Source organism: Microlunatus sp. GCM10028923 (assembly GCF_042666975.1).
Lineage (GTDB): Bacteria > Actinomycetota > Actinomycetes > Propionibacteriales > Propionibacteriaceae > Microlunatus.
Genome location: NZ_JBHTFF010000019.1, coordinates 1 through 85,165, shown reverse-complemented (window position 1 = coordinate 85,165; position 85,165 = coordinate 1). Strand labels below are relative to the sequence as shown.

86 protein-coding genes are annotated in these 85,165 nt (G+C 69.5%); 47 read left to right on the top strand and 39 right to left on the bottom strand.

Going from position 1 to position 85,165, the window contains the following annotated elements; genetic code table 11:
• The first annotated feature begins 622 nt into the window (after window positions 1–622).
• The gene (locus ACFQU4_RS33275; protein WP_377500528.1) at window positions 623–1,018 is read left to right on the top strand and encodes an MmcQ/YjbR family DNA-binding protein; all 396 of its coding nucleotides are present in this window, start codon (window positions 623–625) and stop codon (window positions 1,016–1,018) included.
• 577 nt (window positions 1,019–1,595) lie between these two features.
• Here the strand turns inward: ACFQU4_RS33275 and ACFQU4_RS33270 are convergent.
• A complete protein-coding gene (locus ACFQU4_RS33270; protein WP_377500666.1) occupies window positions 1,596–2,435 on the bottom strand; it encodes an alpha/beta hydrolase fold domain-containing protein in 840 nt (279 codons plus the stop codon).
• A 152-nt stretch (window positions 2,436–2,587) separates the two neighbouring features.
• Between ACFQU4_RS33270 and ACFQU4_RS33265 the strand changes: the two genes are divergently transcribed.
• Together ACFQU4_RS33265 and ACFQU4_RS33260 are read left to right on the top strand one after the other, a co-directional pair.
• Window positions 2,588–2,998, top strand: coding sequence for an SRPBCC family protein (locus ACFQU4_RS33265; RefSeq protein WP_377500525.1), 411 nt, complete (start codon window positions 2,588–2,590; stop codon window positions 2,996–2,998).
• Between the two features lie 81 nt (window positions 2,999–3,079).
• A complete protein-coding gene (locus ACFQU4_RS33260) occupies window positions 3,080–3,709 on the top strand; it encodes a dihydrofolate reductase family protein (RefSeq protein WP_377500523.1) in 630 nt (209 codons plus the stop codon).
• Between the two features lie 159 nt (window positions 3,710–3,868).
• Here ACFQU4_RS33260 and ACFQU4_RS33255 read toward each other — a convergent pair whose 3' ends face one another.
• The 3 genes from ACFQU4_RS33255 to ACFQU4_RS33245 all read right to left on the bottom strand — a co-directional run bounded on the left by ACFQU4_RS33255 (window position 3,869) and on the right by ACFQU4_RS33245 (window position 5,509).
• The gene (locus ACFQU4_RS33255; RefSeq protein WP_377500521.1) at window positions 3,869–4,726 is read right to left on the bottom strand and encodes an aminoglycoside phosphotransferase family protein; all 858 of its coding nucleotides are present in this window, start codon (window positions 4,724–4,726) and stop codon (window positions 3,869–3,871) included.
• Window positions 4,727–4,836: 110 nt separating this feature from the next.
• A complete protein-coding gene (locus tag ACFQU4_RS33250) occupies window positions 4,837–5,064 on the bottom strand; it encodes a helix-turn-helix domain-containing protein (RefSeq protein ID WP_377500519.1) in 228 nt (75 codons plus the stop codon).
• Window positions 5,054–5,509 carry a GbsR/MarR family transcriptional regulator gene (locus tag ACFQU4_RS33245; RefSeq protein WP_377500517.1) on the bottom strand — a complete coding sequence of 152 codons (456 nt, stop codon included), beginning with the start codon at window positions 5,507–5,509 and terminating at the stop codon, window positions 5,054–5,056. The genes ACFQU4_RS33250 and ACFQU4_RS33245 overlap by 11 nt, the downstream gene beginning before the upstream one ends.
• Window positions 5,510–5,630: 121 nt before the next feature.
• On the opposite strand from ACFQU4_RS33245, the gene ACFQU4_RS33240 reads away from it, so the two are divergent.
• Window positions 5,631–7,277 (top strand): CocE/NonD family hydrolase, encoded by a 1,647-nt coding sequence (locus tag ACFQU4_RS33240; RefSeq protein ID WP_377500515.1) that lies wholly within the window; start codon window positions 5,631–5,633, stop codon window positions 7,275–7,277.
• A 30-nt stretch (window positions 7,278–7,307) separates the two neighbouring features.
• Window positions 7,308–8,528 (top strand): cytochrome P450, encoded by a 1,221-nt coding sequence (locus ACFQU4_RS33235; RefSeq protein WP_377500513.1) that lies wholly within the window; start codon window positions 7,308–7,310, stop codon window positions 8,526–8,528.
• An 85-nt stretch (window positions 8,529–8,613) separates the two neighbouring features.
• Here ACFQU4_RS33235 and ACFQU4_RS33230 read toward each other — a convergent pair whose 3' ends face one another.
• Together ACFQU4_RS33230 and ACFQU4_RS33225 are read right to left on the bottom strand one after the other, a co-directional pair.
• Window positions 8,614–10,596, bottom strand: coding sequence for an amino acid transporter (locus ACFQU4_RS33230; protein ID WP_377500511.1), 1,983 nt, complete (start codon window positions 10,594–10,596; stop codon window positions 8,614–8,616).
• A gap of 22 nt (window positions 10,597–10,618) precedes the next feature.
• Window positions 10,619–11,293, bottom strand: a complete 675-nt coding sequence (locus tag ACFQU4_RS33225; protein ID WP_377500509.1) for a TetR/AcrR family transcriptional regulator C-terminal domain-containing protein — start codon at window positions 11,291–11,293, stop codon at window positions 10,619–10,621.
• An 86-nt stretch (window positions 11,294–11,379) separates the two neighbouring features.
• On the opposite strand from ACFQU4_RS33225, the gene ACFQU4_RS33220 reads away from it, so the two are divergent.
• A complete protein-coding gene (locus ACFQU4_RS33220) occupies window positions 11,380–11,916 on the top strand; it encodes a hypothetical protein (protein ID WP_377500507.1) in 537 nt (178 codons plus the stop codon).
• On the opposite strand, the gene ACFQU4_RS33215 is transcribed toward ACFQU4_RS33220, so the two are convergent.
• The gene (locus tag ACFQU4_RS33215; protein ID WP_377500505.1) at window positions 11,869–13,080 is read right to left on the bottom strand and encodes an MFS transporter; all 1,212 of its coding nucleotides are present in this window, start codon (window positions 13,078–13,080) and stop codon (window positions 11,869–11,871) included. The two genes, ACFQU4_RS33220 and ACFQU4_RS33215, sit on opposite strands and share 48 nt — an antisense overlap.
• A gap of 229 nt (window positions 13,081–13,309) precedes the next feature.
• Between ACFQU4_RS33215 and ACFQU4_RS33210 the strand changes: the two genes are divergently transcribed.
• The 4 genes from ACFQU4_RS33210 (at window position 13,310) to ACFQU4_RS33195 (ending at window position 15,649) form a co-directional block, all read left to right on the top strand.
• Window positions 13,310–13,531 (top strand): DUF2188 domain-containing protein, encoded by a 222-nt coding sequence (locus ACFQU4_RS33210; protein ID WP_377500664.1) that lies wholly within the window; start codon window positions 13,310–13,312, stop codon window positions 13,529–13,531.
• 11 nt (window positions 13,532–13,542) lie between these two features.
• Window positions 13,543–14,538 carry an ATP-dependent DNA ligase gene (locus tag ACFQU4_RS33205; RefSeq protein WP_377500503.1) on the top strand — a complete coding sequence of 332 codons (996 nt, stop codon included), beginning with the start codon at window positions 13,543–13,545 and terminating at the stop codon, window positions 14,536–14,538.
• A gap of 3 nt (window positions 14,539–14,541) precedes the next feature.
• Window positions 14,542–15,294: a hypothetical protein gene (locus tag ACFQU4_RS33200; RefSeq protein ID WP_377500501.1), complete on the top strand. Its 753-nt coding sequence runs from the start codon at window positions 14,542–14,544 to the stop codon at window positions 15,292–15,294.
• Between the two features lie 127 nt (window positions 15,295–15,421).
• Complete coding sequence (locus ACFQU4_RS33195; RefSeq protein WP_377500499.1) at window positions 15,422–15,649, top strand: hypothetical protein; 228 nt, start codon at window positions 15,422–15,424, stop codon at window positions 15,647–15,649.
• Between the two features lie 140 nt (window positions 15,650–15,789).
• Here ACFQU4_RS33195 and ACFQU4_RS33190 read toward each other — a convergent pair whose 3' ends face one another.
• The gene (locus ACFQU4_RS33190) at window positions 15,790–17,220 is read right to left on the bottom strand and encodes a serine hydrolase domain-containing protein (RefSeq protein WP_377500662.1); all 1,431 of its coding nucleotides are present in this window, start codon (window positions 17,218–17,220) and stop codon (window positions 15,790–15,792) included.
• 79 nt (window positions 17,221–17,299) lie between these two features.
• Here ACFQU4_RS33190 and ACFQU4_RS33185 point away from each other — a divergent pair, with 79 nt between their 5' ends.
• Window positions 17,300–18,253 carry a phosphotransferase gene (locus ACFQU4_RS33185; protein ID WP_377500497.1) on the top strand — a complete coding sequence of 318 codons (954 nt, stop codon included), beginning with the start codon at window positions 17,300–17,302 and terminating at the stop codon, window positions 18,251–18,253.
• On the opposite strand, the gene ACFQU4_RS33180 is transcribed toward ACFQU4_RS33185, so the two are convergent.
• Complete coding sequence (locus ACFQU4_RS33180) at window positions 18,250–18,486, bottom strand: hypothetical protein (protein ID WP_377500495.1); 237 nt, start codon at window positions 18,484–18,486, stop codon at window positions 18,250–18,252. The genes ACFQU4_RS33185 and ACFQU4_RS33180 overlap by 4 nt on opposite strands.
• Window positions 18,487–18,537: 51 nt before the next feature.
• Here ACFQU4_RS33180 and ACFQU4_RS33175 point away from each other — a divergent pair, with 51 nt between their 5' ends.
• Complete coding sequence (locus ACFQU4_RS33175) at window positions 18,538–19,473, top strand: phosphotransferase family protein (RefSeq protein ID WP_377500493.1); 936 nt, start codon at window positions 18,538–18,540, stop codon at window positions 19,471–19,473.
• Between the two features lie 44 nt (window positions 19,474–19,517).
• Entirely contained in the window at window positions 19,518–20,063 is a 546-nt protein-coding gene (locus ACFQU4_RS33170; RefSeq protein ID WP_377500491.1) for a hypothetical protein, read from the top strand.
• Between the two features lie 136 nt (window positions 20,064–20,199).
• On the opposite strand, the gene ACFQU4_RS33165 is transcribed toward ACFQU4_RS33170, so the two are convergent.
• Together ACFQU4_RS33165 and ACFQU4_RS33160 are read right to left on the bottom strand one after the other, a co-directional pair.
• Entirely contained in the window at window positions 20,200–20,637 is a 438-nt protein-coding gene (locus ACFQU4_RS33165) for a hypothetical protein (RefSeq protein ID WP_377500489.1), read from the bottom strand.
• A gap of 31 nt (window positions 20,638–20,668) precedes the next feature.
• Window positions 20,669–21,052, bottom strand: coding sequence for a PRC-barrel domain containing protein (locus ACFQU4_RS33160; protein ID WP_377500487.1), 384 nt, complete (start codon window positions 21,050–21,052; stop codon window positions 20,669–20,671).
• Window positions 21,053–21,242: 190 nt separating this feature from the next.
• Here ACFQU4_RS33160 and ACFQU4_RS33155 point away from each other — a divergent pair, with 190 nt between their 5' ends.
• The 3 genes from ACFQU4_RS33155 (at window position 21,243) to ACFQU4_RS33145 (ending at window position 23,748) form a co-directional block, all read left to right on the top strand.
• Window positions 21,243–22,382 (top strand): Vms1/Ankzf1 family peptidyl-tRNA hydrolase, encoded by a 1,140-nt coding sequence (locus ACFQU4_RS33155; RefSeq protein WP_377500485.1) that lies wholly within the window; start codon window positions 21,243–21,245, stop codon window positions 22,380–22,382.
• 129 nt (window positions 22,383–22,511) lie between these two features.
• Window positions 22,512–22,952, top strand: a complete 441-nt coding sequence (locus ACFQU4_RS33150; protein WP_377500483.1) for a hypothetical protein — start codon at window positions 22,512–22,514, stop codon at window positions 22,950–22,952.
• A gap of 157 nt (window positions 22,953–23,109) precedes the next feature.
• On the top strand, window positions 23,110–23,748 hold the full coding sequence (locus ACFQU4_RS33145; RefSeq protein ID WP_377500481.1) for a DUF305 domain-containing protein: 639 nt from the start codon (window positions 23,110–23,112) through the stop codon (window positions 23,746–23,748).
• 54 nt (window positions 23,749–23,802) lie between these two features.
• Here ACFQU4_RS33145 and ACFQU4_RS33140 read toward each other — a convergent pair whose 3' ends face one another.
• The 4 genes from ACFQU4_RS33140 to ACFQU4_RS33125 form a co-directional block, all read right to left on the bottom strand.
• Window positions 23,803–24,225, bottom strand: a complete 423-nt coding sequence (locus ACFQU4_RS33140) for a VOC family protein (RefSeq protein ID WP_377500479.1) — start codon at window positions 24,223–24,225, stop codon at window positions 23,803–23,805.
• 61 nt (window positions 24,226–24,286) lie between these two features.
• Window positions 24,287–25,078 (bottom strand): AAC(3) family N-acetyltransferase, encoded by a 792-nt coding sequence (locus ACFQU4_RS33135; RefSeq protein ID WP_377500477.1) that lies wholly within the window; start codon window positions 25,076–25,078, stop codon window positions 24,287–24,289.
• Between the two features lie 58 nt (window positions 25,079–25,136).
• Window positions 25,137–26,093, bottom strand: coding sequence for a TIGR03557 family F420-dependent LLM class oxidoreductase (locus tag ACFQU4_RS33130; RefSeq protein WP_377500475.1), 957 nt, complete (start codon window positions 26,091–26,093; stop codon window positions 25,137–25,139).
• A 68-nt stretch (window positions 26,094–26,161) separates the two neighbouring features.
• On the bottom strand, window positions 26,162–27,145 hold the full coding sequence (locus ACFQU4_RS33125) for a CorA family divalent cation transporter (protein WP_377500473.1): 984 nt from the start codon (window positions 27,143–27,145) through the stop codon (window positions 26,162–26,164).
• Between the two features lie 113 nt (window positions 27,146–27,258).
• On the opposite strand from ACFQU4_RS33125, the gene ACFQU4_RS33120 reads away from it, so the two are divergent.
• From ACFQU4_RS33120 to ACFQU4_RS33105, 4 genes are all read left to right on the top strand, one after another.
• Entirely contained in the window at window positions 27,259–27,498 is a 240-nt protein-coding gene (locus ACFQU4_RS33120; RefSeq protein WP_377500471.1) for a hypothetical protein, read from the top strand.
• A 63-nt stretch (window positions 27,499–27,561) separates the two neighbouring features.
• Window positions 27,562–28,113, top strand: a complete 552-nt coding sequence (locus tag ACFQU4_RS33115; protein WP_377500469.1) for a hemerythrin domain-containing protein — start codon at window positions 27,562–27,564, stop codon at window positions 28,111–28,113.
• Between the two features lie 10 nt (window positions 28,114–28,123).
• Window positions 28,124–28,948: an endonuclease/exonuclease/phosphatase family protein gene (locus ACFQU4_RS33110; protein WP_377500467.1), complete on the top strand. Its 825-nt coding sequence runs from the start codon at window positions 28,124–28,126 to the stop codon at window positions 28,946–28,948.
• 74 nt (window positions 28,949–29,022) lie between these two features.
• On the top strand, window positions 29,023–29,223 hold the full coding sequence (locus ACFQU4_RS33105) for a CsbD family protein (RefSeq protein ID WP_377500465.1): 201 nt from the start codon (window positions 29,023–29,025) through the stop codon (window positions 29,221–29,223).
• Window positions 29,224–29,322: 99 nt separating this feature from the next.
• Here ACFQU4_RS33105 and ACFQU4_RS33100 read toward each other — a convergent pair whose 3' ends face one another.
• On the bottom strand, window positions 29,323–29,718 hold the full coding sequence (locus tag ACFQU4_RS33100) for a DUF6766 family protein (protein ID WP_377500463.1): 396 nt from the start codon (window positions 29,716–29,718) through the stop codon (window positions 29,323–29,325).
• Between the two features lie 343 nt (window positions 29,719–30,061).
• Window positions 30,062–30,313: a Prokaryotic metallothionein gene (locus tag ACFQU4_RS33095; protein ID WP_377500462.1), complete on the bottom strand. Its 252-nt coding sequence runs from the start codon at window positions 30,311–30,313 to the stop codon at window positions 30,062–30,064.
• A gap of 131 nt (window positions 30,314–30,444) precedes the next feature.
• Here ACFQU4_RS33095 and ACFQU4_RS33090 point away from each other — a divergent pair, with 131 nt between their 5' ends.
• Entirely contained in the window at window positions 30,445–31,620 is a 1,176-nt protein-coding gene (locus ACFQU4_RS33090; RefSeq protein ID WP_377500460.1) for a zinc-dependent alcohol dehydrogenase, read from the top strand.
• Between the two features lie 185 nt (window positions 31,621–31,805).
• A complete protein-coding gene (locus tag ACFQU4_RS33085) occupies window positions 31,806–32,252 on the top strand; it encodes a DinB family protein (RefSeq protein ID WP_377500458.1) in 447 nt (148 codons plus the stop codon).
• A 34-nt stretch (window positions 32,253–32,286) separates the two neighbouring features.
• On the opposite strand, the gene ACFQU4_RS33080 is transcribed toward ACFQU4_RS33085, so the two are convergent.
• Both ACFQU4_RS33080 and ACFQU4_RS33075 read right to left on the bottom strand, forming a co-directional pair.
• Window positions 32,287–32,937, bottom strand: coding sequence for a GAF and ANTAR domain-containing protein (locus ACFQU4_RS33080; protein ID WP_377500456.1), 651 nt, complete (start codon window positions 32,935–32,937; stop codon window positions 32,287–32,289).
• A gap of 188 nt (window positions 32,938–33,125) precedes the next feature.
• Complete coding sequence (locus ACFQU4_RS33075; RefSeq protein WP_377500454.1) at window positions 33,126–33,566, bottom strand: CBS domain-containing protein; 441 nt, start codon at window positions 33,564–33,566, stop codon at window positions 33,126–33,128.
• A gap of 132 nt (window positions 33,567–33,698) precedes the next feature.
• Between ACFQU4_RS33075 and ACFQU4_RS33070 the strand changes: the two genes are divergently transcribed.
• Window positions 33,699–34,268, top strand: a complete 570-nt coding sequence (locus tag ACFQU4_RS33070) for a type 1 glutamine amidotransferase domain-containing protein (protein ID WP_377500452.1) — start codon at window positions 33,699–33,701, stop codon at window positions 34,266–34,268.
• Window positions 34,269–34,283: 15 nt separating this feature from the next.
• Here the strand turns inward: ACFQU4_RS33070 and ACFQU4_RS33065 are convergent, their stop codons facing one another.
• A complete protein-coding gene (locus ACFQU4_RS33065; RefSeq protein WP_377500450.1) occupies window positions 34,284–34,466 on the bottom strand; it encodes a hypothetical protein in 183 nt (60 codons plus the stop codon).
• A 130-nt stretch (window positions 34,467–34,596) separates the two neighbouring features.
• Between ACFQU4_RS33065 and ACFQU4_RS33060 the strand changes: the two genes are divergently transcribed.
• Window positions 34,597–37,596 carry a DUF222 domain-containing protein gene (locus ACFQU4_RS33060; protein WP_377500448.1) on the top strand — a complete coding sequence of 1,000 codons (3,000 nt, stop codon included), beginning with the start codon at window positions 34,597–34,599 and terminating at the stop codon, window positions 37,594–37,596.
• Between the two features lie 821 nt (window positions 37,597–38,417).
• On the opposite strand, the gene ACFQU4_RS33055 is transcribed toward ACFQU4_RS33060, so the two are convergent.
• On the bottom strand, window positions 38,418–39,686 hold the full coding sequence (locus tag ACFQU4_RS33055) for an MFS transporter (RefSeq protein WP_377500446.1): 1,269 nt from the start codon (window positions 39,684–39,686) through the stop codon (window positions 38,418–38,420).
• Between the two features lie 369 nt (window positions 39,687–40,055).
• On the opposite strand from ACFQU4_RS33055, the gene ACFQU4_RS33050 reads away from it, so the two are divergent.
• The 3 genes from ACFQU4_RS33050 to ACFQU4_RS33040 are packed head-to-tail and all read left to right on the top strand — an operon-like array spanning window position 40,056 to window position 43,222.
• Complete coding sequence (locus ACFQU4_RS33050) at window positions 40,056–41,408, top strand: ABC transporter substrate-binding protein (RefSeq protein ID WP_377500444.1); 1,353 nt, start codon at window positions 40,056–40,058, stop codon at window positions 41,406–41,408.
• A 42-nt stretch (window positions 41,409–41,450) separates the two neighbouring features.
• Window positions 41,451–42,371, top strand: coding sequence for a carbohydrate ABC transporter permease (locus tag ACFQU4_RS33045; RefSeq protein WP_377500442.1), 921 nt, complete (start codon window positions 41,451–41,453; stop codon window positions 42,369–42,371).
• The gene (locus ACFQU4_RS33040; RefSeq protein ID WP_377500440.1) at window positions 42,368–43,222 is read left to right on the top strand and encodes a carbohydrate ABC transporter permease; all 855 of its coding nucleotides are present in this window, start codon (window positions 42,368–42,370) and stop codon (window positions 43,220–43,222) included. Before ACFQU4_RS33045 ends, ACFQU4_RS33040 begins: the two co-directional genes overlap by 4 nt.
• Before the next feature lie 28 nt (window positions 43,223–43,250).
• Here ACFQU4_RS33040 and ACFQU4_RS33035 read toward each other — a convergent pair whose 3' ends face one another.
• From ACFQU4_RS33035 to ACFQU4_RS33015, 5 genes are all read right to left on the bottom strand, one after another.
• Entirely contained in the window at window positions 43,251–45,998 is a 2,748-nt protein-coding gene (locus tag ACFQU4_RS33035) for an alpha-mannosidase (RefSeq protein WP_377500438.1), read from the bottom strand.
• A 165-nt stretch (window positions 45,999–46,163) separates the two neighbouring features.
• On the bottom strand, window positions 46,164–47,222 hold the full coding sequence (locus ACFQU4_RS33030; protein ID WP_377500436.1) for a LacI family DNA-binding transcriptional regulator: 1,059 nt from the start codon (window positions 47,220–47,222) through the stop codon (window positions 46,164–46,166).
• A 122-nt stretch (window positions 47,223–47,344) separates the two neighbouring features.
• Complete coding sequence (locus ACFQU4_RS33025; RefSeq protein WP_377500434.1) at window positions 47,345–49,096, bottom strand: thiamine pyrophosphate-requiring protein; 1,752 nt, start codon at window positions 49,094–49,096, stop codon at window positions 47,345–47,347.
• 2 nt (window positions 49,097–49,098) lie between these two features.
• Window positions 49,099–49,962 carry an SDR family oxidoreductase gene (locus ACFQU4_RS33020; RefSeq protein ID WP_377500432.1) on the bottom strand — a complete coding sequence of 288 codons (864 nt, stop codon included), beginning with the start codon at window positions 49,960–49,962 and terminating at the stop codon, window positions 49,099–49,101.
• Window positions 49,963–50,090: 128 nt separating this feature from the next.
• On the bottom strand, window positions 50,091–50,714 hold the full coding sequence (locus ACFQU4_RS33015) for a TetR/AcrR family transcriptional regulator (protein ID WP_377500430.1): 624 nt from the start codon (window positions 50,712–50,714) through the stop codon (window positions 50,091–50,093).
• 92 nt (window positions 50,715–50,806) lie between these two features.
• Here ACFQU4_RS33015 and ACFQU4_RS33010 point away from each other — a divergent pair, with 92 nt between their 5' ends.
• Complete coding sequence (locus tag ACFQU4_RS33010; protein ID WP_377500428.1) at window positions 50,807–53,086, top strand: MMPL family transporter; 2,280 nt, start codon at window positions 50,807–50,809, stop codon at window positions 53,084–53,086.
• Here the strand turns inward: ACFQU4_RS33010 and ACFQU4_RS33005 are convergent.
• Both ACFQU4_RS33005 and ACFQU4_RS33000 read right to left on the bottom strand, forming a co-directional pair.
• Window positions 53,079–53,828: a helix-turn-helix domain-containing protein gene (locus ACFQU4_RS33005; protein WP_377500426.1), complete on the bottom strand. Its 750-nt coding sequence runs from the start codon at window positions 53,826–53,828 to the stop codon at window positions 53,079–53,081. The two genes, ACFQU4_RS33010 and ACFQU4_RS33005, sit on opposite strands and share 8 nt — an antisense overlap.
• 48 nt (window positions 53,829–53,876) lie before the next feature.
• Window positions 53,877–54,386, bottom strand: coding sequence for an ArsR/SmtB family transcription factor (locus tag ACFQU4_RS33000; protein ID WP_377500424.1), 510 nt, complete (start codon window positions 54,384–54,386; stop codon window positions 53,877–53,879).
• Window positions 54,387–54,444: 58 nt separating this feature from the next.
• On the opposite strand from ACFQU4_RS33000, the gene ACFQU4_RS32995 reads away from it, so the two are divergent.
• On the top strand, window positions 54,445–55,752 hold the full coding sequence (locus ACFQU4_RS32995; RefSeq protein WP_377500422.1) for an MFS transporter: 1,308 nt from the start codon (window positions 54,445–54,447) through the stop codon (window positions 55,750–55,752).
• Between the two features lie 50 nt (window positions 55,753–55,802).
• Here the strand turns inward: ACFQU4_RS32995 and ACFQU4_RS32990 are convergent, their stop codons facing one another.
• Window positions 55,803–56,963, bottom strand: coding sequence for an MFS transporter (locus ACFQU4_RS32990; protein ID WP_377500419.1), 1,161 nt, complete (start codon window positions 56,961–56,963; stop codon window positions 55,803–55,805).
• 111 nt (window positions 56,964–57,074) lie between these two features.
• On the opposite strand from ACFQU4_RS32990, the gene ACFQU4_RS32985 reads away from it, so the two are divergent.
• Window positions 57,075–57,527 (top strand): winged helix-turn-helix transcriptional regulator, encoded by a 453-nt coding sequence (locus ACFQU4_RS32985; RefSeq protein ID WP_377500416.1) that lies wholly within the window; start codon window positions 57,075–57,077, stop codon window positions 57,525–57,527.
• A 64-nt stretch (window positions 57,528–57,591) separates the two neighbouring features.
• On the opposite strand, the gene ACFQU4_RS32980 is transcribed toward ACFQU4_RS32985, so the two are convergent.
• The 5 genes from ACFQU4_RS32980 to ACFQU4_RS32960 form a co-directional block, all read right to left on the bottom strand.
• On the bottom strand, window positions 57,592–57,975 hold the full coding sequence (locus tag ACFQU4_RS32980) for a TIGR03618 family F420-dependent PPOX class oxidoreductase (RefSeq protein ID WP_377500414.1): 384 nt from the start codon (window positions 57,973–57,975) through the stop codon (window positions 57,592–57,594).
• Window positions 57,976–57,986: 11 nt separating this feature from the next.
• Window positions 57,987–58,907, bottom strand: coding sequence for an NAD-dependent epimerase/dehydratase family protein (locus ACFQU4_RS32975; RefSeq protein WP_377500412.1), 921 nt, complete (start codon window positions 58,905–58,907; stop codon window positions 57,987–57,989).
• Between the two features lie 21 nt (window positions 58,908–58,928).
• Window positions 58,929–60,233, bottom strand: a complete 1,305-nt coding sequence (locus ACFQU4_RS32970; protein WP_377500410.1) for an FAD-binding oxidoreductase — start codon at window positions 60,231–60,233, stop codon at window positions 58,929–58,931.
• A gap of 191 nt (window positions 60,234–60,424) precedes the next feature.
• Window positions 60,425–61,294: a helix-turn-helix domain-containing protein gene (locus ACFQU4_RS32965; RefSeq protein ID WP_377500408.1), complete on the bottom strand. Its 870-nt coding sequence runs from the start codon at window positions 61,292–61,294 to the stop codon at window positions 60,425–60,427.
• Between the two features lie 42 nt (window positions 61,295–61,336).
• Window positions 61,337–62,044 carry a CPBP family intramembrane glutamic endopeptidase gene (locus ACFQU4_RS32960; RefSeq protein ID WP_377500406.1) on the bottom strand — a complete coding sequence of 236 codons (708 nt, stop codon included), beginning with the start codon at window positions 62,042–62,044 and terminating at the stop codon, window positions 61,337–61,339.
• Window positions 62,045–62,189: 145 nt separating this feature from the next.
• On the opposite strand from ACFQU4_RS32960, the gene ACFQU4_RS32955 reads away from it, so the two are divergent.
• From ACFQU4_RS32955 to ACFQU4_RS32905, 11 genes are all read left to right on the top strand, one after another.
• On the top strand, window positions 62,190–62,945 hold the full coding sequence (locus ACFQU4_RS32955; protein ID WP_377500404.1) for a MerR family transcriptional regulator: 756 nt from the start codon (window positions 62,190–62,192) through the stop codon (window positions 62,943–62,945).
• Between the two features lie 34 nt (window positions 62,946–62,979).
• A complete protein-coding gene (locus ACFQU4_RS32950; RefSeq protein ID WP_377500402.1) occupies window positions 62,980–63,321 on the top strand; it encodes a hypothetical protein in 342 nt (113 codons plus the stop codon).
• A 7-nt stretch (window positions 63,322–63,328) separates the two neighbouring features.
• A complete protein-coding gene (locus ACFQU4_RS32945; RefSeq protein ID WP_377500400.1) occupies window positions 63,329–63,769 on the top strand; it encodes a MerR family transcriptional regulator in 441 nt (146 codons plus the stop codon).
• Between the two features lie 9 nt (window positions 63,770–63,778).
• Window positions 63,779–64,117 (top strand): YnfA family protein, encoded by a 339-nt coding sequence (locus tag ACFQU4_RS32940; protein WP_377500398.1) that lies wholly within the window; start codon window positions 63,779–63,781, stop codon window positions 64,115–64,117.
• Window positions 64,118–64,283: 166 nt separating this feature from the next.
• Window positions 64,284–65,309, top strand: a complete 1,026-nt coding sequence (locus tag ACFQU4_RS32935) for a LacI family DNA-binding transcriptional regulator (protein ID WP_377500396.1) — start codon at window positions 64,284–64,286, stop codon at window positions 65,307–65,309.
• A 98-nt stretch (window positions 65,310–65,407) separates the two neighbouring features.
• Window positions 65,408–66,349, top strand: a complete 942-nt coding sequence (locus ACFQU4_RS32930; RefSeq protein ID WP_377500394.1) for a carbohydrate ABC transporter permease — start codon at window positions 65,408–65,410, stop codon at window positions 66,347–66,349.
• Window positions 66,346–67,272: a carbohydrate ABC transporter permease gene (locus ACFQU4_RS32925; protein ID WP_377500392.1), complete on the top strand. Its 927-nt coding sequence runs from the start codon at window positions 66,346–66,348 to the stop codon at window positions 67,270–67,272. The genes ACFQU4_RS32930 and ACFQU4_RS32925 overlap by 4 nt, the downstream gene beginning before the upstream one ends.
• Window positions 67,269–67,913: a hypothetical protein gene (locus ACFQU4_RS32920; RefSeq protein WP_377500390.1), complete on the top strand. Its 645-nt coding sequence runs from the start codon at window positions 67,269–67,271 to the stop codon at window positions 67,911–67,913. Before ACFQU4_RS32925 ends, ACFQU4_RS32920 begins: the two co-directional genes overlap by 4 nt.
• A complete protein-coding gene (locus ACFQU4_RS32915) occupies window positions 67,910–69,262 on the top strand; it encodes an ABC transporter substrate-binding protein (protein WP_377500388.1) in 1,353 nt (450 codons plus the stop codon). The genes ACFQU4_RS32920 and ACFQU4_RS32915 overlap by 4 nt, the downstream gene beginning before the upstream one ends.
• Window positions 69,259–70,617, top strand: a complete 1,359-nt coding sequence (locus ACFQU4_RS32910; protein WP_377500386.1) for a sulfatase-like hydrolase/transferase — start codon at window positions 69,259–69,261, stop codon at window positions 70,615–70,617. Before ACFQU4_RS32915 ends, ACFQU4_RS32910 begins: the two co-directional genes overlap by 4 nt.
• Window positions 70,618–70,629: 12 nt before the next feature.
• Window positions 70,630–72,102, top strand: coding sequence for a sulfatase (locus tag ACFQU4_RS32905; RefSeq protein WP_377500383.1), 1,473 nt, complete (start codon window positions 70,630–70,632; stop codon window positions 72,100–72,102).
• 6 nt (window positions 72,103–72,108) lie between these two features.
• On the opposite strand, the gene ACFQU4_RS32900 is transcribed toward ACFQU4_RS32905, so the two are convergent.
• Genes ACFQU4_RS32900 through ACFQU4_RS32885 form a run of 4 tightly spaced genes read right to left on the bottom strand, consistent with a single transcriptional unit; the run spans window position 72,109 to window position 76,680 of the window.
• Window positions 72,109–72,609, bottom strand: a complete 501-nt coding sequence (locus tag ACFQU4_RS32900) for a DUF1772 domain-containing protein (RefSeq protein WP_377500381.1) — start codon at window positions 72,607–72,609, stop codon at window positions 72,109–72,111.
• Between the two features lie 60 nt (window positions 72,610–72,669).
• The gene (locus ACFQU4_RS32895) at window positions 72,670–73,848 is read right to left on the bottom strand and encodes a hypothetical protein (RefSeq protein WP_377500378.1); all 1,179 of its coding nucleotides are present in this window, start codon (window positions 73,846–73,848) and stop codon (window positions 72,670–72,672) included.
• Window positions 73,849–73,891: 43 nt separating this feature from the next.
• Window positions 73,892–75,376 (bottom strand): sulfatase-like hydrolase/transferase, encoded by a 1,485-nt coding sequence (locus ACFQU4_RS32890; protein ID WP_377500375.1) that lies wholly within the window; start codon window positions 75,374–75,376, stop codon window positions 73,892–73,894.
• Window positions 75,373–76,680, bottom strand: a complete 1,308-nt coding sequence (locus ACFQU4_RS32885; RefSeq protein WP_377500373.1) for an ROK family protein — start codon at window positions 76,678–76,680, stop codon at window positions 75,373–75,375. The genes ACFQU4_RS32890 and ACFQU4_RS32885 overlap by 4 nt, the downstream gene beginning before the upstream one ends.
• A gap of 143 nt (window positions 76,681–76,823) precedes the next feature.
• On the opposite strand from ACFQU4_RS32885, the gene ACFQU4_RS32880 reads away from it, so the two are divergent.
• Genes ACFQU4_RS32880 through ACFQU4_RS32860 form a run of 5 tightly spaced genes read left to right on the top strand, consistent with a single transcriptional unit; the run spans window position 76,824 to window position 83,330 of the window.
• Window positions 76,824–78,314: an ABC transporter substrate-binding protein gene (locus ACFQU4_RS32880; protein ID WP_377500371.1), complete on the top strand. Its 1,491-nt coding sequence runs from the start codon at window positions 76,824–76,826 to the stop codon at window positions 78,312–78,314.
• On the top strand, window positions 78,311–79,291 hold the full coding sequence (locus ACFQU4_RS32875; protein ID WP_377500369.1) for a carbohydrate ABC transporter permease: 981 nt from the start codon (window positions 78,311–78,313) through the stop codon (window positions 79,289–79,291). Before ACFQU4_RS32880 ends, ACFQU4_RS32875 begins: the two co-directional genes overlap by 4 nt.
• Window positions 79,288–80,151 (top strand): carbohydrate ABC transporter permease, encoded by an 864-nt coding sequence (locus ACFQU4_RS32870; RefSeq protein WP_377500367.1) that lies wholly within the window; start codon window positions 79,288–79,290, stop codon window positions 80,149–80,151. Before ACFQU4_RS32875 ends, ACFQU4_RS32870 begins: the two co-directional genes overlap by 4 nt.
• Before the next feature lie 31 nt (window positions 80,152–80,182).
• Window positions 80,183–81,826, top strand: coding sequence for an alpha-L-arabinofuranosidase C-terminal domain-containing protein (locus ACFQU4_RS32865; RefSeq protein ID WP_377500365.1), 1,644 nt, complete (start codon window positions 80,183–80,185; stop codon window positions 81,824–81,826).
• Window positions 81,827–81,854: 28 nt separating this feature from the next.
• Window positions 81,855–83,330: a sulfatase-like hydrolase/transferase gene (locus tag ACFQU4_RS32860; protein WP_377500363.1), complete on the top strand. Its 1,476-nt coding sequence runs from the start codon at window positions 81,855–81,857 to the stop codon at window positions 83,328–83,330.
• On the opposite strand, the gene ACFQU4_RS32855 is transcribed toward ACFQU4_RS32860, so the two are convergent.
• The gene (locus ACFQU4_RS32855) at window positions 83,331–83,981 is read right to left on the bottom strand and encodes a TetR/AcrR family transcriptional regulator (protein WP_377500361.1); all 651 of its coding nucleotides are present in this window, start codon (window positions 83,979–83,981) and stop codon (window positions 83,331–83,333) included. It abuts the gene before it with no gap.
• A gap of 82 nt (window positions 83,982–84,063) precedes the next feature.
• Here ACFQU4_RS32855 and ACFQU4_RS32850 point away from each other — a divergent pair, with 82 nt between their 5' ends.
• On the top strand, window positions 84,064–84,978 hold the full coding sequence (locus ACFQU4_RS32850) for a TIGR03560 family F420-dependent LLM class oxidoreductase (protein WP_377500359.1): 915 nt from the start codon (window positions 84,064–84,066) through the stop codon (window positions 84,976–84,978).
• Window positions 84,979–85,165: the final 187 nt, after the last annotated feature.

Genomic DNA, 85,165 nt, shown 5'->3' with positions numbered 1-85,165 from the left:
GTTAGCAGCTATTGCTGTTGTGGCTCGTGATCCCACAGGGATCGAAGGGACGGCCGAACAGGCCGGCGTCCGACTGCTCGAACATTGCCGCGAGCTGAGTTTCGATGGTCATTGATCTTCACCCCCTCGTTGTTTATGTGGTAGCAGAAGCTGGCACGGGTGTCTGCGGAGTGCGGGTTAAAGATTGATGGTTCTTAATGTTCGGCCTCGACAACGATGTGGAGAGTCCGGTAGGGGAACCGACCTACATGTCCGCAGTTCCGCAGTTAGCAGCTATTGCTGTTGTGGCTCGTGATCCCACAGGGATCGAAGGGACGGCCGAACAGGCCGGCGTCCGACTGCTCGAACATTGCCGCGAGCTGAGTTTCGATGGTCATTGATCTTCACCCCCTCTCCTGCCTTTGTAAGTTGGTTACAGAACCTAACACGGGTTTCTGTGGTGGGCGGGCAGTTCACCAGAAGTTTTTCTAGACATTCGGCCTTGAAAACGGGGGGATCGTCAGGTACGGGAGCCGTGTGTATCTGACGTGGTCGGCAGTAGTACTGCGAAGCCTGGTGGGATCGTGACTCGTCCCAGTGAGCTGCGGCGATGGAGCCCAGGATTCGTTCGATGGTGTGGGTCATGACCGAAGCGGTGTGGGATCGAGTGCGTACCTTCGCCCTCGGCCTGCCACAAGCGATCGAGGACTTCCCGTGGGAAACGCCGGTGATCAAGATCGATCATCCGCCCGGTCAGTTGATCGGTGGCGGGCTCGTCTTCGGGCCTATGTTCCTCTGGCTCGGCAAACCGGACGCGTCCTTGCCAGCAGTCTCGGTGAAACTGCGAGCCTCCTACGAGGAGGCAGTGAGCGTTGCGGACGCCACCCCCATGACCTACAGCGGCCTCGGCCAGTGGGGCTGGCTGACCGTGCCGCTCGACCGAGGTGTCGACCTCCGCCTGCTCTGCGACTGGGTCGAAGAGAGCTACCGCATCGTCGCGCCGAAGAAGCTCATTGCCGAACTCGACGAGTCTGGCTGACCCTGGGCCGACGGCGACGGCGCGGGCTCGCGAACGCCTTCCGAAACGACGGCTTCTCATCAACCGTTCGACCTGGGCGTTGACGCGGCTCGTACCAGGTCCGTGTGTAAGCCGGCCGCTGAATGACCGAACGTGAGGTACCTCGAGTTCGCCGACCTGGCTGCGCATCTCTGCCGACGGGTTCTTGGAACGCAACCGACCGAACGCGGCCGACCCCGCTGACTGCGCCTTGACTCTCGGGCGACCCGAGGCATGAGGGTTGATCTGTGATCAAGGACGACCTGTCTGTGCAGCTAGAACAGTGCAGCTGAGCAAGGCACCAGCGGTGGGCGGCATGAGAACGATCCGCGGTCTCCTGAGACGGCTGCACGTGATCATCACTCGGCCCACGAACCGCCCGCCCGTTCGCAGCAGACTCGACCGACAGCCCGATCTACCGTTGCCCGCGATGCCACCGAACAAGCCATCCTGACCCATACGCGGCGTGCGACAACGGCCGCTTCTGCACAGGCCCAACACTCGCACCCATCCCAACGCAGCGAATCGATAGAGGGTCGGCGCTTTCGGTCTGTTGCGTTCAAAGGACACGTAGGAAGAATTGCGCGGCGAGGTCGGCGAATTCGAGGTACCTCACGTTGGGCCAGGTGGAGTCAGGTTTCGGGTTCCAGTTGTGGTAGCCGTCGATGGTGATGAACTCGACCGGCACGTCGACGGCTTTGAGGGCATCGCGTAGTCGGGTTGCTTGTTCGTACGGGACGGTCTCGTCGAGGGTTCCGTGAGCGATCAGGAATGGTGGTGCGTCGTGCCGGACGTAGGTCAGCGGGCTGGCTTGCCGCATGGCGGTTTCTTGTTCGGTGACGGTTCCGCCGAACAGTTGGGTGACCCGACTGGGGCGGTCATGGATCATCTCGCCCCCGGGTGCGAGAAAGTCGCTTGGCGCGCTGGCCATCGCGACAGCGGCGACTCTGCTGGACACCTCGCCGTTGCCGCCATCGCCTTCAAGCTCTGGATGATCACTGGTGAGCCCGGCGAGGGCAGCGAGATGACCGCCGGCGGAGTGTCCCCAGATGCCAATCCGATCTGGATCCAGCCCGAAGTCGGGGGCATGGGCACGTAGCCATCGGATCGCGGCCTTGACGTCGTGAATCTGCGCCGGAAACACTGCGTCACCGCTGAGTCGGTAGTCGACCGCTGCGGTGGCGATTCCTTGTGCTGCAAGGTGGGCACACCAGTAGCTGAGTCCTTCGATTCGGCTACCGCCGGACCAGCCGCCCCCGTGGAGCCAGATCGTCGCCGGTCCGGTTGCCGATGCGGGCAGCAGAAGGTCCAGCAGCAAAGGAGTTCCGCCTGCCTCGCCGTAGACGATGCCGGGAACAAACCTCAACTGTTGAGAGTGGTTGGTCGTTGGTTCGAACATGATCACCAGTCAACCGAGAGCGGTGCCCGATCACCTAAGAGCGGTGGAGAGGGATTGACCAAACCGTTACAGGCCCGCCGGCACCCGGTCAGCCGCGGGTCGAGTCCGATTTCTGGAAGATGCGCAGCTGAACTGTCCCTAGCATCGTGAGTGTGACCGACCAGCAACCGATGCGCAGCCGACACCTCAGTCAAGTCATTCGCCGTCCTCCGGCCACGGTGTACGCGTTCGCGGCCGAACCTGCCAACCTGACACTGTGGGCAGCCGGCCTCGTCCAGGCCGAGGTCCGACGCGACGGCGCCGACCTCCTCGCAGACACTCCCGGCGGCCAGATCAGGATCCGCTTCGCAGCACCCAACGAGTTGGGCGTCCTCGACCACGACGTCACCACGCCGGACGGTGTGCAAACGTTCAATCCCTTCCGGGTGCTGCCTCACCCAGAAGGCAGCGAGGTGCTGTTCGCTCTTCGCCAACTGGCGCTGTCCGACACCGAGTTCGATCGCGACGCCGGAATGGTGCAATCCGACCTTGACCGGCTGCGTGATCTGCTCGAGGGGGCATGACGAAACAATCACTGGACGGCCGTGTGCCCAGGGGCCGGGGCGGACCGATGAGTTCCGGCCCTGTGCCGGGTCTATCCCCGCATGACCAAGATCATCGCCCAAGCATCCGTCTCACTCGATGGGTTCATCGCCGGCCCCGACAACTCAGGTTTCGACCGTCTCTTCGCCTGGTGCACCGCCGGCGACGTCGAGACCGCGTCGGAACAGCCGGACCGGCTCACCTACCGGACCTCCGCAGCGACAGCCGCCTATCTGCAGGACCTGGTCGATCGGACCGGAGCCTTCGTGGTCGGACGCCGCCAGTTCGATGACACCAACGGCTGGGGCGGCTCCCATCCGGCCGGGAAGCTGCCCGTCATCGTCGTCACCCATGCGCCGCCGGAGGGCTGGGTCAATACGGACACCCCGTTCACCTTCGTCACCGACGGCATCGAGTCCGCCATCCGGCAGGCCGCCGAGGCCGCCGGCGGCAAGGATGTCGGAATCGGGCCCGGCAGCATCGTCGGCCAGGCGCTCGACCTCGGTCTGGTCGACGAACTCCGACTTGATCTTGTGCCGTACGTTCTCGGCGGCGGCACCCCCATGCTCGGTGCCGTCGAGACCGCACCGATCGACTTCGGCGACCCGGAGATCATCCCCGGCACCCGGGTGACCCACCTGATCTACCGACGCTCGGTTCCCGCCGAGTCGGATACCGCGGCCACTGTCTGACGGCCGGCGGACCTTCCCACCGTTGGCGCAGGTGATCACCCGTCCCGCGCCAACGGTGGATGAGCAAGTCCTCCGATGCCGAGCCCGACCGGGCGCCGCTTACAGAGCCATGATCATCCATCGCCAGGCCCTGTCGTCACCGCATGCGAGACCCTCGACCTACACCGAGTGATCAGAGTCGAGCTGGTTCAGGGCCTGAAGTGCGGACTGCATCATCTCCTGCGCCTTCGCGTCGCCGTACACCTTGGCAGCGAAGGCGAGGTACTTGATGTTGATCCAGACGGTCGCAAGGAGATAGCTGCTGGCCCAGTCTCGATCCAGGTCGAGGCGTTGGCCAGTGAGGCGATGCCAGGTGTCGATGTAGGTCTTGTACCCGCTGCTGTCAGGTCCGCCGAGGTTGGCGATGTCGAGGGCGGGAGTGCCTACGAGGGCGCCGCCCCAGTCGATGAGGTGGCCGATGCGACAGTCGTCATCGAGAACGTTGTTTCGATGAACGTCACCGTGCAGCAGGGTCCGCGGCAGTCGGTCGAGAGGATCCGTGATGCGGCGATCTTGTTGCAGCGCTGCGACCTGCGGGATGAGGTCGTTCGGTACCGGACGATCGAGTTTGGCCAGGCGTTCCATCGAAACGTCGCACTTGGACCGCCACCAGGCTGCATCGACCACGGGGATCGACTCGGGTGGGGGTTCGGTGAGGTAGTGGCGGTGAACCCGGGCGAGCGTCTCGATCACATTCGGAGGAAGGCTGGTTTCGTCCGTGGCCGGGGCAGCCTCGTAGAAGGCAGACATCAGATACGGCCCCGAGTCGTCCTTCCCGACCTCGACGATCTCCGGTACGGCATCGGCATCCGCGGCCTTCGCCGCAGCCTGCATCGCATCGATCTCGAGTTGCGACGTGTGCTTCAGCAGGACCGTTCGCTCGACGCGGCGGCCGGATTGGTTGATGGCCACTCGAAGGCGGAACTTGGCCGCGTCGCTGAAGCCGCCGGCCAGGGGATCGCGGGAGATGATCTCCATCCCTGGGTCCGCACCAGTTGACTCCATTGCCATGATCATCGACTTTAGTCGGGCGGTCGGCTGGGTGATCCGCGGGAGGGCCTGGTCTCAGGGGCAGAGTCTCGGCAGGACTAGTCAAGATCGTGCTGGCCGAAGCTGAGCAGGTCGCTGGGCTGACATTCGAGCACCGCGTAGATCGCTGCCAGGGTGGAGAAACGGACCGCCTTGGCTTGACCGTTCTGAGGATGGACAGGATCACCAGGGGGCAGGCCCACCCGGTCAGCGAGTCCGACGAATCTGAGCCGGCGCAGATACATTGCAGAGAAGGGATCCTCGGCCATGGCGAAATCAGTGATCATCGGAGGGGTTGCTGCGCCAGCGGTCGACCAGGCCGGGTATTTCGGTGAAGAGGTAGTCGTAGAAGCCGCGCATGTACTCGAGTCGCTGCCGGGCCGGACTGTCGGGCTTGATCGTTTTCAGGCCGAGCTCGGCGGCCTCCCGCATGCCGCGTACCGCCTCGTTCTGGGTCGTGAAGAGGGTCTCCCAGGCGCGTTCGCGCATCCGGAAGTGGTCGCGGCGACTGCCGGGGGCCGGGGTCTGCTCCAGCAGGCCGACGTTGCGGAGGCTGCGGATCGCCGTCGACGCCGAGCCGGCACTGATCCCGAGCAACTCGACGACATCGCCCAGGGTCAGCGAGGGCTCGTCGGTGAAGAGGAACGCCGCGAGCACGCGTGCGGTCGAGCGTTGCATGCCGTTGGTGGACAGGACCAGGGCCAGCTGCTCGGCGGGTTCGATCGTGCTCACAAGACACCATTCTAATGTGTTCAGAAATATTTGAACGTACGATACAGTGATCCACGGTGTGCCGGGAAGCCTGGTCGGCGAACGAGTTCGACGTCCCCGACCCAGCAAAGGACCGCACACCATGAGCATGCTCGGCAGGATCGGCGGTCGGCTGCTCGGCCTCCCGCCCGTACGGTCACCCAAGATCATGGTCGAACGCGGCCTCGAGATCCCCGCCGGCGACGGCGTCACCCTGCTCGCCGACCGGTACTACCCGGTCGCCGACCCCCGTGCCCCGCTGTTGCTGTTCCGGACGCCGTACGGGCGGGGGTCTGCGAACGTCTTGATCTCGCGTCTGTACGCCGAGCGCGGCTACCAGGTCCTCATCCAGTCGCTCCGCGGCACCGACGGCTCCGGTGGCACGTTCGACGGGTTCGCCATGAACCGGGCGGACGGGCCGGCCACGATCGCCTGGTTGCGGGAGCAGCCGTGGTTTCCCGGCGTCTTCGGGAGCTTTGGCGCCAGCTACCTCGGCTACGCCCAGTGGGATCTCGCCTCGACGCCGATCCCGGAGTGGCGGGTCGCGATCATGGACGTGGCGCCGAGCGATTTCTACCACTCCTTCATGTACGTCGGCGGCGCGTTCGCCCTGGGCAACGCGCTCGCCTGGACGCAGCTCGTGCACAGCCTGATGCGTGACGGTACGTCGACCAATCCGTCGACGATGTCGGCCCTCACCGCGGGCCGGACGCTCGCCCGCGCCTGCGCGGAGTTGCCCATCGCGCGGGCCGACGAGGCCGCCACCGGGTCGACGGTGCCGTACTTCCAGGACTGGATCGCCCACGAGCACTACGACGAGTTCTGGGCCCGGATGGACTACCGGGACAACGTCGACAACCTGCCGCCGGTCGTGCACCTCGGCGGCGGCTGGCCCGACTTCTTCCTCCGCAACACGCTTGATGATCATGCCCGGATCCTGGCCAGTGGCCGCACGGTCCGGCTGTTCGTCAGCGCGGCCCAACACGGCCGGAACATGACCGGCCGGCAGTACCTCCGCGACGTGTTCACCGTGCTCGACCACGCCTTCGGATCACGGTCGCTCGACTCGGTCCCGGCCGTCAGACTCCAGGTCGCCGGACGCAAGCACTGGCGCAGTGCCGAGCAATGGCCGGTGCCGCACCAACCGGTCACCTGGTATCTGCAGGGCAACGGCGGGCTCGCGCCGGAAGGAGCCGGGGCATCGCCGGCCTCGTTGCTGCGGTACGACCCGGAGGATCCCACGCCGACCGTCGGCGGCACGATGGTCGGGCTCGGCGCGGGCGCGCGGGACAACCGCAAGATCGAAGCCCGGCCGGACGTGCTCACCTTCACCAGCACCGAACTCGCCGATGATCACACCATGATCGGCCCGGTCGCGGCGACGATCCACGTACGGTCCAGCCTGGTCGACACCGACGTCTTCGTACGGATCTGCGACGTCCATCCGGGTGGGCGATCGCTGAACGTCTCCGACGGAATCCTTCGCCTGACCGACCAGAACGCGCCGGCGGACGACGACGGCATCCGGGTCGCGCAGGTTGAGCTGTGGCCGGTCGGCCACGTCTTCCGCCGCGGCCATCGGATCCGGGTCCAGGTTTCGGGCGGCGCGCATCCGCGCTTCGTCCGCAACCTCGGCACCGCTGAGCCGCTCGCGACCGCGACCACGTTGCGGGCCGCGCGCCAAGAGATCTTCCACGATTCAGTCCACCCGTCCGCAGTCGTGCTGCCGCTGGCCGCACGGGATGCCTGACGGGCCAGAGAAAAAGGAGTTTGTCCACCGATGAATGACAATGCCACTGACCTGGTCGGCCTGTTCACGGCCCCGGACCGGAAGGCGTTCTACGCAGACCTGGCAGCAGCCGGCCCGGTCAGCCCGGGGCGCTATTTCAACGGCAGCCCGGTCTGGCTGGTCACCGGGTACGACGAGAGTCTTGCGGTGCTCAAAGATCATCAGCGATTCAGCAACGACATCATCGGGCGCCGCTCGACGGTCGATGTGGCGGCGGTCGGCGGACTTCCGGAGGACGTGCAGCCGTACCTGCTGCACACGCTCGGTGCCTATGACCCGCCCGAGCATGCCCGGCTCCGCAAGCTCGTCTCGCGCGGCTTCACGATGAGCCGGGTCGAAGCGATGCGGCCTCGGATCCAGGAGATCGTCGACGACCTGCTCGACGGCTGGACCGACGAGCCGGTCGTCGACGCGGTGCAGCGGCTGGCCTATCCGCTGCCGATCCGGGTGATCTGCGAGCTGCTCGGGGTGCCCGAAGCTGATCTTGATCGCTGGCGTACCTGGGCCGTCGACATCGTCGCTCCGGATCTGGAGCGGATCGCGGTCGCCACCCGCGGGCTCGTCGGCTACATGCGAGAGCTGATCGCCGCCAAGCGATCCGAGCCCGGCACGGATGTCCTGTCCGCCTTGATCATCGCGCAGGAGGAGGACGGCGATCGGCTCAGCGAGGAGGAGTTGATCTCCCTCGCGATCACCATCCTGCTCGCCGGCCACGAGACCACCGTCAGCTTGATCGGCAACGGTTTGTTGATCTTGCTCGAGAACCCGGAGCAGCGGCACGGGATCCAGGCCGACCCCGATCTGATCCCGGCGGCGGTGGAGGAGATGCTCCGGATGGCCGGACCGGCGGAGATCGCCCCGATGCGCTTCGCCCGTACGACCACCGAGCTCGGCGGTGTGACCATCCTCGAGGATGACGCCGTACAGATCGTCTACGCCGCCGCCAACCGGGACCCGCGGCGATTCGATCAGCCGGACCTGGTCCAACTCGACCGCGCGGACAATCCGCATCTGGGGTTCGGGCAGGGCATCCACTACTGCCTGGGCGCCGCGCTGGCCCGGGTGGAGGCCGACCTCGCGTTCCGCAGCGTGCTGTCGCGATTCCCCGACCTCGACCTCGCCGTCCCGGCCGCCGAACTGACCCGGACGCCGGGCCTGCAGGCGGTCCTCACGGCGCTCCCGGTGCGCCCGGGCGGTACGTCGAACCGGTGATCATCCCGGAGCCTCCGCGACAACGGTCCACCGCCGTCGCGGAGGTTTCGGCACGCCTCCCCGGTCACGCAGGGGGAGGCGTTGATCAGCCGACGTGGACGTGGGGTCGCCGGCTGCGGTCGGGCTCGGCGCGGCGGATGATCTCGCGGGTGACCGGGGCCGTCTCCCCGACGCCGAGGAAGAGGAAGCGGAGGAAGTGGGAGATCGGGTTGCCCTCGGTCCACTCGAGGTAGATGTGGGGCCGGTAGCCGGTCTGGTCCCGAAGGTGCAGCAGCAGCGCGGCCAGGGCGTTGGGCACGGTGGGGCTCTCGAGGCGCAGCACCCGGTACTGGCCGTGGGTGACGACGCCCTGCACCCTCAGCTCGCGGGAGAACTCGGACGGGTCGGTCACCGTGACCTCGACGAACACGATGGCCTGGTCGTCGGTGAGGTCGTTGTCGGCCAGGATCTGGCGGCGTTTCTCGCTGTACTCGGCCTGGTCGAGGATGTCGGGCTCGTTCGCGACCAGCCGCAGGGTCCGGCGGGTGCAGTCCCGGATGAACAGCTGGGCCTTCTCGTCCAGCTCGATCCGGTCGACCCGCAGTTCCAGGGACCGGGTGAGCCGTGAGATGAGGGAGACGGTGATGACGGCGGCGATGAAGAGCGCGGAGATGATGATGCCGTCGGGGTGGGCGATGATGTTGGCGACGATCGCGTACAGCAGGATCGCGGTGAGTACGGCGAACCCGATGGCGGCCCGCCGTTGCCGTCGACGGACGGCGCTGATGGTCACCGCGACCGCGCCGGAGACCATCATGGCCAGCACGCCGGTGGCGTAGGCGCCGGCTTGTTCATCGACGTCGGCGTTGAACACGAGGGTGACGATGATGCAGACCGCGGTGTAAACGATCACCACCGGCCGGACCGCGCGGCCCCATTCGGGTGCCATGCCGTACGCGGGCAGGTAGCGGGGCACGATGTTGATCAAGCCGGCCATGGCCGACGCGCCGGCGAACCACAAGATCGTGATGCTGGACAGGTCGTACACGGTGCCGAACACCTCGCCGAGGCCTTCGTGGGCGAGATAGGCCATGGCGCGACCGTTCGCGGCGCCGCCGGGGGCGAACTCCTCGGCCGGGATCAGCACGGTGGTGATGAAGCTCGTACCGATCAGGAAGACCGACATGATCAACGCGGCCGCGGTCAGGAGTCGGCGGGTGTTCTTGATCCGGTTCGCCAGCCGTTCCTCGGGTGTCGACCCGGTCGACCTGACCAACGGCATCATCGACACGCCGGTCTCGAAGCCGGACAGTCCGAGCACCAGCAGCGGGAAGGCCAGGATGGCCGGGCCGGCGATGTCGCCGAACCCCACCCCGTTGACGGTGAGTGCCTCGACCCACCGGCCCAGCAGTTCGGGCGCGGCGGCGATCCGGGCCAGCCCGACGCCGATCACGGTCAGGTTCACCGCCAGGAATACGGCGACGAGGGGGATCGCGACCGCGACGGCTTCGTTGAAGCCGAGCAGGAAGACACCGCCCAGGATGAGCAGCAACACGATGGTCACCGGTACGGCCTGGCCGTGCAGGAAGTCCGGGGCCAGCGGGTTCTCCAACAGGTGTACGGTCGCGTCGGCCGAGGACAGGGTGATGGTGACGATCCAGGAGGTCGCCACGAACCCGAGCAGGACCAGGACGAACACCTTGCCCCGCCAGAACGGCAGCAGCTTCTCCAGCATCGCGACCGAGCCCTGGCCGTGCGGGCTCTCCCTGGCCACCCGCCAGTACATCGGCAGCATCCCCAGCAGGGTGAGCGCGACGATCAGCAGCGTGGCCAGCGGCGACAGCGCCCCGGCGGCCAGCGCGGCGATCCCGGGGAGATAGGACAGCGTGGAGAAGTAGTCCACCCCGGTCAGGCACATCACCTTCCACCACGGCTGCGGTGGCGCATGCCCTTCCTGGGTTTCCGGCCCGGCCGGATGGACCCGGTTCGCCATCAGCCAACGACCCAACCCGCTGCCGCGGCCGGAGTCGCCCGGCCCGGTCGGGGACGAGTCAGGCTGGCCGGTCGCCGCAGGACTGAGCTTGGTCACGAACCCCCACCTTAGGTCCCGATCACGGTCTGGGCCCCGAAGCGCGGCTCTCGGCCTCGATGCCGTCCAGGATTCTGGCCAGCCCGGCCGTCAGCCGGTCGTCGTGGTGGGCGGCCGCCTCGGGCGCGGCGCGGCTCCGCAGGCGGGGAAACTGCCTGGCGATCTCGCTGACCTGGGCCATGGCCTCGGCCAGTCGCTGGTCGCCGTCGTCCGCCCGGCGAAGTCGTGCCCGCCAAGCCGTCTCCGCCGTCGCACCGACGGCAAGGCCGAGCACGAAGGCGAACACGGTGGTGGAGGCCTCGTCGGCTCCGTCCGAGGTGAGGCCGGCCGCCTCGTAGACGGCGAGAAGATGATCATCATGGCGGGCCTTGCCGGGGCCGTAGAGCAGGTGGTTGCTCATCGCGGGCACGAGCCAGGGGTGGCGGGTGATCATCGAGTACAGATCGGTCGCCATCGTCGTCGCGGCCGGCCGCCAGCCGTGCTCCGCCGGTCCGGGCAGGCCGACTTCGGCCCACACCTCGTCGGCCGCGAGTGCGATCAGCTCATCCCGGCCGCCGACGTGCCAGTAGACCGCCGTGGGGACGGCGCCGAGCTTGCCGCCGAGCCGCCGCATGGTCAGGCCGGTCAACCCCTCGACGTCGAGGAGTTCGATGGCGGCGCCGACGATCAGCGGTCGGGTCAGGGTGTCGCGAGGCACTCCGAGAGCCTAGCCAATCGAATTGTACTTAGTTCAAGTGGGCCACTAGGCTCCCTCTTGCACTTAGTTCAAGTAGGAGGAATCTGATGAGTCCTGAGTTGATCGCCGCGGCGGTGCAGCTGGCCACGGCGGCGACCTTCGTGATCATCGCCGCGGTCGCCTTCCGGACCGGGACCGCGGCCCAACGGGCCGCCGAGGCGGAGGTGGAGCGGCAGGGACTCCCGGCCGGTGTGCTGGCCGCCAACAAGGTCCGCTTCGACGAGAGTGCCGCAGAGGCCCTCGTCCCGTTGGCGATCGCCGCCGTCCTGGTCGTCCTGGCAGTGCTCAACCTGACCGGCACGCCGGCCGGGCGGATCGGGTCCTGGATCTTCCAGCCGATCCTGCTCGTCGTCGGTGGGTACGTCACCGTCAGCCAGCTCCGCACCACCCGCATGCTGCAGGCTGCCTTCGCCAAGTCCGACGACGAACGGCTGCACACGCTGAACGTTGCTTCGTTCGTCGACGCGGCGACGGGCGCCTATCCGAACTGGCTACGGCCGCTCCAGGTCGCCCGCCTCGTCCTGGTCACCGCCGGATCACTGTTGATCATCATCCTGTTGGTGATCGCCGCCCGGAACAGCTGAAGCGCGGGCGGCCGGCCGGGGAGGCCGAGCTCCGTACGGATGAACGAGGAGCAGCAGCGCCGCCGCGAGGCAGACGCCGAACATGACGGCTGGGTAGGCCGCGGGAGCGTTGCCGGAGAGGGCGCCGCCCAGCCACGGGCCGAGGAAGAAGCCGAGGTAGCGGAGTTCGCCGAGTCCGAAGGCGAGCCCCTTCGACGTGCCGGTGAGTTGGTGGAGCATGATCTCCTGCCCAGGCAGCAGTGCCGACTGTCCGGCTGACCAGAACAGGATGCCGAGATAGAGCAGCGGTACGGTCTCCAGGCCGAGCTGGAACAGGGCCAGCGCGACGACGAAGGCGAACGTACCGATGATCATGGAGGCCCGTACGGTCAGCCGGAGCCGGGGCAGGACGAACTGCCAGGCCAGATTGAGTACGGCGTTGATGATCAGCAGTACTGCGAGGTGGGTGACGCCGGTCGTGCCCAGGCGTTCGTTCAGGAGGAGTGGGAACACCGTGCTCAGCTGGGAGAACACGGTGAAGATCAAGATGCCGATCATGATGATGCGGGTCAGCTGGCCGCGGCCCTCCCGCGGTCGATCGGGAACCGCGGCGGGCGGTGCGACGAAATCCCGTACGGCAGCAGGATCTTGCGAACGGGTGATCAAGATCAGCATGACGGCGTAGCCGGCGTAGAGCAGGGCAGGTACGGCGAAGTAGACCTGTTCGGAGAGCCCGAAGGTGACAGCGCCGGCGGCCGGGCCGGCGATGGCGCCGAGGCTGAGCATCGCGTGGCGCCACCGAAATCCGGATCCGGTGCGGAAGTCGATGGTGGAGAGAAGGTGCTTGCTCGCCGGTTCCATGAGAGTCCGGCCGACGCCGAGCGTGATGATCATGGCGATGGAGAGCACCAGGTCCGTGACGGCGGCGAGGACCAGGTAGGCGAGAGCCGTGAGCACGAGACCGGTGATCAGGAACGGGCGGGCCGAGGTCCGATCGATCACCGCGCCGACAGGTCCGCCGCCGAGCGCAGCGATCAGCGCGATGGCGCCGATGGCGAGCCCGACCGTCGCCGGGTCGGTAGCACCTCGAGCGGTGAGGACCAGCGGCAGGAACGGTAGGGCGGCGAAGTAGGCGACCGAGCTGAGCAACGTGCCGAAGATCAGGACGCGCCTGAGCGAGGGCATGCCTCGGCCGGGTAGGGAGGATTGCATGGGTGGGTTCCTTCTCGGAAAGGGAGGAGATGGTGCTGACGGTGACAGCACGCTGATCCCGGGAGGTGAAGGTCCACACTCGACCGGTGTTGCTCTCAAGGTAGCAGGCGGCGAACAGCCTTCACCGACGAGCGGGCCGGATTTTCATGGCCGACCAGGTTGGGTACATCACCGGGTGAGCAATCGAGGAGAGTGATCGGTGATGGATCGGAATGTGGTGCATGTGGTGCCGCGCAGTGGGCACTGGCAGGTGGAGCAGGGCGAGACCGGGATCGCGACCAGTGACACCAAGGAGAAGGCGATCCAGTTGGCCCGGGAGGCCGCCGGGCGGACGAAGCCGTCCCAGGTCGTCGTGCACGGCGAGGATGGCCGGGTCCAGGACGAGTTCACGTACGAGGACGATCCGTTCCCGCCTCGCGGCTAGACAATGGAACGATGGAGCTACGGCCGATGCTGGCGACGCTGACCGATCGGCTGCCGGCCGGGCCGGGCTGGTTGTTCGAGCCCAAGTGGGACGGCTTCCGTACGATCGCGAGGGTCGACGAGCCCGGTTCGGCGTCCCTCTTCTCCCGTCGCGGCACCAACCTCAATGACGCGTTCCCTGATGTCGCGGCCGCGGCCGCCAGGGCGTTGCCGGCGGGTACGGTGATCGACGGGGAGATCGTGCGCTGGGCCGTGGACGGCCGGCTCGACTTCGAGGCGCTGCAGCGACGCAACCGCTCGGCCGGCCGCGGAGCCCGCGAACTCGCGAGGACCGAACCCTGTCACCTGATCGCGTTCGACCTGCTGCGCACCCCGGACGGCGACGTGACCGGTCGGCCGCTGGCGGAGCGGCGCGCGCTGCTGGAATCGATGCTGCTCGCCGAACCGGACCCGTCCGACCAGGTCGTCCTCGGGATGCAGACCGACGAGCTCGACACGGCCGAGGTGTGGCTGGAAGCGCTGGCCAAGGTCGGGGTGGAGGGGATCGTCGCCAAGCGCGCCGCGGGAACCTACCGTCCGGGCGCGCGGGGCTGGTCGAAGATCAAACGCTACGCGACGACCGAGGTGATCATCGGCGGCGTGACCGGTCCGCTCGACCGGCCCGAGTCACTGGTGGTCGGCCGGTTGCACACCTCGGACGGGCAGTTGCACCTGGCCGGCCGCACGACCGACCTGTCCTCGTCGGCGGCCGAGCAGGTCGCGGCCGTGATCACGCCGGCCGATGATCATCCGTGGCCCGACGTGTTGCCGCCGTCGTGGCATGATCGCGAGCCGCGCCCGTACCACCGGGTGCAGCCGGACCTGGTGGCCGAGATCCGCGTCGACGTCGCCACCAGCAACGGTGCCGCGGGCGAGACCGGCCACTGGCGCCACCGGCTCCGCCATCTCCGGCTCCGGCCGGATCTGACCGTCGACGACGTACCGCGGGATCTGGACCTGGAGGCCTGAACCATGATCAGCCGTGCTGCCCCGGCCGCTGGTGACTACGACCCGAAAGCGGGCTATGCCCGGATCGGCGTGATCTTGAACGACGACCCGATCGAAGAGGCCGCCGAGGCGATGCCGCCACGGTTGCACGGGCCTGGCGCCGTCGTCTTCGGAACCGTGCTCGTCGTCGACGTACGGGACTCCAGCGGGCTGGCCCGGCGCTACCCGGCGGAGCGGCTGGCGCGGCTGTACCGGGCGTTGGTCTCGGAGCTGACCGCGATCCTGACCTGCCCGCAGGTACGGCACCTCTCCTTCATCGGAGACCGGATGTGGGCGATCTACGACACTCCGACCGGCGCCGATGCCTCGGCGGTCCTCGATCTCGCCGCCCGGGCCAACACGCTGCGGTGGATGATCAACCGGCAGCTGCAGCAGGACAACGAGACGCTGATGATCGGTTACGGCGTCGGCATCGAGTACGGCCGGCTGGTCATGATCAACACCGATCTCGATGCGGCTGCCGGCGGCGGCAATGTCGCCTACGCCGGTCCGGCCGTGCACCGCGCCGCCCAGCTGGCGCACCGGGCCGACCGTTCCGACCGGCTCCCCGTCGACCTCGGCGCTCGGTTCGCGGACCGGCTCGACGACCGCGGCCGCCGCGTGCTTGCCGACGTGTTCCACCGCGACCCCGATGATCAAGGTTTCAACGGCAACCTGATCGACCGGGACCTCTACGAGGCCGGCACACCGGGCGAACCCGCCAGCGGCCCGGCCTGAGGGTTCAGCCGAGGGGCGCCGTTGATCTTGTTTCGGCAGCTATCAGCGTCGAACGCTCTGCTGGTGGGTAGCGGGGCCCGGCGCTGGGTAAACCTCGAGAACAACCTCTGCATGGAAGGGAAGTCTCATGAGTGACACCGAGACCGGTTCCGTGACCGGGACCAAGGACAAGACCTACAACATCATCTGGTTCGTCGAAGCCTGCTTGAGCAACGCGCTGAAGCTCGAAGGCTATATCCAGGACTCCGAGCGGGACGGTGACGCGGAACTTGCAGAGTTCTTCCGCCGGGCCCAGTCCGAGAGCCGAAAGGGTGCCGAGCAAGGCAAGAAGCTGCTCGCGGCCAGGCTCGGCTGACCGTGTGGGGCCGAGGGCCGGATCGCATCCGGAGAGAAGCCGGTCTGCCCGATATCCGATGGCCGATCGGCCTGGCGCATGGAGCTGGCCCGGCTCAGCCTGAATCTCCCGGTCTAGCGACGACCGGCGCCCTTGCCGTCTCAGGAGGGCGAACGGAGTTCGTCGAAGTCGAATCCGCCCGGCGGAGCCGTGTGCCATGCGGCTCGGAAGGTACGTGTCGGTAGGTCGCAGGTGACGGCGAGCCGGTGCGGGGTCTCCAGGAAGACGATGGCGAAGGTCAGGGTGGAGTCGCTGGTCCAGCCGCCGCTGATCACGGTCGGGACGCCGGCGACCGTTGCCGCCCGGTTCCAACCTCGGGCGTGCAGGAGCAGCGAGTACCGGGTGTCGTAGTCGGTCGCGATGATCCGCCAGTCCTCCTGTTCTGCTGCCAGTTCGATCATGCTCAAGTCGGGCTGGGCATCGCACGTACCTCCTGCCGGGCGGAAGACGGCGCCCGCCCACTCCGCACGATGCGCCGGTGGTGCCAGCCGTCCGGAGGCAGGGGGGACCTGGAGTTGGGCCAAGCGGTCACGAAGGGCGGCGTCCTGTGGGCCGGGCACGGCCGACCGGGTGTTCTCGGTGTCGAAGGCGGGCAGGAGGCGGGTCCAGATCAGGTCCAGCAAGGCCGGCGGATCGCTGCTGGCACCGGTGGCGACGATCACCGCGTCGTGCTCGGGAAGGACCAGGCAGAATTGTCCGAACAGTCCGTCGCCACGGTAGCCGTGCCGGGACATCCAGAACTGGAATCCGTACCCCTGCTGCCAATCGGGGCCCGGGCCGCTGCTGGAGATCTGTCGCCGGGTCGCCTCGGCGACCCAGCTTTCGGGAAGTAGTTGGCGGCCGTTCCAGTGGCCGCGCTGGAGGAGGAGTTGACCCAGCCGGGCGACGGCGTCGGTCGTGGCATGCAGGCCCGCCGAGCCCGCGTCACGGCCGGCCACCTGGACCCAGCCGAACCGGTCGATGCCGAGAGGGTCGAGGAGCCTCGGCCGCAGGAACTCGGTCAGCGTCTGTCCCGTCGTCTGCTGCACGATCGCGCCCAAGGTGTAGCTGCAGGACTCGTCGTACGTGAACACCGTCCCCGGATCCGAGTCCGGAACCATCAGGAGAAACCCGCGCACCGGGTCCGATGGGTCAACGTCGAAGGTCTGGCTCCAGGTGCCGACGTCGTGGCCGTTGGCCATGATCAACAAGTGCCGGATCAGGATGGAGCGTGATCGTGGATCGGTGATCTCGGCGTCCAGGTCCGGGAAATACTTGATCACCGGATCGTCCAGGGCCAGCCATCCTTCGGCCTCGGCGAGCCCGATCGCGGCCGACGTGAAGCCCTTGCTCAACGAGTACAGGTGATGCACCAGGTCCGGTTGGTAGGGCGCCCACCAGCCATCGGCGACGACGTGGCCATGCCGCAAGATCATCAGCGAGTGCAGTTCCACGCCCTCGGCTTCCTCGACCCCGTCGAGGAATCGCAGGAGGTGGCCGGCGGCCACGCCCTGTTCAGCTGGGCTGCTCGACGGCAGCGGGCCGGGGGTCATGGACAAGGAATCCCAGAATCCGTCCCGAGTGTCCACCGGTTTTCGGCCGCCTGATCGAACGCGGTGTGATGATGATCGAATGCCGCGTCGTCCCGTCGTCGATTCCGGTCGACTCGCTCGGTGGTGTGCCGAGCAGTTGGGCAGTCCGCCCGCTGATGAGCTGTTCAGGTCCGGGCACCTGTCGGTCGTCGTCGGGCTGCGGCTGGCCGACGGTCGTGAGGTCGTGGTCAAGATTCGTCCGGACGCGCCCCGGATCGCGGCCTGTGTCGACATCCAGCGCAGGATGTTCCAGGCCGGCTATCCGTGTCCCCGGCCGCTCACCGGCGCCGTCCCGTTCGGGGGCGAGTTGGCAACCGCGGAGGCCTATGTCCCGGGTGGTGCGATGCTTCCTGGCACGGACGACCCGGCGGCGTCGTTCGCGGAGGCCTTGGCGTGGCTGATCAGGTTGGCTCCGCGGCCGGGCGAGGTGCCGGCGCTTGATCCGGCGCCGTCGTGGAACCACGGTGGTGACGAACTGTGGCCGCGTTCGGAGGAGGACCCTGACGCCGACCTCAACCAGCGGCCCGGCGCGAGTTGGATCGACGAGGTCGGGCGCAGGGCCCGTGATCGGCTGCGAGTCGGCGGGTCCGACGTCATGATCGGCCATGGCGACTGGCTTGCCGGGAACCTGCGCTGGAACGAAGACTCGCTCCTGGTGGTGCACGACTGGGACAGCATGATCGTCGAGAGCGAAGACGTCCTCGTCGGGTTCGCTGCCGCGCTCTACTCGACCGGCGGCGGTGCGGACGAACGAGCCACCGTTGAGGAGACCGAGCGATTCCTCGACGCGTACGGCCGCGCGCGGGGCCGGAAGCTCGACGCCGATGAACTCCAACGGGCCTGGGCCGCCGGGCTCTGGACCCTTGCCTACGACGCGAAATATCAGCACACGGTCGGCCAGCCTGTCACCGTCTTGACCGAGCGCCAGGCCGGCGAGCGCCTGCGCCGTGCGGGACTTCGGACCACGCCGCCGCGGCGGCGTCCTTCGTCCTAGGTACGCCTTCGCAGCGCGACTCCGGCGAGGGTCATGACGATGCCGACTGCTCCGATCAACAGGGCGATGATCATGAGCGCCGCGTCGCGGGGGAGTACCGCGCAGCCGGCCGAGGTGTCCTCGTAGTCGCATGAGCGCCACGGCTGAATAAACAGGATGACCGCGCTGACCGCTGCGACGATGATCAGCACGATGCCCGCTGCGCGGAGCCAACGGCCCGCCCCGTTCTGCATGGGGCGAGCCTAGCCGCAGCGACGACCTGCCGTCGGAAAGGAAGGAGACACGTGACTGTGCTCGAACCTCCGGTACCGGAGTTTCCGTCCCGCCGTGCCTATGTCGAAAGCCTGCACCACCGGGAGGTCTGGCAGCCCTACGTCTCGGCAGTCCTCGCCCTACATCGGCTGCCGTGGGCCGATCTCGAGGTGGGCCAGGTCGGGAAGTATCCGACGTTCCTGGTCGGGGACGTGGTCGTCAAGCTGTTCGGCCGGTTCCCGTCCTGGCGTGGAGATCACGCCGTCGAACGGTTCCTGCAGCAGCGGCTGCACGACGTACCGGAAGTCCTGGCTCCGCGCCTGCTGGGCTCGGGTGAGCTCTACGGTGACCATGATCAGCCGTGGCCGTACCTGATCACCGAGCGGGTGCACGGCATCGCCTGGCGGGACGCGCGCGGGCTCACTTCTGCTGTACGGGAAGCGATCGCGCATCGCCTGGGCGAACGGATCCGCACGCTGCACGGCCTGGCGGTGCCTGCAGGGCCACCCTTCGAGAGCGACTGGTTGACGCAGCACGGTCGGGACTGCGCGACGCGGCTCGCGGCCAACGCGACGCTTCCGGCGCATCTGCTGGAGCAGGTCGGCGACTATCTGGCGCCGATCGGGGCCCGGCGGAGCCTCACCCACGGTGATCTGACCGAAGATCATCTGTTCGTCGACGACCGGACGCTGAAGGGGATCATCGACTGGGGCGACGCCCAGGTCACGGATCCCTGCTACGAGCTGCCGCCGCTGTATCTCGGCGCCTTCGGGGGCGACCGGGAGCTGCTCCGCGCCTTCCTCGCCGGTTACGGCTGGAACGTCGACGGCGACTTCCCGCGCCGTGCCCTGAGCATCACCCTGATGCACCGGAAGGCCGAGTTCCTGGTCCGGCGGATCCGAGCCGTTGTTGATCTTGACTCCTGCCGGACCTTGGCCGACGTCGCTGACGCGGTGTGGAGGCTATAGCGCGGCGCTATTTCCGTTGCCCGGATCGGCTCCAGCAGGGAACGATGATCGGCATGGATGACGCGGCCCGCTACCTCGACGCCTATGACCGGCAACTGCGGACGGCGCGGACGGAGGCCGTCATCGCGCTGACGAAGGTCGGTCCGCTCCATCTGATCACCTTCGAACGTGGGTGGGGTTTCGTCACCTACCGGGATCTCGACGGAGTGACGGCCGATGGGATGAAGCCGTTAGTGGCCACGGCTCTGGACCACTTCCGCCGGGATGCCGCCATCGAGCGGGTGGACTGGAAGACCTGCGCCCATGACCATGACACCGGTCTCCGGGAAGCCCTGTTCGAGCACGGCTTCACCGTCGGAGCCCGCGAATCGATCATGGTGGGGGACGCCTGCGCGCTGGCCGTCGACGTGCCGCTTCCCGCCGGGGTCACCCTGCGCCGGGTGACGGAGCGCCCGGACGTGGCCGCGATGGAGGAGATGCAGGGCGAGGTGTTCGACGAGCCCGACTGGCAGCGCCGGGTCGACGTCATGATGCGACGCCTGGCTACCGGCGACGGCATGGACTGTGGGTCGCCGAGTGCGACGGCGTGATCATCTCCGCCGGCCGGATCGAGCCGGTCGGCGGCACCGAATTCGCCGATCTCTGCGGTGGTGCGACCCGGGTCGCCTGGCGTGGGCGCGGCGTCTATCGTGCGCTCACCACGGCCCGGGCGCGGGCCGCGATCGCTCAGGGGAAATCCTTGCTGCACAGCAGTTCCACCGAGTTCTCCCGGCCCGTCCTGCAGCGTGCCGGCCTGACCAAGATCTCTGACACCACGGTGTATGGCTGGCGGCCGGCGCCGCTGCCGGACCGAGCCGAGTGATCAGCACCGCCAGGCTCGACTACTCGGTCGCGGCCGTGTTGCCGGCCAGCGCGACCGGATCGTCCTGCCGGGGCCGGGTGTTGTCGGGTGCCGCCGAAGCGGGCCAGGAACTCGTGGCAGCGATGGGCCCGTTCGGAGTCCTCGGCCATCACCTGCTCGAAGAACGCGGCGATCTCGTCCTCGCCGGCGTTCCTGGCGTCGCGGACGTACTGGCCGTAGTCATGTCCGGCCTTCAGCGCGTGGTACTGCACCGAGATCAGGTCGAGGGTGACATCGTCGAATCCGGTCTCGCCGGTTGCCATGATCAACTTCCTTTCGTCGTCGTGGCCGGGCTCAGAACCCGCCGCCGCGCGGTCCGTAGATTCCGCCGTAGTAGGTGCCGAGGATTCCGCGGTACTCCTGGTCCGGGGCGGCCGCTTCCTCGGTCGGCGGCGGAGAGTCCTTGACCTGCTCCTTGGTGAGGTCGAGATAGACCTTCTCGTCCTCGGTGTCGACCCGGTCGATGGTGCCGGCCGGGAGGACGACCAGTCGGCCGAAGATCCAGGGGCCGGTGTCCACCACGATCCAGCTGCTGCCGTCATCGGTCGAGCCGTTGACGATCTTGCCGATGCCGCCGTCGGTCGCCTCGACCTCGAACCCGACCAGGTTCTCGGCCTGCAGGCCGGTCTCACCGGTCTTGGTGCGGAAGCTCCAGGCCTCCCAGCTCTCGGTGTTCATCACACTCACTCCCTCCTGCAGAATTTCTTCCCGAACGGAGTACGTACCCGGTGCCGGTGGTGATCAATCCATGATCATCTGCAGCCGGCGGCGGTTGCCGGGCATGTTTCCGGACGGAACTTCGGGGTACGTGCGGGGTGAGGTCGCAACAGGATGCTCCACGTCACCCGTACCTGAGGAGGGGACCATCGTGACGGCACCCGCTGCATACCCGGCCCGGCTGTGGGCCGAACTGTTCCGCCGGCCCGGGCCATGGTGCTCGGTGTTCTACGACGCCGGTACGGGCACGGTGGACAGCCGGCATGCCCAGGACGTCGTGCCGGACCAGGTCGCCGACGAGCTGCGGCGCCAGGGCGCCGACGACGCCACCCTGACGGCGATCGTCGAGGCGGTCCGGCCGGCCACCGGCGAGAGCAGGCCAGCCGCGCGGCTGATCCTGGCCGAGTCCGGCGAGGTCAGGCTGGACGAGGTGCTGGTCGGCAGCGAGGCCGGTCCAGGCTCGGCGACCGTCGGCCCGGTGCCCGATCTGCTGCCGCTGCTGCGCCATGATCAACATCGCTTTCCATACCTGGTCGTGGTGGTGGGCCGCGACGGCGGCGAGGTCCGGCGGCACACGGCCCACGGGGTACGGCAGGAGCCGATCACGGTCACCGGATCCCGGGAGAACCTCACCAAGAACCCGCGCGGCGGCTGGTCGCAGGGCCACTACCAGCACCGCACCGAGGAGATCTGGCGCCGCAACACCGGGGCGCTGGCCGATGCCGTGGAGGAGGCTCGCCGGATCGACGGGGCCCGGCTGATCGCGGTGATCGGCGACTCGCACGCGGCGCAGCTGTTGATCACGCAGCTACCGCCGGCCGCCGCCGATCTCACAGCCCGGATCGACACCATCCCGGACGGCAGCGAGGACGACGACGCCCTGCAGGCGGGGCTGGACGAGCTGATCGCCGAACAGTACGGACGCGCCGAACAGGCCCTGCTGGAGCAGCTGAGCGAGACCGGCGGACGTCAGCGGCGGGGCGGCGTCACCGGGATCGAACCGGTGGCGGCGGCCCTGCAACGGGCCCAGGCCGACGTCGTCGTACTGACCGACGAACCGGCCGAGGACCGCCTGGACGTGCTCGACGCGGAGCCGTGGGTCGCGACCAGGGGAGGCGAGACCTACGGCGCCGGGATCCTGGGCGAGGCCGAGGCACGTGGGGCCCTGCTGCGGGCCGCGGCGCTGAGCGACGCCGACGTGGTGCTGCTGCCGCCGGGCGCGCTCCGGTCGGTCCTCGCCGACGGCGCCGAGGCGGCCGCCCTGCTGCGCTGGACCGCGGAGCCGGGTTGAGCACGGCCGGCACCCCGCATCGGTGGACCGGAGAGGCGAGGCACGCCCGAGGCCGACCCGAAGGGGGCTGACGCGGGGCCCGGGGCGTCCGGATGCACAGACCGGCACTGACGCGGCATGATGGACCCGATGCCGGAACAGCCGAGGACCCGCCCGCTCGCGTACCGAACGCGACTGGTGCTGGCTGTCCTGTTCGGCCTGATCGTCGCGGGCGTGGTCGGCATGCACCTGCTGTCGGCGGACCATCGGCTCGCCACCCCCGAACCGTCCGGCCACGGCGACCCGGGCTCCGCGTCGCAGGCGATGCACGAGCACGCCGCGGCGACACAGGTCCAGCCGGCGGCCGAGGAAGAGGGCTGCGGCGACTGCGGCGACCACGCGATGCTGCTCGGCTCCTGCCTGCTCGTCATGGTGTTCGGACTGCTGTGGAGCTTCGTCCGGAGGGCCGGCGGCGGTTCCTGGCCCGCGCCACCGCCGGGCTGGAGTCGTGCCGTGGCGTACGTCGAACCTCTCCGGCGTGACTTCCGTACGGCCCTGACGCCTGTCGAACTGGCGATCAGCCGGACCTGATGGCGGTCGGCCGACAGCTTCGACGACCCGATCCGGCACCACGCTCCAGCCGGCGGGCCGCTGTTCGGCCGGTCACCTTCCGGAGCAGTACCTGCGCGGCCACCTCGACCGAGGCTGCGCCGCGCGAACCATCCTGAACAGGAACGCGATGAATCCCATGTTTCGAAGCACGCCCGCTCCGTTGCGCCGGATCGGGCTCACGGCCGCGGCGGGAATGATCTTGATCGTCGGAGCCGCCTGCAGCGACAGCAGCAGCGGTACGGATCCGATGGCGGGACATTCGATGCCGCCGACGCAGGCCTCCGGCTCGCCCACCGCGTCGGCCGAGAAGCCGGCGAACCGGGACGACGTGGCCTTCGCGGCCATGATGATCCCGCACCACGAGCAGGCGGTCTGGATGAGTGACACGCTGCTCGCCAAGAAGGGCCTCGATCCCGAGGTGCAGACCCTGGCGGAACAGATCAGGGCCGCCCAGCAGCCTGAGATCGACACCATGAAGCGCTGGCTGGAGGAGTGGGGGACGCCGCCCGATCACAGCCAGATGGATCACGGTGACGACAACGGCGGCATGATGACCCCGGAGGAGATGCGGGAACTGCGCGACGAGACCGACGCCGAGCAGGCCCAGCAGCAGTTCCTCGAGGCCATGATCAAACATCACCAGGGCGCCGTCACCATGGCCCAGGCCGAGGTCGAGAAGGGCAAGAACGCCGAGGCGATCGCGATGGCCAAAACGATCATCGCCACGCAGCAGGAGGAGATCACGACGATGGAGGGCATCCTCGACCGGCTCTGATCTCGAGCAGGCCCGGCCGGGGCGTCAGAGCCTCCGACCGGGTGCTCCGGGCCGTCAGGAATCCACGCGCTGGTACGACTCGTAGGCCTGGAGCCAGGCGGCCCGGAGCTCCGGCCGGTGAGCGGGCTGGACGCAGAACTCGTTGCCCTCCGGATCGGCCATCACCACCCAGCGTGAGTCGCCCTGGCCGACGTCGACCCGCGTCGCGCCCAGCGCCTCGAGGCGGGCGACCTCGACGGCCTGGTCCTCCGGGCGAAGATCGAAATGGAGCCGGTTCTTGATCGTCTTCGGCTCCGGCACCTTGATGATCAACAGGTCCGGGACGACACAGTCCTCCCGGGTCCCACCGGCCGGTTCGACCACCCATTCCGGATCCTGGTCGTGGCTGATCACCCAGCCGAGAGCCTCGGCCCAGAACCGGGCCACCGGGCCGGGGTCGTGGGCGTCGATGACGGTTGCGCCGATGCGGAGTCCCATGGCTGATCACCGTAGGCCGTGCCGGCGCGGCCGTCCACGTGGTTTCCGGTGGCGCTGATCATCAACGAGACGTGGCCTGGGGGCCGGAGGGGACCGAGCGCCGGGCGGCATCGCATTCGGCACAGTGATCGTCCGGCCCGTGCAGGAACAGCAGCGGATCGTTCCTCAGCCGGGGTACGACGGCGTCGACGATGTCCCGGGAGCGGACCAGGATGGCGCGGGCCTGCCCCACGGTGCCGACGGTGATCTTGTCGGCCAGCCAGTCCTCGACCAGCGCGAACCGCTGGCAGCAGTGATCGTTCTCTCCGAACTCGACCCGCACCGGCCGGCCGTCCCGGAGGACGGTGCAGGACTTCGGCAGCCGGTACGGCACGTCGGCGATCAACTCGGCCAGGTGGAGCGTCGTGTTCGCGGTGTGGTCGACGCCGAGCAGCAGCACCAGCCCGTCGAGGTCGTACACCCGGCCGACCGGGCTGGCCGGCGTGTGCGGCGGCAACGGCAGCGGATCGGCGGTGATCTTGTCCGCGGCCGGGCCGGCCGCGGCGAACGCCATCGGATGATCACTGCGCAGCACCCCGGGTTGCCGCCGGAACGTCTCCGCCACGACACCGAGGTCGGGATCGGCCGGGGTCCGGGCCGGATCGAACGGCTCGTCGTCGTCGCCGGTCCAGGACGGCATCACCAAGGTGCCGTCCGTACCGACCGCCGACCGCAGCGCGGCGATCAGGCCGGTCGGGCCGTCCTGCACCGGGCGCACGGCCCGGAACGAGGTGTGCACCAGCAGCACCCCTCCCGGCCGCACCCCGAGGTCCAGCACCTGTGCCGTGAGCTCGGCACGGCTCGTCTCGCTCATCCCCGCAAGGTAATCCACGCCGCGACCGCGCCCGGGACCACCCGGCAGCCGGCGCGGATCAGGCCGCCCGCACCTCGGGCAGCACCTCGTCCCGATAGAAGTCGATCATGGCTTCGTAGTGCGGCCCCATGTTCGACACGTACAGCTCGTCGACGCCGGCCTCCCGGTATTCCTTGATCGCCGCCAGGTGGGCCGCCGGGTCCGGGCCGCACGGGACCGATGCGCGGGTCGACTCCTTCGTGACCAGGGTGGACGCCTGCTCGAAGTGCCGCGGCGAGGGGAGCACCTGGGCCAGTTCGCCCGGCAGACCGGCGTTCGCCCAGAGCCGGTGCGCGATGTCGACGCCCTCGTCCTGGGACGGGGCGTAGCAGACCTTCAGCCCCGCCTGGGCGGGCTTGCCGCCGCTGCGCTCCTTGAACCGGCCGATCAGTTCCCGGTCGGGCGAGGTCGTCGCGAACCCGTCGCCGATCTCGGCGGCGACGTCGGTCGCCTCGGGCCCGAACGCGGAAACGTAGATCGGCGGCGGCTGGTCCGGCCGGGTGTAGATCCGGGCGGTGTCCACGGTGTAGTGGCGCCCCCGGTGCGAGACGAACTCCTCGGTCCAGAGCCGCCGGATGACGTGGACGGCCTCGGCCAGCATCTCCAGTCGTACGTCGACCGTCGGCCAGGGGCCGCCGAGCACGTGCTCGTTCAGCGCCTCGCCGGAGCCCACGCCGAACCGGAACCGGCCGTGCAGCAGGACGGCGCTGGTCGCCGCGGCCTGGGCCATGATCACCGGATGGATCCGTACCGTCGGGCAGGTGACGGCCGTGGTCACCGGCAGCCGGCAGACCTGGCTGATCGCGCCGATCAGGGACCAGACGAACGGACTCTGGCCCTGGGCGTCGTTCCACGGATGAAAATGATCACTGATCCAGAGCGCGTCGAAGCCGGCCTGCTCGGCGAGCCGGGCCTGGTCGATCAACTGGTCCGGGGTGTGCTCCTCGGTGGAGAGGAAGTAGCCGCACCGCATCATGACCTCCTCGGGTCCTCGGGTGGTCGAGACCTTTCAGGTATCCGGCCGGGGTGCCCGCCAAACCGACGTCAGATCCAGCGCCGGCGCTTGAAGATCAGATAACAGGACACGTCGGCGACGATGATCACGACCGCGACCACGGCCCAGCCGAACTGCGACTCGACCAGGGGAAGGTTCTGGAAGTTCATGCCGTAGAGGCCGGCGATCAGGGTCGGGATCGCGAACAGGGCGGCGAGCGCCGAGATGGTCCGCATGTCCTGGTTCTGCCGGGTGGCGACGTTGCTCTCGTGGCTGGAGATCACCGCGTCGATGGACCGCGAGTGATCATCGGCCATCGCCGCCGTACCGGCCAGCCCGTCGATCAGGTGTTCCAGGTACGGATCGAGCCGCTCCCGGTCGACCGCGAGCTCGGAAAGATGATCACGTCCGCTCTCCAGCGCCGCGTTGAGGCCGGACACGGCCCGGTCGACGTGGCCGATGTTCTGCCGGATCCGGTAGATCTCGTGCACGTCCTCCCGGGTGTCGGCGTCGAAGACATCGCTCTCGATCCGTTCCAGGGCGGCCTCGATGTCGGCCGTGGCATGGGTGTAGCGGGTCGTGACGTCGGCCATGATCGCGTAGGCGGCCGCGGCCGGCCCGTCGCCCACCTCGTCCCGGCGGTCGTCCAGCACCGCCTCGAGATCGGTCGGCTCGTTCCCGTTGGAGTGCTGGACCGTGAGCAGCCAGTGGGCCGCCAGGAACAGGAACAGCTGGCTGACGGCCAGGACGCCGTGCTCGGGCACCAGGTCCCAGACCACCACGAACAGGTGGTGCTGGTAGCGCTGCACCTTCGGCTGTTGCCGGCCCGACAGGGAATCCTGAACGGCCAGCGGATGCAGCCGGAGCGGTTCGCGGAGGACGTCGAACTGTTCCCGGTCCGGATCGGTCAGGTCGATCCAGGCGAGTCCGTCGCATCCCTTGGCGCAGTCCAAAGCCTCGGCGACCTCGTCGAGACCGTGCTTCGCCACGACGGCGCCCTCGGCGTCGAGGACCAGGATGCGTTGTTCCGACATGTCGGTTACCTACCCACGTGGCCGTACCGGCAACCCGGCCCGTCTTTTCTGTGTGACGCCGGCGGTGACTGGGTATTTCCAGGAGTCCGAGGCGGCACGGTAGGGAGGCGATCATGAAGACGGAACTACGGAAATGTTCGGTACGTGAGCAGCTGCTCGAACTGAACCGGATCGAGGAGCAGATCCTCGCCACTCGGCTCTACGAAGGGCACGAGACCGGCTGCGGCGCCGTCAACCCGGACCTGGTCGAGCTGGCGGACCGGGAGCGGGCGATCACGGTCGAACTCGCCGGGCGCCGGCCAAGCCTGAAGGAGTGGTTCGCGCACCGGCTGCTGGACGTCAGCCGGACCTGAGCCGGCGTTTGAGCCGGCCTCCGCCGGGTACTGCGAGGCCAGTCATCACGAGAGGAGCCGGTCATGCCGGACCAGGACGTCGTCGAGTTGATCATGAACGACCACCGCGAGGTGGAGCGCCTCTTCGAGGCCCTGCGGACCCGGCCGGCGGACCGGCCGCTGCTGATGCCGCAACTGGCGTCGCTGCTGATCGCGCACAGCCGGGCCGAGGAGTCCGAGGTCTACCCGGTGGCCCGGGACGAGGCCGGCGAGACCGAGGAGGTCGCGCACAGCCAGGAGGAGCACGAGCAGGCGGACGCCCTGCTGGGTGAACTGTCCCGGCTCGACCCCGCCGGCGCCGCGTTCGACACCAAGCTCGAGGAGTTGATCAAGGGCGTCACGCACCACGTCGAGGAAGAGGAGTCGACGGTGCTGCCGGGCATCCGGGAGCGGCTGTCCGAGGCCCGCCGGGCCGAACTCGCGCAGGCGTTCAGCGAGGCACGGGCCGCCCATCTCGGTGATCAACCCGGCGGCGAGACCCGCGAGGAACTGGTCCAGAAGGCGCAGAACCTCGGCGTGGACGGGGCCGGCTCGATGACCAAGGACGACGTCAGGGAACAGCTGCCCAGGCCGTAGGAAGGAACCGATGCCGACCCGTACCGAAGGGCCGGAACGGCTGCGGTTGGTGACCCTGAACACCTGGGGGACCCGAGGCGACTGGCCGCGACGGCTGGAGATCTTCCGTTCGGGATTCGCAGGCCTCGACGCCGACGTGATCACGCTCCAGGAGACGATGCTGGGCCCCGACGTCGATCAGGCCGCAGCCGTGCTGGGACCTGGCTATCAACTCGTTCAGCAGCAGGTACGGGAGCCGGACGGGCAGGGGATCACGACGGCGAGCCGGTGGCCGGTCGGCCGGGTGTCCGAGGTCGACCTGCACGTCACCGACCGTACCCACGACTTCGCCTGCACCTGCCTGATCACCGAGATCCTGGCCGCGCCGCCGATCGGCCGGGTCTGGGTCGCCAACCACTTCCCGGACTACCAACTCGACCACGAGTACGAGCGCACCCTGCAGACCGTGCTGGTCGCGCGCGAGCTGGAACGGCTGGCCCGCGAGGCACCCGGTCACGTCGTCGTGGCCGGCGATCTCGACGCGGACTCCGCCGCGGACAGCCTGAGGTTCTGGACCGGCCGGCACGTGATCGACGGGATGAGCGTCTGTTACCGCAGCGCCTGGGAGTCGTACCGGCCCGGCGAACCGCTGACCACCTATCCGCCCGACAATCCGTGGTCCGTCGACCCGGACTGGCCGTTCCGCGGGATCGACCACGTCCTGGTCCGCTGCGACCGGCACGGTCCGACCCTGGCCATCGAGCGGGCGGAGCGCTGCTTCGACCGCGGCCCTACAACAGCCAGCGACCACTACGGCCTGGTCGTCGACCTGGCCGCACTCCCGGACCGGGCCTGACCCCCGTTTCGGCCCGATCGGGATCGGGTACGACGAGGATTCAAGGAAGCATCGACGACGAGAAGGAGGGTTCGATGAGCTTCGCGGACAAGGCCCGAGAGAAGGCCGATGAGGTTGCCGGCAAGATCAAGAAGGCCGCCGGTGACGCAGCCGACGATCCCGGTCTCGAAAGGGAAGGCCGGGACGAGGAGATCAAGGCGAAGGCCAAGCAGGCCGGCGAGCAGTTGAAGGACGCCGCCGACAAGGCCAGAGAGCGCATGAACGACCGGCACTGACCCTCAACCGGTACTGACCCACTGTGGGCGGGTGGTCACGGACAGTTCCGTGGCCACCCGTTCGTCTGTTCGCTCGCGGTCCGGCGGATGCGCTCCGGGTCAGTCCTCGCCGTGCTTCTCCAGCCGGTCGTTGATCAGGTCGACCTTCGCCTCCAGCCGTTCCATGTCCTCGGCGTCGACCTTGAAGATCAGGTGCTTCGCGCCGAGCAGCAGAATCGCCTGGAACACCAGCTGCAGCCACTCGCTCTGCCAGTTCTCGAACGTGCTGGCGAGGAAATTCGGCCAGAACTCGGCCCAGGAGAAGGGTTGCTGGTGCTGGGCCTGCACGCTGCTGAACTCGCTCACCTGCATGAAGAACTGGCCGACCCAGGAGCCGAGGAACAGAATGATCAACACGTAGACCGCGCCCCAACGACGCAGGGGCTTGTTCCGTCGGCGCTGGGCGTCCTGCGAGAGCGGGACCCCGGATTCGGTCGTCGGTCTGTTCATGATCATGGAATACCCCGCCCTCGCCGGCGGCAAACCCGGGCAAAGACCGGCCCTCCAACGGACGGCGCTGGAGGGCCGGTCTCCTTGCGGCGGGCCGCGGCGGACACGGACACCGCATGCAATCGGGCGGGTGGTCCGGTCGCCGGTGCGAGGCGGCGCCGAACCAGCCAAGGACGTGCTGGTACCCGGTCCGGGCCGGCGTCAAACCTCGAACCGGTCCCGAACTTCGAACCCGTCCCGAACTTCGAACCGGCCCCGAACTTCGAACCGGCCCCGAACCTTGGTCGGCCGTGAACCTTGGTCGGGCTCCGACCTTGATCAGGCCCGACCTTGATCGGCCCGCGGCGGTTCAGGCGAGCGCGGCCTCGGCGTTGTCGCTGACCCCGGCGACCCCGGATTCCCTGGCACAGTGGGCACAGCAGAACATCGTGCCGCCGGCCTGGATGCCGTGGCCGACGATCCTGCAGTCGCAATGCCCGCAGCGCGGCGCCACGCGTTCGATCGCACACTCGAAGCTGTCGAAGGTATGGGTGCCGGAGTCGCTGGTGATCACCGTGAAGGTGAACGGGTAGTCATTGCCGCAGGTGTCGCAGACGGCCATGGTGAACTCCTTCCGTTGGGCGCTCCTCCGGCCTCAACTACCCGGTACGGCAGCCGGTCAAACCCGGTTGGCCGGCCGCGCGGCCGGGTACCCCTCCGGTGTCGACGACCCACGAGGAAGGGAGTGCCGTCATGCGAGCCGTGACCTGGCAGGGCCGGCGGAAGATCACGGTGGAGGAGGTGCCGGATCCCGTACTCAAGGAACCGGATGACGTGATCATCTCCGTCACCGGGACCGGCATCTGCGGCTCGGATCTGCACCTGTACGAGGTGCTCGGGCCGTACCTGACGCCGGGAGACGTCCTCGGTCACGAGCCGATGGGGGTGGTCGAGGAGGTCGGCTCCGCCGTCACGAAACTCGAGGTGGGCGATCGGGTGGTGGTGCCGTTCACCATCGCCTGCGGGACTTGCTGGATGTGCCGGAACGGGCTGCAGTCGCAGTGCGAGACCACCCAGGTCCGCGAGTACGGCAGCGGCGCGGCCCTGTTCGGCTACTCGAAGCTGTACGGCTCCGTGCCCGGCGGCCAGGCCGAGCGACTGCGGGTCCCGTTCGCCGACTACGGGCCGATCCGGATCGACGGCAGCGCGCCCGATGATCATTATCTGTTCCTGTCCGACATTCTGCCGACCGCCTGGCAGGCGGTGGAGTACGCCGACGTCGACCGCGGCGGCTCGGTCGCCGTACTCGGCCTCGGGCCGGTCGGCCAGTTGATCACCCGGGTCGCTCAGCACCGGGGACTGCAGGTCGTCGGCGTGGACCCGGTGCCGGAGCGGCGGGTGGTGGCCGACCGGCACGGCATCACGACGCTCGACCTGACGAAGGACGTGCTGGACGACCTGCGCGACCGTACCGACGGGCGCGGGCCGGACGCCGTGATCGACGCCGTCGGACTCGAGGCGCACGGCTCACCGGTCGTCAAGGCCGCGCACAACGCGTTGGGGCTGCTGCCGGGGCGGCTCGCCGAGCCGCTGCTGGACCGCGCCGGGCTGGACCGCACCGCCGCACTCCGGCTCGCCATCCGCGCGGTGCGCCGCGGCGGCACCCTGTCGCTGGCCGGCGTCTACGGCGGCGAGCTCGATCCGCTCCCGATGCGCGAGCTGTTCGACAAACAGCTCCAGGTCCGGATGGGGCAGTGCAACGTACGGCGCTGGACCGACGCGCTGATGCCGCTGGTCGAGGATCCGGCGGATCCGCTGAGTCTCTCCTCACTGGTCACGCACCGGCTGCCGCTGGACGAGGCGCCCGCCGGCTACCAGCTGTTCCAGCGCAAGGACGACGGCTGCCTCAAGATCATTCTCGAGCCGTGACCGTACGGCTCGGATTCGATGGTGCCGAGTGGGTACCAGGACGGTAGGCCGGCCGGACCCCCGGGTGCTCCGGGCCGGCCGAGGTTGCGGCGGTTGAGTCCACAGCCGTCGCAACCGTCTCCTGCGGCGCAGGGGCGGCGTTTGGGCCAGCACCTGGGCGGGGCGTTCCGTGCGACCCTGTGATCATGAGTGAGCTCGACGCCCTGCTCGCCACGCTGCACAGCCTGCGCACCAGCGCGCTGGACAGGCTGGCCGGGCTCAGTGAGGAAGACGCTCGACGCAGCACCGTGCCGTCAGGCACCAATCTGGCCGGCCTGGTCCAGCACCTCACGTTCGTCGAAGCCAAGTGGATCGAGCAGATCGTCGGCGGCCGCAAGCCCAGCCGCGGTAAGCGATCGATGCTGGTCGACCCGTCGGTGTCGCTGCGCGCGCTGCGCGCCGACTATCGAGCCGCCTGGGACACCAGCGACGCGATCATCCGCGAGCTCGGCGATCCCGCGGCGCCGATCACGTACCAGGGCAAGACCCGCGATCTGCGCTGGGCGATCCTCGCCGTGATCGGCGAAACCGCCCAGCACACCGGCCACGCGGACATCATCCGGGAACAGCTCGATGGCAAGACCGGCCGCTGACGGTCCTTCACTCGAGCTCGCCGCCGGGCGTTGGTCACCCGGGTTCTTGGCCGTCCTCGAGGCCTGGCAGCGCGCGCGTTTCGATCAGTTGGATCGCGATCAGGCGGAGCTTGGTGTTGGTGTCCTGCGAGTAGCGGCGCAGGACGGCGAAGGCCCGGTCGGCGTCGATGCCGTACCGCTCCATCAGGATGCCCATGGCCTGCCCGACCAGCTTCCGGGCGTCCACCGCCTCGGCGAGCGTCGCCTGCTGGCGGCTGCCGGCGACGGCGATCGAGGCGTGCCGCGCGACGATGTGGGCCACCGCGGCGTCGTCGGTGTCGAACGAGCCCGGCTCGGGATGCCCGGCCAGCAACAGGCCGGCCGGCCGCTGCCCGATCCGGAGCCGGACCAGCAGGAGGCTGCCCACCCCGTGCGCGAGGTCGGCCGGCGGCCAGTCCGGCCAGCGGCGCTGGACGCTGAGATCGCCGACCACGACGGCCGAGGGCGACTCGAACGCGTCGGTGATCGGACCGGTGTCCGTGACCACGAGTCGGACCAGGGCATCGCCGTTCTCGGTGGTCGCCGCGACCTCGAGGCGTTGCGGATTCTGTCCGAGCAGGATGGCCGCGGTGGTGGCCCCGAGCGCGTACCGGGCGAACTCCGCGACCGCCTCGACGGTCTCGGCTACGGATTCGGCCTCGTGCATGTCGGTCAGCTTTCCCAGGACCTCGGGATCGAGCGACTGGTGGGGATCGCCTTCGGCCAACCTGACCCTCCTCGTGGACGTGTCGACCGCAGGCGGATCGCGGCGGACTCCGGGCGCGCCCTCCCGGCCCGGGTGCGGTGCTCGCATCTTCTCGCATCCCGGCCCGGATCACCACCAGAACTGAACGATCAAGCTTGAGCGGTGTCCGGCTCGCGGGTGGTGGACACGTCGGCGAGGCAGCGCCCGACCAGTTCCGGCGGGAGCGCTCGGGCCACGTCCGCCTGGGACACCATCCCGACCAGGTCGTGGCCGGAGATCACCGGCAGCCGGCGGACCAGATGCTGCGCCATCGTGCGCAGGGCCTCCTCGGCCGGCGCGTCGGCGTCGACGGTGATCGGCTTGCCGCGGGCCAGTTCCCCGGCCGTCACGGTCGTCGGGTCGGCCCCCTCGGCCACGCACCGCACCACGATGTCGCGGTCCGTCACCATGCCCTTGAGCCGGTTGTCGGTGCCACAGATCGGCAACGACCCGACGCCGAGATCGCGCATCAGGCGCGCCGCTTCCGCCAGCGGTTCGCGCTCGCCCACACAGCGGGCCTCGGGCGTCATCAGTTCTCGAACAGCGAGCATCGGAATCTCCTCCAAGATCACGGCTGGTGTCCGAACCCGTACCCCCTGGCCGGGCCACCCAAACGGCAGCCGATTAGCCCCCGCCTGGCCGGGTACCTGTCCGGAACCGGAAGTCGACGGAGGAGGAAGAACGTGTCCGACCAACTGCGAGACCGCAAGATCGCGATCCTGGCCACTGACGGGGTGGAACAGATCGAGTACGAGGAGCCGCGCAAGGCCGTCGAAGCCGCCGGGGCGACCGCGACCCTGGTGTCGATCAAGGACGACGAGATCCAGGCGATGCACGGCGATCTCGACCAGGGCGACCGGTTCCCGGTCGAGGCGGCCGTGGTCAACCTCGCGGCGGAGGACTTCGACGCGCTGATCCTGCCCGGCGGAACGATCAACCCGGACCGCCTCCGGACCGATCCGCACGCGGTCGACTTCGTCCGCGCGTTCGCCGAGGCCGGCAAGCCGATCGGCGCGATCTGTCACGGGCCGTGGACCCTGGTCGAGGCCGGCGTGCTGACCGGGCGGACCGTCACCGGCTATCCCAGCATCCGTACCGATCTCGAGAACGCCGGTGCCGTGGTGGTCGATCGCGAAGTGGTCACCGACCGCGGGCTGGTGACGAGCCGGAACCCGGGCGACCTGCCCGCCTTCTGCAGCAAGATCATCGAGGAGTTCACCGAGGGCCGGCACCCGGTCCCCGCCGCTCATTGAGATCTGCCGTCTTGCTCATCGGGTTTCGGGTACGTCGCGGAGCCGATGATCATGACGGTCGGGGCGCGGGTCAGCCGTGCTCCGGCGGCGAGCAGCGTCACGGCCGGCCAGGGCGCCGAGCGGGAACAGTCCCATGATCAACACCGTCGCGGTCGAGTTGACCGGGTCGAGCTTGCCGGCGGATAGGCCGATGATCATCGGCACCCGTCGACGAACCCGGCTGGGCAACGGGGAGCGTCGGCGCGGCACGGACCGGCGCCGCCGATCCGCCGATGATGATCCGCCCGGCCACGAGAGCTGACGGACCGAGACAGTTGCGATCGATGTCTTGGCTCCCGGGCCTGCGTCGACCGGGTCCGAGTGTCAGTGGTCGCCGTTAGCGTTCTTCATACAGGTAAGAGGAATCTGGGGGAGAGCGATGACCATCGTGACACGCGAGGAGCCCGGCGCCGTGCCGGACGAGGTTTCGCCGCTGAGTCGGGAGGCGGCCGAGGAACTGGCGGGCCGGATCTGTGCCCATGCGGCCAGGCAGGCCCGCGACAGCTGTGAACTGTTGATCTTGATCGGCGAGTTCGACGCCGGCCAGGGCTGGGGCTGGTCGCAAGGCTTCAAATCGGTCGCCCACTGGCTCGCCTGGACCTGCTCGATGACCCAGGCCACCGCCCGCGAACACATCCGGGTCGCGCGGGCGTTGCGGCGGATGCCGACGGTGACCGCGGCGTTCGGCGCCGGAGAACTATCCTACTCGAAAGTACGAGAAGTCACCCGGGTGGTCGATGTCGTCGACGAAGCCCAGCTCTGCCAACTCGCGAGGTATGCCACGGCGTCCCAGCTGGCCCGGATGATCTCCAGCTACCGCGCCGCCGCCGGCACCAGGGTCCGGGCGGAGAGTCGCCGGCTGTTCCGGCTGGTGGCCCGGGACGGCGACCCGCTGACGGGTATCACGGGTCGCCTCCCCGCCGAAGAGGTCGCGATCGTGACCGCGGCCCTGGAACGGGCCAGGGATCTCAACAGCACCCCACCCGGCACGATCGACCGCGATTCTGCACAGGCCGATCCCGATGAGCACGACGCCACTCCGCCCTACACCGACGCGGACGCGTTCCTGGACGTGTGCCGGCACTACCTGGCGACCGCGGTCACCGAGGATGAATCGGGCGAGGACCGCACCCTGGTGATCATCGAAGTGGCGGCCGAACAACTCGCCCTCGCCGACGTTCCGGCTGGTGTGACCACCCGAGAGCACCCGGTCGCGCCCGGACAGCTCGTCACGGTCGAGCTGAACGACGTTCCCGCGGGAACGCAGCACCCGTACTTCACCACCCGGACCGCCGATACCAGCGAGCCCTCCGCGGGAACGGGTGTTTGGCCGACGATCATCTCCCCGGCCGTACGAGACGGAGACGTTCCCGCGGGAACGCCGCAACCGGCCGGCATAGCGCCCTGGATCGCCGATGCAGATTCGGTTTCCGCCGGGCTGGGTAGTCGGTCGGCCATCTCGTCTCCGGTCGCGCGGAGCGGAGACGTTCCCGCGGGAACGCCGCAGCCGGCCGGCATAGCGCCCCGGATCGCCGATGCAGATTCGGTTTCCGCCGGGCTGGGTAGTCGGTCGGCCATCTCGTCTCCGGTCGCGCGGAGCGGAGACGTTCGCGCGGGAACGCTGCAGCCGGCGAGCCAGGATTCCCGGATCACCGATGCGGCTGTGGTTCCCACGGGAACGGGTGGTCGGCCGGTGATCACCGCCCCGATCGCCGACATGGGTTCCGCGGACAGGGGGGAGGGGCCGATGATCACCTCCTCGGTCGGGCGGGACGGAGGCGTTCCCGCGGGAACGCGGCAACCCGCGGGCATCATTTCCCAGATCGCCGATGCAGGCGAGAGTTCCGTGGGAGCGGGACGTTGGCCGACGACCGTCTCCCCGGCCGCGCCAGACGGCGGCGGTCCCGCGGGAACGGGTGGTCGGTCGATGATCATCTCCCCGGCCGCGGGGAACGGAGACGTTCCTGCGGGAACGCAGCGACCCTCCAGCCTCACTTCCCGGTGCGCCGCTGAGGATGCGGTTCCCCCGGTAACGCCGCAACCGGCCACGACCACGTCTCCAATCGCCGACCCGGTGGACGTTCCCGCCGCGACGGCCGGTCGGTTGACCATCACCTCCCCGGTCTCGCGCAAAGGAGACGTTCCCGCGGGAACGCCGCATCCGGCAGGGATTCCTGCGCCGATCGCCGACCCGGTAGACGTGCGTGCCGCGACGGACGGTTGGTCGACCACCACGTCCTCTCCGGTCTCGCGGGACGGAGGCGTTCCCGCGGGAACGTCGCAAGCGGCCGGGATTCCTTCGCCGATCGCCGACTCGGTGGACGCTCCTGCCGCGAGGGACGGTTGGTCGACCACCACCTCCTCTCCGGTCTCGCGGGACGGAGGCGTTCCCGCGGGAACGTCGCAAGCGGCCGGGATTCCTTTCCCGATCGCAGATCCGGTAGACGTGCGTGCCGCGAGGGACGGTTGGTCGACCATCACCACCTCCTCTCCGCGCTGGCGCAACGGAGACGTTCCCGCGGGAACGTCGCAAGCGGCCGGGGTCCCTTCCCCGATCGCCGACCCGGTGGACGTTCCCGCGGGAACGCGTCCAGGCACAGCGGACCGGGCCGACAGGTCGGAGTTCCAGCGGCCGACGACATCCCGCCCGGTCAACCGGGAGTCGAGCTTGCGGGCTCAGGTGTGCACGGTCCGTGGGGCAGGGCCGGTCGAGCCGCAGACCGCGCAGCGCATGATCTGTACCGGGTCGATTCTCGGTGCGATCGTGGACCGGCACGGTGACGTCCTCGCCCTCGGCCGGACCCGACGCCTGGTGTCGAAACGACAACGCCGCGCCCTGCTCATCCGCGACCAGCTGTGCCAGTTCCCCGGCTGCTGGCGAGACCGGCGCCTGCAAGCCCACCACAGGGTGCCCTGGTCCCACGGCGGCACCACCGACCTGGCGAACTTGATCTTGCTCTGCGGATTCCACCACACGGTCGTCCACGAAGGTGGCATCACGATCACCCGCCGCAACGGCGCCCCCTACCTGGGTGCGCGGACCGGCGATCCTGGCTGGCGGTTCCTGCTCCCCGGCGGGCAGCCCGTCGCTGAAACGGGCTGGCGGGTGAGGACAGCCGACCAGCTTGTCCGAGATCTCTCCACCGCCCACCCGTCCGGCCCGAACGATCATGATCATCCCGACGCCACCACGATCCGCACCATCGGCGGCGGTGAAGGGTTCAGCCTGCACAACTGTGTCGAAGCCCTGTTCAGCATGACCGTGGACCAAGATCACGCTGCCGCCTGACCCCGCCCAGGTCAAGGCCAGGAAGATCATCGAGGCCGACTGCAGGAGCCAGAGGTTGGTCAGCGCACTCCCTGCTGATGCCAGCTTCTGGTACTGGCGTTCGACGGACCTGCCGAGCATGGATCGCGAGCACATGACCGCTGGTTGGGTGACCGTGCCGGTCCCGTGGTTGCTGCCCAGTCACCAGACCGTCATCGGGGTTCAGACCGATCGTTGCGCCGCAATGATCCGCACCATTGGTGGTGGCGAAGGCTTCAACTCGCAACTGTGTCGAGGCACTGTCCAGCATGACCATGGACCAAGATCACGGAGCCCGCGGCCTGGCCTGGACACTGGTCCACACCAGGAAGATTGACGGGGTCGAGGCGACAGGAACGAGAGATTGCCCAGCGCACCCGCCGCCCGGTGACTCGGCTCCGACGCCCGTGTCCGACGGCCCTCTGGCACGGATCACGAACAGCGTGACCGGGGGAGCGCGACCCGTGCCCGGCCGGCGGTTGCGGCAGGAGTCATCGAGGAACGGGATCGGGTTCAGACCGATCGTGACGCCACAACGATCCGCACCTTCCGCAGCGGCGGTGGCTGGCTCCCATTCGCGCCAATGCGTCGAAACCGTGTATCGCATGGCCATGGACCAAGATCACGACGAAGCCTGACCTGAGGTCTGCTCTTGCGGCACGGTCGCGGCGAACGGCCAGGTGGATGAGGTGGCCCAACACACGTACCGTCGGACCGTCCTGGCACAGATCGCGAGCGGGGCGACCGAGGACGGGGCGACCGAGGACGGGGCGACCGGGGACGGGCCTGCGGCCGCGGCACGGTCATCGTGGATCGGCTTCGGGTTCCGGGCGGTCGTCGAGGTCTGCCGGACCTGCCTCGTCGGGTTCGGGTACGCCGCGCAGGCCGGCGTACAGAAGGATCGGGGCGAGGGAGAGCAGGACTCCGGCGACGAGCAGGGTCGCGCGGGGGCCGATCAGGTCGCCGAGGGCGCCGCCGGCCAGGGCGCCGAGCGGGAACAGTCCCATGATCAACACGGTCATGGTCGCGTTGACCCGGCCGAGCAGGTGGTCCGGGCAGGTTCGCTGGCGGAGGCTGAGGCTGGTGATCGCGTAGACGATCTGGCCGAGTTCGCCGGCGGCGATGCCGATGATCACCAGCATCGTCGACCAGCCCGGCTGGGCGAGCACGCCGACGATGCTGAGCGGCGCGGTGACCGCGAGGCTGAGCCAGCTCAGCCGGACCGAGCCCCACCGCCGGGCCAGCCGGGGCGTCAGGGCCGCGCCGGCCAGTACCGTCGCTGATCCGCTGGCGATGATCAGGCCGATCAGGGCCGGCGACAGGCCGAGGGTGCGGGCCAGGAAGATCGTCGAGACTGCCGAGGCGATGGCGAAGGAGAGGTTGCCGAGGGCACTTGCGGCGGCCGTGGCTCGGAGCAGCGGCTGGCGCCAGACGTAGTGCAGGCCCTCACGGATCTCGCCGCGCCGCCGCGGGGCCTGAGCCGGCCGGACCTCCCGGGTACGGATGGCGAGCAGGGTGATCGCGGACAGGGCGAAGGTGCCGGCCTGGAGGGCGAGCACGCCGGCACCGCCGATCAGGGCGACCAGCAGTCCGCCCAGTCCGGGCCCGGTCACCTGGCCCGAGGCCCGGACGAACTCGAGGACCGAGTTGCCGGCCAGCACCCGGTCCCGGCCGGTCACGGTCGGCAGGTAGCTCCGGTAGCCGATGTCGAAGAACACCCGGGCGGCACCGACCAGCAGTGCGACCATGATCAACTGCAGGATCGACAGGCGGCCCAGGGCTGCGGCCGCCGGGATGGTTGCGAGCAGCGCAGCGCGGACCAGGTCGGCGGCGACGAGCACCGGACGGCGAGTCCGGCGGTCCAGCCAGGCCCCTGCGGGCAAACCGATCACGGCGAAGGCCACGGTGGCCGCCGCGTTGATCAGGCCGACCTCGAACGAGGACGCACCCAGGGTGATCACGGCGAGCAGGGGGAGCGCCACCGAGCTGACCTGCGAGCCGAGTTGGCTGGCGGTCTGGCCGGCGAGCAGGAGACGGAAATCGCGTTCGGCGAAGACGGAGCGGGGTGACACAGGTACCTCCGGGTCGTGGGGTCGAGCCCCACCCGGCGGTTTTTGTTGCTCCGGGGGGATGAATGTACGGCCGCCGCGGCCTGGGCGCAAGGGCTTTCGCGCCGTCGCGGGTGGGGGATTGTGGAATCGATCCCAGAGTCTTAGGCTCACTGGCCACGGGACGATGCGTGCTGCCCCGAAGCCTCACGGTCGAAGGATCCGGCGGGATCGAGGACGTACCGCCGATCGGTGGAGCCGCAAGCAGCGTCAGCCGTCGAGACGGCGACCGGCCAGGGATGTGGGATCGGTTACAGATCTGCTCGATTCGGGAGACCAAATCCCGGCGGGCGAGGAGGAAGGTCGAGGATGACCCGAGCAAGAGTGCGGTGGATGGCCGCGGTGGCGGTGCTGACCCTGAGCGTGGCCGCGTGCAACGGCCCGTCGATCGGGTCCCGGGAACCGTCGGCCAGTGGCCCGGCGAACCCGTTCAGTACGGACGTGTCCGGCGCCCTGCGGACGAGCGGATTCAACCCCGGGGACGAGGTGGGCCAGTCGCGGGCCGACTACGCGGCCGAGCAGCTGGGCGGCGTCACGGTCACGATGGACAAGACCAACTTCGATCCGCAGAAGTTCGCCGCGCAGGCGGCGTCCGGGCAGACGCCGGATCTGATCCAGACCGACCGGGCGATCGTCGCGACCCTGGCCAACAAGGATCTGATCATCCCGCTGGACCAGTGCTACGAGGCGTTCGGCGTCAAGCCGCGCGAGCAGTACTACCCGTCGGTGGTCGACGACGTCAGCTACGACGGCAAGATCTACGGCATCCCCCAGTTCTTCCAGGCCAACGCCCTGCTGGCGAACAAGCGGGTGTTGGATCAGGCCGGCGTCGCCGCGGCTGCCCTGGACACCTCCAAGCCGGACGAGCTCGTGGCCACCGCGAAGAAGCTGTACCAGGAGAAGGGCGGCAAGCCGACCGTGATCGGCGTCGACGCCGACCTGCCCGGCTCCTCGGGCATGTGGTTCACGGTGTTCGGCGGCGCTGCGTACGACGAGCAGGGCAAGCCGACCCTGGACCGGCCGGAGAACGTCGCGGCGCTGACCTGGATGAAGCAGCTGATGGACGCCCAGGGCGGCTACGCGAAGGTGAAGAGCTTCAAGGACTCGATGGACGTCTTCGGCGCCGGCAACCAGTACGTGAAGGACCAGGTCGCGGTCCAGACCTGGGCCCAGTGGTATCCGAACGTGCTGGCCGACACCAAGGACAAGGTGTCGCTGGAGGCCGTACCGATCAAGGATTCCAGCGGCGCGCCGATCGCCATGGCCGGCGGTACGTCGTTCGCGATCCCGAAGTCGGGCAAGAACCCGTCGGCGGCCTGCGCCTGGGCGATCAAGGCGACCTCGAGCGAGGCCTGGATGGCCGCGGCCGACGCCCGGATCGAGACCGTCGAGAAGAACAAGAAGCTGTTCACCGGGCTGATGACCGGATCGCCCGTTGCTGATCAACAGATCAAGGACAAGTACGTGAAGCCGACCGGCAACGCGGAGTTCGACCAGGTGATCGAGACCTACTACGCGGTGCTGGCCAAGCCGGTCACCAGCGGCTCCTCGCCGGTCGGGCAGACGGTCCAGCAGGACCTGACCAACGCCGTCACCGTCGCGCTGACCGGTGAGAAGACTCCGGAGCAGGCCCTGGCCGACGCGCAGACATCCTCGCTGCGTGCCTGGGAACAGGCCACGAAGTAGCCGACCGCCTGCCGAGACCGACACTAGGGCGGAAGGGGACCGATGGCAGCCCGGGTGAAGGAGCCGTACAACAAGCGAGAGGCGCTGGCCGGCTATTTGTTCATTCTGCCGTGGATCGTCGGGTTCGGCCTGTTCACGGTGATCTCGATGACGTACAGCCTCGGGCTGTCGTTCACCGACTACGACCTGTCCACCGACGTGATCATTCCGGTCGGGATCGAGAACTACCGGCTGCTGGTCGACGACCCGAAGGTGCTGACGTCCCTGTCCAACACCTTCGTGTACGCGATCCTCGCGGTCCCGCTGGAACTGGCCCTGGCGCTGGTGCTGGCCCTGCTGCTGCAGGGCGCGACCCGGGGCGCCGGCTTCTTCCGGGTGATCTACTACCTGCCCAAGATGACGCCGGCGGTGGCGACGGCCTCGGTCTTCCTGCTGCTGCTCAACGGCAACACCGGCGCGATCAACTGGTTCCTCGGCCTGTTCGGGATCCCTGGTCCGCAGTGGCTGGTGGACCCTGCCTGGGTCAAGCCGTCGATCGTGATCATGGGGCTGTGGAGCGTCGCCGGGTCGATGGTGATCTTGCTCGCCGCGCTGCAGAACGTCCCGCGCGAGCTTTACGAGGCGGCCGAGACGGACGGCGCGTCGAAGTGGAGCCAGTTCTGGCGGATCACCCTGCCGCTGATCTCGCCGACGCTGTTCTTCCTGGTGATCGTCAACACGATCGCGTCGCTGCAGATCTTCGATCAGGCGTATCTGCTGTTCTATCGCGACGGCAACAGCAACGCGCCCGACGCGGCGCTGTTCTTCGGCGTGTACCTCTACCAGGCCGCGTTCCAGCAGTTCAACTTCGGGCTGGCCGCCGCGATGGCGTGGCTGCTGTTCGTGATCATCCTGGCGATCACCGCGGTCCAGATCAAGATCGGCGACAAGCTGGTCTACTACGAAGGTGGTGAGCGGCGATGACGGCACCACCGCGGAAGGTGATCGGCCAGGTCGTCCGCTGGGTGCTGATGATCGGCTTCGCCTGCGCGTTCCTCTACCCGTTCGCCTGGCTGGTCGCGGCGAGCCTGAAACCGCGCGGCGAGGTGTTCGACAACAAGCTGATCCCGGACACCGTGGTGTGGGGAAACTACGTCCAGGTCTGGCAGGAGCTGCCGCTGATCGGCTGGGTGCTGAATTCGATCATCATCGCCGGGCTGGCGGCGACCCTGGTCACGCTGTCCAGTTCCATGATCGCGTTCGGCTTCGCGTACTTCCGGTTCCCCGGCCGGGCCCTGCTGTTCCGGCTGCTGCTGGCCTCGATGATGCTGCCGGGCGCGGTCACCCTGATCCCGAACTACCTGATCTGGAAGTACCTCGGCTTCCTCGGCACCAACGTCCCGCTCTGGGGCGCGACGCTGTTCGGGTCGGCGTTCTACATCTTCCTGATGCGGCAGTTCTATCTGTCCCTGCCGCGCGACCTGTTCGAGGCGGCCCGGGTGGACGGCTGCAGCTACTTCGGCCTGTTCCGCCGGATCGCGTTCCCGCTGGCGCTGCCGTCGGCCCTGATCGTCTTCCTGTTCGAGTTCCAGGCGTCCTGGCAGAATTTCACCGGCCCGCTGATCTATCTCAACTTCGGCCGGATCGAGGACTTCACCGTCCCGCTCGGCATCGCCTACGCGATGACGAAGTACTCGCCGACCGCCGGCGGCCACGGCGACTACCAGTTCGTGATGGTGGCCTCGCTGGTGGTCACGCTGCCGCTGCTGATCATCTTCGCGTTCGCCCAGAAGTACTTCATCCAGGGCATCGCGTCGACCGGGCTGAAGGGCTGACCGCCGCGCCTCGACCGAGGCGCGGGAGTCAGGTGGCGCGTTTGATCATGGCGGGCGCCTGGGTCTGGGCGGCCGGACGTTCGTCGCTGCCGGCACGGTCGGGACCCATGGTCAGGCCGTCGGCCGTGAACGGCGGCGGGGCGGGGCAGCGGCTCGCCTCGAAGGCGCCTGGTTCGTCCAGCGGGCGTTCGATCAGGTCCACCTCGGTGACCCGGCGGCGGGTGGAGCGCGGTACCCGGAAGGTGCGAAGTTGGTACGGGGCGAAGGCGGCCGTGACCTCGCGGCCGGCGACCGGCAGCTGCAGCGTCACCTCGCTCGGCTCACCGGTCGTCTCCACCGCCCGGACGATCAGGTCCGGCCCGTCCTCACCGTCGTCCTCGGTGCCCTTGATCGCGGTGATCATCACCGGGCCGGCGGCGTCGTCGGCCAGGCTCAGCCGGCGCGGCAGCGGGCCGGCGTGGAAGCTCTCCAGCATGGCCCGGACCGGCTGGCCGAGCTCGGCCGCCCGCCGGGTCGCGGCGACCGGACGCCAGTCGCCGGGGTGCGGCACCAGCGCCAGGCTGAACCGCTGCGCGCCCTGATCCTGGTAGCGGTGGATCTCGTCGTCACCGATCAGCCGCGGGTCGTGCCAGGAGTAGACGGCGCTGCGGACCGCGGTGATGCCGAGGCTGGCCGAGCTGTCGTCGTCGGCGGGGGAGGCGTCGTAGCCGTGCTTGGCGTTGTTGATCACGGTCAGGCCGCCGGTCCGGGCGTTCCGGCCCCGGCCCAGCTGCCCGGTCAGGTCGACCCAGCTCTGCGCCGGATCCTCGGCGCCGTTCAGCTCGCGTTCCAGCGTCGCGAAGGGGATCTCGTAGCGCGGCTGCGGATCGGTCAGCGCGACCGGCACCCGCAGCTTCATCAGCTGCGCCTGCTGCCGCCAGTCGATCTCGACGTCGACCCGGAGTTGATCATCGTCGTGACCCAGGACGAACTCCTCGATGATCACCGACCGGTCGAAGCTTCGCTCGACCCGGATCCTGGCCCGCACCGGGCCGTCCTCCCGGACCGTGATCGCGGTCACCGCCGGTTCCGCCCCGGGCCACGCGTAGGAGACCACCCGGTGGCCCCAAGTGTCGGTCGGGTCCTCGCAGATCTGCAGGTGCGGACCGGTCGCGCCGGCCACCGGGTCGACCCCGGACTCCTTGTGCAGCAGGGAACTGAGCCAGCCGGTCGCCGGGTCGATCACGGCCCGGAGCCGGGCGTTCTCGATCACCCAGCCGGTGGAGCCGTCCGGCTGCCGAACCCGTACCGGCTCGAAGGCGGGGTTATCCGGACCGGGCCGGAGCGTGTGCAGGGCGTAGCCGAAGGCGGGCAGGTCGGCGCTGAACACGACGGCGCCGCGGGACCGGTCGCTGGTGGTGGAGACCGACTGCACCCGTTGCGACGGCACCGTACGGTCCTCGTCGTCGACGACGTGCACGCCGAGCGGCTGGACGCCGTAGTTGATCTCCACCTGGGTCCGGACCGGCCAGGGATGGGGGTTGAAGATCAACACCGGCTGGGTGCCCTCGACCAGCGGTATGTCGACCTGGCGGGCCAGCGCGTTGTGTACCCGGGTGATGATCCGCTTCGAGATCGCGACGGCCTCGCCGAGTTGATCACGGGCATCGTCGTAGGCCGACTCGATCGCGGAGCCGGGCAGCACGTCGTGGAACTGGTTGAACAGCACCTGGTGCCAGGCCCGGGTCAGGTCGTCCCGGGGATCGGCCAGCGCCGGGTTGCCGGCCCGGCCGAGCAGGTCCCCGGCGATCGCCCAGCGCTCCGCGGTCAGCACCGCGTGCTGGGCCCGGCGCTGCCACTGCTTGATCCCGCTGTGGGCCGAGTAGCAGCCGGGCGCGTGGTGCTGCAGGTCGCCCTGCCGGGCCGGAAGCTCCAGCTCCGGCTCCGCCTCGAGCCGGGCCCGGACCTCGTCGAAGTAGCGGTCGGGGGAACTCATGATCAGCCTCCCGAAGGTGCCCATCCGGTGGTAGCGCTCGATCGAGGAGATGTTGGCCCGGGTCGGCCCGCCGCCGTGGTTGCCGACGCCGTAGAACACCATCAGCGGGTCGAACCCGCGGTCGACCTGGCCGAGTCCCTTCTCGACCTGGCCGGACACGTCGCCGGGCGGCGAGCAGTATTCGTACGGGATCCGGCAGGCGAGCACGGTCGAGCCGTCCGGGGCGGTCCACCAGAACGGCGTGTCGAAGAGGTCTGCCTCGTGCGGGCCCGGCCTCAGGAACGTGTACGCCGACATCCCCTGGCCGCGCAGGATCGCCGGCAGCGATGCGGTGTGGCCGAACGGGTCGACGTTCATCCCGACCGTCGCGGGCCGGCCGAAGTGTTCGATCAGGAAACGCTGCCCGTACAGGCCCTGCCGGACGAACGACTCACCCATCGGCATGTTGCAGTCCGGTTCGACCCACCAGCCGCCGACGTTGACCCAACGGCCCTCGGCGACCCGCTCGGTGATCTTGCCGAACAGCACCGGGTCGACCTCCCGGACCCAGTGCAGCAGCACGATCTGATCACAGGTGTAGACGAAGTCGTCGAACTCCTCCATCCGGTGGATCGCCGACCAGAACGTGGCCCGGGCCTCCTGATAGCCCTCCTGCCACGGCCACAGCCAGACTGGATCCAGGTGGGAGTTCCCGATCAGGTGCAGGGTCCGGTCCGGCGCGGCCAGCGGCTGCGGAGTCGGCGGCCGGTCCCGCGGCTGGTCCCCAGAGGGTGCGTTGGAGAGCGGCGGTCGTTCGGTCATGCGGTCGGCTCCTCCTCGGCGGCCCCGGGCGCGCCGATCCGTACCTGGCTCAGGACGATCTTCTGGGATCGTTCCCACGGTCGTGCCAGTCAACCCGAGCCCTTCCGGCGGTGTCAAGGAAGCGTCGTCGTCTTTGATCAAGCCGGGCCCGGGCGCCGGCGAAGATCAACGGGGCGCCCGGGCGGTGCTACCGCGCAGCTGCAGCTCGGCACCGAGGACGACCTCCTGCCGCGGCTCGCCCGGGCGTCCGATCCGGTCCACCACCCGGCTCATCGCGGCCTCGCCGAGGGCGATCGCGTTCTGCACCACGGTGCTCACGGCCGGCTGGACCAGGGTCATCCAGGGCGCGTCGTCGAACCCGATCAAGGACAGGTCCCGCGGCACCCGCAGCCCGGCCTCGTGGACCGCCCGCCACGCGCCCTCGGCGAGCAGGTTGTTGGCGGCGAAGATCGCGGTCGGCGGCCGCCGGCGGCGGAGCAGAGCCCGGGTGGTCTCGCCGGCCGCCGTCGCGTCCCAGCCCGAGGCGACCACGTCCGCGTCGTTCGGCTTCAGCCCGGCCGCCTGCAGCGCGCTGCGGTAGCCCTCGTAGCGGCGGCGACCGGTGGTCCAGTCGGTCTCGTCGATCAGCAGGGCGATCCGCCGGTGTCCGAGTCCGACCAGGTGCGCCGTTGCGGCTTCGGAGGCGCGGAAGTTGTCCACCGCGACGCTGTCCACGCCGGCCCGGCCGAACGACCGGTCCAGTTCCACCGTCGGGATCTCATGATCAACCAGCCAGCCGCTGATCCGGGCCGACACCGGGGTCACCACCACGCCGGCGACCCGGAGCTCGAGGAAGGCCTGCGCGGCGGCCAGTTCCTCCTTGGACTGGCCCTGGGTGTCGGCCAGCAGCGTGGTGAACCCCAGTTCCTTGGCCCGCCGGGAGGCGCCGGCCGCGAGCTGGGCGTAGAACACGTTGCTCAGGTCCGACACCAGGACGCCGATCGAGGTGCTGCTGCGCCGCTTCAGCCCGCGGGCCAGGGCGTCCGGCACATAGCCGAGGCTGCGCGCCGCCCGCTGCACCCGGTCCCGAACCTCCGGCGAGACGTAGCCCTGCCCGGACAGGGCCCGCGAGGTGGTCGACCGGGAGGCCCCGGCCGCGGCGGCGACATCGGTGATCGTCGCGCGACGCCCCTTCGGGCCGGCGCGCACAGCAGCCGGTTCGGGCTCCGAAGCCTCCGTGGCCATGCGCCCACCCCTCTGCCGGAATCTGACACCGTTCCCACATCGTAGGGCGTGGATCGCGATCCGGAGACTCCGGAGGTCCGGTCAGGCGTCGGAGTGGGGGAGGACCTCCTGGAGTTTGGTCTTCAGACCCTTGCGCAGAACACCCCAGCGATCTTCGTCGCCCTTGACCAGCGACTCGGCCGTCCGCAGGGCCTGGTCCAGCGTCGTATGCGGCGGAATCGGCGGGATGTCCGGGTCGACGCGGACGTCGAGGAGGGCCGGGCGGTCGGCCGCCAGGGCGCGGTCCCAGGCGGTGCCGAGGGCATCCGGGTCGTCGACGGCGAGCGCGGTGAAGCCGAGGCTCTCGGCGAAGTCCGCGTACGAGAACTCCGGCAGCGTCTGCGATTCGGCGAACTTCGGGCACCGCCCATCGCGCGCAACTCCCAGGTCACCTGGTTGAGATCGTTGTTGTGCAGGACGGCGATCACCAGCCGCGGGTCCTCCCACTGTTCCCAGTAGTGCTTGATCGTGAGCAGCTCGGCGAGGCCGTTCATCTGCATGGCACCGTCGCCGGCGAAGGCGATCACCGGCCGGTCCGGATGGCCGAACTTCGCTCCGATGGCGTACGGGACGGCGGGGCCCATCGTGGCCAGGGTTCCGGAGAGCGAGCCCCGGGTGCTGTCGGTGAAGCGCAGGTGGCGGGCGTACCAGTTCGCGGCCGAGCCGGAGTCCGCGGTGATGATCACGTTCTCCGGCAGCCACGGGTTGAGTTCGGTGAACAGTCGCATCGGGTTGATCGGTTCGGCGGCCACCATCGCCTCGTCGTGCAGCACCTCCTGCCAGCGCGCCACGCCGGCCTCGATCTCCTCCCGCCAGGACCGGTCGGTCTTGATCTTCAGCAGCGGGAGCAGTGCGCGCAGGGTGCTGGCCGCGTCACCGACCAGGTTCACCTCGTACGGGTAGCGCATCCCGATCAGGCCCGGGTCGACGTCGACCTGGACGCCCCGCGCCTTCCCGTACTCGGGCAGGAACTGGCTGTACGGGAAACTCGACCCGACGGTCAGCAGGGTGTCGCAGCCCTGCATCAGGTCATAGCTCGGCCGGGTGCCGAGCAGCCCGATCGAGCCGGTCACGTAAGGCAGCTCGTCGGACAGCACGTCCTTGCCCAGCAGGGCCTTCGCGACGCCGGCACCGAGCACGTCGGCCACCTGCCGGAGTTCGGCGCGGGCACCGCGGGCACCACTGCCGGCCAGGATCGCGACCCGGCTGCCCGCGTTCAGGACGTCGGCGGCCCGGCGGACCGCCTCGTCGTCGGGCTGGGTCACCGGCCAGTCGACGCCGAGGCTGGACGGCACCATCTTGAACGCGTGCGACGGCGGGGTGTACTCGAGCTCCTGCACGTCGCCGGGGATGATCACCGCGGTCGGTGCCCGCCGGCTCAGGGCGACCCGGATCGCCCGGTCCAGCACGTTCGGCAACTGCTCCGGGACCATGATCAGCTGCTGGTAATCGCTGGCCACGTCCTTGAACAGGCTGATCAGGTCGGTCTCCTGCTGGTACGAGCCGCCCATCGCCGACCGGGCGGTCTGACCGACGATCGCCACGACCGGGACATGATCGAGTTTGGCGTCGTAGAGGCCGTTCAGCAGGTGGATCGCGCCGGGCCCCGAGGTGGCCGTACAGACGCCGACCCGGCCGGTGAACTTCGCGTAGCCGACCGCCTGGAACGCGCTCATCTCCTCGTGCCGGGACTGGATGAACTGGGGGCGGTTGTCGGCCCGGCCCCAGGCGGCCAGGATCCCGTTGATCCCGTCGCCGGGATAGCCGAACACCTTCTCCACGCCCCATTCGCGCAGCCGGGCCAGCAGGAAGTCGCCGACGGTCTGGTCCGCCATGATCAGAACACCGGCTTTCCGCCGGTGACGCCGAGGACCGTTCCGGAGACGTACCCGGCATCCTTCGGTGAGGCCAGGAAGACGAACGCCGGGGCGACCTCGGCGGGTTGCCCGGCTCGGCCGAGTGGCGTGTCGGAGCCGAACTTCTCGATCTTGTCCGGCAGTTGGGTGGCGGGCTGCAGCGGCGTCCAGATCGGGCCGGGGGCGACCGCGTTGACCCGGATCCCGTACGGGCCGAGTTCGGCGGCCAGGTTGACCGTCGCGTTGTTGATCGCGGCCTTGGTCGCCGCGTAGTCGACCAGGGTCGTCGACGGCTCGTACGCCTGGATCGAGGAGTTGTTGATCACGCAACCGCGCCGGCGCTTGAGCTCCGGTACGGCGGCCCGAGTGATCCAGAACAGCGCGTACAGGTTGGTCTTGATCACCCGGTCGAGACGTTCGTCGTCCACCGCCTCGAGGCCCTCGCCGGTTCTGGCCTGCTGGAATCCCGCGTTGTTGACCAGGATGTCCAGCTTGCCGAGCCGCTCCGTGGCGACCCCGACGGCGTGGTCGCAGGTGATCCGGTCCCGTAGGTCGGCCGGGATGGGTACGGCGCGCCGGCCGGTGGACGTGATCAACTCGGTGGTCGCCTCGGCGTCGGCCTGCTCCTCCGGCAGATAGGTGAACGCGACGTCGGCACCCTCGCGCGCGTAGGCGAGGGCGACCGCGCGGCCGATGCCGGAGTCACCGCCGGTGATCAACGCCGAGCTTCCGGCGAGCCGGTCGTGGCCGACGTAACTGTCCTCGCCGTGGTCCGGACGGGGCTCCATCGGTCCGGTCAGCCCCGGCGGGTCCTGTTGCTGGGGTGGAAATTGCTGGTTCGCCATGTCCTCACCTCTCGAGGACTGCGTTACCCGAGCGTGCAGGTGGTAAACACCGGAGCGGTCTTGATCAACTTCAGCGGAGCCACGGCCCGGCGCCGGCGTGACGACCCGGCGGACTCGTCCGTGCGTCGTCAGTCCGGTACGGCGAGGACTTCGGTCAGATAGCCGCGCAGGACGGTCTTGAACTCGGTGATCACCAGGTCTCGCTCGCCGGCGTCGGCAGACACCGCGAGGGGCACGAAGGTGGCGAAGAGCCGGAGCACGGTCGTCGCGTACCGCTGCCTGGTCGCGTCGTCCAACTCGGGACGCTGGCGGCCGATCACCTCGGCGACCCGGCCGGCGACCGCGGCCTGCACCCGGCGGGCGGGGGCGATGATGTGCTCGGGCAGTTCGGAGCGCCCGATCAGGTCCTTCATCCCGGGGTTGGCGACGTTCACCGCGACGATCGGGTCGACGATCCGGTCGATCAGTTCGGCCGGCTCGAGGCCGTCCAGGTCGCCCGACGTGGCCTCGCGGTGGGCCTGCTCCAACTCCGGGACGTAGCGGTCGGCCAGGGCCCGCGCGATGTCCTCCTTGCTGGAGAAGAACTGGTAGAGCGAGCCGGGGGAGACACCGGCCCGGGCGGCGATCTTGTTGGTGGTCGCGCTGTCGTACCCGATCTCGGCGAACAGCCCCGCGGCGGCGTCCAGGAGCTGCTCCATCCGGCGTACGCCACGCTCCTGGCGCCGGCGCTCCGGGCGCGCACCGTCGGGCATTCCGTGACCTCCGTCTAGAAAATGCGAGTGATTGCTCGTATTCTGCAATGCGAGCACTTGCTCATGTTACGTCTCGACGTCCCGGAGGAACCATGGCAACGCCGAACCGCCCGCCCATCGATCGGGGCGCTGCCCGGCCCGGGATCCTGGCCCGCTGGGCCGGCCTGGTCGTCGCGCACGCCCGGCTGACGCTCGCCGCGGCGGTCGCGGCGACGGTCCTGCTCGGTGTCGCGGCGTCCGGTGCGCTGGGTGCGATGACGCTGTCGCTGTGGGAGGCGCCGGGGACGGAGTCGGTCCGCGCGCAGGAGGTCCTGGCCGGGGAGTTCGACACGAACAGCGCGAACCTGGTGCTGCTGGTCTCGGCCCGCGACGGCACGGTCGACGATCCCGGGGCGAGCCGTGCCGCGACCGACGTCGCCGCCGAACTCGGCGCCGTGCCGGGGATCCGGGACGTCTGGTCCTACTGGTCCACCGGAGCGGATCCGGCCCTGCGCAGCGAGGACGGCGGGCGGGCCGTGATCCTGGCCTGGCTGGACGGCGACCCGACCGAGGCGCGGCAGCGGCTGACCGAGACGATCATCCCCGGCTTCACGCGTGACCTGCCCGCGATCAAGGTCGAGGTCGCCGGCGGCGAGGCGATCTCCGCTCAGATCGGCGATCAGGCCAGGGCGGACTTCCTGCGGGCCGAGTTGATCATCGTGCCGCTGCTGCTGGTGCTGATGATCATCGTCTTCCGCCGGGTGCTGCCGGCTCTGGTCACGCTGGCCGTCGGTCTGTTCTCGATCATCGGCACGCTGGCCGCGCTGCGCGGGCTGGCCATGATCACCGAGGTCTCCACCTTCGCGGCCAACATCACCCTGGTGATGGGCCTGGCGCTCGGCGTCGACTACAGCCTGTTCCTGATCGCCCGGTTCCGCGAGGAGCTCGCCGCCGGTGCCGAGCTCCGGACCGCGGTGATCGACACGGTACGGTCCGCCGGCCGCACGGTGCTGTTCAGCGGGCTGACCGTGGCCGCGTCGGTCGCGGTGCTGATGCTGTTCCCGTACGCCTTCCTGCGCTCGTTCGGCTACGCCGGCGTGCTGGTGGTCGCCAGCGCCCTGATCGGCACCCTGGTCATCCTTCCCGCAACCATGATCATCTTCGGTCCGCGGTTCGTCCGCCGCGGCGTCCGGAGCAGGCCGGTAGAGCGCGGCTTCTGGTATCGGACCGGCGAGCGGGTGATGCGGCGCCCGATTCCGTACGGTCTCGCCGCGCTGGCCCTGGTCGGGCTGCTCGCGGCGCCCGCGCTCGGATTCCGGCCCGGTCCGCCGGACGACCGGATCCTGTCGGCCGACGTGTCGTCGGCCCGGTCGGCGTACGACACGATGCGGGCCGAGTTCGCCGCCGAGCCGCAGGACGCGATCGCGGCCGTGCTGCCGACCCTCGCCGAGGCGCCGGACCGGGCCGTGGCGGTCGACGGCTACGCCCGGGCGCTGTCCCGGGTCGACGGGATCGTCCGGGTCAACGCCGCCACCGGGAGTTACGTCGGCGGCGAGCGGATCGCCGGGCCCGGGCCGGCGGCCGATCGCTATGCGGGACCGGGCGCGACCTGGCTCGCGGCGATTCCCGCACATGCGGCACTGGAGCGCTCCGGGTCCGACCTGGTCGCGGCCGTGCGGGCCGTGCCGGCGCCGGCTCCGGTGCTGGTCGGTGGCTTCCCGGCCGAGCTCGCCGACTTCGAGACCGTACTGCGGCAATGGGTTCCGCCGCTCGCCGGACTGATCATCGCCGTCACGTTCGTGATCTTGTTCCTGATGTCGGGCAGCCTGCTGATCCCGGTCAAGGCGACCGTGCTCAACCTGCTCAGCCTGGCCGTGATGGCCGGCGTGATCGTGGTCGGCTTCCAGGACGGCGCGCTGGCCGGCCTGCTCGGGTTCACGCCGACCGGCGACGTGAACCTGACCTTCCCGATCTTGATGTTCTGCATCGTCTACGGGCTGTCGATGGACTACGAGGTGTTCCTAATCGCCCGGATCCGGGAGGAGTACGACCGCACCGGCGACACCCGCCGGTCCGTTCTGGTCGGGCTGCAGCGGAGCGGGCCGCTGGTCAGCACCGCCGCCGCCATCCTCGCCCTGACCTTCCTGCTCTACGCCACCGCCGAGGTCAGCTACCTGCAGCTGATCGGCGTCGGCACCGCGGTCGCGGTGCTCGTGGACGCCACCTTGCTCCGTGCGGTCCTGCTGCCCGCCTCGATGCGGCTCGCCGGTCGCGCCAACTGGTGGCTGCCGCGGTTCCTGCGCCCGGTCCACGCCCGGTTCGGGCTCGACGAGTCCGTACTCGGAAAGCCGAGCTCAGCCGCGGTCGTGCACGGCGCCGCCGGCGTCAGTTGAGATGCGCTTCAAGATCACGGCGAATCCGGTGCAGCAGGAGCTTGTGCTCGGTCGGGTCGAGGTCCCCGGCCTCGTCGACGACGGCCAGCGACACCGGGGCCGGTTCCGGGGTTCGGACCAGGATGGCGCCGGTGGCATGGTGCGGACGCCACCATCCGTCGACCAGCAGGACCTCGTCGGTGATCATCTTCCGGGCCAGCGTGATGGTCTCGGCCGCGGTCTCCGGGACCTGACCGGGCCGGCCGCCCCAGCCGACCCGCTCGCGGGACCGGTCCAGGATCGCGACGGCCTCGTCGTCGGGGAGCTCGGCCAGCAGTCGCAGGCCGGGCGTGGACACGTTGAGCGGCCAGCCGCCGTTCCAGAGGGAGAGCTGACCGGTCCGGGCCCGGGCCAGGTGCAGGACGTCCTGCCGCCAGAGCATGCAGACCGCGATCGTCACGTCCGGGTAGCGCTCGATGATCTTCCTGGCTCCGGCCCGCAGTCGTTTGACCAGCGGCAACCGGCTGACCGAGTCGGCCAGTCCGAGCACGCCGTACGAGCACTCGAACCGGCCGTGATCGTCCTTGCGGACATAGCCGGCCTCGATCAGCGCCGCCAGGCCGCGGGACGCCGAACTCTGGTGGATGCCCAGCCGGGCGCCGAGTTCGGTCGCGGTGAGCGGGCCGTCGTCGGCGAGGATCCGCAGCATCTGCAGACCTCGGGCCAGGGACTGGTTGCCGGCGCCGGCCGGAGTGATCGACACGGGTCTACTCTGCCAAGACCGGGCCGGGATGGGAATCGAGTTCCGTGATCATGTCGCTGCACCGGGACTGGGCGGGTTGCGGTCGGGGTGCAGGGTGGCGAACAGCGAGTAGGTGGCGCCGTCGGGATCCGGGCCGCGTTCCTTGAACTCGTTCACGAGCGCGTACAGGCGTTCCTGGAATTCGATCTTGTGCTCGTTGTTGAGCTTGAGCCCGAGCCAGGTGACGTCCAGCTCGTCGGGCGGTACGCCGTCGATCTGCTGCAGGAACGTCTCGACGAGGACGTACGAGCCGTCCGGGATCGGCGTCCGCCAGGACAATCCGGTCGCCCGGTACGGGACCTCGCGGGCGCCCTGGTTGCCGGACCGCTCCGGCTCGGCCGCGAGGTAACCGGTGCTCACCAGGCTGCGGACGTGGTGCAGCATCGTGCCCGGATTGATCTCGAGAAGTTCGGCGAGTTCCTTGTTGGTACGGGATTCGAAGGCGCACAGGCGAAGCACGCGCAGTCGTACCGGCGAACTGAGTGCCCGGATCCGGGCTTCCTCCTCGGCCACCGCCATGCCGGCAGCCTACGGGACTGATTGACAAGGCTCAATCGGTCCTTGCAGACTGATTGGCATGTCCCAATCACCTCAGTCCGTCGCGCCCGAGGGTGGTGCGGCTCCGGCGGAGGAGCCCGTCGGCTCGCTGTGGCGGGATCGCAACTTCCTGACGATGTGGGGCGGCCAGGCGTTCGCGCAGTTCGGCGCCCAAATCTCCGAACTCGCGATTCCCGTCCTGGCCGTGCTCCTGCTCGGCGCCGGCGCGTTCGAGGTGGGCGTCCTGAACGCCGCGAACGTCGCCGCGTTCCTGGTCGTCGGGCTGCCGGCCGGGGTGTGGATCGACCGGCTGCGGAAGCGACGGGTCATGATCGTCGCTGACCTCGTCCGGGCGGCCGCCCTGGCTTCCGTACCGCTGCTCTGGGTGACCGGATTGCTGCAGCTCTGGCAGTTGATCATCGTCGCCGGTGTCGTCGGGGTCGCGTCGGTGTTCTTCGACGTGTCGTACCAGAGCATCGTCCCGGCCCTGGTCCGGCCGCGGCAGATCGCCGAGGCGAACGGCAAGCTGCAGGCGACGTACGAGCTCGCGAACATCGCCGGGCCGGGGGTCGGCGGCTGGCTGATCGGGCTGATCACGGCGCCGCTGGCGATGATCGCCACGGCCGGAACGTACCTGTTGTCGGTCGTCGCCCTCGTGCTCACGCGTGATCACGAGGAACGGCGCGCTTCTGATGATCATGGACCGATTCTCCGGGAGATCGGGGAGGGGCTGCGGTTCGTGTTCACCGAACCGCTGCTGCGCCGGATTGTCGGCACCACCAGTGTGTCCAACTTCTTCAACACCATCTCGATGACGCTGCTGCCGCTGCTTCTCCTGCGGGAGTTGGGTTTCACGCCGCAGGCGATGGGCATCGTGATCTCCCTCGGATCGGTCGGCGGGCTGCTCGGCGCGGTCACGACGCCTCGGATCGTCCGGCTGATCGGGGAGGCGCGGGCGATCCCGGTCAGCGCGATCGGCTTCAGTGTGGTCGGCCTGCTGGTCCCGCTCGCCGCGCTCGTTCCGGCGGTGGCGTTCCCGTTGCTGGTGGCCCAGTTCTTCGTCGGCACCTTCACCGCCCTGCTCTACAACATCACCCAGGTGACCTTCCGGCAGCGGATCACCCCGGCCCGCCTGCTCGGCCGGATGAACGCCTCGGTCCGTTTCTTCGTCTGGGGCGTGATGCCGATCGCCGCCCTGCTGGCCGGCGTCCTCGGCGCCGGGCTCGGCGTGGTCCCGACGCTGTGGATCGCCGCCTGCGGCCAGCTGTGCGCCGCGGCCTTCGTCGTCACCGGACCCTTCTGGGCGATGCGGGAACTGCCCGACCTGCATACGGGCACGGGTCAGTGATCATGCCGCCGCGGCACCGATGACCGCAACCGGGATGGAACACCTTGTGCTCAAGGGTTTCTGGCACCGGTTTCCCTCCTTGCCACACTGTGCCGGCTGACGGCCCAGGTGATCAGTCCGCCACCCGCGAAGACGGCGCCGAGGATCGCGGACCCGGTCCATCCAGCCAGGGCATAGGCCGTGGTGGTGGTGATCGCGCCGAGGGCGGAGCCGAGGGCATAGAAGATCATGTAGCCGCCGATCACGCTGCTCGTACGGTCGGGATGCGCGGCGGTGAGCAGTGACTGGTTGCTGACGTGTACGGCCTGGACGGCGAAGTCGAGGACGACGACACCGATCACCACCAGCCCGAGTGACCAGTTCGCCTGCCCGGTGGCGATCCAGGACGCGGCGAGCAGGACGAGCCCACCGCCGGCGACGGCGTTCGCGCGCTGCGCGTCGGCCCAGCGGCCGGCCCGTACGGCGCCCAGGGCACCGGCCAGCCCGGCGATGCCGAACAGCCCGGTCTGGGCGGTGCTCAGGTGCCACGGGTCGGCCGCCAGGGGTAGCGCCAGTCCGCTCCACAGGGTGCCGAAGGAGGCGAACAGGAAGAAGGCGATCAGCCCGCGCGAGACGAACAGCGGGTCCCGGAACAGGTGGCCGAGCGAGCTCATGACCGCGCCGTAGGTGCGGCGAGCCGGGCGATGATCAGCTGGTAACAGCTTCAGGACCAAGATCGACAAGGCGACCAGCAGCACCGCGAGCGTCAGGTACACGGTGCGCCATCCCCACCAGTCGGCGAGAACTCCCGCCAGGATGCGCGCTCCCAGGATGCCCAGGATGACGCCGGAGGTGACGACTCCCAGCGTGCGACCGCGTTCCGCCGGGGTCGACAGGTCGGCGGCGAACGCGACGGCGGTCTGCACGACGACCGCGACCAGGCCGGTCCCAGCGAGGCTGATCAACAGCAGGGGAAGGTTGGGTGAGGCGGCCGCCGCCAGCATGCCGACCGCGGCGAGCAGCAGGTGGCCGGTGATCAACCTGCGCCGGTCGAGCAGGTCGCCCAGGGGGACAAGGGTGGCCAGCCCGACCAGGTAGCCGAGCTGTCCCGCCGTCACGATCCAGCCCAGGTCGGCCTCGGGTACGCCGAGGTCCTGCCCGAGCTGTGCCAGCACGGGTTGCGCGACGTAGATCGTGGCCACGGCGACCGCGCAGACCGTCGCGAGCAGCATTCTTCGACCGGACGAACTGCCGACCACCTCAACCCCAATCAGTAGCAGATTGCAACTGATTAGACCCTAGGGCAGAATAGTTTCAATCCGCAACTCATTGATGGGAGAGTGATGAAGCCCGCCGCACACCTCGACGGTACGGACTGGACGGACGCCACCTGCCCCGTCGCGCGCACGGTCGATCTTGTCGGCGACCGGTGGAGCCTGTTGATCATCCGGGACGCGATGGACGGTGCGCAGTCGTTCACCGACTTCCAGCAGCGCACCGGAGTGGCCCGCAACATCCTCACCGACCGGCTCCGCCGGCTCGTCGATCGCGGCCTGCTCCGGCGCGAGACGGCGAGCTCAGGGCGGCGGCAGGTCTATGCCCTCACCGACGCGGGGCGCGATCTCTTCACCGTCGTCGTGGCCATGCGTCAATGGGGCGAGCGGCACGCGTTCGGGCCCAAGGAGGCGCACTCGGTGCTCGTCGGCGAAGGCGGACAGCCGCTCAGCGACCTGCGCCCCACCGACGCCGACGGCACCTTCATGAGCGCCGACACCACCACCGTGCGACGTCCCTGACCTGCGGTACGCCGGCAACGCCGAGGCGCGCGAAGCTGATCATGACGCCGGACTCAGGGCCGGGCTAGCGGACGCCGACCAGCTGCTGCTCGGGTTCGATGATCATCACGACCCGGTCCAGGTCCCGGGAGTAGGGCCCGCCGATGTAGGTCACGGCGATCCGGTCGATGATCTCCCACCGGGATTCGTCCTCGATCCAGTCGACGACCCGGCCGCGGACCACCACCGGCTGGAACGGCCCGTCGGCGGGCGCCACGGACAGGGCGACCCGCGGGTCGTTGCGCAGGTTGCGCGCCTTGCGGGAGTCCGGCCCGGTGAAGACGGCGATCCGGTCGCCCACGGTGCCGACGAAGACCGGCACGACATGCGGCGAGCCGTCCGGCAGGACGGTGGCCAGGTGGGCGATCGAGGCGCCGTCGAGGGCGTGGCGAACGTCGGGATCCAACATGTTGCTCCTGTTCAGCGGGGATGGTCGGCGCGCCAGGCGACGTAGTCGGCGACGGCCGCGGGGAGGTCGAACGCCGGCCGGAAGCCGGTGTCCTCGGTGAGTCGGGTGATGTCGAGGTACGGGTCGTCGCCGGCATCGTCCCGGCGGCCGGGCACCAGGTCCAGTCGCGCGTCCGGCAGGACCGCCCGCAGCGCCTCCGCGACCTCGCGGTTGGTCGCCCGGCGGCCGCTGGAGACGTTGTAGGTGTCGTACCGCAAGGTCTCGGTCATGATCAACATCGCGATCGCCCGGCCGGCGTCGGGCGCGTAGCAGCAGTCGAAGCCGTCGTCGGCGTACACGCTGCCGGGTTGATCACCGCGGAGTGCTGCGCTGACGTACGGCGGAAGGTGGAAGAACGGCGACTCCGGGTCCACCAGCGGACCCCAGACGGAGCCGATCCGCAAGATCACCGGCTGGACTCCGGTGCCCTGCAAGGCGTGCGTGGTGAGCGGCTCGACCGCCTTCTTGAAGGCGATGATCAGGTGCGGCAGCTCGGCGCTCGGCAGCGCGAGATCTTCCTGCCAAGGGATCTCCGGGCGGCCCAGGTAGACGCCGAGGCTGCTCGCGACGGCGAACCGGCGCACCTGCCAGGCGCGGGCGGCGTCCAGCGCGTTGAGCAGTCCGGCCAGCTCGGCGCGGAAGAAGACGACCGGGTCGGCGTCCGGGGCGGAGCCGGCGAGATGCACGATGTCGGTGATCATGTGCCGTTCGGCGAGACCGAGGAAGGCGTCCCGGTCCGTGGTGTCGAGCGTTTCGACGATCACCCGGTCGGTCAGGAAGGACGGCACCTCGGTCCGCCGGTGCGACGTGACGACCACCCGCTGCCCGCCGTCGGCCAGCGCCCGGGCGGTGTGGGCGCCGATCATGCCGAGGCCGCCGGTGACCAAGATCATTCTGGGCTCCTTCACTGATGATCAACTGGCCTGCGGGAAGTCGAAGAACCGGTCCGGGTCGTAGCTCCGCTTGATCGCGGCCAGCCTGGTCCGGTTGTCCGCGTGATAGGCCGCCGGTGCGTCCTCGAGCGCGGGATCGGGGAAGTTGGCGTACACCCGCCCGGAGCCGGCCGGGTGCGCCGCGGCCCACGACGCGTCCACCCATGCGTCGTCGGGATCGCCGATGTGCTCGAGCAGGAACCGTTCCTCCCGGTGCGCGAACGCCGTCGTCGCGGCACCGATCCGGTTGTAGGCACCGCCCATCGCCGTAAAGGTGAGCTGCCGTCGCCCGGCGTCGCGCGGCTCGGCCAGCCCCTCCAGCAGTACGGCGAGCACCGGCGGCGGCAGACTGCGCCGGAAGAACTCCGACCTGATCCGCAGCGCCCGCGCGGGCACGTCCCGCGGGTCGGTCAGGGTGCTCTTCAGCCGGTGGTACGGCAGCCCGCCCCGCAGCCGGACCGTCGTCCGCAACCCGACCGTGGCCAGGAATTCCCGGATCAGCTCCTGGGTCGCGACCTCGTCCAGGACAGCGGCTCCGACCAGCGTGATCCGGGCCGGACGACCCGGCTCGGACACCACGGTGAGGTTCACCGTGAGCTCGTCCGGCGCCGCCGGGGACCAGTCCTGCCAGGCCGCGACCAGGCCGGCCGGGTCGACGCCCGACCAGGTCGCCTCGATCCTGGTCAGGACCGGCTCCGGCACCGTCTCGTACCGGAGCGTGGTGACGACGCCGAACTGTCCACCGCCGGCACCGCGCAACGCCCAGAAGAGGTCGGGCTCGCGGTCCGGGCCGCAGTCCACGACGCTGCCGTCCGCGAGCACCACCCGGGCTCCGGTCAGGCGGTCGCTGGTCAGCCCGTGCCTGCGGCCGAGCAGCCCGATGCCGCCGCCGAGGGTCAGCCCGGCGATGCCGACGGTCGACCCGCAACCGGCCGGCAGGGTCCGGCCGGACTCGTGCAGCGCCGGATAGACCCGGCCCAGCCTGGCCCCGGCGCCGATCGTGGCGATCCCGCCGACGAACGAGACCCCGTCCAGCCCGGACAGGTCGAGCAGGACGCCCTCGGTCGACGACCGGCCGGCGAAGCAATGACCGCCGCTGCGGACGGCGAAGGGTTCCCCGGTGCCGCGAACGTACGAGAGCGTACGGACGACGTCCGACACCGACCGGCAGCGCGCCACCAGGCTCGGCCGCACGCCGCGGAAGGCGGGCTGGGCCGGGCGGCGAGCGGCGTCGTAGCCGGGCGACCCCGGCCGGAACACCGCGCCGTCGAGGGAGAGAGCGGGCACCAGCCGAAGCTACGGGCGGCGCACCGCCACGAGCTTGAACAAATCGCGCATGCTCTCCCAGGAGGGTGGTGTCAAACGGTGGCGGCAGCGAGCGACGCCCAGGCACGCACTGGACTGCGTTGTCGTCGGTCGACGTAGAACACCGCTACGCCTCCCTCCTCCGCCTTGTCCAGCACGCACCTGGACGCCGCTCACCACCACCACCGTTTGACACCACCCTCCTTGGTGGTGATCCCCAGGCCGGCCGGAAGGCGGTCCCGGCCGGACAGGAACGGGCGGTAGGACGCCGCGTGATCATGGCCGCAGGCGCACCGGTCCACCTCGCCGCCGAGCAACTGCCGCGGTGTGAGCCCGGTCAGCCGGAGGCACTCCCGGCTCAGGTGTGCCTGATCGGCGTACCCGGCGTCGATCGCGAGCCCGGCCGCGCCGTCGGAGCTGCGCCGGCCGGACGCCCGGGTGCCGGCCTGAGCCAGCGCGAGGAAACCCTGGAACCGCAACGTCCGCTGCAGCACCTTCGGGCTCATCCCGACCGCCTGCAGGCAGCGGCGACGCAACTGGCTCGCGGAGAGCGCGAGGTGGCCGGCCAGCGCGTCGATGTTCACCGGCTGCCAGGGCATCAGCGCCCGTACCGCCGCGCCGACCAGCGGGTCGACCGGGGTGCGCCGGTACTGCGCGAGGAGCCGGGCCTGCACCACGCCGAGCGCCCGTTCCGGGGTCGCGGCCGCGGCCACCGCCTCCTCCAGTCGGTCGGCCTCGCCCCAGAGCTCGGCCAGCCGGATCCGCTGATCGACAAGGTCGTCGAGCACGCTCGGCAGGGGCGGCGCGGAGCCCGGGTGGAACCGGATCCCGACCAGCGTGGTCCGGGGCGGGATGAGCTCGATCGAGGGACCCGTCAGCGGCCCGGCCAGCATCGGCGGGCCGCCGACCGGGACGCGCAGTTCGACGCCGCCGGTGGGCAGGTGGCGCTGCAGGTACGCGGCCTCGCCGGTGCGCTGGATCCAGACGGTCCGCACCATCCCGGACAGTTCCGGGATCGGCGGACGCTCGACGTACGACTCCATATCGGGGTCATCCTCGCACCGCTCGTGCCCGGCGGGGCCGGTTCAGCCGGAGAGGCCGATCAGGGCATACACGACCACGGTGATCGAGTTGTTCACCGCGTGCACGATCACGCCGGGCCAGATCGAGCCGCTGCGGCGGCGGAGCTCGCCGGCGATCAGGCCGACGATCACGGCCGCCGGCAGGACGAAGTTGATGCCGTGCATCAGCGCGAAGATCACCGAGCTGCCGATCACGCCGATCCACGGCCCGTAGCGGAGCAGGGCGGTGGTGAGCACGCCGCGGAACAGGAGTTCTTCGCCGATCGGGGTGATCACGGCCAGGGACAGCATCATCAAGATCACGAACAGCGGTCCCGCGCTGGCCCCGGCCGCGTAGGTGTCCTGGGTGTCGGTGGCGAGCCCGAACGCGGAGACGAGCGCCGGCATGACGATGATCTTGACGAGCAGGGCGACCAGGCCGCCGGCCAGCCCGAGCAGCAGCCACTTCCCGCTGGTCTTCCGTACTCCGAAGGGGCCGAGTTCGCGGATCCGGATCGCGGCGGCGGCAGCGAAGCCGATCATGCCGGCGGTGCCGGAGAGCAGGGCCAGCAGGACGCCGCTCACGGCACCCTCGATGCCGAGCGGACGGAACAGCAGGATCGGGATCCCGTACCCGACGAGCGACATCACGGCCAGGCCGACGACGATCTCCGGCCAGCCCGGGCGCACCGCAGGCCGGGTCTCCGGCACCTGATGGGTGGTCTCGGTCATGATCATTTCCTTCCCGCACGGTTGATTCCAGGACAGTTCAGACCATGCCGTGGGGGCACAGTCAAACCCGCCGCGCGGCGAACTTGACCGTGCCCCTGGGGCATCCGATGAACTGGGGTCCGAAGGCGACGACAAGGAGCGGCACGTGGCGTGGAGCACCCGGCAGTTGGCGGAACTGGCCGGAACGACCTTGAAGGCGGTCCGGCACTACCACGAGGTCGGCCTGCTGGAGGAGCCCGAACGTGCCGCCAACGGCTACAAGCAGTACGGGGTCGCGCACCTGATCCGGCTGCTCCGGATCCGGCGGCTGACCGACCTCGGCCTGTCGCTGAACCAGATCTCGGCGATGGGCGAGGCCGACGAGCACCCGGAACAAGCGCTGCGGCTGCTCGACTCCGAACTGGCCGCGACGATCGAGCGGCTGCAACGGATCCGGGCCGAACTGGCGCTGATCCTGCGGCAGAGCCTGCCGACCGACCTGCCGCCGGAACTGGCCGACGTCTCCGCCGACCTGACCGAGGCCGATCGTGCCCTGACCGTCGTGTACGGGCGCGTCCTCGGCCCCGAGGGCATCGAGGCGATGCGGCGGATGCTGACCGGCTACCGGCGCACCGAGGTCGCGGTCGAGTTCGACGAGTTGCCGGCCGACGCCGACGAGGACACCCGCCGCGACATCGCCGACCGGCTCTTTCCGCACTACCTCGAGTTGATCATGGCGAATCCGGGCATCGCGACGATCCACGCGAACGCGCCCCGCGGGCCGTCCTACGTCATCCGGGCGGTCAACGATGCCATGGTCGAGGTGTTCAACCCGGCCCAGCTGGACGTCCTGCGTCTGGTCGGCGAACAGTTCCGCCAGCGCGCGGAGGAGATCGACCAGACGCCCGGCACGGAGAGTTGAATCCGATACCTGGGTACGGGTTTACCGTCGAGACATGACGATCACCGATGGCGACTGGGCCCCGGACTCCTGCACGCTGCCGACCGACGAGCAGCCGCTCCGGATCGCGGAGTTCGACGAACTCTTCGCGGAGTCGCTCCGGTCCGTGGAGCGGGTCGCAGCTTCGACGGCACGGATGATCCTGGACGAGGAGGCGGTCGGCCGCGCCCGTGACCTGGCCGCCCGGGAGGTGGAGTGCTGCTCCTTCTTCCGGTTCACGGTGGATCCGGCCGGTCCCGGCCGGATCGGGTTGCTGATCATGGTCCCGGAGGCCCGGACCGGCGTACTGGACGCCCTGCTGACCCGGGCCGTGGCGGCCGCCGAGCTGGTCGAGTGAGCCGGCCATGACCGGGTACCAGGGACTGCGGCCGGCGGAGGTCGCCAACGCGGCCGGGATCAACCCGCAGACGTTGCGATACTACGAACGACGAGGCCTGATTGAGGAGCCGGACCGAAGCCTCGGCGGGCACCGGCTCTACCCGGATGACGTGATCACGATCCTGCGCGTGATCAAGACGACGCAGCGCCTGGGCTTCAGCCTGGACGAGATCGCCGACCTGCTGAACCTGGCCGGGCACCGCCATCCGGCGGGGGACGGCGCCGGCTTCCGGCATCGTGCCGAGGCGAAGCTGAGTGACGTCGAGGCCCGGATCGCCGAACTGCAGGTGATCGCGGAGACCCTGCGCAACGCCCTCGCGGCCGGCTGCGACGACCTGCTCGAGTGCGTGGCGATCCCCGGCTGCCCGATCCCGTTCAGCGCAACGGCGGGTGCAGCCCGTCGCTAGAGTCCCACCATGATCATGCTTCGCTCGATCGGACTCTTCCTGCTGGCCGCGGTGGCGGAGATCGGCGGCGCCTGGCTGATCTGGCAGGGATTGCGTGAGCACAAGGGCTGGGTCTGGGTCGGCGCCGGAGTGATCGCCCTGGGCCTGTACGGCTTCGTCGCGACCCTGCAGCCAGACCCGCACTTCGGCCGCATCCTGGCCGCCTACGGCGGGATCTTCGTCGCCGGCTCACTGGCCTGGGCCATGATCGTCGACGGCTTCCGACCGGACCGCTGGGACGTGATCGGTGCCCTGATCTGCCTCGCCGGGGTGATCGTGATCATGTACGCGCCGCGCTCGACCCCCTGAGCGCGAACCGGGTCCACCAACCCTGGCCCGCTTTTGGTGTGGTTGTCGACATTCCGACGCTCGGCGGGCATTGTGAGGTGGGTTTGTCGACAACCACACGTTTGCTGAGGCCGAGTGGCGCGACGGTTATGCTTCGGGCCGCGCCAGGATTCGTTGGAGGTGAGCGATGCAGGGGACAGGGCGGTCCGGCGGGCGGCGGGTCCGGATGATCGATGTCGCGGACTCGCTCGGCGTCTCCCGGGCGACGGTGTCGCTGGTGATGCGGAACAGTCCACTGGTCTCGGCGACCACCCGGACGGCGGTGCTGGCGGAGGCCGAGCGGCTCGGGTACGTCTACAACCAGGCGGCGGCCAACCTGCGCACCCAGCGCAACGATCTGGTCGGGCTCGTCATGCCCGACGTGATCAACCCGTTCGTTGCCGAGGTGTCGCTCGGCGTGCAGGAGGTCCTCGGCGAGGTCGGGTTCTTCGTCATGATCGCCAACACGGTGGACCGGCTCGAGCTGCAGGAGCAGATCCTCCGGTCCCTGGTCGAGCACCGGGCGGCCGGCGTGGTGACGATCCCGGCGCTCACCTCCGGGCCCGAGCACTTCGCGGTGATCCGGCGCAGTGATCTGCCGACGGTGACCCTGCTCCGCGACATCGAGGGGGTCGGGTTGCCGTTCGTCGGCACCGACGAGGCGGCGATCGGCCGGCTCGGTGCGCGGCACCTGATCGAGGTGCACGGCAGTCGCCGGGTCGCCTATTTCGGTGGGGATCCGCTGGCGTCGCCGCGGGTCGGCCGGCTGCGCGCCTTCCGGCGTACCTCGAACCGGGCCGGGGTCGAGTGGGACGAGCCGTGGTCGGAGCCGGTCGAGGCGTCCGCGGATGCCGCCTACCGGCGGGCCGGGGAGTTGCTCGCGGCCGGGATCCGGCCACCCGACGGGGTGCTCTGCCACAGCGACAACGTCGCGTACGGCCTGGTCCGTGCCCTCGGTGATCATGGAAATCCGCCGGTCTCGATGCTCGGCATCGACGACCTGCACCAGTCGGCGATGTGGAACCCGTCGATCAGCAGCATCGCCACCGATCCGGTCGGCTTGGGCCGGGTCTGCGCCCGGGTACTGCTGGACGAGATGGGCCTGCCGGCGAAGGGGAGCCGGCGACCGCCGGCGCCGAAGCTGCACGCCCGGGTTTCCTGCGGCTGCGGCTGAATCTCATCATCCGAGAGTTCCCGGGGACACTTGACGCCTGCGTTTAGATCGATCTAAATTGACCGCCAGATCGATCGTCGAACGAGGAGGGGACGCGGATGTCTCCGGTGGCCGGCTCCGATGCCGCACGTCGATCACCGGTCCGGCGGGCGCGCTGGCAGCGTCGCGAGGACCGGGTCGGCTACGCGATGCTGGTGCCAAGCCTGCTGCCGTACGTCGCCTTCGCGCTGCTGCCGATCAGCTGGCTGCTGTGGTTCAGTTTTCAACGCTGGAACGGATTCTCGGCACCGCAGTTCACCGGGCTGGCCAACTATCAGCGGATGGCCGGCGACGAGCAGTGGTGGGACGCGGTGCTGAACACGCTGAAGTTCGGTTTCGGCCGGTTGATCATCGAGATCCCGCTGGCGCTGGTGCTGGCGTACATCTTCTTCCGCGGCGTCCGCGGCGGCACCTTCTACCGGACGATCTTCTTCCTGCCGCACGTGCTGTCCCCGGCGATCATCGGCATCATCTTCGTCTTCCTGCTCCGGGAGACCGGCGGTCCGGTGAACCAACTGCTCACCGGTTCCGGACTGGCCGCGGCGCCGGTCCGGTTCCTGGGCGAGGCCGGCAGTGCCCTCGGCAGCCTGATCGGGGTCGGGGTCTGGGCCCATCTCGGGATCAACCTGCTGCTCTTCTTCGCCGGCATGATGACGATCCCGAACGAGCTGCTGGAGAGCGCGGCGCTGGAGGGTGCCGGGCACTGGTCGACCCTGCGGCACATCGTGATGCCGATGCTGGCGCCGGTCACCCGGGTGGTCATCCTGATCTCGATCATCGGCACGATGCGCAGCTTCGACCTGGTCAAGACGCTCACCGACGGCGGTCCGGCCGGCAGCACCGAGGTGATGTTCACCTACCTCTACAGGTTCTTCTTCGAGCCGGAATCCGTGCCCCAGATCGGGTACGCGGCAGCGTTGGGGATCACCGCCAGCGTGGTCGTCGGCATCATCTCCGTGGCCTACCTGCGGCTGAGCCGGAGCGGGCGGAGCGCGGCATGACCGCTCCGGAGACCACCCGCCCCCTGACCGTGTCGCAGGGTGAGGGGCTTCGACAGGCTCAGCCGACGTCGCGGTCCCGGGTCAAGCCCGTCCGTCCGCTCTCGGTCCTGCTCCAGGTGATCTTGGTCGGTGCCGCGTTGATCATGATCTCGCCGTTGATCTTCGGCCTGCTCGCCTCGGTGTCGCCGCTCGACCAGATCCTCAGCCGGAACGGCGGCATCCTGCCGCGGGTCTGGGAATGGGGCAACTACGCGCAGGCCTGGACCGCCGCGAACTTCTCCCGCTACTTCCTGAACAGCCTGATCGTCACGGCGCTCGTGGTGGTCCTGGACACGCTGGCGTCGAGCATGACCGGCTACGTGCTGGCCCGCCGGCAGCTGCGCGGCCAACGGCTGCTCGAGGGGCTCTACGTCGGCACGCTCTTCGTCGGGCTGACCACGGCCACCCTCTATCCGCAGTACGTGATCGCCGAGGCCCTCGGGCTGGACAACCTGCTCGGCATCGCCCTGGTCCAGCTGGCCGGGATCATGCTGGTGCACATCTTCCTGATCAAGGCCTTCGTGATCGGTCTCGGCACCGAGATGGAGGACGCCGCCCGGGTCGACGGGTGCGGCCTGTTCGGCACCTACTGGCGGGTCACCTTCCCGATGATGCGGCCGATCCTCGCCACCACGGTGATCCTGGGCTTCCAGGCGTCCTGGAACAACTACCAGGTGCCGCTCGTCTTCTCGCTCGCCGCACCCGACCTGCGCACCCTCGTCGTCGGGGTCAGCGCGCTCCAGTACGACGCCTCGGAGGGCATGACGCCGTACAACACGGTGCTGGCCGGGGCGAACCTGGCGCTGGTGCCGATCGTGGTGATCTTCGTGCTGCTGCAGCGCCACTTCGTCCGCGGCTGGACCGAGGGGTCGGTGAAGGGATGACGGGTCCTACGACTGGGATCTTCGCGCCGGACGGCGCCCTGCTCCGCGCCTGGTCCCGCTGGTGGCACTGGGCCTGGACCAGTTGCTGCTGGGTGCTGTTCAGTCTGCCGGTGATCACGCTGCCCGCGGCCACCCTGTGGCTGATCACCCAACAGCGCCGGTACGCGCGCGGCGAGGCGACGCTCGGCCCGGCCGAGACCGTACGCCACCTGGCCCGGCACCTGTTGCCGGCGCTGCCGTTGGCCGGCTGCCATCTCGGCGTGGCGGCGCTGGTGATCATCGGGCTGTTCGGCCCGTCGCCCGGCGGCCCGTACGGCTGGGTCGTCCTGATCACCAGCAGCCTGGCCGGGGTGACCTGGCTGCTGCTCGCGCCCTGGACGTTCGTGATCTTCGAACGGACCGGCCGCACCGTCGCGTCGATCCGGGACGCCTATCGGCTCGCGCTGACCAGGATCGACCTGGCCGTGACCGTCGCGACGGCCGCCGTGATCGCCGGGGCCGCCGCCGTCCTGCTGTTCACCCGGGTGCCCTACCTGGGCCCGCTGCTGGCGCTCGCCGTCCCGGCCGCCGTCGCCAGCCTTTCGATCATGCTCCACGACCGCGCGAGCGCACTCGCATCCCGAGATGAGGTTCACCGATGACTGCATCGTCCTTCACCCGCCGCGGCTTCCTCGGCGGCGTCGCCGCGACCGGCCTCGCCGCTGCCGGCTGCGGCGGTCCGTCGAACGGTCCGGCCGGCGGCCCCGCCACCGTCGTCGTCTGGGACCGGGCCGGCGCCCATGCCAAGGCCCGGCAGGAGTTCTTCCGGGCCTGGAACGGAAAGGAAGGCGCCGAGCTCGGCATCACCGTCCAGTACGAACCGCAGGCGACCGACAAGTACGAGGAGATCGTCCGGGTCGGCTTCCAGACCAAGCGGGCCCCCGACCTGTTCCACAGCCCGTCCTCCCAGCTGGGCGCGTTCGTCGCCGCCGGCTGGGTGCTGCCGCTGCCCGACCTGGTCGAGCAGGCGGTGCTCGATGCGGCGGCCCCGTACCACCAGAAGAACAGCGAACTGGTCTGGGGCGGCGTGCCGTACGCGGTGCCCACTACAGCGTTCACCAACCGGATGGTGATCAACACCGATCTGTTCGAGCAGGCCGGGCTGGATCCCGCGGCGCCGCCGAAGACGTTCACGGAGGTACGCGAAGCGGCGGCCAAGATCACCAAGGCCGGCGGAGGTGACGCGTTCGGCATGATCATCCCGATCAAGGCCACCGGCTTCCGGCAGTGGAGCGTCGACATCCCGCTGATGGCGGGCGACGAGGCGCTGGCCCAGTTCGGGTTGTTCGACGCTGCGGCGCAGAAGTACGTGTCGGAGAAGTACGCGCCGATCATCGAGCTCTACCGGGCCATGATCACCGACAAGACGGCCTACCCGGGCGCGGCGACACTGACCGGCGACGTCGCCGCGAACGCCTTCGGCAAGGGCGAGGCCGGGATGTACCTCACCAGCAGCGCGATCGTCTCTTCGTTGGCCGACCTGGGCAGCAAGGTCTCCGCGGTGGCCGCGCCGCTGCCGGTGCCGGACGGCCAACAGCTGGTCCGGTCGCCGATGAACGCCGGCTACCCGTACGCGATCTCGTCGACCAGCAAGAACCCGGAGCAGGCCGCGAAGGTGTTCCAGGCGATGGTCGGCGACGGCATCCAGGAGGCCCTGGCCGCCAAGGCCGCGCCACCGATCAACGACGCGGTGTGGGACTCCGCCGCGATCAAGGACAACGCGTTCCTGCAGCAGTTCCGGCCGGCCGACCTTGATCGCCAGTGGCCCAAGACGCCGGGCGGACTGCTCCAGGTCGACGGCGAGAAGGTCGACCAGACGATCGAGAAGCTGCTGCTCGACCCGGCCGCCGACCTCGGGCCGGCCCTGGCCTCGATGCAGCAGCGGATGCAGGCCGCCTACGACGCCGCGGTGGAGAGCGGCGAGGTCGACCCGCAGGAGTTCCAGGCGTGACCCGGCCCAACGTCGTCCTGGTGCTGGCCGACCAGTGGCGCGGGCAGGACCAGGGCTGGCTGGACGACGACCGTGGCCGGGCCTCCGCGGTCCGGACCCCGCACCTGGACCGGCTGGCCGCGACCGGCGCGGCGATCGCCGGCGGCCGCTCCAACGCGCCCATCTGCGGGCCGAGCCGGGCCAGTCTGGTCACCGGCTCGCTGCCGCACCGGCACGGCGTCGTGGCCAACGACCTGCCGCTGCCGCCGGACCTGCCGACGCTCGGCACGGAGCTCGCCGCGGCCGGCTACCGGACCGGCTGGATCGGCAAGTGGCACCTGGCCGGGTTGCCGCGGGACAAGTGGGTGCCGCCGGCCGCGCGACCCGGGATCGACCACTGGGTCGGCGTCGACTGCTCCCATGATCACGTGGACGGGCACTATTACACCGGGCCGGACACCAAGATCGACTTCTCCGGGTACGAACCGGAGGTGCACACCGACCTGGCGCTGGACTTCCTGTCCCGGCAGGGAACCGAGCCGTTCTTCCTCGCGGTGTCGTACAACCCGCCGCACGACCCGTACGACTCGGTCCCGGACCGGCTCCGCAGCTACGACCCCGCCGCCGCGACCGTGCCGCCGAACACCCCGGACACCGCCGGGCAGCGGGACACGCTGAGCCTGTACTGGAGCGCGATCACCGCGGTGGACGCCGAACTGGGCCGGATCGTCGTGGAACTGGACCGGCTCGGGCTGCGCCGGAACACGATCATCGTGGTCAGCTCCGATCACGGCGACCTGCTCGGCGCCCACGGCCTGCGGGCCAAGCAGAGCCCTTACGCCGAAGCGACCCGGGTGCCGCTGGTGATCAACGGCCCCGGCATCCCCGCGTCAAGGCCGGACGGCTTGTTCGGCCTGACCGACCTGGCGCCGACGCTGCTGGGGCTGGCCGGGCTGCCACCGGTGGGCGCCGACGGGCAGGACCTCAGTGATCGACTTCGCGCCGGGACGCGGCTCCGCGACGAGGTGATCATCGGCAACTGGGTCAGCTGCGACAACGGGTTCGACCAGGGGATCGGGGAGTGGCGCGGCGTGATCACCGACGACCTGACCTATGCCCGCACCGTGGACGGCCGGCCCTGGCTGCTGTACGACGACCGGGCCGATCCCTGGCAGCGGGACAACCTGGCCGAGGATCCGGCGGCCGCCAGCCGGGTGGCGAACGCGGACGCCCGGCTCGGCACGCTGCTGGCCGCCGCCGAAGATCATTTCCTGCCGGCGGACCGGCTGCTCGACCGGGTCGGCATGGTCGAGGCCTGGAACGCCCGCGAGACAGCCCTGCGGGGAGACCGGGCCCGGCTGCTGCCGGCCCGGTGAGGAAGGAGACCCATGTCGGACCGGCCGAACGTGCTGTTCGTGATGACCGACCAGCAGCGTTTCGACACGATCGCGTCACTCGGCAACGCCGACATCGCGACGCCCAACCTTGATCGACTCGCCGCCCGCGGCGCGACCTTCGACAACGCCTACTCGACCTGTCCGGTCTGCGTTCCGGCGCGGTACACCCTGCGCAGCGGCAGCGAACCGACCCGGACCGGGATCTACGACAACACGGTGCCGGCCGGCGCGCACGACGCGATCCGGGACAGCTGCGGGCCCTACCTGGCGGAGACCATGGCGGGGCTCGGCTACCGCACCTGGGGCGTCGGCAAGTTCCACACCACGCCGTGGGACGCGTCGATCGGCTATCAGGTGCAGCGGCACAGCGAGGAGCTGTACGAGACGCCGGATCAGCGGGCCGGCGACGCCTACGCGGCCTGGATCGCCGCCGAGCACCCCGAGTACGACTGGCTCGAGGCGCTGATGGGGGAGCGGACCGACATGTACTACATGCCGCAGCTGAGCCCGTTGCCGGCCGACTGCACCGTCGAGGCCTGGGCGACCCGGGAGGCGATCGGGCTCCTTGATTCCGACGACGGCCGGCCCTGGTTCGGCTTCGTGTCCTACATCGGGCCGCACCCGCCGTTCGCGCCGCCGCTGCCGTACAACCGGCGCTACGACCCGGACCGGATGCCGGACCCGGTGCTCGGCGATCTTGCGGTCGACCATCTTGATCAACATCTGCCGTGGATGAACCACCTGGTCTACGCCGAGGACGTCGACCCGCACCGGGCCCGGGCGCTGCGGGCCCGCTACTACGGCGAGATCAGCTACATCGACGCCTGCATCGGTGACCTGCTGGACGCCGTCGAACGCCGGCCGGACGCCGACGACACCGTGATCTGCTTCTTCGCCGACCACGGCGATCTGCTCGGTGATCATCACGGCTGGCAGAAGGAGAGCTTCTTCGAGGCAGCGACCCGGGTGCCGTTCCTGATCTCCTGGCCGAGCCGGATCGCGGCCGGTGATCATTGCTCGGAACTGGCCTGCCTGACCGACCTGTTCGGGCTGGCGACCTCGGCGGCCGGGGCCCCGGAACTCCGCCAGGGCAGCGATCTGCTCGGCCTGCTCGACGGTACGGCAGCGCCGCGGGACAACCTGTTCGGCTACCACGGCCGGCCCGGCAGCCGGCGGTTCAAGGCGATGGTCCGGACCGGCGACCTGAAGTTGATCTGGCTCGCCAACGGCGGGCACCGGCTGCTCTTCGACCTCGCCGCCGACCCGGACGAGATCAAGCCGGTGCAGGCCGAGCGGGCCGGCGAGGCGGACCGGCTGACCGGCCTGTTGATCGACCGGCTGCGCGAGGAGGGGATCGCCGACGCGTTCGACGGCGACGGTCTGCGGACGTTCCCGTACCAGGAATGGCCGTTGACCCGGATCCACCAGTTCGACCGGTCCCGCGGCGTCATCGGCTTCGGCTGAGGGTGCTCAGCCCGCGAGCACCAGCCCGATGATCACCAGGGCCGCGGCGACGGCGGCGGTGACCGAACGGACCGTGTTGGCCGGCACCCACTCGCGCAGGTAGTGCCGCCACACGCCGCCCGCCTCCGGGTCGTCCGGGTCGGCGGCGGCCAGCGTGTTGTTGCGGGGCACGTTGTAGGCGATCGTCAGCACCGGATTGCCGATCAGGTAGAGCAACCCGGCGATCAGGAACCACCAGCCGTCCCCCTGGCCGAGGCCGATCACGCCGAAGATGATCATGACGATGCAGAGCACAGCGGTGCCGAACAGGGCGATCATCAGCGGCGGCCGGACCGCGGCGACGTTGACCGACTGCATCGCCCGCACCGCCGCCGGGGCCGGCAGGGCCGCGATGCCCCAGATGGCGAAGGTGGAGAAGGCGAAGAAGGCGCCGGAGACGATGCCGCAGCCGATCACGGTCAGCACCGCGACGACGATGATCGGCAGGCTGGGACCGAGCTGGACCATGGGATCCTCCGGGAACGGGGCGGGGCTTCGGTTGCACCGTACCGCCCGGAGCGCCCCGGATCAGCCGCAGCGGTGGAAGTTGTCGATCCAGGCGTAGCCGCGGCCGGTGCTGCCGTCCGCCCAGGGCCGTACGGTCTCCGGGGCGAAGACGCTGTTGAGCAGCCACGGCGCCTTGTCCGGTCCCCAGTTCTCGGCCATCTCCGGGCCCTGCTTGTAGCCGTAGGTGCCGAGGGCGAACCGGCCGGTCTCGCGGAAGATCGCCAGCTGGTTGCAGACGTAGTTCTTCCGGGTCTCGTACCACGGGCTGGAGGCGAGGAAGTCGTTCCAGACCTCCTGCGGGAAGGGATCCTCGATCGCGAGCCCGATCACCTGCCAGACCTTCAGGCCGGCCGGGAAACCGTGCCGCTGCAGGAAATCCGCCGGGGCTTCGTCGGCCAGGTGCGCCTTCCAGTGGTGCACCAGCGAGAACTCGGTGGCCAGGAACCGCTGATCGGGCCGGAGCCGAGCCAGCACGTAGTCGACGAACGGCCGGGAGTCCTCGATCCGGGGAATGTGCGGGTGGATGTCCACGCCGAGCAGGTCCGGCTGGCTGGCCGCGAACCGTACCCAGCGGTCGGTGGTCGGCGTCTGCTGCTCGGGCTTCTGCAGGTTGTTCAGCGCGCCGTAGTAGAGCTGGGTCGGGCAGTCCGTCCCGCAGCGGTCCCGGCGGTACGTGATCACCTGCCGCGCGATCTCCTCGTAGAACTCGTTCAGCGTCTCGTTGCGGTCCTCGGGCCGGCTCTCGATGAACGGCTCGTTGCCGATGATCATGATGTCGACCCGGCCCATCATCGTGTCGAGCAGCTTCGCCACCCGCGCCTTCTCGGTCGCCATCTCCGGGCTTCCGGGACGGGGGAAGGCCCGGTCACCGAACGGGAACTTCAAGGACAGCACGGTTCCGTAGCCGCGATCCCGGGCCGCCAGCAGGTTGCGGATCCCGGGGTCGTCGGCCGGCGGCCGTTCGTCGGCCCACGGCATCGCATAGAAGCCGCGCACCCACTGGGTCCGGCCGAGCTCCAGCTCGTCGAAGTTCAGCAGGGCCAGCCGTTCGTTGAAGTTGGCGCCGAGGGCTCCCTGCGGATCGCGGGCGGCGGCCCGGTGATCATCCGGCCCGGCAGCGGCCGCCGGGCCGGAGCCCAGGGTCGAGGCCAAGGCCAGCGCGACGGCGGTGAGGATCGTCAGGGTTCGTGGGGTGGGCATGAAGATGGCTCCTTCGCTCGCTTCACGATCATGAACGGTCTCGCTACGGCGACGTCTCCATCCGGCTCGCCGACGGGTTCTCCCGTACGTCGTCGCCGATCGGATACATCGAGGTCATCCAGTGGTGGAAGTTGTCGCCCCGGTCCCGGAGCAGCCGGTAGAGCTGCGCGGTGAGCTCGTCCCGGGTGCCGGCGAGGGCGGGGTCGTCGTAGGCGTTGCGCAGTTCGTCCGGATCGGCGTCGAGATCGTACAGCTCGTTGACGGAGTCCGGATTGATCACCAGTTTGTACCGGTCGGTGCGCAGCATCCGTTGCGGATAAGGGAAATGGTGGCCGTGGAACTCGCAGACGAGGTGACCGTCCCAGGCCGGGGACTCGCCGCGGGCCAGCGGCAGCAGGCTCCGCGAGTCGACCGCCGGCGCCGGGTCGACCCCGGCCAGTTCGAGGATCGTCGCGGTGCAGTCGGTCAGGCTGACGAACTCGTCGCGGACCTGGCCGGCCGGGCCGCCCGGAATCCTGATCAGCCCCGGCGTCCGGTAGATGTCCTCGTACATCGCCGGGCCCTTGTCGTGCAGCCGGTGCGCACCGGTGAACTCACCATGATCAGCGGTGAAGAACACAGCGGTCTGCTGATCGAGCCCGAGCCGGTCCAGCGCGTCGAGCACCAGGCCGAGCTGCTCGTCGATCATGGTCACGTAGCCCCAGTAGGCGGCGATCAGCTTCCGGCTGTCCGCGGCCGTCATGGTGTCGAAGGCCCAGTGCGCGCTGTAGTTGCGCTGCACCGGCGGCTTCCCCTCGAACGTCTCCGCCGCCGAAGCCGGCAGCTCGACGTCGTCCGGGTCGTAGAGATCGAAGTAGTGGTCCGGCAGCACGTACGGCAGGTGCGGGCCGAAGAAGTTCAGGGCCAGGTAGAACGGCCGGCCGGCGTCGGCGCGATCGGCCGCGTAGCGTTCCAGCAGCTCGATCGCGCGGGTGGTCAGGTACGCCTCGAAGGTGGCCTCGACCGGCTGCTGCAGCCGCGCGGCGAGCAGATTGCCGGGCCGCCCGTTCGGCATCGTGCCGCGCATCTCGTCGGTGATCTTGTGTTCGGGGAGCCCGCGCTCGGCCAGGTAGTCCAGGTAGTCGGGATGATCGACCGGGTTGTGCCAGCCCGGCAGGTCGGGCCCGTCGAAGCCGAAGTCGGCCGCCGTCCGGTGCGTCCCGGTGTGCCACTTGCCGATCAGGCCGCAGTTGTAGCCGCGCTCGCGGAGGGCCGCGGAGAAGCTGAAGCTGTCCGGCGGCAGGTCCTCCAGATAGCCGACGTTGCGTTCGGCGTTGGCCAGCAGCCGGTGCCGGAACGGCGCCTGGCCGGTGAGCAGGCTGGCCCGGGCCGGGGTACAGATGGCGGTCGGGGTGTACCAGCGGTCGAACCGGGTGCCACTCGCCGCGAGTCGATCAAGGTTCGGCGTGGCGACGGTGGCGTTGCCGTAACAGCCGAGGGTGTCCACCCGGTGCTGGTCGGTCATCAGGAAGAGCACGTTGGAGGTCACGAGAGCCTGTCCTGAGCTTGTCGAAGGGCGGTCCGGTCCTCTGCTGGTCGTTGATCATCGTCGGGTGGCGTGCCGGGGACGGGGTAGTTGGCCAGCAGTGGCGAGGTGTGCAGCAACGCGGCGACCGCACCCAGCGCGCCGTCCTCGTCGCCGAGCGACGCGGCCCGCAGCCGCAGCTCGGAGCCGGCCATCGACTGCAGTTCCCAGTTGATCATGATCTGGGCCTGCGCCAGCAGCTGCGGCGCGTGCTGGACGATCTCGCCGCCGACGACGATCTCGGCCGGGTTGAGGGTGACCGCCATCGTGCCGAGCACCCGGCCCAGCGCGTCGCCGGCGTCCCGGAGCACCCGGTCCACCAGGGGATCGGCCCGCTCGACGGCGGTCCGGAGTTCGCTCAGCGACGTGACCCGGGCACCCTGCTCCTGGCACCGGGCCAGGATCGCGGGCACGGAGGCGATGGTCTCCAGGCAGCCGCGCTTGCCGCAGCGGCAGTCCGGCCCGTCCAGCCGCACCGAGACGTGGCCCAGCTCGCCGGCGAAGCCCTCCGCGCCGGTGACCAGCCGGCCGCCGATCACCAGCCCGCCGCCGATCCCGTCGGACAGCCGTACGTAGACCAGGTGATCGGTCTCGGCACCGCCCCAGATCGCCTCGGCCAGTCCGGCCAGCCGGGTGTTGTTGTCGATCATGATCGGCACCGGGTAGTGATCACGCAGCCGGTTCCGGACGAACTCGCTCGGCGTGGTCTCCGGATGATCATCCGAGTCGAAGGCCGGCATCCGGGGCGAGAACGGACCCGGGAAACCGACCCCGATCCCGGTCAGCCCGGCGAGCTCGACGTCGTCGCGCCGCCCGAGCTCCTGCAGCAGTTCGAGCACTTCGGCCACCCGGGTCGGCCAGTCCGAATCGCTCGGGTAGCGCCGGATCTCCGAGGCCACCATCCGGTGCGCCGCATCGACGACCACGACGTGCACCCGGCGGTGACCGAAGTCGATCCCGACGAGTTGTCCCGCCCGCGGGTTGAGCGCCAGCCGGCTCGCCGGACGGCCGCGCCGACCCGAGCCCGTTCCGTGCCCTGAGCCTGTCGAAGGGCCTTGGGCTTCGACAGGCTCAGCCCGCGAGGTCTGGTACGGAACGATCACGGCCCGGTTCAGCAGGTCGTTGGTGATGTCGGACATGGTCGTGCGCGAGATCCCCACCCGCTGCGCGAGTTCCGCGCGGCTCAACGGACCGAGGTCGCGCAGCGCGGCGATCACCCGTTCCTCGTGATCGCGGCGCATCGGATGGCCGCTGTCGTGGTTGCGCACGCGCCCACTGTAAGGCCTCTCTCCATTTCCGACAATCACGTGATCTTAATTCGATAGAGCTTATGTAAAGGTCATTGACAGATACCGTCGGGCGGTCCTACCGTCGAGGGAATTCGGCGTCGGTACGAACAAGGGGGTCCCCGATGAGCCAGGTCACGGACAGCATGCCGAGGCTCAGCCGGCGGCGGCTGCTCGGCGCCGCAGCAGGCCTGGCCGGAGCGGCGGTGGGCGGCTCGGTGCTCGCCGGCTGCACCGGCAGCGGCGAACCGGCCCAGTCCCCGGCACCCGGCGGCGGCGCCAGCACCGGTGCCGTCCAGTGGTGGGACCACTACCGGCCGCTCACCTCGCTGTTCACCAAGGAACTCTTCGAGCCGTACCAGCAGGCGCATGCCGGGGTGACGGTCGCGCGCCGCGAGATGGACGCGCCGGCGCTCGGGCAGGCGCTCCAGCTGGCCCGGCGGAGCAAGCAGTCGCCCGACGTCCATTCGCTGGCCGGACTGGACGGCAGCCCGGCCGCCCTGGTCGGGGCCGGGTGGTTCCAGCCGATCGGCGACTTCGTCGACCTGGCAGGATCACCGATCGCCGACCAGCTGCTGGACGGCATCCACCGCTTCGACGGCAAGATCTATTCGTTCCCGGTGTTCAGCGGACGCTGGCACGACGGCTCGCCGTGGCTGAACACGGCCCAGCTGGCCGAGGCCGACGTCGATCCGGAGCAGTCGCCGGCGAGCTGGGACGACTACCGCGCCGCGCTGCGGAAGCTCAAGGAGGGACTCTCCGACAAGACGCACCCGCTGGTCCTGCCGGGGAAGGAGGCGGGCTATCTGGGCGGTCAGATCGAGCGCTTCGCGATGTCCGCCGGGTCGCCCGGGGCGATCGACCCCCGCACCGGCGAGTACGGCTACGCCAGCCAGCCGTTCCTGGACGCCTTCGAGTTCCTGCTGTCGCTGCAGCGGGACGGGCTGATCCATCCGGCGTCGCCGTCGATGAGCCCGCGGGACGCCCGGTCCCGGTGGGCCGCGGGCGAGGCCTCGGTCTTCGCCTGGGGTCCCTGGTACATCGGCGGCCTCAAAGTGCAGGAGCCCGAAGCGGTGGAACGGGGCATCGGCGTCTGGCGGATCCCGACCCCGGACGGGAACCCGCCGGTGATCTACAGCGCCCCGCCCGGAGGCACGTTCTGGGTCTCGGCCCAGGCCAAGCTGCCCAAGCTCGCCGCCGAGGTGATGTTCTCGCTACTCGACGAGGAATTCCTGAAGAAGCTGGCCGGCGCGATGGACCAGCCGCCGATCCTTGATCAACTGGTCGCCGAGGCGGACGTCCATCCGGCCTACCGCGCCAACATCGCCAACATGACCGAGGACGTACGGTTCGCGCCCCAGCCGCAGGTCCGCAACGTCGACGTGGCCAAGGCCCTGGTGGAGCTGCGACCGGTCGAACCCGACCTCGGCGCGATCGCCCAGGCCGTCCTGACCGGAGCGACCAAGGACTACGCCGGCGCGCTGAAGACGCTGCAAGACTCGATGACGAAGGAACGCGAGCGGGCCGTCAAGGCGGCCGCCGGCAAGGGGGCCCAGGTCAGCCTCGAGGACTGGGTGTTCGCCGACTGGCAGCCCGGAGAGGACTACCGCCCGTGACCGTGGGGACGACCACCACCCCCAGGACGGCCGAGGCCGGGACCGGCCGGCCGGTGGTGGGCGGCGGTCCGCGGCGGCAGACCTGGTGGGGCCGGCTGCGGCAGAGCTGGTGGATCTACCTGTTCCTGCTGCCCACCGCGCTCGGCTACGGCGCGTACACGGTCTATCCGCTGGTGGCGAGCTGGTGGTACGCCTTCCTGGACTGGCCCGGCTTCGCCCTGCGCGGCACCTTCATCGGCCTCGGCAACTTCGAACGGCTGCTGGCCGACGACCTGTTCTGGAGCGCCTTCCGGAATTCGCTGGTGTTCATGATCATCGGCGTGCCGCTGCGGGTCGGCGGGGCGCTGCTGCTGGCCCTGGTGCTGAACAGCCGGCGGACCCCGTTCCGCGGCTTCTTCCGGACGTTGATCTTCCTTCCCGTGGTGACCACCGGCGCGATCATCGGCGTCGTGTTCACGCTGATCCTGGACGCCGGCGGCCCGGTGAACCTGGCCCTGGTCCGGATGGCGCTGCTGGAATCCCCGGTGAACTTCGCCGCCAACTCGGAGACCTCGTTGATCACCGTGGTCGTGGTCTGGGTCTGGAAGTGGCTCGGGATCACCATGATCTACTGGCTCGCCGCGCTGCAGACCATCCCGCCGGAACTGGGTGAGGCGGCCCGGGTCGACCGGGCCGGGCCGGTGCGCGAGTTCTGGCACATCACGCTGCCGCTGCTGCGGCCGTTCCTGGTGATCATCACCTTGATCGACATCATCGGAGCCTTGAACGTGTTCGACCTGGTCACCACGCTGACCGGCGGCGGTCCGGCGTACTCCTCGGAGGTGATCGAGCTGTTCATCTACCGTACGGCCTACGAGGCGACCGTGCCGCAGCTCGGGTACGCCTCCGCGGCGGCGGTCCTGTTCGGCCTGCTCACCGTGATCCTGGCCGTCGCCCAGGCCGCCGGGATCCGGGCCGTCCGGCGGAGGCAGCCATGAGCCGGTCGAAGGGGCTGAGCCGGTCGAAGGGTCGGCGGCTGCCGAAGGGCAAGGTGCTGATCGGCGCCGGACTGATGATCTTCTGCGCGATCTGGGTCTACCCGTTCGTCTGGCTGGTCTCGGCGTCGCTGAAGCAGCAGCCGGAGATCTTCGGCAAGGGGCTCTCGCTGCTGCCGGACCAGCCGGTCTGGGAGAACTACGCCCGCGCCTGGTCGGTGGTCGGCTTCGCCGACTACATGCTCAACACAGTGATCATCACCGTTGGCACGGTGCTGCTGATCGTGATCAGGAGCGCGCTCGCCGGCTACGTGCTGGGCCGCTGCGACTTCCCGGGGAAGAAGGCGTTGATCGCGATCTTCCTGATCACCTTCTTCCTGCCGGAGGGTTACACGATCATCCCGGTCACCCAACTGACCGACCAGCTCGGCCTGCTGAACACCCACCTCGGGGTGATCTTCGGGCTCGGCGCCGGCGGCCACGTCGCGGCGACGCTGCTCTACGCCGGCTACTTCCGCAGCCTGCCGAAGGAGCTCGAGGAATGCGCCCGGATCGACGGTGCCGGCCCGTTGACGATCTTCTTCCGGGTGTTCCTGCCGCTGGCCTGGCCGGTCACCGCGACGGTGATCATCCTGCAGTTCCTGAGCGCCTGGAACGCGTACCTGCTGCCGCTGGTGTTCACCCTGAGCCAGCCCGACCTGCGCACGCTCGCGGTCGGCATGACCGCCTTCGTCGGCGAGTACGGTACGGACTATCCCGGTCTCGCCGCCGGCGCGGTGATCTCCCTCACCCCGGTGATCGCCGTGTTCGTCGCCCTGCAACGGCAGTTCGTCGAGAGCGTCGCCGGCGCCGTCAAGCAATGATCCCGAACCGAAACCCATCCATCCAGGAGTCATGATCAACACCGCGACCATCGACACGGCGTCCATCGACATCGGGACCCGGCCACTGGACCGGCCGATCGACCAGCTGATCTACGGGCACTTCCTCGAGCAGGCCTTCTACGGCAACATCGACGGCGGCGTCTTCGACGAGGGCTCGGAGTTGTCGATCAAGGAACCGGGGCCGCTGCAGGGCTGCCGGACCGACGTACTGGAGGCGTGCCGAGAACTCGGCGTGCCGGTCCTGCGCTGGCCCGGCGGCAACTTCACCTCGGCCTACTGGTGGCGCGACGGCGTCGGCCCGCGGGACGACCGGCCGCGCCGGCTCGAGCTGGCCTGGGGTTCGGAGGAGTCCAACCGGTTCGGCACACCGGAGTTCCTGGCCTGGTCCGCCGCGGTCGGTGCCGAGCCGTACCTGGCCCACTCCTGCCGCAGCGTCGACGACGCGGTGCGCTGGGTCGAGTACACCAACCACGGCGGCGACACGGAACTGACCAGGCTGCGCGCGGCGGACGGCCACCCGGATCCGTACCAGGTGCGGTTCTGGGGACTCGGCAACGAGGTTTACGGCCGGTGGCAGATGGGTCACCGCAGTCCGCAGCGCTATGTCGAGGACGCGGTTGAGCACGCCCGGTTCATGCGGGCCGTCGACCCGGACCTCAGCTTCATCGCCGTCGGGCAGGAGCGGGACTCCTGGCTCGAGCCGGTGGTGGCCGGCCTCGGTCAGCTGGCCGACTACTTCTCGCTGCACCTGTACGGCGCCAGCCGGCACCTGATCGATCCCAGCCCGGACGAGTTCGCGGCCGTCGTCGGCCAGTCCTTGTTCTTCGAGCAGGCGATCGTCGAGTTCTCCCAGCACGTGCACGGGCTCGCGGCCCGGCACCGGATCGAGCGGCCGCTGGCGATCTCCATGGACGAGTGGAACATGCGGCACGTCGAACCGCGCGACTGGCCGGAACCGCAGCCCGGCGACGACGGCGGCATCGCGCCGCGTGACCTGCCGGAGCAGACCGAGGATCTCCCGACCCGGGTGAACCGGCACAGCCCGCGCACGCTGGCCGACGCGATCTTCTACGCCGGCGTGTTCCACGCGATGCACCGCGCCGCGCAGCTGCCGGTCCCGGTGACGATGGCCAACACGGTGAACTTGATCAACGCGAACGGGTTGATCAACGTCCGGCCGAACGGGTCCGTCCGGACCGCCACCTATCACGTGTGGGACCTCTACCAGAACCACTTCGGCGGCCGGCCGACCCGCAGCCAGGCCCGGTGCGCCGCGACCTGGACCGACACCCGGCTCACCGACGCCCACCGCCGGCCGGACGGACGGTTCTGGACCCTGCCGCGCGCGGTGCCCGACCTGGACGTGTCGTCCGCGCTGACGGACGACGGCAGGCTGACCGTCGCGGTGATCAACCGCTCGGCGGACACGGACGTCACCGCGCAGCTGTCCGTCGACGGGCTGATCTCCGCGGTCCCCGGCACGGCGGACCTGAGGACCATCGGCGCCGCCGGGCCCGAGCTGTTCGCGATCAACACCATCGACGACCCGGGCCGGGTGGTGCTGACCCCGCCGCGCCGGATCACGCTGGAGGAAGGCCGGATCAACCTGCCGGCGCACTCGATCAGCCTGCTCACCCTGGCCGTGCGCGCGTAAGGTCCGGCCGAAGGGAGGCGATCAGCGGATGGCGACTGTCGAACGACCCAACGTCATGATCATCATGACCGACCAGCAGCGGGCCGGGTTCACCGCCGGCACCGGCTTCGGTCTGGACACGATGCCGTTCTGCGACGAGCTGGCGGCATCGGGCACGACCTTCACGGGCGCGTATACGTCGATGCCGGCGTGTGTTCCGGCGCGGACCAGTCTGCTGTCGGGGCGGTATCCGTCGGCGCACCGGGTCCGGCAGAACTCCAACAATCGCAGGGAGTTCCGGGGCGAGGACTTGCTCGACGTGTTCCGTGCGGCGGGCTATCGGACGGCGTTCGCCGGGAAGCCGCACGTGTATCGGGGCCGGGAGGACTACGACCACTGGGCCGGGCCGTACGGGCACACGGCGGCACCCGATCGAACCGATCAGGAGCGGGCGTTCACGGAGTGGTTGGTGTCGATTGATCATGGTCCGGCGTTGGAGGCGACGCCGTTCCCGGTGGAGGTGCAGTATCCGGTTCGGATCGTCGACGACGCCCTGGCTCAGGTCGCCGCCGACGATGATCGGCCGTTGCTGAGTTGGGTGTCGTTTCCGGAGCCGCACAATCCGTATCAGGTGCCAGAGCCGTACTTCTCGTTGTTCGATCCGGACCAGGTGCCGGATCGGGCGGCGGGGCCGGAGGCGGCCCTGGCGAAGGGCGGGCCGTATCGCTGGTTGCGTGAACTGGTGGAGGAGAAGCGACCCGGCTACGACGACCTCTGGCGACGGTATCGGGCGTCCTATTGCGGCATGTTGCGGTTGATCGATGATCAGGTACGGCGGCTGGTGACGTCGGTGGAGGAACGTGCTCCGGGGCGGACGATCTATCTGTTCGTGGCTGATCATGGCGATTTCGTGGGGGAGTACGGGCTGCAGCGCAAGGGTGCCGGGCTGCCGGAGGCGCTGATGCGGATCCCGTTCTTCATCGCGGGTCCCGGGGTCCGGTCGGGGGTGGATGATGATCATCTGGTGAGCCTGGTGGATGTGTTCCCGACGTTGGCCGAGGCGATCGGGGCCGAGATCCCGGCCGGCGTGCAGGGGCGCAGCTTCTGGCCGCTGCTGACCGGAGCCGAGGACCCGGGTGAGGCGTTCGCCAGCGTCTACGCCGAGGGCGGCTACGGCGGCCGGTTCTATCCGGCGGACGCCCGGCCCGAGCTGCACTTCGACTACGCCGGTACGACCTACGACGGCTTGAACTCCGTCACCCAGAGCGGCACCTCGGCCATGCTGCGGCGGGGGAGCTGGAAGGTGATCTTCCACTCCGACGGCCGTGGTGAGCTGTATCGGCTGGACGTCGATCCGGCCGAGTTGAACGATCTCTGGGACGATCCGGAGTGTGCGGTGCGGCGGGCGGAGTTGATCACCGAGCTGCTCCGCTGGCGGCTCGAGGTCGCCGACGACCTGCCCACCGGCGTCTACCGCCCGCTCCGCTCACCCCACAACTGGTTGCGGGCGGCCGACCCGGCCTGATCAAGCCTTCGCCGCGGTCCGGGCGCCGTACGAGCCGAGGCCGTGCTCCAGCAGCTCGAACGACCGGGCCCCGTGGTCACGTACCTCGTCGGCGACCCGCCGCAGGGACGCTCCGCCCAGCACGCGCTCGCGTACGTAACCGACCAGGCTGCGGTGCACCCCGACCACGGCGTGGGCGACCACCGCGGCGGTGAACGGGTCGTCGCCGCCGTCCTCCTCGTTGAGCAGGGCCGCCAGATCCTCGGTGTAGCGGGCGAACGCGCGCTGCTCCCGGTCCAGCAGCGCGGGGCTCTCACTGATCACCCGCAGGGTGGTCTCCAGCTGCGCCCGGGCCGCGGTCCTGTTGCCGTCCGGCGGGGCCAGCAGACCCTTGCTCTGCAAGAGGAAATCGCGGGCCGCGGCGAGCGGCGTGGTGTCGACCGCCCGGTCCCGTACCGCCGCGATCAGTCGATCACCGAAGGACTCCAACGGCGCGTAGAACAGATCCTCCTTGGTCCGGAAGTAGTTGAACAGCGTCGCCTCGGACACCTCCGCCGCGCGGGCGATCTCGGCGACCGGGATCTGGTCGAAGCCGCGGTCGCCGGCCAGCCGCCAGGCGGTCTCGATCAACCGGGCCCGGGTCTGTTCCTTCTTCTGCTCACGAAGTCCCACGGGAGAAATCTAACACCAAGATTGGCGCTGCACCAATTTTAGGGTTACTCTAGAAATAACGAAGAGCGAAGGAGTGAGGACGATGACCGGGATCAAGATCAGCATCAGCCTGACCAACCAGACCTGGCCGGACGGACCGACCGGCCTGCGGGACAACCTGATCAAGGTCGCCGAGGCGGCCGACCGGGCGGGGATCGACACCCTCTGGGTCCCGGATCACCTGCTCCAGGCCGACCCGACCGTCTCGGCGGATGCGACCGACATGCTGGAGGCGTACACGACGCTCGGCTTCCTGGCCGCGCGGACCGAACGGGTCCGGCTCGGCGCCATGGTCACCGGTGTCACGTTCCGGCCGCCGGCGTTGTTGATCAAGGCCGTGACCAGCCTCGACGTGCTGACCGGCGGGCGTGCCTGGCTCGGCATCGGCGCCGGCTACCACGGCGAGGAGGCCGACCGGATGGGCCTGCCGCTGGGACCGGTCGCCGAGCGGTTCGAGCGACTGGAGGAGACCCTCGAGCTCGCCCTGCAGCTGTGGCGGGATGATCAAGCTCCGTTCGAGGGCCGGCACTACCGGCTGACCGCGCCGGTCGGTCATCCCCTTCCGCTGCGCCGCCCCCACCCGCCGATCCTGATCGGCGGCGACGGGGAGAAGAAGACGCTGCGCCTGGTGGCGAAGTACGCGGACGCCTGCAACCTGTTCGACCTCCCCGACGGCGGCACCCGGCTGCGCCACAAGCTCGCCGTCCTGGCCCGGCACTGCGCGGACCTCGGTCGTCCGTACCAGGAGATCACGAAGACCCTGGCCATGCGCCTCGGCCCGACCGAGACCAGCGCGGAGTTCGTCCAGCGGGTCCGCGCCCAGGCACCCCTCGGCATCGACCACGTCGGCCTGGTGATGTCCCAGGCCTGGACCCCGGAGGCGATCCAGGTGCTGGCCGCCGCGGTACCGGAGCTGGCCGAGGTCGAGCCGAACCGCGAACCCCCCAACCCCGCCTGACCCCACCCGGCTTCCGCCCCCGCCCCCCCAACACCCCCGCTGACTGGGCACAAAAGCAGGCGTTTCCGCGGCGTGTCGCTGCACTTGTGCCCGGTCGGTCGGCGGGTGGAATTCCGGGTGCGGGGTGCGGGGTGCGGGGTGCGGGGTGCGGGGTGCGGGGTGCGGGGTGCGGGGTGCGGGGTGCGGG

Bases quoted from the DNA above. Each gene is read 5' to 3' on its own strand.
- ACFQU4_RS32935 (WP_377500396.1), top strand. From the start codon at position 64,284: ATGCAGGGGACAGGGCGGTCCGGCGGGCGGCGGGTCCGGATGATCGAT.
- ACFQU4_RS33050 (WP_377500444.1), top strand. From the start codon at position 40,056: ATGGCCGCGGTGGCGGTGCTGACCCTGAGCGTGGCCGCGTGCAACGGC.
- ACFQU4_RS32895 (WP_377500378.1), bottom strand. From the start codon at position 73,848: ATGCCCACCCCACGAACCCTGACGATCCTCACCGCCGTCGCGCTGGCC.
- ACFQU4_RS33190 (WP_377500662.1), bottom strand. From the start codon at position 17,220: ATGACCCCCGGCCCGCTGCCGTCGAGCAGCCCAGCTGAACAGGGCGTG.
- ACFQU4_RS32975 (WP_377500412.1), bottom strand. From the start codon at position 58,907: ATGATCTTGGTCACCGGCGGCCTCGGCATGATCGGCGCCCACACCGCC.
- ACFQU4_RS33115 (WP_377500469.1), top strand. From the start codon at position 27,562: ATGCCGGACCAGGACGTCGTCGAGTTGATCATGAACGACCACCGCGAG.
- ACFQU4_RS32870 (WP_377500367.1), top strand. From the start codon at position 79,288: ATGAGCCGGTCGAAGGGGCTGAGCCGGTCGAAGGGTCGGCGGCTGCCG.
- ACFQU4_RS33160 (WP_377500487.1), bottom strand. From the start codon at position 21,052: ATGAACACCGAGAGCTGGGAGGCCTGGAGCTTCCGCACCAAGACCGGT.
- ACFQU4_RS32980 (WP_377500414.1), bottom strand. From the start codon at position 57,975: ATGTTGGATCCCGACGTTCGCCACGCCCTCGACGGCGCCTCGATCGCC.
- ACFQU4_RS33125 (WP_377500473.1), bottom strand. From the start codon at position 27,145: ATGTCGGAACAACGCATCCTGGTCCTCGACGCCGAGGGCGCCGTCGTG.
- ACFQU4_RS33185 (WP_377500497.1), top strand. From the start codon at position 17,300: ATGCCGCGTCGTCCCGTCGTCGATTCCGGTCGACTCGCTCGGTGGTGT.
- ACFQU4_RS33110 (WP_377500467.1), top strand. From the start codon at position 28,124: ATGCCGACCCGTACCGAAGGGCCGGAACGGCTGCGGTTGGTGACCCTG.
- ACFQU4_RS33260 (WP_377500523.1), top strand. From the start codon at position 3,080: ATGACCAAGATCATCGCCCAAGCATCCGTCTCACTCGATGGGTTCATC.
- ACFQU4_RS33080 (WP_377500456.1), bottom strand. From the start codon at position 32,937: ATGCACGAGGCCGAATCCGTAGCCGAGACCGTCGAGGCGGTCGCGGAG.
- ACFQU4_RS33150 (WP_377500483.1), top strand. From the start codon at position 22,512: ATGCCGGAACAGCCGAGGACCCGCCCGCTCGCGTACCGAACGCGACTG.
- ACFQU4_RS33025 (WP_377500434.1), bottom strand. From the start codon at position 49,096: ATGGCGGACCAGACCGTCGGCGACTTCCTGCTGGCCCGGCTGCGCGAA.
- ACFQU4_RS32865 (WP_377500365.1), top strand. From the start codon at position 80,183: ATGATCAACACCGCGACCATCGACACGGCGTCCATCGACATCGGGACC.
- ACFQU4_RS33140 (WP_377500479.1), bottom strand. From the start codon at position 24,225: ATGGGACTCCGCATCGGCGCAACCGTCATCGACGCCCACGACCCCGGC.
- ACFQU4_RS32945 (WP_377500400.1), top strand. From the start codon at position 63,329: ATGACCGGGTACCAGGGACTGCGGCCGGCGGAGGTCGCCAACGCGGCC.
- ACFQU4_RS32950 (WP_377500402.1), top strand. From the start codon at position 62,980: ATGACGATCACCGATGGCGACTGGGCCCCGGACTCCTGCACGCTGCCG.
- ACFQU4_RS33040 (WP_377500440.1), top strand. From the start codon at position 42,368: ATGACGGCACCACCGCGGAAGGTGATCGGCCAGGTCGTCCGCTGGGTG.
- ACFQU4_RS32860 (WP_377500363.1), top strand. From the start codon at position 81,855: ATGGCGACTGTCGAACGACCCAACGTCATGATCATCATGACCGACCAG.
- ACFQU4_RS33120 (WP_377500471.1), top strand. From the start codon at position 27,259: ATGAAGACGGAACTACGGAAATGTTCGGTACGTGAGCAGCTGCTCGAA.
- ACFQU4_RS32850 (WP_377500359.1), top strand. From the start codon at position 84,064: ATGACCGGGATCAAGATCAGCATCAGCCTGACCAACCAGACCTGGCCG.
- ACFQU4_RS33105 (WP_377500465.1), top strand. From the start codon at position 29,023: ATGAGCTTCGCGGACAAGGCCCGAGAGAAGGCCGATGAGGTTGCCGGC.
- ACFQU4_RS33010 (WP_377500428.1), top strand. From the start codon at position 50,807: ATGGCAACGCCGAACCGCCCGCCCATCGATCGGGGCGCTGCCCGGCCC.
- ACFQU4_RS33255 (WP_377500521.1), bottom strand. From the start codon at position 4,726: ATGGAGATCATCTCCCGCGATCCCCTGGCCGGCGGCTTCAGCGACGCG.
- ACFQU4_RS33030 (WP_377500436.1), bottom strand. From the start codon at position 47,222: ATGGCCACGGAGGCTTCGGAGCCCGAACCGGCTGCTGTGCGCGCCGGC.
- ACFQU4_RS33240 (WP_377500515.1), top strand. From the start codon at position 5,631: ATGAGCATGCTCGGCAGGATCGGCGGTCGGCTGCTCGGCCTCCCGCCC.
- ACFQU4_RS33130 (WP_377500475.1), bottom strand. From the start codon at position 26,093: ATGATGCGGTGCGGCTACTTCCTCTCCACCGAGGAGCACACCCCGGAC.
- ACFQU4_RS33250 (WP_377500519.1), bottom strand. From the start codon at position 5,064: ATGATCACTGATTTCGCCATGGCCGAGGATCCCTTCTCTGCAATGTAT.
- ACFQU4_RS32925 (WP_377500392.1), top strand. From the start codon at position 66,346: ATGACCGCTCCGGAGACCACCCGCCCCCTGACCGTGTCGCAGGGTGAG.
- ACFQU4_RS32960 (WP_377500406.1), bottom strand. From the start codon at position 62,044: ATGACCGAGACCACCCATCAGGTGCCGGAGACCCGGCCTGCGGTGCGC.
- ACFQU4_RS33035 (WP_377500438.1), bottom strand. From the start codon at position 45,998: ATGACCGAACGACCGCCGCTCTCCAACGCACCCTCTGGGGACCAGCCG.
- ACFQU4_RS33200 (WP_377500501.1), top strand. From the start codon at position 14,542: ATGATCAGCCGTGCTGCCCCGGCCGCTGGTGACTACGACCCGAAAGCG.
- ACFQU4_RS33065 (WP_377500450.1), bottom strand. From the start codon at position 34,466: ATGATCATCGGCCTATCCGCCGGCAAGCTCGACCCGGTCAACTCGACC.
- ACFQU4_RS32995 (WP_377500422.1), top strand. From the start codon at position 54,445: ATGTCCCAATCACCTCAGTCCGTCGCGCCCGAGGGTGGTGCGGCTCCG.
- ACFQU4_RS32985 (WP_377500416.1), top strand. From the start codon at position 57,075: ATGAAGCCCGCCGCACACCTCGACGGTACGGACTGGACGGACGCCACC.
- ACFQU4_RS33210 (WP_377500664.1), top strand. From the start codon at position 13,310: ATGGATCGGAATGTGGTGCATGTGGTGCCGCGCAGTGGGCACTGGCAG.
- ACFQU4_RS33000 (WP_377500424.1), bottom strand. From the start codon at position 54,386: ATGGCGGTGGCCGAGGAGGAAGCCCGGATCCGGGCACTCAGTTCGCCG.
- ACFQU4_RS32900 (WP_377500381.1), bottom strand. From the start codon at position 72,609: ATGGTCCAGCTCGGTCCCAGCCTGCCGATCATCGTCGTCGCGGTGCTG.
- ACFQU4_RS33085 (WP_377500458.1), top strand. From the start codon at position 31,806: ATGAGTGAGCTCGACGCCCTGCTCGCCACGCTGCACAGCCTGCGCACC.
- ACFQU4_RS33195 (WP_377500499.1), top strand. From the start codon at position 15,422: ATGAGTGACACCGAGACCGGTTCCGTGACCGGGACCAAGGACAAGACC.
- ACFQU4_RS33165 (WP_377500489.1), bottom strand. From the start codon at position 20,637: ATGGCAACCGGCGAGACCGGATTCGACGATGTCACCCTCGACCTGATC.
- ACFQU4_RS32965 (WP_377500408.1), bottom strand. From the start codon at position 61,294: ATGGAGTCGTACGTCGAGCGTCCGCCGATCCCGGAACTGTCCGGGATG.
- ACFQU4_RS33170 (WP_377500491.1), top strand. From the start codon at position 19,518: ATGATCGGCATGGATGACGCGGCCCGCTACCTCGACGCCTATGACCGG.
- ACFQU4_RS33045 (WP_377500442.1), top strand. From the start codon at position 41,451: ATGGCAGCCCGGGTGAAGGAGCCGTACAACAAGCGAGAGGCGCTGGCC.
- ACFQU4_RS33135 (WP_377500477.1), bottom strand. From the start codon at position 25,078: ATGAGCGAGACGAGCCGTGCCGAGCTCACGGCACAGGTGCTGGACCTC.
- ACFQU4_RS33020 (WP_377500432.1), bottom strand. From the start codon at position 49,962: ATGGCGAACCAGCAATTTCCACCCCAGCAACAGGACCCGCCGGGGCTG.
- ACFQU4_RS32940 (WP_377500398.1), top strand. From the start codon at position 63,779: ATGATCATGCTTCGCTCGATCGGACTCTTCCTGCTGGCCGCGGTGGCG.
- ACFQU4_RS32920 (WP_377500390.1), top strand. From the start codon at position 67,269: ATGACGGGTCCTACGACTGGGATCTTCGCGCCGGACGGCGCCCTGCTC.
- ACFQU4_RS33220 (WP_377500507.1), top strand. From the start codon at position 11,380: ATGAGTCCTGAGTTGATCGCCGCGGCGGTGCAGCTGGCCACGGCGGCG.
- ACFQU4_RS32930 (WP_377500394.1), top strand. From the start codon at position 65,408: ATGTCTCCGGTGGCCGGCTCCGATGCCGCACGTCGATCACCGGTCCGG.
- ACFQU4_RS33095 (WP_377500462.1), bottom strand. From the start codon at position 30,313: ATGGCCGTCTGCGACACCTGCGGCAATGACTACCCGTTCACCTTCACG.
- ACFQU4_RS32905 (WP_377500383.1), top strand. From the start codon at position 70,630: ATGTCGGACCGGCCGAACGTGCTGTTCGTGATGACCGACCAGCAGCGT.
- ACFQU4_RS33275 (WP_377500528.1), top strand. From the start codon at position 623: ATGACCGAAGCGGTGTGGGATCGAGTGCGTACCTTCGCCCTCGGCCTG.
- ACFQU4_RS33270 (WP_377500666.1), bottom strand. From the start codon at position 2,435: ATGTTCGAACCAACGACCAACCACTCTCAACAGTTGAGGTTTGTTCCC.
- ACFQU4_RS33015 (WP_377500430.1), bottom strand. From the start codon at position 50,714: ATGCCCGACGGTGCGCGCCCGGAGCGCCGGCGCCAGGAGCGTGGCGTA.
- ACFQU4_RS33090 (WP_377500460.1), top strand. From the start codon at position 30,445: ATGCGAGCCGTGACCTGGCAGGGCCGGCGGAAGATCACGGTGGAGGAG.
- ACFQU4_RS33235 (WP_377500513.1), top strand. From the start codon at position 7,308: ATGAATGACAATGCCACTGACCTGGTCGGCCTGTTCACGGCCCCGGAC.
- ACFQU4_RS33205 (WP_377500503.1), top strand. From the start codon at position 13,543: ATGGAGCTACGGCCGATGCTGGCGACGCTGACCGATCGGCTGCCGGCC.
- ACFQU4_RS32990 (WP_377500419.1), bottom strand. From the start codon at position 56,963: ATGCTGCTCGCGACGGTCTGCGCGGTCGCCGTGGCCACGATCTACGTC.
- ACFQU4_RS33145 (WP_377500481.1), top strand. From the start codon at position 23,110: ATGTTTCGAAGCACGCCCGCTCCGTTGCGCCGGATCGGGCTCACGGCC.
- ACFQU4_RS33100 (WP_377500463.1), bottom strand. From the start codon at position 29,718: ATGATCATGAACAGACCGACGACCGAATCCGGGGTCCCGCTCTCGCAG.
- ACFQU4_RS33215 (WP_377500505.1), bottom strand. From the start codon at position 13,080: ATGCCCTCGCTCAGGCGCGTCCTGATCTTCGGCACGTTGCTCAGCTCG.
- ACFQU4_RS32915 (WP_377500388.1), top strand. From the start codon at position 67,910: ATGACTGCATCGTCCTTCACCCGCCGCGGCTTCCTCGGCGGCGTCGCC.
- ACFQU4_RS33075 (WP_377500454.1), bottom strand. From the start codon at position 33,566: ATGCTCGCTGTTCGAGAACTGATGACGCCCGAGGCCCGCTGTGTGGGC.
- ACFQU4_RS32880 (WP_377500371.1), top strand. From the start codon at position 76,824: ATGAGCCAGGTCACGGACAGCATGCCGAGGCTCAGCCGGCGGCGGCTG.
- ACFQU4_RS33180 (WP_377500495.1), bottom strand. From the start codon at position 18,486: ATGCAGAACGGGGCGGGCCGTTGGCTCCGCGCAGCGGGCATCGTGCTG.